Here is a 100,319-nt window from a genome sequence, read left to right as displayed (position 1 = left end):
GCACCTGTCTTTTCAGGTGCCTGACATCGACACCGTACAACTCCGCAAGCTCGCGGTCGAGCATCACTTTGTGACCGCGTATCACAAGTATCTTTGAAACCAAGACCTCCGACGGAACTATTTTCTTGTGCATCATCCCCCCTAATCGCAATAAAAAATAATCCCCGCCGGACGTGAAAGATTATAGCATGGAATTGTTACGAAGTTGTTACGAAAAGAAAAGACGTGAGGCGTAAATCGTGAAGCGTTAAGGGTTAAAAGAAAACTACTCTTCACCCTTCCCGCTTCACGATTCACGCATTATCTCACCTGCCCAAACTGCCGACGAGTTTGTAAAGTCGGCGGTCGACGGTTTTTTCGCGGCCGACATTTTTTGAAAGCGGCAGGTCGCAAATTTTTCCGTCTTTGAGCGCGATGAGACGGTTGAGACGGCCAGACGCGACAAGCCGCACGGCGCGCTCGCCGAATTTCGCGGCAAGAATTCTTGTGCGCCCCGATGGAGTTCCGCCGCGCTGAATGTATCCCAGGGACGAAACGCGGACTTCATAGCCCGACAGTCGGGAAAGTTCCGAGGCGAAGTCGCGCACGTTGCCGGCGCCCTCGGCGAATACTACTATCACCGAAGTTTTCCCGCGGGACTTTTCCGTCTTGACTTCGGCGGCAATGCGTTTTACGGGCGTTTTTATTTCCGGCACCACAACGAACTCCGCGCCGGCGGCAAGCGCCGTATCCAGAGCCAGATAACCGTGTTCGCGGCCCATTACTTCGACGATAAACACCCTGTCGAATGAAACTGCGGTGTCGCGGATTTTATCGACCGCATCGACGGCCGTGTTGAGCGCCGTGTCGTAGCCGATGGTTTCATCCGTACCGAAAATATCGTTGTCGATGGACGCCGGAAGGCATACCGCGCCGACGGCGCCGCGCGAGGCGGCGGCAATGCGCTGAGCCGCTCTTATGGAGCCGTCGCCGCCGACGACGATAAGCGCGCCTACGGAGCGGGCTTTGAGTATTGCGGCGGCGGCGCGGATGGCGGAGTCCTTTTTGATTTCGGAACACCGGCTGCTTTTCAGAATAGTGCCGCCGCGATGGATTATGCCGCTTACGGAGCGGGCGTACATCGGGATTATATCGTTTTCAAGAAGTCCCGCGTAGCCGCGGCGAACGCCGAGAACCTCGATTTTTTCGTCGAGCGACGCGCGCACCACGGCGCGTATGGCGGCGTTCATTCCGGGGGCGTCGCCTCCGGGAGTTATAATGGCTATGCGTTTGGTTTTGGTCATGGTTTTTTTCATTTCATCATTGCGAGGAGTTGTAGGGGCGTATAATTATACGCCCCTACTTGATGAACGACAGCCCGCCCCGCCTTGACGACGAAGCAATCTCCCGAAAGCAGAGATTGCCACGCCACCCTTTGGGTGGCTCGCAATGACAAGGGTGCGGCGGACGCGCAACGACACCACTCTAAAGCGATTCCGCCAGAATTTGCGTGTATTCGAGCGCAAGGGCCGCAGTTTTTTCGTCGAGAGAGCCCAATCCGCAGGCCGGAGATATCAGCATACGGCCGCGCAGAAGTTTTTCATCGACGCCCTTGGCGGCGACAACGGCGACGGCGTCGTCAAGACGCTTTTTAAGAGACGCCGGCGTTTCGGCGGCAAGGACATCGGCCGAGGTTGGAACCGCGCCCCAGACGATTCGACCTCCGGCCTCAAGAAATTTTTTGACGGAATCCGCCGCGAGGGCGAGGGATTCGGCGAATCCGTGCGAATCGAAAGATATTATGTCGGCTCCGCCGTCGACCAAAAGCGACCAGTCGGTGTTGCCGCAACAATGAACTCCGATGGAGACGTCTTTCCCGTCCGTCCCGCTTGAAGCCGAAAGTCCGAGCGCCGCGGGCGCGAGCCGTCGGACTTCGCCGAAGGCGGCTTTAAGAGTATCGACGACGTCTTCGCGCGAAAGCGCCGTGAACGCGCTGCCATAGGCGGAAAGATACGGCTCGTCGAGAAACACCGTGCGGCACGCTCCGGCGAAGGCCTTCAACTGCCAGACGGATTTCATAGCCACGTTTTTTATGGCGGCGTCTCTGAGATTTTCGTCGAAAAAAACCGGTTTATCGTTTTCGTCTTTGAGCATCATGGCGAATGTCACCGGCCCGGCCGTCTGGCATTTTACCGCAATAGACGGCGAGGCCGCGGAGCGCTTCAACAGCGCGTGAAGTCCCGCCGCAACATCGGACGAAACGGAAAAATAATCTATGTCGTCGGCCAGATATTTTTCGTAAAATTTTTCAAGGCCGGCAAGGGCTGCTTCCGACGATACATAAACCCTTTTTTTGGCGTCGTCTCTGGTGATGCCGGGAAAGTTTTCCGAGTATTGGGCCGTCATATTTTCAAGATACGACCGGCGGGGAAGCTGCGGCCAGGCGACCAAATCCGGCGTGCGGCGCATTATAATATCGAGCGCCTCGTCGGGAGATACGTGCGGCATACTGCCGATAGTAGTTGCGGTTTTCACTTATTTCTTCTCCCATTTCAGAAGTTCGGCCAGTTCAGAGAGCGTCTTGCCGGCTTTTATTTCAGTTCTCAGACGCTCCTCTTTTTCGAGCACGTCCATCGCCCTGTTGGCCGATTCCACGACCGTGGCCGAAGGGACGACCATAACGCCGTCTTCGTCGGCCAGAATCCAGTCGCCGGAGGATATTTTCACTCCGCCTATGTCAATCGTAACGCCTATTTCTCCGAAGCCCCTGGGTTCGCCGGCCTGAGGGGTGATGACGGAAGCGTAAGACGGAAACTTTATTTTTTTTATGTCCGAAACATCGCGTATGCCGCCGTAAATGACGACGCCCGCGAGTTTTTTCAGGACGGCGCTGGTGGTGGCGAGTTCTCCCCAAACCGCGGGACTCGTTCCGCCCGCGTCGACGACTATTATGTCTCCGGGCGAAGCGATATCTATGGCTTGCACGGGCTTGGCCCAGTCGCCCGGCGCGGTTCTGACGGTTACGGCGCGGCCCGCGATTTTTCCGGACGCAAAAACGGGAAAAATGTTTTTTAAGGGCGCGGCGCGGTGAAGCGCGTCGGACAAATTGGCGGCGGAGACCTTGCCGAGGGCGGCCAGTATGTTTTTTTCGTCCACCCTTCTGAATCTCTCGGAGAATATCGCCGCGCCGGTGTTCATGGCTTTTTTTATGCGCGATACGGCGGCGCGGGCGTCGGGAGATTTGGTGATTGAGCCGCCCGCCACTATTATGGACGCGCCCGCTTTTACGACTGCGGCGGCATTGCCGGAATGGATTCCTCCCGCGGCCGAAACCGGTATGGAAACCGCTGAGGCGACTTTTGAAACGACGTCGAGACAGGTTTTGCCTTTCATCTGATCGTCGACGGGAATATGCACTCCCACGTAGTCGGCTCCGAGACGTTCCGCGTCTCTGGCGCGGGCTACGGGATTTTTTACTTCTATGAGATCGACTATGACTTTGGCGCCGTAATTTCGGGCGGCGGCGACGGCTTCTTTTATGGTTTCGTCGGAAGCGGCGCCGAGTATGCCCACGACGGACGCCCCGGCCTTTGCGGCGATTTCGACTTCCGCGCGGCCAACGTCCATAGTTTTCATATCGGCCACGATTATTTTTCCGGGAAACTGTTTTTTGAGGGCGCGCACGGCTTCGAGGCCTTCGGCTTTTATCAGGGGCGTGCCGGCTTCTATCCAGTCGACTCCGCCTTTCACGGCTTCGCCTGCCAGCGTAAGAGCTCTTTTTAGGTCGATAAAATCAAGCGCGACCTGAAGTACGGGTTTCATTGCCATTGGTTGTCACTCTCCGATAAACTGAAATATAACTTTGCGGGAACGGGGGCGGTTGTCGAAATCGATGAAAACCACGCTCTGCCACGTCCCGAGCGTCAAATTACCGTCGATGAACGGAATGGTAAGCGAAGGCCCCACAAGCGAAGCGCGCAAGTGTGACGGAGCGTTGCCCGTGGGCGAATCGGCATCGTGCCGCCAGGGTCGCTCGGCGACGATACGTTTAAATATTTCTTTGGTGTCTTCCAGCAGTCCCGGCTCGTACTCTGTCGTCGTGACGGCGCAAGTGGCGCCGGGAGCGAATACCGTAAGTTGCCCGTTTTTAAGAGCGGTGTCGGACAGCGCTTTGCGGGCTCGCTCTGTAAGGTCGACAATGTCGCAATTACCGGGAGTTTTGAAATCGAACGCCTTTGATATTATTTTCATTGTTGTTTGGGCCGGCGGACGGATGCCAGAGAAACCATGTTTCTTACCAGCATTGCCGACGTGACCGGTCCCACTCCGCCCGGAACCGGCGTTATGGCCGAAGCCGCTTCCGCGACTTCATCAAAAGCCACGTCTCCGACGATGCGAACCGCCGTTAATCCGGTTTTGGGGTCTATTATTTTTTGTCCGCGGTCGTCTATGAGTTCCACGGTATTTATTCCGACGTCGATGACTACGGCGCCGTCCTTGACCATATCTCTTGTTACGAGTCCGGCTTTTCCGGCAGCCACAACAAGCACATCGGCGCGGCGGGTGTGCGAGGCCAAATCGCGCGTAGTAATATTGCAAACGGTGACGGTCGGCGCGGATATTTTAGACGACAAAAGCATTGCCGCGAGCGGTTTGCCGACGACGTCGCCGTGTCCCACTATTACGACTTCCTTGCCTTTGAGCGTTGTCGCGGAATGTTTTATGCATTCCATAACGGCCGATGCCGCGCACGGATGGACAAAACGCGGCGCGCCGGTATGCATAAGATTTCCAAGATTGGCGGGGTTAAGTCCTTCCGCGTCTTTTTCCCCGGACACCGCGCTCTGTACCTCATAGGAACTTATTCTTTCCGGCAGAGGCAGATTGATTATTACGCCCGTAACTCTGTATTCGGCGTTAAGGCGCGTGATTTCCGAGAGCAACTCGCGCTTTGCTATTGTTGAGTCGAATTTGACCGTCTCGTGTAATATTCCCGCCCCGGCGCATACTTTCTTTTGTGTTATTACGTACGACGCCACCGAAGGATCGTCGCCCACAACTACCGACACAAGCACCACCGGGGCAGCGCCCGGCCGGGCGATTTTCTCCCGCGCGGCGGCGACAATTTTTGAGGCGATGGCTCTGCCGTCGATTATTTTGGCTTTCATTTTTTGGCTCCGGACAGGGCACGGCGGGCCGCGGCCAGATTTTCCGCCGCCAGGAGCGCGCAGGCGCGCGCCGCGGACGCAAGAAGCAGTTCGGCGCAGGCGATGTCGGAAGCGAAACGCGGGTTGAAATCGCGACGGCTTCCGGCGATGGCGCGCGCCGCTCGGCGCGCTTCGCGCGCCGCCTCGGAGGGTACCTCCGAGGCGCGCTCCAGAGCCGAGGCAAACCGCCCCGCCGCCCGAGACGCTTCAATGCTCCCCGAAGGAGCCGCGGATAGCCGCTTTGCCGCCGCGGAAACTTTGAAATACGCGACGGCATCCCGCGATACGGCGCGCTCGAAAACTCCGCGAGCCGTCACAAGAACCCTTGAGGCCGCCTTAAAGACCTTGCGGCGCGAAGGCGGAAGACATTCCACCTTTGTAAAAGCCGCCGCTTTCAGAGCGCAAGCCACGCCCAAAGCCGCCGCCAAAGCCGCGGCGGAACCTCCGCCGGGCGAAGGCATCCGCGCCGACAACGCCGACAAATAAGACGATATTTTCATCTCCGCGAGATTCGCGGATTTAACGCGTTTCATTTTATCAAACCTTCCACCGTCGAGGCGGCCGCCTCGGACTGATTGAGCGTATAAATATGCAGCCCGCCCGCCCCGCGCGACAAAAGATCATCGCACTGCGCGCGCGCCAACGCCACGCCCTCTTTGAAAGTCGCCGCCGCGTCTGTGGCTATCGGGCGGAATCTTTTATGAACTTCTTCGGGAATATCCACTTTGCATTTCTGACAAAAAGACAGAAGCCGTCCGTAGTCGGTTATCGGCAGCACCCCGGGGATAACACGCGCCTTAAGACCATGCGCCGCGAGCATACGCATATAGCGGAAAAATTTGTCATTGTCGAAAAAAAGCTGGGTGACCACAAACTCGCCGCCCGCGGCAATTTTCATTTTAAGATGCTCGGCGCCGACGTCCGGATCCGGAGTATCGGGATGCCCCTCGGGATAACCGGCCACTCCGACGGAAAAATAATCACCGTATTCGGAAACGATAAACCGGCACAAATCCGCGGCATAAGGGAATTTTTCGACGGACGAAACGCTGACGCCGTCCGGAACATCTCCCCTTAAAGCCATTACGTTTCGTATGCCGCGGACTTTCATTTTATCGAGCATATTTCTGATATCCGCGGCGGAATGTCCGACAGCGGCAAGATGCTGCATAACCGGAACGCCAAACCTGTTTTGTAGTTCTCCGGCCACTTCTTCGGTAAATTCGCGCGTTCCCCCGACGGCGCCGTATGTCACCGAAAAAAAATCCGGCGAGAGTTCCGTCAAACGCGACGCCTTCTCGTAAAGTTTAATTCTTCCCGGAGGAGTTTTGGGAGGAAAAAACTCGAAAGAAAGCGTCGTCTTGCCCGAAGATAATATATCGGATATTTTTTTCATTTAGCGGAGTCAAAAAATATATTCGCTGAACTCCGACAGACAGGGAAACCCGAATGACACAAGTATGCGGCGGCGCCTGGGATAAAAAATCGCGGATACCTGAGTCCTGAAAAAATCGCCGTGCCTGCAGATAGTATCTTCCGAACCGACGGCGCCCGAATGATCCGATAGAATCTTTATAAGGTCGTCTTCGGAAAGTTTTTTGTTTGAATTAATTAACTCCATGGCGCGATCATACCGCAGCTCGTTCGTTTCGTGAATCCTTCTTCCCCGAATTCCCGCGGGGGCTTTTTTCGAATACATAGCCGAGCGGGGGATGTCGAATTTCTTTATTTCGTCGGTCGAGAAAAAATTGGTATTGACTATCACGCCGTTTGCCGGACGTCTAACCGCGATATGCTCGGGAGTTATCTCCACGGAAGCCGCCGCGCCGGAAACGTCCGCCACAGTCAATATGGCGGCGTTCGGAAAACGGAAATTCCCGACGAGCGCAAGCGCCTGCTCGACGGTCGCGCAGTTTTCAAGAATTTCCTGCACCAAAAGGGTTATCGGAAGACGCGCCTCGGTTTTTTCGGCGGTAAGCCCGTAATTATAAGTTATTACAAGTCCCTTCTCGTTCATTCCGTCGTGCGAACCGGTAATTTGCTTGTAAGTGAGTTCAAAACTGGCAAAACCCGTCTTAGGCGACGATATGCGCGCGATATTATCGTCGGCGAAATCACGGATGAAATCGAAATTCTTTATAACCGCCGGCTCGCCGGAAACCGTCCTCGACGGATGCAGGGCGGCCGAGAAGCAGCCCTCTATGACCAAAGACACGTCGTCGGCCATAACCTCCAACGCCTGAATCGAAAGAAGCTCCTCCATCGGAGTATCGGCGCCCTCCGCTATGCCCAAAAGCCGCTCGTACTGGTGCGGCGCCATAACTCTGATATTGCCAAGCCATTTGGCGGCGATTTCACGCTTCATAAACCACCCGAAAACGGACTTGGGCATAAAAAAAGGTTTTACGAGCTTTATGCCGTCGAATCCGAGAACGCGCTTGAAAGTCCCCTTGATGTCGGCGGCGAACTCCGCGCCCTGCCGGAAGCCCATTTCGCTATGAGAGCCCGAAACGGCAAGAAAATTTTTATTCATCATTTATTTGTTTTATAAATCTCCCCTGCCTTCTTTCCCCTAAATATTCGGAAACAAGTTTTCAAAGAGAGGCGCTTTATTCCCCCTTTGTAAAAGGGGGTACGGGGGATTTTTGCGGAGATATTATACAAAATCCGACGAAACCCGACGCTAAGTTTTATATCGATGGCATAAACGTTTCAGAGTAAATCTTTTTTTGCTTGTTGCCCTCAAACACGGACAATAATTTTCCTCTCCCTATTACGGGAGAGGATTAAGGTGAGGGTGCCGAGAGGAAAACCGCACGCCTCATAGACGCTTGTATGGGGTTTTTCCCGCCAATCTGCGACGGGGAAGGCAGGAAACAGACGGGTTTATTAAAGACAAAAAAAGTTTTGGTTTACAGACAAATTTTTACGCTGCTGTAAAGCACCCTGTTGTACGGCGTTTTAACACCGACACGCCGCGCCGCTCTGATCACAGAGCCGTTAATGGCTTCGATTTCGGTGGGTCGTCCGGCGGATACGTCCTGCAACATCGAGTTTCTGTTCGATGAGGTCGCCGCAAGCACCGATTTGACTTTATTCTCCGCCGAGGGATACAATAATTTTATGCCCAGAGCCCGCGCGACCGAGGCGGCCTCAAAAGCGGCCGACAACGCGATTTTCAACGCGAAGTCATTTTTAAGGATTTCGCCGTTGGTCTGAGAAAAAACCGCGCCGACCGGATTTATGGCCGCGTTGACGACGAGTTTTGACCACAGTATCGAGGCAGAATCCTTGCGCGGCCGCGTGGCCAGTCCCGACGACGCCAAAATCCGCGCAGCCACCAAAGCGTATTTTTTTTCCTGCGCCGAATCATAGGCGATAAGTGTCTCCCCATTGCCTGTATGCTCGACAACACGCGGGAATCTAATCCTTGCGCCGTGGGTCGTGGCGCCCGATAGCACGGCGGCGGGGCGAGCCGGATCGAGAATTTCCTTTACGGCTTCCACATTACCCAGACCGTTCTGAAAAGTTACAACGACTGTTTTACCGTCGACAAACGGCAGCAAAGCCGTCGCGGCGGAACGGGTATCGGAAGATTTTACCAGAATTACGGCGACATCGGCCGGCGAAGTTTTTGCCTTGGGCGAAGAAGGGAAAGATGATACTATTTTGATTTTTCCGGCGGGGATTTGAAGGCGGGTTTTCCCCGATACAGTCACGCCATCGCGGCCGGATGACGGCGGCGCGTAATTATTCTTTGCGACAAGAGTTACCTCGGCGCGGCGGGACTTTGAAAGCAACGCCGCAAACAGCGTACCCATAGCTCCCGCGCCGACGATGACTATATGCTTTCGTGGGGAAGCGACGGAACGTTCCGGCGGAGACGCCGACGACTTTTTGCGGGAGGCCGCGCGCATCATCTTTCTTTGAGCGCTTTTACAAGAGCGGGAATGATTTCGTAGAGGTCGCCTTCCAGGGCGAAGGTCGCCATTTTCATCATAGGGCAGGTATTGTCTTTGTTGATTGCGATAATCAAGTCCGAGGAGTTCATTCCGACGAGATGCTGAATCTGACCCGATATTCCGCAGGCCACGTATATCTTGGGGCTGACGGTTCTTCCCGTCTGGCCGACCTGATGGGAATAGGGTATCCAGCCGGCGTCGACGGCCGCCCGCGAAGATCCCACGGCTCCGCCGAGCGCTTCGGCGAGTTCCTCCACAAGTTTAAAACCTTCCGCCTTGCAGAGACCGCGCCCGCCGGATACGATTATGTCGGCGTCCGCCAGATTGACCTTTGCCGACGTATCTTTGATGAAACGCAGAAATTTCGTGCGGACAACCAACTCCGAATGATTGACATTTTTCTTGACGACTTCGCCCTTTCTGGCGGGATCGGGAACTCCGGGCTTGAAAACCTTATGCCGTACCGTCGCCATCTGCGGACGATGGCGCGGCGTAAGGATGGTGGCCATTATGTTTCCGCCGAAGGCCGGACGCGTCTGCAACAGATTGCGGTTGGCCGTGTCGATATCCAGAGCCGTGCAGTCGGCGGTAAGCCCCGTGCGAATCTTGGCGGCAACGCGCGACGCGAAGGAACGGCCGATATTGGTGGCGCCCATTAACACTATCTCGGGTTTTTCTTCGGCTATAAGCTTGGAAAGCAGTTCCGAATACGGGTCATCCTGAAATTCCGCAAGAACCGGATCGTCGAAAACGTATACTTTGTCGGCGCCGTGGTTGATCAGGTCTTTGGCCTTGGGCTCGATTTTATCGCCCATCAGCACGGCCGAAAGGTTTACACCGAGCTTGTCCGCCAGACGGCGGGCCTCGGCGGAGAGTTCATAAACAACCGGCGATATCTCGCCGTGGCGCTGTTCGGCGTAAATCCATACGCCGCGGTAGTGAGCCGGATCGATATCAAGATGAACGGCGGCCTCGTCTTTTTTAAGTTCTATCGCCGCGAATTTTTTGCACGCGGCGACGCACGCTCCGCAAAACGTGCATTTATCCAAATCTATCGAGGCAAGTTTTTTTATTCTTCTGCCGTCGGCAATCTGACGATCTTCGTCTATAATGGATATTGCTCCGAACATACACTCCCTGTAACAAAGCGTACAGCCGGTGCATTTTTCTTTGAGTACTCGGATTTCGTTGGCCATTTCAAATCACCTTGAGATTTTTGAGTTTTTCGACGAGGGAGCGGGAGATTTCTTCGGGAGCGCCGATGAGAGTTTCCCCGCCCGGACGGGGGGGCGGAGTGAAAATCTTCATAACCTGTGTGGGCGAGCCGTTCAGGCCTATGTCGTTCTTGTCGGCGCCGAGTTCTTTGGCTCCCCAATGGGGTATCACGGCTTTCTTGGAAGCCATCATACCTTTGAGCGACGGCAGCCGCGGAGTGTTTATCTCTTTGACCACGGTTATGAGGGCGGGCAGCGGGACTTCGATGATATCGAACCCGTCTTCCATCATCCTCTCGACCGTCATAAGATTATCCTGCACATTTTCTATTTTTTTCACATAGGCGACGTGAGGAATGTCGAGCATCTCGGCCACGCCGGGGCCTACCTGGGCGGTATCTCCGTCGGTGGCCTGTTTTCCGCAAATGACTATGTCATATTCGCCTATCGTGCGCACGGCTCTTGAAAGAGTGTGCGATGTGGCCCACGTGTCGGCTCCGGCGAAGGCCCGGTCGCTTATAAGCACCGCGGCGTCGGCTCCGCGCCCCACGGCTTCCCTCAGGGCTTTCTCGGCCTGCGGCGGACCCATAGTTATAACGGTGACTTTTCCGCCGAAACGCTCTTTTAGCCGCACGCCTTCTTCAATGGCGTATTCGTCAAAAGGATTGATAACCGATTCCACGCCCTCTCTTTTGAGCGTGCCGGTTTTTTCATCTATCTGGACGTTAGTGGTGTTGGGAACCTGTTTGATACAAACGATTATGTTCATCAATAAACCTCATGTGTCCCGATGTCATAATATAAAACCTCATCGGACTTAATAAAACGAAAAAGCAATCTGTATTGATAATTTACGGAATATGACCATACGCCGGATAATGAACCTTTGAGTTTATGCGCTTGAAGCTGAGATGCAAAAGGATTTAAGCGAAACAGAGCGTCCTTTTTTTTGGCAAGTATTTGTATATGAGGTGGAAGCTTCTTGAATGATTTAAAAAATCTTGGCGCAAAATGGATTTTCTTAATTTCAACGTTTGGCATAGATTTTTAATGCCTCGTCCAAAGAAGACGCTGATATGGTATTTCCCTCGCGATATGCCTGCTCACCTTCCGCAATAATTTTCAGTACTCCTAAAATTTCCCTACTGCGACAAACAGAATTTTCATACTCCCTGCGTGTCAAAACGATTAGTTCTTCACCTTTGGTCATTTTTTTGGGAATAGTCAATACGCTGCCTGTATTCTTCATTTTAATTACCTCCGTCCTCATTGTTTCCTTGTGACTTATTTCTTCGCCGCGGCTTCTTTTATTATAGCCAGAGCTATCTCGTTTTTCTGTATCTGCGTGGTGCCTTCGTATATCTGCGTGATTTTGGCGTCGCGCATCATCTTTTCAACAGGGTATTCGCGCGAGTAACCGTAGCCGCCGAAAATCTGCACGGCGTTGGTCGTAACGCGCATGGCTATCTCGGAAGCGTAGTATTTGGACATCGCCGATTCCTTGGTGACGCGCTCTTTTTTGCCGGACGCGCTCTGTGCATCCATCATTTTGGCCGTGGCATAGAGCAGTGCTCTGGCGGCCTCGACCTCGGTGGCCATTTCGGCGAGCATGTGCTGTATCGCCTGAAAAGACGATATCGGCTGGCCGAACTGAACCCTGACGCGGGCGTAATTTATGGCTTCGTCCGTTGCGCCGGCGGCTATGCCGAGCGCCTGCGCGGCCACGCCCGGACGCGACGCGTCGAAAGTGGACTGCGCTATCATAAGCCCGTGACCCTCTTTGCCTACAAGATTTTCGACGGGAATTCTGCAATTATTGAATATCAACTCGCGCGTGGAAGACGCTCTTATGCCGAGTTTTTTTTCTTTCTTGCCGAAATCAAATCCCGGAGTGCCTTTTTCGACGACAAAACACGAAATGCCCCGCGCACCCTTGGCCGGATTGGTCGAGGCGAACACTGTGTATATCTCGGCTTCGCCGGCGTTGGTTATGAAACATTTGGTGCCGTTGAGAACATAGTGGTTTCCGTCTTTAATGGCGGTTGTTTTAAGCGCGGTGGCGTCGGAGCCGGCCGAGGCCTCCGTAAGTCCGAAAGCGGCCAGTTTTTTTCCGCTTGCGATGTCGGGAAGATATTTTCTTTTTTGCTCCTCGTTGCCGTGCAGCAAAATCGGAAACGTCCCCAACGCCGTGGCGGCCAGACACAAAGATATGGCGCCGTCGACTTTGGAAAGTTCCTCGACCAAAAGAACAAAATCAAGTATGCCGCCGCCCATTCCGCCGTATTCCGACGGTATGTATACGCCGCAAAGGTCGCTCTTGGCGAATTCCTCGACAAGAGGCCAGGGAAACTCTTCTTTTTCGTCGTAATACTCGCGCACGGGTTTAATTTTCTCCTGCGCGATCCGGCGGGCGAGATCCACTATCATCTGCTGTTCTTCAGTCAAGAAATAATCCATTTTTCCTCCGGTATTGGCTTATATCTGATTATTGTTTGTTTCCGATTCGGAACTCTCTTTTTTCAAATTGCCGAGAGCGTCTTCCGCGGCGTTTTTCTGCGCCTCTTTTTTGGAGCGGCCGGCGCCGCGTCCGTAGACATTGCCTTTTATATCCACTTCCACTTCAAAAAATTTTTCGTGCGCGGGGCCGGCTTCTTTTATTATTCTATAAATCGGCAGCGTCGAAAAACGCGCCTGCGCTATTTCCTGAAGCCCACTTTTAGAATCATTTTCCAAATCTTCGAGCCGCTGGTCTTCAAGGAATCTTCTTACTATTACTCCGGCCGCGTCAAATCCCCCGTCTATGAAAACAGCGCCTATGACCGATTCAAAACAACCGGCTATGATGGAATCCTTGTCATCGCCGCCCGAGGTACGCTCGGAATCGCTGAGCTTGACGCTGTCGCCCAAATCAATCGACCGCGCCCATGCGGAAAGATTTCGCTGCGAAACTATCGAGGATTTGAGTTTAGAAAGCCGGTCTTCCTGCAGTTCCTCGAATTTCCGGTAAAGATAGTCGCAAACAATCAAACTTATTACGCTGTCGCCCAGAAACTCCAGACGTTCGTTATCGCCGGCGCCGCGGTTTTGATTCAGGTACGAGCGGTGCGTAAGCGCCTTGTCCAGCAACTCGGAAGAGCCGAACGAATATTGCAAACGGGTTTCTATCTCTGTCATTGTTGCTTATTCTTTCAAGAAGCGCGCGATCGCCGAGATTTCCGGGGAAGCGGCGGATTATTTCGTTACTGTTTCCCTTTCGCCGGCAAGGCGTCTCATTCGCGGAATTTTTTTGCGATGATGGCGGCATTATGTCCGCCGAAACCAAGGGAATTGGAAATAAAACAATCGTAGGATTGACGACGGGGTTGATTCGGCACGTAGTCAAGGTCGCATTCGGGATCCTGCGTGGTATAGTTGATTGTCGGATGTATGAATCCGGCGTTCATGCACAGAACCGAAGCGGCCAGTTCGGCGGCGCCGGACGCTCCCAGTAAATGGCCCGTCATTGATTTGGTGGATGATATCGGAATTTTGGAGGCGCGGTCGCCGAACACTTTTTTTATGGCGAGGGTCTCCGTCTTGTCGTTGAGCTGGGTCGAGGTGCCGTGAGCGTTGAAATAATTGACATCGTCCTTGGATATTCCGGCGTCGGCTATGGCCGATTCTATGGCCTGCACGGCGGCTGCGGCGTCGGGCGCGGGCGCGGTTATGTGGTATGCGTCGTCGGAAGCGCCGTAGCCGACCAACTCGGCCAATATGCGGGCTCCGCGGGCGCGCGCGTGTTCCAAAGATTCAATGACGAACATCGCCGAGCCCTCGCCCATAACGAACCCGTCGCGATCTTTGTCGAACGGCCGGGACGCGTGCGCGGGGTCGTCATTGCGGGTGGAAAGCGCTTTTATCGAGCAGAATCCGCCGAAACCAAGAGGGGTTATGGCCGCCTCGGCGCCGCCGGTGATCATGACGTCGGTATGACCGTTCCTGATAAACAGCATGGAGTCGCCTATAGCGTGATTTGAAGACGCGCAGGCGCTGGTGACCGCGTAATTGGGGCCGGTCAGTCCGTTTTCTATGGCTATCTCGCCGGGCGCGATGTTGGTAATAATCATGGGAATAAGAAACGGACTTATGCGGCGGGGGCCTTTTTCCAGCAAATTTCTGTACTCATGCTCGATTACTTCAAGCCCGCCTATGCCCGTTCCGGTTACCACTCCGCAGCGGTCACGAGCGGTCTTGGAAAAATCTATGCCCGAATCTTTCACCGCTTCGCGGGCGGCGGTAAGCGCCATTTGCGTGAAACGCGCCAAACGCTTTACCTTTTTCTTGTCTATATAATTCTCGGGAACGAAGTTTTTTACTTCGCAGGCGAAGGTCGCCGAATAATTAGAGGCGTCGAAGGCGGTAACGGCCGCCGCTCCGGAAACGCCTCTTTCAAGAGCGCTCAAAAAATCGGCCCGGCCGATACCTATGGGACTTACCACTCCTAATCCGGTTATGACAACTCTTCGTCTCATTATCGTCTCCGTTTACTGAAATAATCCCGCGGCAACTCCGGTAAAAAGCGACCGCGCCTGCCACACACCGACCGCGTGGCAGGCGTAACAAGTTACTTGCAACCGGCGTCTTACTGTTTCTTGTTGGCTTTTATGTAATCTATCGCCTGTCCGACCGTCTGAATCTTGCCGGCGGCATCGTCCGGAATTTCGAGACCGAATTCTTCCTCGAAAGCCATGACAAGCTCAACTGTGTCGAGCGAATCCGCGCCGAGATCGTTTACGAATGATGCGGCGGGAACGACTTCCGTGGGATCCACTCCGAGACGCTCTACGATAATTTCTTTGACCTTTGCTTCAATGTCCTGTGACATGTTGCTCCTCCTGTTTGACTTCCTTCGATTATTTTCCGCTGCCTCAAAAAGCCGCAGCGACGATTCCTAAAAAGACGAAATTAGGAAATTCGGAGATTAGGAGATTGGGGTAAAAGATTAAAGGCCTTAAGAGCGGGAGATTTGGGATTTATAAGAAATCTCCCTAATCTCCGAATTTCCTAATTTCCCAATCTCATCTTCTGCTTTTACCCAATTTCCTAATTTCCCAACCTCTATAATCTCATCATTTACAAACTACATATACATTCCGCCGTTGACGGAAATCACGTGACCGGTTATATAACTTGATTCTTCGGACGCCAGAAATAATGCCGATGACGCCACATCTTTGGGTAAACCCAGACGGCGAAGAGGTATCTGCTCGGCAAGTTTGGCCTTGGCGTCTGCCGGCAGCGTGTCGGTCATGGCGGTTTGTATGAAACCGGGCGCGATCGCGTTTACCAGAATCCCGCGGGAAGCAAACTCCCTGGCGCAGGTTTTTGTCAGGGCTATAACTCCGCCCTTCGAGGCCGAATAATTGGCCTGGCCGGCGTTGCCCATTAATCCCACTACGGAGGCGATATTGATGACGCGGCCGGTTTTTTTGCGCAGCATATCGCGGGCGCAGGCGCGGGTCATATTAAAAACGCCTTTGAGGTTGATGTCGATTACCTTGAGCCAGTCATCGTCGGTCATTCTTAGTATGAGGCCGTCTCTGGTAATTCCGGCATTGTTGACGAGTATATCAATTTTTCCGAATTTTTCAATGATGTTTTTTACCGCGGCATCGCACTCGGACGAATCGGCCACGTTGAGCTTTAAGGCCATGGTTTCAGAACCGGAAGCGGAGGCGATTTCTTCGGCCGTTTTCTGCGCGCCGTCGATGTTAACATCGGAGACCACGACTTTGGCGCCCTCCGCGGCGAAGGCCTCGGCTATGGCGCGGCCTATGCCTGCGGCGGAACCCGTAATCAGCGCTATTTTGCCTTCGAGACGTTTTTCACACATCATATTCTCCTTATAAGAAAGGCAAGTGGATAGTGGATAGTGATTAGTGGTTAGTGTATCTCTGCTATATGCTTGTAGCCAAACGGACGCTTTTACTATCCACTAACCACTTCTTTACTACCCACTAACCACTTCTATCTAAGGGACTCAACCGCAGCCGGTATATCCGTTACCGCGCCGATGTTTATTACAGCGGCTTTTCTGTCTATCCTTTTAATAAGGCCGCTCAACACCTTGCCGGGGCCTATCTCTATAAAGAGCTCCACGCCGGCGGCAAGCATCGCGCGCACGGTTTTTTCCCACAAAACCGGATGGTCTATCTGCGAGACAAGTTTTTGTCTTATGGCGACGGCCGACGACTCCGCCGCCGCGTCGACATTCATAATGACGGGAAACGCCGTGTCCGATACCGTCCCGTCAGCCAGAACCGCCGACATTTTAACGGCCGCGTCCTTCATAAGCGACGAATGGAACGCTCCGGAGACGTTGAGCCCGACGACTTTGAGCGCGCCTTTTTCCTTTGCGAGAATCATCGCGCGCGCAACGGCGTCCGAGTCGCCCGCTATGACTATCTGGCCGGGAGAGTTGAAGTTGACCGCCTCCGCGCCCGAAGCGGCGCAAACCTCGGCGGTCTTGGCTTCGTCGAGACCGAGGAGCGCGGCCATTGTGCCGGATTTCTTAACAGACGCATCCTGAATGAATCCGGCGCGGCTTTTGACAAGTTTAAGAGCCGTCTTCAGGCCGAACGCGCCGGCACAATAGAGCGCGGTATATTCTCCGAGCGAGTGCCCCGCCGCAAAAGCGGGATTAAGCGTAACGCCCGACTCCGCGGCGGATTTCTTAAACGCTTCAAGCATTGCCGCCGAAGCCGCAAAAACGGCGGGCTGAGTGTAGAGTGTCTCTCTTAATTTTTCCTCGGGTCCTTCAAAGACCACTTTTGAGAGAGAAAATCCCAGAATCGAATCTGCCGTCTCAAAAACCTCGCGGGATTCGGGACGCTCGTCGTAAAAATCTTTGCCCATTCCGACCGTCTGGGCTCCCTGTCCGGGAAAGATAAGAGCGATCTTTTTCATATTGAGGTTATCGAAAAAGTCCTCATATTATTGTTCACACTGAATTTGTTTGTAGCGCGACGATTTATCGTCGCTTTGCGAGGTTAAAACCTCACACTACTGACGGAAACACTGGATTCCCACTTTTCACCGCCATTAGGCGGGACCCCGCTGTAGCGGTGGCGCGGGAATGACAAAAAATGTATCACTTTTTTCCCGTCCGGATATTACTAAAATCAAATAGCAAAAATCAAATTTTTATTATCGCGGCGCCCCACGTGAAGCCGCCGCCGAAAGCCACAAGGGCTATGGTATCTCCCTTTTTTACACGTCCGCTTTCCATTGCCTCGTCCAGAGCGACAATAGTGGTGGCTGCCGAAATATTGCCGTATTTGTGGACGTTAACATACGTTTTTTCCATGGGAAATTCAAGCCGGCGCGAAACGGCGTCTATGATTCTCATATTGGCCTGATGAGGTATCAAAAGTGATATGTCCGACGGACGCAGCGAAGTTTTGGCCAGCGCTTTCTCGAAAGCATCGGCCATTTTTGTCACGGCGACCTTGAACACTTCTTTGCCGGACATTTTCATGAAATGAAGCCGGTCTTTTACCGTCGACTCGGTGGCCGGGGCCGCTCCGCCGCCGGCGGGAATATGCAGAAGTTCGGAGTACTGCCCGTCGGCGCCTATAAAAAACGACAGAAGCGCGTCCGGTTCGCCCGGCGCGGCGGCTTCAAGAATCATCGCGCCGGCGCCATCGCCGAAAAGAACGCAAGTGGCACGGTCCTGCCAGTCGGTAAACTTGGAGAGGACTTCGGCGCCGACAACAAGAACTCTTTTGACGGCTCCGGAACGGATAAAGCCCGACGCCACCGAAAGAGCGTAGATAAATCCGGAGCAGGCCGCCGATACGTCGAAGGCCGGCGCGTCCGCGGCGCCGATTTTGTGCTGAATGTAGCAGGCGGTGGAAGGAAAAATTTTATCCGGAGTGATAGTTGCGCAAATGAGCATGTCGATGTCTTTGGGCCCGAGACCCGCGCGCTCAAGAGCTATTTTGGCGGCGGCGGCTCCCAAATCCGACGAGAGCTCTCCTGCGGCGGCTATGCGGCGCTCTTTTATTCCGGTGCGCGTGGTTATCCATTCGTCGGAAGTTTCGACTATGCGGGCAAGTTCTTCGTTGGTAAGAATTTTAGCGGGAAGGTATCTGCCCGTCGAAAGAATTTTCACTCCGATGCCGTTATGCCGCGTTTCCATTGGCGTATTCCTTTAATCGTTCCTCGATTTTCCGGGTTATGTCGTGCTTGGCGTAACTCGCGGCTTTAAGAAGGGCGTTCTTGATGGATTTCGCGTTTGAACGGCCGTGGCAGATGAAGCACGCGCCGCGAACGCCCAGAAGAAGCGCGCCGCCGTACTCGGAATAATCGGCTTTTTTTCTCAGGTCTTTCATGGCCGCCCATAAAAACGGCAGCGAGAGCCACGTGACCGGATGTTTCTTCAGCGCCTGTTTGATGAGTTTAAAGAGCATCTCGCCGACGCCCTCGCCGAATTTCAGTATGACGTTGCCGACGAAACCGTCGCAAACGGCCACATCGACCAAACCCATGGGGATGTCGCGGCCTTCGATGTTGCCCACGAAATTTTTTTCCCGTTCTCTTATAAGTTTAAGCGTTTCTAAGGTGAGTTCGTTGCCTTTGGAATCTTCCTCGCCTATAGACACAAGACCTACGGCGGGATCGCCGATACCGAGCGCTTCGCGTGCGTAAATTTTGCCCATAAGCGCGAAGTGCAGCAGGTGCGCAGGCCGCGAATCCACGTTGGCGCCGACGTCGAGGATTACGCAGGTGCCTTTCAATGTCGGAAAAAGCGCGGCGAGCGCTGGGCGGGAAATACCTTCGATTCTTTTGAGGTCAAAAAGCGCGGCGGCCATCACGGCTCCGGAATTACCGGCTGAAACAACGGCATCGGCCGCGCCGTCGGCCACCATTCTTACGGCCACGGCGAGCGAAGAATTTTTCTTCTGTCGATAAGCGGCGGCGGGCTCGTCGGTCATCTCCACGACTTCCGGAGCGTGCTCCACGGAGATTCCGCGCGGCACGTCCTTGTGAAAAGAGAGTTCGCGCTCTATCAAATCGCGGTTGCCGGTAATAACTATCCGGTCGTCGGGTAACAGCCGCGCGGCCAGAATCGCGCCTTCTACCTGAGCTTTAGGGGCATAATCGCCGCCCATTCCGTCAAGTGCTATCTTCATTTTTTTATTTGTGTTCTTACTCCGACAAACGGCAAAAAGGAAAACTCCCTTAACACTCGCGCAACGCGGGCAGGAAGTTCTCCTAAACTATCGGGGCGTCAGGCGCCCTTTTCTTCTTCTTGGGTTTTTTCCGGCTTGGGGGCCGCAACAAGTTTTTCGTTGTAAAATCCGCAGGACGGACATACGTGGTGGGGGATCTTAAGCGCTCCGCAGTTGGAGCACTTAGCAAGCGTCGCGGCGGTAAGTTTCCACTGAGACCTTCTGGTGTCGCGACGCGATCGAGAGTGTTTGCGTTTTGGATTCGCCATTTTTGACTCCAATGAATCAGATGCGGATTCTTTTATTTGCCGCTTTTATCGAGAGAAAATACGAAGCGGTTTTCCATTATACATAAAAAGACAAACGCCGTCAAATGATTTTTCGGGCGCAAGCGGAATCGTCTCATCGCAAAGAAGCCGATGCGGCTTCGACAATCCTTTTGGTTTCGCGGGCGATCAGAAGATCCTCATTGGTCGGCGCCACCAGCACTTTTACCGACGATGAAGCGTCGCCGATGTCGGCGAAAACGCCCTTGACCGCTTTATTTTTGGCAGGGTCGATTTTTATTCCGAGCGACTCCATCCCTTCCGATATTTTCTGTCTGACCTCAAAAGAATTTTCGCCGATGCCCGCCGTAAACACAAGAGCGTCGGCGCCGTCGAGCGCGGCCATGTAGGCGCCGATGTATTTTTTGACGCGATAACAGAAAACGTCGACGGCCAGTCGCGCGTCGGGATCGTCTGAGGCCAGGAGCTTTCTCATATCGGAAGAAATTCCCGATATACCCGCCAGCCCGCTCTGCTTATTGAAAATCACCAGAAGTTCCGCCGGCGTGAAGTTTTCCTTTTCCATTAAATATAAAGGTATCTCGGGGTCGAGGTCGCCCGGGCGCGTGCCCATCACAAGACCTTCCAGAGGCGTGAATCCCATGGATGTATCTATTGATTTGCCGTTTTTGATCGCGGTGATGCTGGCGCCGTTTCCCAGATGGCAGGAAATTATTTTTTTTGCCGACGGATACCGCGCCGAAACCTCGCGCGATATGTATTCGTGCGAGATTCCGTGAAATCCGTAGCGTTTTATGTCGTGCTTTTTTGCGAGGTATCTGGGTATGGCGTAGGTGGAAGCGACCGCGGGAACTGTCTGATGAAAAGCCGTGTCGAATACGGCGACGTTGGGAATGGATGGATAATTTTTCTGGCAGGAAACTATTCCTTCAAGGTTCGACGGATTGTGCAGCGGAGCGATGTCGAAATAATGCGTGATGGCTTCTTTGACTTCGTCGGTTACGAGCACCGGCTCCTTGAATCTGTCGCCGCCCTGCACCACCCTGTGTCCGACGGCGGCAATGGAATCGATGCCGTTTTTACGGAGCATATCCAGCACGAAGGCCACGGCGCCGGCGTGGTCGGAAACTTCGAGTTCTTCGGGGATGGGCGCGCCGTTTTTTATGTGCTTACAGGGGATGCCGGCCACGTGAATGCAGTCGATAAGTCCCGACACCAGCCGCTTTTCTTCGGCGGTGTTCCACACGGAATATTTTACGCTTGACGAACCGCAATTCAGCACGAGGATGTTCATTTGAGTTTGGCAAAAGACAGGATTAAGGATTAAGCGTCTCCTACGGCTTTGGGCGACCAAGGTCGCCCCTACGCAGATTTGGTATACCCACGCGTATTTTTTAATTCCCTCATCGCGTAGGGGTGGGCTTGCCCACCCATTAATTTACGCGTGTTTTAACTTGGATATTACAGCGTCTCCGACGGCGGAAGATGTCGCCGAGCCGCCCATATCGTAAGTGAGAGTTTTGCCTTCGGCTATCACTACGGCCACGGCGCTTTCAAGGCGCGATGCCGCCACGTCCTCGCCGATGTGTTCAAGCATCATTTTCGACGAGAGTATCAAAGCGATGGGATTTACTTTGTTCATTCCTTTATATTTAGGGGCAGATCCGTGCACGGCCTCAAACAGCGCGATTTTCCCTCCGAAATTTCCGCCGGGAGCCACGCCCAGTCCGCCGACAAGACCGGCGCAGAGGTCGGATATTATATCTCCGTAAAGATTCGGAAGGACGAGCACGTCGTAGAGGCGGGGCTTTACGACGAGTTGCATACACATATTGTCTATGAGCCGTTCTTCGTATTCTATCTTGGGATAACCGGCGGCCACTTTCCGCGCCGCCTCGAAGAAAAGCCCGTCGGTAAACTTCATTATGTTGGCCTTTGCCACGGCCGTGACTTTTTTGCGGTTATGTTTTACGGCGTAATCAAACGCGAATTTCACGATGCGTTCCGAGGCCAAAGCCGATATGGGTTTTATTGAGATGGCCGAGGCGGGATGTATTTTCCCCTTGTGTTTTTCGACGAGCGCTTCGGCTTCGGGCGAGCCCGCGGCGTATTCTATGCCGGCGTAAAGGTCTTCCGTGTTTTCTCTGACGACGACCAGATCGACGCCCGCGTGCGGAGCTTTTATTCCGGGGTAAAGTTTGCAGGGTCTCAGGCACGCGTAAAGATCGAGTTCTTTTCTCAGCGCCACGTTGACACTGCGGAAGCCCGTGCCGACGGGAGTTGTGATGGGTCCTTTGAGAGCTACCTTGTTGCGGCGGATGGATTCAAGCACCTGCGGCGGCAGCGGCGTGCCGTATTTGGGCATTACGTCGGCGCCGGCTTCGGCGACTTCCCAGTCGACGGAAACGCCGGTCGCGGCCACGACCTTTTGCACGACTTCGACGATATCCGGGCCCGTGCCGTCGCCGGGTATTAAAGTTATTTTATGGGTTTTCATAGAAGAAGTGGTTAGTGGCTAGTGTTTAGTGGTTAGCGTCTTTTTCTATCCACTATCCACTGCCGTATTTTATTGAATATATTTTTTTTTGTCAAATCGGCGGCAAGCAGCGGGCGAAACCGCTTCGCAAATTCCCCCTTAATAAAGGGGGTTAGGGGGTTGTTCTTTTTTCCAGTTCATTACAACCCCCTTCATCCCCCTTTGCTAAGGGGGAATTACAATTTATAAAAGTTCATAAGCGGATTATATTCGCGCACAGAGCGCTTCGTAAAGTCTTTCCTGGGACGGAACCATATTTTTTATGTCGAAAGACTCGTCCACGCGGGCCAAAGCGGATGATGCGAGACGCCGCGCGATTTTTTCGTCGCCGATGATTTTTTCGACGTTGGCGGCGGCGCGAATGGCATCGCAGGGAGGCGCAAGAAGTCCCGTTTCGCCGTCCGTTATAACGTCGGTTACGCCGTCGACGGCGTTGGCGCACACGGGAACGCCCGATGCCGCGGCCTCCACAAGCGAGCGCGGGAGGCCTTCCCACAGGGACGTAAGAAGAAAGGCGTCGGTGATTTTAAGAAGACGCGCGATTTTTTCTTTTGTGTCGAGCCATCCGGCGAAAAGAATTTCCTTCTCGACACCGAGGGCGCGGGCAAGAGAGACGAGGCGCGGACGCTCTATGCCGTCGCCGACTATGACGGCGCGGATTTTTACTCCGCCTTCTTTAAGAAGCGAGACGGCCGTTATGAAATCGCCCAGATTTTTCTGTTTTTTGAAAGGCCCTATCGTCGAGACGATTTTATCGCCGGGGGCGGCTCCGAATTCGCGGCGGGAGGCGGCTCGGTCTTCGTCGGACAAGCGGAAGTTTTTGAAGAAATCTATGTCCACGCCGCTTCTTATAAGCGTGTATTTTCGCGGGTCGCCTATGCCTCGGAGGGCGGCTTCGCGCATATTGGCTTCCGACACGAATACAAGGGAATCCGACACGGCGGCGGCGAGTTTTTCGAGCAGCACGAAAACGGCGCGGACGAGTTTTGGCTGCGCGGGCGTAAATCCGAAGCCGTGGAATGTGTGGATGATTTTAGGGGCGTGGGTATAGTGGATATGGAATAGGGGATGAAAAATCTTGAATAAAAAAAATGCACCGCGTCCAAGAATGCCCGCTTTTGAAGAATGGGTGTGGACTATGTCGGGTTTTTCGCGGCGGATTATCGAGACGAGTTCTATGAGGGCTAAAAAGTCGGTCAGCGGGTTTACGCTCCGTCCCAGGTGGGGCGCGACGAGAAATTTTACGCCGTCGAGCGCGGCGGCCTCTTCTTCAAGAATCCCCCCCCGTCCGGCGACTATGACCGCCTCAAAGCGGTTGCGGTCGAGGTTCTTGACGGTGTAAAGCGTGTTCCTCTGCGCTCCGCCGAGTTCAAGTTTTGTGATTATATGGAGGACTTTTAGTTTGGGCATTACACAAACTTCTCCGCGATGGCTCTGGCTTCGGCGAGGGATTCTTCCATATAGGAGTATTTCCACGCGCCGTAACGGCCGGCGAGATAAACGTTTTTGCCATTGACGGCCTTGCGGATTTTTTCTACGGTATTTGCCCGCGCAAAATCATAGACGACGTAAGCGTTGGGCATAGGGCGGATGTCGAGCGACACTATCTTGGACGGCGAACCGATGAGACCCGCGTCTATCAGTCCCGATACGGCCCCATCGAGAGCCCGCGCGATGTCCCGCCGCTTTCCCGACGGAAAACTGACCTCGACGTACATCGAATAATGTCCCGCCGGAGCCGACGCCGGATTGATATTGGAATAAAATCCGACGCGATAGAAATTGAACTTTTTTTCCGGAAAATACATCCAGTGAACTCCGTGCCCCGCGTTCCCTTTTACTCCCAGATTAAAACACACGACGGGCGCGGCGCGAAGGTTATCCGCCGGAGACTTCATCCCGCAGGCGCGGGCGAAATCTTTAAGAGGAATCGTCGAGACAAGGTGACGGTATTTTATTTCGGAACCGTCGGAAAGAATCGCTCTTTTTGAATCCGGATAAATTTTCTCTGCGAAAACACCGGCGCGGATTTCGCAGACGCGGCGGGCGCGGATTTCAAGAGCGTCGACAAGCGATTGTATCCCGCCGCGGCGCGGATAAAAGAAACTCGCGTTATACCCTACGGCCTTATGCGCGTCGGAAAAAGCTCCCCGCAACGCGTCTTCCAGAGACGGACGCGGCACGAAACCGCCGCACCATTCGGCGTTGAAGTCCCCGGCGCTCAGGCGGAAAAGTTTTTCGTTGTAGGGCTTCATAAAATTCTTCGTTATGCCCCCGCCGAATATGTCGAGCGACCATTTAAGAAAACTCCCCGACGGCTTGGGCGCGCGCGCGGCGATGTGCGCGTCGATGAGTCCCGACAGACACTCTTTTACCGTCGAGCCGGAAAGCCCCCAAAGATTCATCTGATACGGATACTTTGTGAGCCGCCCCTCGGAATAAATGCGGGCGTCGCGGGACACTTCGCGCAAGTTTCCGTCGAGCATATTGAATACCCACTTGCGTATGTCGGGACGGCGAAGATGAAGCAAATGTCCCGAATAATCGTAAGTGAAGCCGTCTTTTGCGACGGAGCGGCAGAGGCCGCCCGTAAACGGCGACTTCTCGACGATAAGCGTTTCAACGGAGGACGACTTCGGCAAAATTTCACTCAGACGCGCCGCGACGGCAAGGCCGGTTATTCCCCCTCCGAGTATCAGATTGTCAATTTTTCTCGACGACATAAAGTTTGTATCTCTCCAGAGGCAGCGAAGAAACCGACCACGGCAGCGCGCCCCAGCAGGTGGCGTAAAATCCCGCCGCGTCGGGAACGCTCACCAGACGGAAAGGCAGCCGCGTGCTGTATTCGTATGTTTTAATCAGACGCAAACGACCCCGAATCTCCGGCTGCTTTATCCATGCGACGGGCGTCTGGATGTATCCTATCAAAAAAAGGTCGCCCGGATTTAAAACGTCTTCGCCGGGCACGACGATACGCCATCCGTCTTCTTTGAGATAGCCGGTTATGCCCGAAAAAATGTCCGACTTAAAATATGACGGCCTCACGCCGTCGGCGCGGAGGTCGTCGCGGATTTTTTCATATACGGCCGCCTGCGCGTAATCCGACGCGGCAAGAAACGCGCCCAGCGCGAAAGTTACGGCTGCCGTCGAGGCGAGCGCGGCGCGGCGGAATTTGCCGTCGGGCGAAAGTTTGTCGACTAATTGCACGAAAAGTATGGACGCGGGGGCGACCAGCGCCATAAAATAGCGACCGGCCGTCCAGGCCATGGCGGGTATCATCATAAGGAAAACCGACAGAAACCAGACGGCGGTGAAAACTTCGCGTTTGCCGAAATCGCGGGCGGCGAGGGCCATCGCCCAGAAAAACGCGGCCGACACGCTTATCCATAAAGCCAGAAGAGCGCTCTGCGCCGCCGAGAATCCGCCGGCCGTCGACGAAAATACCGCGTAGAAAACCGCGAATATCGCCGCCAGCGCAAGCGCGCGGTATTTTACTCTTGATGCAAGCGGCGCGACGACCCCCGCGGCGAAAACCGTCCCGCCGCCCAGAAAAACCAGGTTGACCATCACCTTAAGATTCCACGAGCCGGCGCCCGTTCTTTTCATCGCAGAAAACAAATGCGACGAGCCGTACGTTACTATATTCCAGTACGACCACGCGGCCATCATCGTCAGAGGAATGGCGAATATCCAGAGTTTTTTCTTCCATTTTCCGTCGAACATAACAAGATAGGCCAGCGACACGGGCAGGACGCTTGCGGCAGTATATTTTGAAAGAAGCGCGGCACCCATAAATAATCCGGAGAGCGCGGCAAGCCGCCAATCATCTCTTTCCACGGCGGCAACAAGCGCGGCGAGCGCGGCCAGATAAAAAGCGAGTTTGACGGAATCAAGCATCAGTCCCGTCGACGTAACCCAGAAAACCGGACTGAAAACAAAGACCAGAACCGCCGTCCATCGATGAGGCGTCAACCTGCTCGCCACAAAAAAAAGACACAGCGCGCTGACCAGAGGGAAAATCATAAATCCCGTATGAAGCGCCCGCTCGCCGGTACCGGCAAGTTTTATCATTACGGCCATAAGGTAGTGCGTCATGGGAGGGTTCACCATGCGCGGAAGACCGCCGACGTCCCAGCCGGGATTATCGTGGCCGTCGTCGTCGGCCAGAAAGTCGTACGGGCGCAGGGGATTTTCCAGAATACCCTTTGCCATCAGGAAGTGATAATAGTCGTCGATAAAAAAACGCTTGGCGCCAAAAGGAGCCATCATCGCGACCACAAGGGCGCAGAGTATTATTGAGTTTCGCATAATTAGGTGATATTTTGGAGGCATAGATTTGAGATGATTTCAAGGAGCGAGGAGTGCCGCGTGCCCCCTGCGGCACGCAAACGACGAGCGACGCGGAAATCAGCCAAAGATATGCCTCCCCGACGGGGCAGGCGATTATTGGGCTGCAACTTCGTCACTCATCGCTCGCATACCGCAGAGGGTATGCTTCGCTCTTCGTTCCTCGTTTCGCTCCAAAATCGCTCTGCCAAAATGTCAACTAATTATGCGAAGCTCAATAAGTATCGTTTCATCAGGGAAGAATCCGGCGAAACTACGGGTATTATCGTCTACACTTTTATTTTGTAAAGGTACGACGCCAGCGCGCTTATGGCTACGGCGAAAAGACCGTAAATTATTCCCGCGACCGGAACGCTGTCCGTTTTTGCGACGACGAACGACGCGAAAAGAAGAATTATTCCGGACAGATATACCCTAAGGAGGATGCCCTTGTCCGAGCACTGCGCGACGCGGAGCCGCAGCGCAAAATGGTCTTTGCTTCCCTTAAACGGGGATTTTCCCTGACGGAATCTTGCCACCATGACGAACAGCGTGTCGAAAATCGGAATTGCCAGAATCATAATTGGCGCCAAAACACCCAGATTATTGGACTCGGTATAACTTGTGCCCAGAGCCGTCGAGGCAAGAAGCATCCCGACGAAAAGCGAACCCGCGTCGCCCATGAATATCTTAAACTTCTTCGAGAGATTGTACGGAAGAAAACCCAGCAAAGCGCCCGCCAACCCGATCGAAACAAAATTGACGTAAATCTGCTCCTCGCCGGGAACTCCTATGAAGAAAAAAGCCATGGCGGCTATTACGGCCGTGCCGCCGGAAAGACCGTCCATTATGTCTATGATGTTAAGGGCGTTTGATATTCCTATTATCCAAAACAAAGTCACTATCCATCCGAACCAGTCGGGTTTTATGAACTCTATCCGGATGCCGTAAGATATGAGAAATATCGCGGCGGCGAACTGAAAAAGAAATTTCTGAGAGAAGTGCAGGCCCTTGTGTTTCACGTCGTCAATTATGCCCAGAGTCAGGACGAAAAAACCGGCCAGGAAAATTCCGCGCATCGCCCTGAGAGTGCCCGTCGGAAAATCGGTCACGAGTCGTATCACGAGCATACTCAGGTAAAACGCGGCCGCTATGGCCACGCCGCCCAGATACGGCACCGGGGCATTATGCGTTTTTATGTCGGTGTGGGGGTGATCGTAAATGTTAAGCTTGCGGGCAAGCAGGCGGGCCAGAGGCGTAAGAACCAGCGAGGCGGCAAGAGCCGTGGAGAAAGCCAGAATGTAAAGTGTGAAATAGGTCATGGCTTCACACAAACCGGAACATAAATCCAGTGAGCTCCGTATTTTGCGACCGGTTTATAGTTTTTTTCTATGTGCTCGTGCAAAAGACGGCAGGTGTTAAGAAAGTGCAGTTCGCGGGTATTAAATCCCCAGTACGGAAAATGTATCACGATGCCGACTTTCTTTTCCTCAAGCGTGCGGATTATGCTTTGTTGTTTTTCCCGCGAGGGCTGAAAAACCAGCCCCAATATGGAATCAAAATACGCCGGATTTTTTCTGCCGGCGAGAGCGTAAAACGGCGGCGCCATCCAGTAAGTATAGAATATATAGTCGCCGGTTCGTGAATTTTCTTCTATGTACTTTATGGCGGACAAGGCATCGGACGCCTCGGACTCGCTGCCGAAATAAAGCGACCCGTGCCGCGCGGCGACCTTGTAATGCGGCCGTGTCAGCCGCGGGTATATCTGCTGCGCCAAAAACACCGGCGCCGACAAAAGAAGCAATGAAACGAGCGCGGCGAGAAATCTTCGGGACGGAAATCCGGAAGGTCTTGCCTTGACGAGCAAAAATACCGCAAGAAAAATAAGCGGAGACGCGGCAAAGACCATATGGTCCATATCGGACCGGCCCATCGCCTTGGGCATTGTAAACATTCCCCATCCGAGAAAAAACCAGACAACGGCGCGGTCGTCATCCTTAAGTCCGCCGGCGCGAAGCATCCTCAAAGACGCCGCAAGCATAATGAAAGGCAGCAGATAAACCGTAAAAGACGTCAGGAAATTGGCGGCGCTCAAGGCCGCCGGAAAGATGCCGAACGCCGACAAACCGCGCAGCGAACCGGCGAAAGCCCCGAAGTGTTCCATCGACGAGAAAAAGTATGGCAGCGAGACATTCCGCGACGCGCCGAAGTAAACGGAATCGACTACTATCGAACGAACCATCGCGGGAAGCGCGGGACGCAACAACACCAGGGCCGGAGCAATGAGCGCAGCCATGCCTGCGGCGAAAAATCCGACCGCTATGAATATATTCGGGACGTATTTTCCGCGTCTCGACGCGGCATAAGCCGGAACCACCGCCAAAATGGCGGCGCCTGTTTCATAAAACCTGAACAGTAAAGCGGCGGAAAAACATACTCCGCAATAAAAAGCGTGGCGCAAGAGACCTGTTTCAATGTGTCGGAAGAAAAAAAATGCCGCGGCCAACAGAAAGAGAAAATAGGTGTGCGGATACATATAACCTATGTAATGCGCCGGAAGTCCGGCGTAGAAAATCAGCGAGGCCGCCAAAAGCGCGTAAAAATTACTTTTATAAATCAAGCGCCCCAAAGCGAAGGCCGCCACGCCCAGCAGCGCATTGACGACGACCGCATACATCAACTGAACGTTCACCGACCGCCCGAATATCCGGTAAAACAGCGCCGGCGCATATACCGTAGCCGGACCGAACATAAGTTCGAAATCACAGTACGGCATCTCGCCATCCAATATCCTCAACGGCGTATTGATAACAGGAACGGCCAAATCGCCGCCGCCCGTGGTATAGTTATGCGTGACAGCGGCGGGAACAAATAGAACGACAAAGAGCGCGGCAGCCAGAAACCGCGGAGACGCGGAATCGATGGTATTTTTCAAACCGTCAAGTCGTTTTGCGAACATGAGGCGGGTTACCTTGGTGCGCCGTCGGGACGGATGTCGTAGATTATGCAGGTGCCGTCGTAGTAGACCGCGCGCGGAAGAAGTTTATGAAGAAGATCGTTCCAGTTTTTTTTGCCCTTGGCGGAGAAATCAAAGATTCCGTAAGGCGCCAGACGCTCTCCTTCGGGGATATTATAGAAAATATGGGTGAAGTTTTTTAACCTTATCGTTTTAAGAAGCTCGTCGGGCGATGCGGCCGCGTCGGCCCAGGCGACAAGCGGATTAGGAGCGAACACGTTGGACGCCGAGGCGAAAGCCGCGCAATAATAAAGTCGCTGCTCTCCTACGAAAAATATTCTTCCGTCGGGAGCGACCTCGCGGTTAACGTACCCGAAAGCCGCCATGGGGGAGTGTTTGAGAGTTCTGATGAGATACGCCTCGCGGCTCTCCGCTCCGGTTATGACCCGCGCGGGATTAAAGAAGGATGTGACGAACAAAAAATAACGCAGATTCGACAAGCTCGCGGCCACAACGGCGGCTACGACGAACATACGCGGTATCGACGGAAGACGACGATATATTTGATGAATGACGACGCCCGACAGAACTGCCAGAGGCAGCGCGGCGGGAACGAAAAATCTCAGGACCGGCTTGGTGGCGAACCATACGGCAAAAAACAGCGCGGCGTAAACGAAGAGCCGTCTGAGCGCGGAATTTTTTTTAAGAAAGAAAATCGCGACGGGCGTCGCCGCCAGAAACAGCGTCCATCCCAGATCGCCGAGAACATCCATTCCGCCGCCGAACTTAATGGGTTTGAAAATCATATTGTACGGCAGCGCAAGAAGCTCGAAAAATATCGAACTCTTGTGGGAGTATTCCGTCAGCATGGCGAAGTATCCGGCGGCGGCGGCGTCCGTCCATCCCACGTTTTTATATCCGAATATCCGGTAAAAAAACGGAAACACGGGATTGCCCGCGCACACCGCGTTTTTTATGAACCATACCGCGGACGCCGCAAACGCGGCGGCGTTGAGAGCGAAGATACGCCGCATAACGGCGGAGACGGCGGCTCGACGGAAAAACGAATGCGACAGAAGAAGAACATTGAGCGCGAACAATCCGGCGAATCCGGTATATTTTATACCCACCGCGAAACCCGACAGAACACCCGCGGCGACCAGAAGTTTGTCGTCGGCGCGGTCGACGTATTCCACAAAAAGCCACAGGGCGGCGAATAACATAAACGCCAGATGTATCTCGACGTACGTGCAGGACGACAGCAGCATAAAAAACGTGGCCGAACTCAATATGAAAACCGACAGCGCCGCCGCCGGAGCGCCGAATCTGTCGCGGGTGAAAATGTAGACCGCGCCCAGCGCGAACACCGAAGTAAAAAATGTCAGAAGATTGGCCGTGACGCCGTCGCCCAGAAGCAGGGCGAAGAGGAAAATCATCTCGGCGTTCTGCGGGAAGTGCGAAAATAAATTATTAGGAAGGGCTCTTATTGAATTCTGCTTGATGTATTCGGAGGGAAGCGCCAGATGGTATACCAGCGAATCGTAAAAATGGGGCGGAGCCAGTGACAGTATCCCCGCAAGAAGAATAAAAAAAAGCGCGGCGCCGGCGGTCGCCGGCGACGTCCTGACGGCTGTGCGCAAACCGGCGGCCGCCGCAAGGATGTCGTCGTAAAGATTTTTGAGCGTCCCGCGCGAAAGAAATACCGCCGCGCCGGCTATAATCCAGCCGACGGCTTTAGTGTAGAGACCGACGACGCCCAGCGCGAAAAATACGTGGGCCATAAGTCCGTATCCGACGGCAAACGAAAAGATCACGCGAGCCGACGGCCCGCCGATTTTAAGCCCGAAGGCCTCTATCGCGCGGCGTCCGGCGGCAAGAAGCGTAAAAGTCACCGCGAAGGCCGTCGCGGCGCTGAAGGCGGCGGACATCATCGGGCATTCCCGTCGGGCGGAACAAACAGTCCCGACTTAATGATTCCGCTTTTATGCAAAATATACTTCAGCAGCGCGCCGAGGGTGGACAGTCCGTATTCGACGCTTCTTTTGAAACTGATTGACGACGCTTCCTTAAAATATTTGGTCGGCACCGGGACGTCGCCTATCTTGAATCCGAAAAAAGCCGCCTGTATCAGGAATTCCTGGTCGAACACGAAGTCGTCGGAATTATTCATCCAGTTGATTTTTTTAAGCACGCTTCTTGCGTAAGCCCTGAGCCCCGAGTGAAATTCTCCCAGATTCTGTCCCAGCGCGAAATTCTCGGCCGCGGTAAGAACTCTGTTTGCGTAATACTTGTAGACGGGCATCCCGCCGGAAAGCGCCTCGCGGCGGGTTCTTATTCTGTTGCCGAGCATAACGTCGCAAACGCCGTCGGCGATAAGTCCCGTCATATACGGCACGACGCGCGGGTCATATTGATAATCGGGATGAACCATCACTATTACGTCGGCGCCACGGCGCAAGGCCTCGGCATAGCAGGTTTTTTGGTTCGCGCCGTAGCCGCGGTTTTTTTCGTGTTTTACAACGGAAAGTCCCAACCGCTCCGCTATGGCGACGGTGTCGTCGGAGGAACAATCGTCGACCAGCACTATCTCGTCGACGGATCCCGACGGTATGGCCTTTACGGTGGCCTCCAGGGTTTTGGACGCGTTGTAGGCGGGCATAATCATTATCACTTTATTTTTCATGGCTTTCCTTTCGGGCCAGTACCATAACTTCGTGGCCGTACATTATTTTTCTGAATAATCTTGAAAACCAATAAACGGGTTTCCATAAAATATCTCCGGGAAAATCGCCGTTCCATCCGACGGTTCCCCACGCGTTGCGCAAAGCGCTGGTGCTCGTGAGTCGCCGCAAATCCTCGTCGTGTTTTGCGGCTTCTTTCCATGCCGGGTCGGCGTGCGTGGCCGCGTAAATTCTGCGCAAAATCCAGAAAACCGGAAACGTGCAGTCCCATACCTCGACGACCTTCAATCCCGACTTTTCGATTTTGGCTGTGAGTCCGGCGAGTTCGTATCTTCTGAGATGTCCGTAAAAATTATCGTCCCAACGCCACTCTTTGCGATTATAGGGAACGGACAGACACAGGTGCCCGCCTTCGACAATCGCGTCGCCAAGAGATTTCAGTATCGCGTCGTCGTCGGGAGCGTGTTCCAGCACATCCCAGATAATGACCGTGTTGAATTTTTCGGAGCTCTTAAAATGCTTCAGATCCGTTTGGCGCACGGATACATCCGGATACTTGCTCATTTCCGACCTGGTTACGTCGAGCGTCTCGTCGGAAAAATCGACCGCGGAGCCGCGCCAGCCCTTTTGCGCCAGAAATGCGGAGACGTCGCCGCGACCGCAGCCGGCGTCGAGAAAAGGCGCCGTCATATTGTATTTGCGTATCAGTTCGTCGAGCAATAAAAACATATACTGTTTGAGGGGCTCAAAATTTGCCATAGTTTTTCCGGTTCCGCGCGCCGGCGGCGGTACAGGGCGAAATCTGTTTATCGCTTTTGGCTTATCTCGTCATAAAGGTCGAAATATTGTTCAAATACTTTCGTTCCCGTGTAATTGTCCAGCTTTGCGTAAAGACGGCGGGCATAGTCGGACGCTTTTGAGAGATCGCGTCCGACTTCAAGAATTTTATGGGCAAGTTCCACGGCGTCGGCGGCGGCAAAAACATACTCCGGCTCGACGAAACCCGACAGGCACGAAGAATCCGAGGCGATCACGGGCACACCCGCGGCGACGGCTTCCAGCGCCACGTTCGGAAAGCCCTCCCACAACGAAGGAATGGCGACCAGGGCGGCGGAGGACATCAGCGACGAAGTGTCGCTCAGGGCGCCGGCGAGTTTTATGCGCCCGTCGAGCCCGAAGGCCTTTATCTTGGCGTCCAGCGCGCGGCGCAGTTCGCCGTCGCCGGCTATCACTACGGATAGTTCCGGCATATCGTCCTTGATGAGATTGACGGCGTCGACGAGATATTCAAAACCCTTCTGCCGCGAAAGCCGTCCGACGGCGGCAACCACGAAAGCTCCGTCTTTGAAACCGTATTCCGGCGCGGTATCCGCCCGGGGCGGGGCAACGTTCTGTGCTGAAATATAATTATTGATAAGTTTTATTTTTGAGGGCGACACTCCCTCCGTTGCCGCGGCGAACTCGAATAAATCGCGGGAATTGACGGTAAGAGCGTCGACCATAAAACCTGTCAGCCGCGAGCACAGGAGAGCCGCTTTTTTCTCTTTCTCCATCACCCTTACCGACGAAATATTCGACGACCGCGTAATGACGGCGACAAAACGCGAAATAAGATTGGCCTGAAAAAGAAACGAATGAATGATATCGGCCGATGTTTTTTCGGCCAGAGCCACGAGACGGGCGAATGCCGACGGAAGAGAAACCATTGAGGCAAGTCCGTTACCCTTCATACCCAGGGTAACCGCCTCTATGCCGGCGGCGCGGAAACGCTGTTCGTATATCCCGCCGTCCTTGAGCGCGGCGGCAAAAACATCGTAACGGCCCGACGCCTTGGCGCGGCGGGCGAGTTCAAACATATTTTTCTGGGCTCCGCCGTGGTCGAAAGAAGTTATAACGTAGAGAATCGAAGTCCTGCGTTTCATTGTCATTTGCGGACGACGGGTAACCTGTAAATTTTAATTCTGGTGCGAAGGGGCGGGACGGGCCTTGCGGGACTGAATTCTTTGACCGTTTCAAGTTCCGCGTCTAATTTTTTTTCTTCGGCGGTGGGTTCCATCGGCGGAGAAAGTATTATATATTCAAATCCTGCTTTGGAGAGTTGTTTGACTCCCAAAGAAAGAGGAACATTGAGTTCCACTATTTGAGAATATTCCCGCGCCTCCGGAATATTGACGACCGGACGCTCTATCTGATACCAGCGGTATTCCTTGCCGGTCTGAGCGTCGAGCTGCAATTTAAAGTAGTCCTTTTTGTGATGGCCGAGCTCCGAAGCCAGCTCATATTGCCGCAGCAACAATTCTCTTGAGCGCGCGAGGCGCGGACCGTAGGTATCGACGAGCATCTTAGTATTTTCCGGAATATTCTTCTCTATCCATTCGGCGGCCAGAACCCTTATGTCTTTTTGAGACAGCGCGTAATCGTCCAGGGCGGCCACGGCAGCGGAATGAAACAGCGCCGCCGAGAGAGCCGCGGTAAAAGCATACCGCGCGAGCCGGTTGCCTTTCAACTTTTCAACCGCGACAAAAAAGGAGCGCGCGGCGATAAGGGCAAACAGCGGCAAGGCCGGCAGGAGATATTGACCCTGAGCGATGCGCTGCATGGAGCACCCGGCAAAAACTATAAACGCTCCGGCGGCGGGCAGAACGTCGCTTTTCTCTCTTCGTAAAAAAACCGCAAGCGCCCCAGCAATGACCATAAGCCCCAGAAACGGTGTGTTACCGCCCCAGTAAACCAAAAGTTTAAGATAGGCAAGCGCCGACAAATCGCGGCCGAATTCGGTGTCGGCGGACAGAAAACCGACGAGCTGCGCGACCTGTCTTGAAAAAGTTCCGAAATCCAGAATCCAGTAAGGCATTCCGACGGTAAAACCCACTACGACAAACGCCGCGCTCAGCGCCAAAAGCCAATGCCGGCGGGCGGCGGGCTTCGTAATTGCGGAGAACGGCTGCGGCATAAAGTGCGCGATAATCGCCGCGGGATAAAGCATCAGGGCGTTGTATTTGAACGCAGCGGCAAGCCCCATAAACAGACCCGAAAGAATGTAATATTTTTTCCCGCCGACTTCGCGTATTTTCAGACAGGAAAGAAAAAACAGCATAATGGCCAAAAGCATCGCGGTGTCGGATTTGGCGTAATGGCTCCATTCAATGAATCGCGCGTTAAGCGCAAAAATCAGCCCGCCCAGAAGCGCCGTCTTTTTGCCGTAGAGACGCTCTCCTATCAGATATGCGACGTAGACGGAAAGCACGGCGCAAAGCGCGCCGATTCCTCTGGCGATAAGATAAATATGCGACGGGTCTCTTATATAAGCGGCGGCAAAATCCGACGGAGCGGAAAAGTTGCCCGCCGCAAAATTGACGATATAATAAAATCCGTACGCCGCAAAAAGTATGTACATATAAAGCGTAGGATATACGAAAAAGTGCGGATTTAAATCTCCGGTGGAAAAACGCAGAGCTCTCTTGATGAAGGCCTGCTCGTCGGCGTGTACGGCCTGCGGCAAGCCGAAGTTTATTCCCCAAAAACACAATACGGCCGCAAGCGCAAAAAGCAGATAGCGATTATTTTTATCGTCCATAACGCTGCAATAACGGAATCATCCCCATGTTTTTCCGAGCATGGCGGCGAACTGCCTGAGCTGGCCTAAAAAATGCCCCTGAGAGCGGATAGAGGCCAGACGTCTCAAAAGATAAGACGGCCTCAGATAAAAAGTCCTGACCGCCTTTCGTCTGAAATCCTGTATTTCTTCGCGCGAAAGATGTTTCGTGTTCATGGCTATTTCGGAGCCGGACTGATCCATTGTCGACGATAAATCGGCAACAGCAAGTCCCGCGGCGCGCGCCTCTTTTCTTAAATCCGTGCCGGCGCGCGGCACCGCCACATTGAAAGACGCGTAATCCAGCGGAAGTTCCGCGATAAAATCCAGCGTTTCCCTCATCGTATCGCGCGTTTCCTCCGGAAGACCGAGTATGAAGGTGCCCACCGTTTCGATTCCCTTGTCGGCGCACAGGTTTATGATTTTTCTTATGCGTTCCTTGTCATAACCCTTGCGGTAGCGTTTAAGCAGTTCCCCGCTTCCGGATTCTATGCCGAATATTATGGTATGACAGCCCGCCTCTTTCATAAGGGACAGCACTTCTTCGTCGACGGTGTCCACGCGGGAAAACGTGGTCCAGCCGATGTTAAGCGGCTTAATCGCGCGGCACAAATCTACGGCGTAAGAACGTCGCGCGCCGAAGGTCTGAGTGGCGAAAAATATTTCTCTGACGCCGAGACGCAGAATATATTCGAGTTCTTCGACGACGTTCGATACTTTTCTGATTTTGTGTCCCAACGTCCCCATAACGCAGAAACTGCAGTCGAAGGGACAGCCGTACTCGCTTAAAACCGTGGCGAAGCGGGACGCGCGGACAAACGGATAGCGGTATTTTTTGAAGATGAAGAGTTCGTGCCTCGGAACGGGTATTTCAAACTCCGATGTCCCCCGCCGCATCGGCGCGACGGTCGGCGGGGCGCCGGCCAAAACCATATTCGCCGGGCCCGAGCGCTCGCCCGCCAGATAGCGCGCCGCGTCGTCCGACGTGAAATCAAGAATTACCGCCGAAAGAAACGGCGCTTCCGCGAGATATTTCGCGGCATCCTCGCGGAAAATATCGCCCAGGCCTATAAACTCCGCCGACGGGACGGCGCGCCGCGCGGACGCCAGAAATTCTCTGTCTTCGGGCCACGAAACTCCGCCCGTCAAAAATATCACGGCGTCGGGAGACAGCCCGACAATGCGACGGAGACATTCTTCCGGCGACAGGCGGTCGACAATGGCGTCTATGAGCGACACGTCGTTGTCCCGCGAAAGTATGCCGCTTAAAACTACGAAATCCACGGGATGATTAATGTAGTCGGCCTGGGACGTTTTGGAGCAGTAGTAGTCCCTTATATAAATTTTTTTTCCGGGAGGGTTCAGCAGAAGTACTTTTTTTCTCATAAAACGACCGCGCTGCGCCTGCGCAATACACCGCTTGCCTCGATGGCTCCCAAAACTTCCCCGACGGTAATGCCGTCGAGACATTTGGGAGCGCGGTGATAGCACCTTATTTTATCGTTAGTCACCAGATTTATACAGGGGCTGCATTCAAGATTCTTGAAAAATACGAGATGGCCTTCACCGAGGGGCCGCGTAAGCGCGGGAGTGCTGGCGCCGAAAAATGCGGCTACGGTAGTTCCGAGAGCGGCTGCAAGATGCATGGGTCCGGAATCGTTTGTGACGAGCAACCGGCTTTTTTTAAGCAGGGCGGCCAAATCCCCGACCGACGTTTTTCCCGCGAGATTGACAACACGGTCGCCGCGCGCGGCGGCTCGTTCTATGGCTTCGGCGCAGGCAACGTCGTCGGCGCCGCCGATTATTACGACGCGACAGCGGTATTTGTCTGCCAGAGCGACGGCAAGCTCCGCGTAATTGGCGTCGGGCCATCGGCGGGGCCAGTCGAACTCCACGGCGGAGTTTGGATTGACGCAAACGATGTCTTCGCCGCCGGCCGCAAGGCGGTTAAATTTCACGTCGAAGGATTTGACGGACGGGGCGAGTTCGCCGTCGGCGATGCGCGGCAGGGCGGACGGGTCGAAATCCGCGCCGGCGGCGACGGCCAGCGAACCGAAATTTTTCCAGACGTGCCAGTAGCGGTTAAAGGGGGCGGAGGCCGTAAGAAGATCCCCGCGCCACGCCTCCCACGACTTAAAGCCGACGCGGCTCCGCGCGCCGCTCAGATAACCGACTATCGCCGAGAATCTGGTAAAAAATTCCAGGTCGACGGCCATATCTATTCCCTTCGCGCGAAGGCGGACAATGGCTGCCGCCGTATCTACGATGAATCGGACGAAACCGCGTTTGACGTCGACGGTAACGTAGTCGTCGGCAAGACCCAGAAGCCGGCAGACGGCCTCATTGCGGGTGAACGTCATAAAAGTCGCGCGGGCGTCCGGATACTTCGCGCGGATGGCCTTTACGGACGGCGAGGCCAGAATGATAGTGCCCATTCCCCAAAACTTTATAAAAAGCATATTTTTTATTTCGCGGGAGGAGGGTTTCCGACGGAAAACGGATACCGTCTTGTGCAGCGCGAAAAGAATAGCGCACAGCGGAAGACCGGCGTATATGTCGATAAACTTCATTCTGGATGCTTTCATATTTTTTTTCCGCAAATGTAATCGCCCATAATCAGGCAATCTATGTCGGTGGCCATAAAACATTCTATGGCGTCCGTCGGACTTGTCACTATGGGTTCGCCACGCCTGTTAAAAGAAGTATTGAGTATCACCGGAACGCCGGTGATTTTGTCGAACTCCTCGATAAGGCGCCGGTACGGCGGATTGTGTCCGCGACTCACGGTCTGTATGCGCCCGGTGCCGTCAACGTGAGTCACTGCGGGTATGACGCTTCTTTTTTCGGGAAGGACGTCGCAGACAAAAAGCATATATGGCGACGAACCTTTCCAGTCAAAATATTCGCCTGTTCTTTCTTCAAGCACGGCAGGAGCGAACGGTCTGTACGGCTCGCGGAATTTTACCTTGGCATTTATCACGTCTTTCATGCGGGCGGCGCGCGGGTCGGCAAGAATGCTCCTTGCGCCAAGCGCGCGAGGGCCCCACTCGCACCTTCCCTGAAACCATCCGATTATTTTTCCGTCGGCAAGGAGCCGCGCGGCGGCGGCGGGAGCGTCGGAGCTTTTTTCGTATCGCAAATCGTATTTGGCCAGAGCCGACAGGAGGTCGCCGGCGGAATACTCGGGTCCCCAGTAGGCGTGTTCCATAACGAATCCGCGGGGATTGCCCATAATCGCGTTCCACAGATAGAAAGCCGCGCCGACGGCGCATCCGGCGTCGTAAGCTGCGGGCTGTATAAAAATATTCTTAAAAATCCGACGGGCGGCGAGTTTGCCGTTATAGCGGCTGTTCAACGCGCAGCCGCCGACGAGACAAAGATTGTCGGAGCCGGTTTCCTCTTTAAGACGGTCGACGATATGATCCATCGCCTCCTGGAAAACCAGCTGACCCGAAGCGGCTATGTCTCGATACACCTGATTTTCCAGGTCGTCCTCCGAGCGGCAGGGAGGCGCGCCCAGAGCGTCGACATATTTTTGCGTGAAAAAAATATCGCTGCCGGTGTGATGCTGAAAATACGACAAATCCATTTTAATCCCGCCGTCGGGCGAAAGAGTCATCATTTTTCTGAAAACGTCAGCAAAAACGGGTTTGCCGTAGGATGCCAGGCCCATCACCTTGTATTCATCGCCGTTTATATGGTAGCCCAGATATTCCGTCAGCACTCCGTAGAAAAGCCCAAGCGAATCCGGATAATTTATGCGGCGCAAACCGCGGATTGAATTTTGGCTGCCGCGGCCCAGGTACGTGGCGACGATCTCGCCGGCGAAATCAACGGACAATATGGCGGCCTCGTCGAAAGGCGAGACAAAAAACGCCGAGGCGGCGTGCGCGAGATGATGTTCGAGAAAACGAAACCGTCCGCGAAAACCCAATTCTTTCAAACGACGGCGCACAAGAAAATTTGCCGCAACGACTTCGACAGTTCCCCGTTCGTGCTTATGTTTTCCGAACGTCGCAAGCGACCCGGGAAAATTTTTTGCGAAAATGGCCGCGCGCTCGACGATGCCCAGCCACGGTTTCATGTAAAAAACCGCCTCGTCTATTTCGGCGGGAGTTATCCCGGCCTGACGGCAGCAAAAAAGTATCGCGTTGCGCGGAAAGTCGCCCGAATATTTCTTTCGGTCGAATCTTTCCTCTTCGCAGGCGGCTATGAGTTTTCCGTCCTTTATGAGGGCGGCGGCCGACATGTGGATATTGCAGTTAAAACCGAGTATGTACATTATTATTGCCTTTAAGCATCGCGCCGCGCGAAAGAATTACGCACCGGCGTTTTTATTTTTATTCAGAAAAACCGTAACGGCGTAAGCGGCGAAAATCGCCATAGCCGGATGAAGATACAGCCGGTACCGCACCGCCGGACAAAACAGAAACGCTCCGACGGCGGAAGACGCGGCGAGAATATAAAGCAGGGCGGCCTGTCTGTTGCCGGCAAGGGCGGCCAGAACAATTCCCGCGGCGGCCAAAATCAAAAGCGGGCCGAAAAATAAGACGCTTATTATTTTGTGGCCGGCCGGATAAGGGTCATACGGATAAAGCCGCCAGAATCTTGCGAATCGCATCAAGCCCGCTTTCAGGAATCCCGACGGAGACGCCGTCGCGGCGCTCCAAAATTTCCGTTTGAAGTAGTCGTCTGTTTCGGTCGGACTCATTCCCTCCGACTCAGTTTTCATTTCCTGTATCCAGTCCGCCATCGCCGCGGCGTCGTACGGAGCCGGACACGAGGCCTCCCACATATTCCATCCGGCTTGAACCGTAAGAGGCACGAAGCGCCCGTAGACCTTTTGATTTCTGAGAATCCACGGATACATCATAACGGCAACAATCGCAAAGAACACGGCCAGCGCAACGGCTTTTTTGCGGCTGAACCCGTAAAAGAATAAAGACACGGGTATCAACGCGACAAAACCCGATACGGCCGCGCGCGTCAACAGCGCGGCGCCCGCAAGAACTCCGGCGGCAAGAGCCAACGAAACCGGTTTATCGTCGGAAGAGAGCTTTTCGTGCAACAAATATATCGACCCGTAAAGAAAGGCGCAAAACAATGTCTCCGAGGCGACCTGCGCCGAAAAGTACACCAAAAACGGATCGACAGCGACAATGGCCGCCGCAAACAACGCCGCGGATTCGACGCGAAAAATCTTTTTAGCCAGCAGGTAAACAAGCAGTATCGCCGCCGCCGAGATAAACGCCTGCGCCGTCGGCACAACCGGGGCGGCGCCGCCGGCAAGTTTCTTTACGGCGGACAAAAACAGAGGATATCCGGGCGGATGCGCGAACTCCGACGGAAGAGCGCGGCGCTCCGTTATAAGTTCGGCATAATTTTGATACAGCGCCGAATCGCCTTGGACTATTTTTTCCCGCACAAGCAGGCCGCCCGCCAGACGCAGAATCAGGCCTGCGGCCACAATAAGCGCAAGGATAATTCTTCTGAGGCGAACGGTTAATATAAAAGATGACGCCAACTTTATCCTTCCTTTCCGTAAGCGATTTGTAATACTTCAAAAGATTTCGTCGAATAAACCGTCCGCAGGAAGCCGGCGGCGCGGGCCTTGTCGATATCCCATTTAATATCAAGCGCGCCCGACCAACTATTGAGATATCCGGCTCCGTCGGGATTTTCCCGATAGAAGTATTTTATCAAAACAATGTGTGTGGCGCCTTTTTTGTCGAGCATCCGCATCGCATCCGCCATCGAGGTCAATCCCAGAAAAGACGGCATCGCCGCTTCCACGCGCGGCTTGTAATAATAAGCATCGACAAAATAATATCCCAGAAAAACCGCCTTGCCGTTCCGCCCGACGTTTTCATTTATGAACTTCATCGCGCTCCTGTATTCCGGGCGCACAACGCCGTGGTAGCCGTAATTTCCGTCGAGATATTTCTCGCGACTCTGGAATCCCGTCACAAAAGGCAAACGCTTGCCGCCGAAATACACGCTTAAAGAAACCGATGATAACGCGAGCATAGCGGCCAGAATCGTTCGGGAAAGTTTGACCGCGGAGAAATATTTTTCAAAAGCGCAAAATCCGTAAGCCGCCGATATCGACAACGCGGCCAGGGTAACCAGATGGTATCTGCTTTCGACTTTAAGCATCGGAAGGGCCGCATAGAGAAGAAGAAAGGTCGAGACGGCCGCAAAATTCATCACATTCATCGCGCGTCCCTTGCCGCGCATAAAAAATCCCGGAACCGCGAAAATAAGCAGAACGGGCCCCGGGTGTATCACAGGAGAGCCGAGGAAAAAATACCATATATCCCGCGCAAAACGCGCAAGAGTCATTCCGTCGGTATGCGAGACCATGTGGGCAAGATACATTTCGTGAGGCGGGGCCTTTATAAAAGGTAAATTCATGAACGGAAACGGGTGGCCCGTCAGCCGTATATTTCTTATAAGCCACGGACATATCAGCCCCGCGAAAATAAGGACAAAGACACCCAAATCAACCGCCGGCGCGAAGTTTTTTTTCTTTCTTTCGACCAATCCGTAAAATATGTAAGCGGCCGCTATCGGCGGGACGGCCATCACGTTGTTTATCTTTATCGTAACGCTCGTGGCCGTCAGGACGGCGCAGAGCCAGAACCATTTTCTCTCGCCGGTGTCTATGGATTTGACAAGCGCCCACAGTCCCATAAAGGAAAAACAAAGATACATCGTGTCTATCTGCCCCACTCCGGCGGCGTTGACCATTACGGGCATTGTGTAGAATATCGCCGCGGCCGGAAGCGCCATTTCGGCATTTACCCGACGGGCGGTAAAAAAATACACCATAACCGCCGCCAGCAGTCCGAAGGAATATCCGGCGAGTTTGGCCGTTATGTCGTTTCCCATCGACAAAAACAACGTATACATCATCTGTCCGTTGAGCGGAAAATACGACAATAAATTATCGGGGATATCCGTCAAACGCCCGGCGGCAAGGAATATCTTGGGAAAACTGAAGTGATACGTCAGCGCGTCGGAATCCGTCACGGGGGCGCACGCGAAGAAAAAATTGAATACAACCGCGGTAAGAAGTACCGCTTTGAGCGCGGCGTCGGCCCGCCATCCGGCTGCGGCGCGCATAGCAAAATCCGAAAGTTTGCGCAAAAGTCCCGAAAGTTCCCGCCGCGCCGCGATTGCCGAGGCGGCCAGAAACGCCGCGATGACCGCGCGATTTATCAAACCCGCCGCGGCGGTCAGCGCCGTAAAATGGACGAAGACAAAAAGACCCGCCGCAACGGAAAAAAGCCATTTTTCGGCTTCGCCGTCGAAAGAGATTTTAACGGCGTCGAAGATTTTCGCGCCGACGGCGGCGGCGACAAGGAATATAAACGAAACGACGGCTATGTGTATCAGCGGCATATTTTCAGACGTTCCTTTAATGAATTCACGGCGACGCGGACATCGTAATATCTCAGCGCCGTCGAAATATAGGACGCGTAAACTGCCGCGCACCACAGGCAGAATATCGAAGCGGCAAGTATTTTTTTAACGTCTTTCACGGAAATCCTCACGAACGGTATCATATTGAAAATACTTGAGCGCGGGGCACACTAATGTCATATCTTTATAAAAAGTTCTCTGAATATCTGCCAAATGTAAGAAGCGCCCCATTGGAATATCTGAAGTTTTCTGGTACCGCCTATTCTTTTTGGCTCATTGCCCGGAATCTCGGCTATTTTAAGTTTGTTTTTCAACGCCCTTATGCACAAAAGCGGCTCTATCCCGAGCGTGGTAAAAAACAGCGACTCTTCAAAAGCGTAGGATGAATCTTCGTGCAGTTTCAAGGAGTAAAATATTTCTTTTTTCCATGCGCGGTACATAACGAATATGTCGGTATATTTGCCGCCGTGAACTATATTTATCAACTTGGTAAAAAACCAGTTGCCGAAACCCGTCAGAAAATCATCGTCTTCGCTTTTGGCGCCGGGGGCGTATCTGGATACTATCACCATATCGTAATCGCCTTCGCTCATTTTGGCCATAAGTTCCGGCAGAAGTTCCGCTATGGAATTGCCGTCGGGACTGAATGTTATTACGGCGTCGCCGCGAACGGAATCAAGCGCCTCGGTATAGGCGTGGCGCAGACCGCCGCGCTTCTGCGCAACGACTTCATAACCCTCCTTCAACGCCCACTCGGGAGTGCCGTCCGTCGATCCGCCGTCGACTACAAGTATCTGTTCAAACCATTCTTTCTTTATCGACGGCATTATGTTTTTCATTCCGTAGATTTCATTCAATGTGGGGACAAGCAGCGTAAATTTCAATTTGCACTCCTTCATTATGCGCGCAACGTTTCGCGCCGATGGTTCAAAGTCGCTCAAAGCCGTTCGCCGTCGACATAAGTTCTGTGCCACATTTCCAGCATCAACAAAGACCAAAGGCGGTAGCCGTGGTCCCGCCGGCCGGAGAGATGTTCGTCGAAAAGATTTTTAACGGCGGCTTCCCTGAAATATCCGCGTTTCAGCGCGCGGACGGAAAGCGCCGTATCTCTGAATAAATCCTTCCACTCGCCGCGAAACCACCTGTGCACGGGTATGCCGAAACCCATTTTGCCTCTGTTAGTTATGACCGGCGGCAAGAAATCTCCGAAAGTTTTTTTCAATATGTATTTTGTTTGCGTCCCCCGGAGTTTCCACGACGGCGGCAAAGAAGCCGCGAACTCCATGACTTTATGGTCGAGAAACGGACTGCGGGCTTCGAGCGAGTTGGCCATGGAAGCTATGTCGACTTTCACAAGCAGACAACCGGGAAGATAGGAAACAGCGTCGGTATAAAAAGTCCTGTCGAGGTCGTTTCCGGCGGGTGCGCTGTCGAATATTTCGCGCATATAGCCGAACGCGCCGGCCGCGCGATCGCGCGCGAAATCTTCCGTGTACATGCGGCTTTTGGCGTCGTCGGAAAATATGCAGTGCCAGTTGATGTTTCTTACGGCGGCGGGCTCGGCAAACGATTCGGCGAGCCGTCGGGCGTAGCGGGCGGTTTTCGCAAACGGAGTCCCGCTCATCGACGGTAAAACGGACGCAAGTCGCCGAAAATTTCCGGCGCCGAACAGTCGCGCGGGTCCGGCCAGAAGACCGGCGTACTTCATGGCTTTATAACGAAGATACCCGCCGAAGAACTCGTCGCCGCCGTCGCCGTTTAAGGCCACCGTCACGTGTTTTCTGGTTTCGCGCGAGACAAGAAATGTCGGCAGGGCGGAAGAATCCGCGAAGGGCTGACCGTAATGTTTTACTATCGACGGCAAAAGAGCGGAGTAGTCGGGTTTGAGTATATATTCGTGATGCTCTGTGCCGAAATGTCCGGCGACAAGGCGCGCGTAACCGAGCTCGGAATACTCTTCGTCCTCGAAACCTATGGAAAATGTTTTTACGGGAGCGCCCGAAACTTCGCTCATCAGTCCCGTGACTATGCTTGAATCTTGGCCGCCGGAAAGGAAAGCGCCCAGAGGAACATCGGACACCATACGCAGGCGGACGGCCTCGGCAAGCAGCCGTCTGGTTTCGGCGCATGCCTCGCGAAAGTCAATGCTGACCTTGGGCCGGAAATCGAGAAACCAGTATTCGCGGAAGGACATCCTGCCGTCGGCCTCTACGGAAAGCGTGGTGGCCGGAAGCAGCGCTCTTATCTGTTTGTAAATCGTAAGAGGCGGCGGCACGTATTGATAAGTAAGATATGAATCCAGCGCCTCGGCGTCGACAGTCGGCGCGGCGGAGGCCGCTTTGAGGCAGGCGCTAATCTCCGAGGCGAAGACGAAACGCCCTCCGCCCGACATATAGTAAAGCGGTTTTTTTCCTATTCTGTCGCGGGCGATAAAAAGTTTTTTTCTTTTTTCGTCCCATACGGCGAAAGCGAACATGCCGCGCAGCCGCTCGACGCATTTTTCGCCCATTTCCTCATAGAGATGGGCTATAGTTTCGGTGTCGGTCTTTGTGGAAAAACGATGACGGGTTTCAAGTTCGCTTCTTAACTCGTGAAAATTATAAATCTCGCCGTTTAAGACGACCGCGACGCTTTTATCCTCGTTATAGATGGGCTGACGGCCGCCTTCAAGATCTATGATGGCAAGCCGCCGCATCCCGATGCCGGCCTTGTATCCGCCGTCGGCGGCCCTAAGCCCCAGATGATAACCTTCGTCGTCGGGGCCGCGATGGATCATCGCATCGCAGATTTTTTTTACGTCAGCACCGGACACTCGTCCGGCCGACGTATAATCGAGTATACCTGCTATCCCGCACATAGTTTTATATTCCCGCTTTTCGCCGCGACATTTTGGATTTTACGGCCGCTATGACCTTTTGCGCCTCTTCAAATTTAAAGATTACCGCAGCGACCGCGTAAACCGCGACGCCAACGGACGCGGACGCCGCTATAACAAAAGATTTGGCAAAGACGGGGGCGACGGCCTGATATTGTATCGTCGAAAGATACCCGAAAGCCAAACGCGTGGCCGCGCCTGCAACCGCGGCGGCCAGAGATATTGCGGCCAGCGATTTTAATATCAGAATACCGTGCAGATTTTTCATTCTCTTCTTCAGCACGACGGAATAAAGAAACGCCGAAATCACGCAGACGACCGCGCCGGACAACGCTATGCCCGCGGCCGGCGGATTTATCGTCTTCATAAATATGTAATTCAGCGCAATGGTAAGCGCTATTGAGACCGCCGTAATTCTTGCCACACTGGCCACGTCCTGAAACGCGAAAACCAACCGCTGCATGACCGCCAGAGAGTAAACAGGAAAAAGTTGAAACGCGCAGAAAATCAGCACGGTCGAAGTGAGCGCCGTAGCCGAAGCGTCGAATGCCCCGCGCTGAAAAAGCAGAGCCACCACCGGCGCCGAAAGCGTCATCATAAGCGCCGTTATGGGCGCGAAGATGAATCCCCCCATCCTTATACTTATGGCAAGAGTGTGTTTCATATCCTCCATTTTATTGCCGGCAATCTGTCCCGAAAAATACGGATATATCGCCGTCACTACGGAGCCCGAAAAAATAACCAGAGGAACTTGAACCAATTTGTCGGCGTAACCGAGCGCGGAAATGCTCCCCGTGGGAAGCCAGGCCGCCATAACCCTGTTGACGACCCCGCCGGCGCCGGCGATTACGGCCATGGCGCTGAGCGTGGCGTAACTTTTCAGGGCATTGCGTATCTCAACGTGGTCCACGACCGCCACAAAACTGTGCCTGTATCCGTAACGATGCAGCAGCGGCGCCAAAAACAAAAACTGCAGAACAAGTCCGAGGAGCATGCCCCAGGCAAAAACGTAAGCGCCTTTGGTATTGGCAAACAGAAACAACATAGCCATAGTCGAGAGCGACACGAACATCGTGGAAACCGACGGCCAGAAAAAATGTTCGTTGACGTTGAGTATGGCCGTGCAGATGGTGGCAAGAACTCCGAATAGCGTGGAAACGCAGAGTATCCTGAGCAGGCCTGAGGCAAGAACACGCGCCGACGGATCGAAACCGCTGAAAGCGTAGCGCATTATATGATCGGAAAAAATAAAAACCGCTATCAGCGCGACGGCAAGCGCCGCAAGCACGCCGTTTATAAGCGTGGCCGCCAGCATGTCGGCCTCTTTTTTGTCGAGAGTTTTATATTTGGCGAATATCGGAGTGAATATCAGAACGAAGGGCGACGCAAATATCGGAGTTATCCAGTTGACCACCGACATCGCGGCGTAATAGGCGTCCATTGCGCGCGTTATGCCGAAGTAATTGGCGACAAGCATTTCTTTGCCCAAGCTTAGGGCGTGTCCCGCGATGCTCGCGGCCATAAGAATGGCCGATGCCTTGGCTATTTTACGGTTTGTGGCCGATGAGTCATTTTGTTCCAAGGAATTTCTCCGTTATCTCTATAAGATAATCCATATGCGCGGCGGTTATATCCTGATGAACTCCCACGTGAAGCCCGGATTTTCCGATGAACTCGGCCTCCGGAAATTCTCCGAGTTTATGCCCGAGGAAAGCGAATCCCGCGCACTGAGTGGGCATAGACAGAAAAAGCGAGCGCGTGTCGATGCCGTTTCTTTCCAGATACGCCGAAAATTCGTCTCTTGAAAAACCGGCTTCTTCCGAGAGTATTATGGGAAAGCAATAGGGAGCGGGGACATCGTGAGGCCCCGGCTCTATTGTTACAAGCCGCGGCGCGAAACGTTTGAAACGTTCTTTAAGATACTTGTAATTCCCGGCGCGTTTTTTGTAAATATCGGGATAAATGTCCAGATATCCCAGCCCGACGGCGGCTTCCAGTTCGTTCATTTTGGCGGAAAATCCGATGCGCTCGAAAACGAATCTTACGTCGGTGTCGTACTTGAACCGCTTTTCGCAGTGCTTGAGCGCCGACGAGGTAACGCAGGTTTCGCATTTGCAGGCGCGGCCGTGAGCGCGCAGAGATCTGAGTATCTCGGCGAACTCGGGATTGTTCGTCGTAACGGCACCGCCCTCGACGGTAGAAATTATATGCGCGATGTACAAACTAAACGCCGCCATATCTCCCAGCGTGCCGACTTCCTTTCCTTTATACCTGGCGCTCTGCGCTTCCGCGGCGTCTTCTATGACGTAAAGTTTATGCTTGCGGGCTATCGCCGTGATCGTGTCCATTTCGGCGGGTTTGCCCATAAGGTGAACCGGCATTACCGCCCGTGTTTTCGGCGTGATTGCGGCTTCGATTTTAGACGGGTCGATATTCAGCGTAGTTCTTTCCACGTCCACAAACTTAGGAATGAAGCCCGCCTGAAGAACAGCGTTACCTGATGCCGCAAAAGACAGGGACGGAATTATTATTTCATCGCCTCTTTTGGCGCCGAAATCATAAAGCACGGCAAGCGCCAGAGCGTCCGCGTCGGTGCCCGACGACATAGCCACCGCTTCCTTGGTTCCTACGAGAGCGGCGAATTTCTTTTCAAACTCTCTGACATAACGCCCGCCGGAAAGACGGGCGGCGTCGAGCGCTTCCGCTATAAGTTTTTTGGATTTTTCCGTGATACTGATGGTGCCGAATGGATAACGCATCATTTCTCCTGTTTATAGCGCGGCGCCAGATTCTTCCGCGCCGCCAGAAATCTTTCTTTGGTCCCTATATCCGCAAGAACGGCATCCGTGCGGAATCCGTAAATATTTTTCATCGCGGGAAAAATCTCTTTTTCAAGCGACGACGAGCGCCCGGACGGAATCAGCCCGAATATTTCTCCGCCGAAAATATAGATGCCCGCGTTTACTCCGGGGGAAAGCCCTGCGGCGGATTTTTCATTAAAAGAGATTACCCGGTCGTCTGCGTCGAGAGTCACGGCGCCGTAATCGGCCGCGCCGTCGGGCGGCGGAGCCACCGCTATTGTCGCCGCGGCGCGTTTGCCGTTATGAAAATCCAGCATCGCGGCAAGATCCGCGCGGCAGAGCGAATCGCCGTTTAAGACGAAAAACGGGTCGCTCTTTATCTTGTCTTTGGCGGCCGCGACGGCCCCCGCCGTGCCGAGCGGTTCGATTTCTTCCGAAAACTCTATTTTGAAACCCCGCGGATTTTTCCGGTAGTAATCTCTTACCACTTCCGATTTATATCCGCTGGCCAGCGCTATTTTTTTTACGCCGTAGCCGCCCAGATAGTCCAGAACAAAATCCAAAAACGGCATTCCTCCGACGGGAGCCATAGGTTTGGGCACATCGCTGACGACCTCTCTGAGGCGCGTTCCCAAACCGCCGCATAAGACAAGAGCGCTCATATCCTTTATGTCCGTCATTTCGCGCTCCCGATCCGTGAAGCGACAAGTTTTAGGGAACGTGTAACTCCGCCCCATACGCCCGCCGCAAACGCGCAAAGACCTCGGCGGAAAAGCGACGGCGCCGTCGAGAGCGCGGCTGCGAATCTGCCTTTTGAAAGAAGGGCGAGCGCGGTAAACGTCAGGCCGTTAATTTCTCTGGATTTGAATCCCGCGCTTAAAAATACGGGCGGGAGAGAGGGCAGGCGCGCCGGAGCGGCGGCAAATATTTTTTCAAGCTCGCATAAAACGTCGGGGATGCTTTCGGAAGCGGTGTAGTGTTTCAGCGCGCGACGGTGAGCCGCAAGAGCCATTTCGCCGCGCAGCCGTTCGTCGGCCAGATATTTGTCGACTTTTGCCGCAAGTTCACGCTCGTCGTCAAATATGTCGATTTCGCCGCCGATGTCGAACATTTCGCCGAGGAACGGCGCGCGCTCGGACAGACAGAGGGCGCCGCCCATGACTATCTCGACAGGGCGGCCTTTGCTTTGGCGGATTCTCGAATGAAGAGGATCGCCGGCGGAAATCCAGTCGGGCTCGTCGATGCGGGTAAAGTTCAGAGAAATCCTGCTTCTGGAAAAAATATTCGCCATTTGCTTCTGATCCAAATAGCCGTTTGCCGTGCCGCGGCCGAAGGCCTGCACAGCCACTCCGCGCGCGGCCAGTAAATCCAAATAGCGGCGGCGGCCGCCCTTAAGACAATTTCCCACGAAACTTACGTCGATGTCCCGGCAAACGCCTTCCGGCGGACGGAACGTCGCCTCGTCGCGCGCCTCGTGAAAAAAAACCGCCGGTATTCCCAGCTTGCGATAAGCGAACACCGCGGAATAATCGTTGGTCACCATGGCCGACGCCGTCTGCGCGTAGTACCTGTGGCAATTCTCAAAATATATTTCATCGTCTCCGTGCCAAAATATAACTTTTGACTTTGCCTCAACGTCCGCAAAAAACTCCGGCGGCAGGTAAAAATCCGTCGGATACTTAAAAACAAATATGACGTCGGCGGCGGCGGACAATTCCTTTACGCGACGGACAGTCGAAGGGACGCCGGATTTCATGGCGTGTTCCGCGTAATCAAAAGACCTCGCCGACCGGAACAACGGACCGAGGCGCTCGCAAAGAAACCCGGTATATTCGCTTCGCGGGTCGGTATGAAGAAAAAGCGCGGTTTGATCCTTAAAATACGAGGTCTTCATTTATTGCGCCTCAGCAGCGCCTTGGACCGTCGGACGATGCTCCGCGTATCAAGGCCGGAAATCCTGTGCAGGTATTCTCTGCTGCCGACGGTAAAAACGTAAGAATCGCCGAAACCCATTCCGTCGAACGGCGCGCAGAAACCGCGCGCGCGCATGACACCGGATACCAGACCGTCGAGCCCGCCCTTGCCGGCGAAACCCTCTTCGACGCTGATTACGGCCCTGTATTTTCTCAGGGCGCGGCATAACATACCCTCGTCGGGAGATTTCAGCATAAACACATCGACCACGCCGGCGGATATTCCGTCGGACTCAAGAGCGGCCGCGGCCTCAAGCGCTCTGTGCGTCATATATCCGGTGGATACCACGCATATATCGCGTCCTTTTTTTATTTCACTGAAACCCACTTCAAATTTGATATCGGAAGAGCCGGTATATACCGCCGGAAGCGGCTTGCCGTCTATCCTTATGTATTTCGGTTTTTTGATTCTTACGGAATAATCCGCGAACTTTTCGGCCGTAAGCGTATCGCACGGAGAAAAAACCATTATATTGGGAAGCGCGCGCATTATTGCGATATCTTCGAGGCAATGATGCGTCGGGCCGGATACGTCGTAACTGAGTCCCGCGCCGACGCCCATAAGATTCACGTTTACGTCGACACCGGTCTGCGCCAGAAGAGACATATTGTTTCTAATCTGTTCATACGCTCTCATCGTAAGAAAGGGCGCTATGGCGTAAGAATATACGCTGAACCCTTCCATGGCAAGACCGACGGAAACGTTTATTAAATTCTGCTCGGCTATGCCCACATTGATGAAATTGCCGGACATTTCGGCTCTGACCTTATCGAGCACAGGCGAGCCGAAATCGGCGCACAGAAAAAAAATGGAACCGTCCTTTTTCATTCTGCGGTAAATAGTTTCTATGAAAGCGTCTCTTATGTACTTGTGCCGAATTTTCATTTCATCCCCCTGATGGTCGCATCGACTTGCTCGTCCGTCAGGGTCTTTATGTGGCTCAACGCGTCCCTTTCCAAAACCGGCACACCCTTGCCCTTTACCGTATCGGCCACGATGATTTTGGGTTTGCCCCTTTTTTGTTTTTTCAACTTTTTCAGGATGTCCGCAAGCCGCGAGGCGTCGTGACCGTCGGCCGAGACGGTATCCCACCCGAAAACCTCGAATTTCTTTTCAAGCGGCTCTAAATTCAAAATATTCCGGCAGCGGCCGAGCATACAGACCTTGTTATTGTCGACTATGACGGTAAGATTATCGAGACGGCGGTGCGCCGCAAACATTATTGCCTCCCATACGGAACCCTCGTAGAGTTCGCCGTCGCCGAGCAGCACAAAAATTTCCGCGGAGTTTTTAGTTCTTTTAAGCGCCAATGCCATTCCGCAGGCAACGCCGAGACCGTGCCCCAACGAACCGTTTATCGTCTCAAAACCCGGGATATTGGGATCGGGCATCGAACCGAGCAGAGCATCCTTGCGGCATACTTGCTTCAACTCTTTCTTGTGGAAAAACCCCAGATCCGCGAATATGGGATAAAGAGGTATGCCGCCGTGGCCCTTGCTTACTATCATTCTGTCGCGTTTTTCCCACTTCAGATCCGACGGGTCATACTTGACGACTCCGCCGTAATACAACGCGACGAATATCTCCACGCAGGAAAGCGACGATGACAGGCGGGGCTCCTTGGCCGTCCGGTGAATCGAAAGAACCTCTCTTCTGACCCACGCGGATTTTTTCTCTAAGAACGACTTGCGCCCGGATTTCATAAATTAATTTTCTCCTTTGGAAACTTGCCGGCGTCGGCGGATTCAGCCGACAGAGGCAAAATATTTGCAAACGCGCGTCATTTTCCGCTACGTTCGAATATTTTTTTCATCAGCGTCTTTACGGCCGGAAACTTGTCGAGTATTTCTTCTATCAAAAATATTCTTATCTGATAAAGGTCGAGAATCGGACGCCCGGCGATAATTTTTAATTCTTCCAGCGCGTGCATCCACTTGCCGGACTTTATGAAACCGGCTATGGGCCATAATCTGTAAGTCGTGTAGTTGGTGAGAAATTCCGGATCCAGATATATCGCGGACGGCTCGTATTTTTTCTTTTTTCTCAATCCATCGAGGGTCTCGAATAAATCTGACACCGCGTTCGCCACGTTGAATTTTCTTTCTTTCAGGGCGCGAACGCGCGCGCTTGCGGCCATAGCTTCCCTTTCTTCGTCGTGAGACAGATAATATTTTACCTTACGCGACAATTCCGGCTTATCGCGGAAAACGTCTATTTCCTTTCCTATTTCAAAAAGATTTTCCGTGCCGGGCACGTATTCGGAAAGCACGAAGCCGCCGCAAAATGCGGCCTCGAAAAGATTTGTCTTAAACTGCTTCGCGCGGCGATGTATTCCACGGGAACCCGTAAGCCGTGTCTTTCTGTTTACACCGGCGAGATTCAGGTTGATTTTTGTCTCTTTGTAAATCCGTATTTTATCCTCTTGCGTTATAACGCCGCCGGGGGAATCGGGCCCGAATGTTTCGACCTTGATACCGTCAGAAACCAGGTGGTTTATCAGGGCCTGTCTGCCGTGTTTTTCCTTTAACTGCCCCAGAAAAGAAACGTCGATGGTCTTGGTCGAAGGTGCGGAGGAAGCGTAATTATCGGGGGAATACCAGCCCCAATACGGCATCGAATCGACGCCTATCTGGCCGAGGGCCGCGACCGAAGTGAAGTTCGGAAGAAGCACCAAATCCATCGCCTGGGCGTAATAGGCCGTGCGCGACTCGTAATCGGTCTCTATTTCGCCGGCAACCATAACGGTAAAACAGGTTTTTCTGATATGCTCGAAGAAACCGACGTCGAAATAAAATTCAAAGGTGCTGGGCATGTATATAACGCAGTTGACCTTATTATCCCCGATAAAACCCTCGATATACTCTTTTGTCCCGCGGAATCCACGCTCGCGATAAACTTCGGTGTGGTTAATAAAAAGAGCTCCGAGACCTCCGGCCGTGCGCACAAAATTATCGGTGGTGCGCACGTATCCGCCGCCTGCGACATGCGCGATAATCAATACTTTCAGATTTTCCATTATATCCGGCGGCGCGTTCAACGTCGGCCGCGGCGGGCCTCTTTTATATTTACTCCGTCGACGCGGCGCAGAGTGTAGAGAGCGGACTTCGCAAGTCCGGCCTTACGCCGCGGCAAATTCTTCCAGTCGTCCCATACGGCGCTGATTAATTTTCCCGTAATGCCGTCCGACCGGTCGGAGGCCAGAAAAACCGACAACAACGCGGAGGATTTGCCCGAGTACGCGTCTTTCCGCCGCATTTTTTTAATATTGAGCGCGGCCGCTAAATCGGAGGCGCCGGATTTTTTTCCCGCGCGGATAATATCTTCGAGCATTCCGGTGTAAACCGGCCCCGGCGACACGGCGTTGACTTCTACGCCGTGCGGCCCGACTTCCTCGGCGAGGATTTCCGTAAATCGCACTATCGCCGCTTTGGAGCAGGCGTAGGCGGAAAAATTCACCCGCGGGAATGTCGCGCCGCCTCCGGAAAAATTGATTATCTTGCCGCTCCGCCGCGAAATCATCGACGGTAAAAAATGTTTACAGCAGATGACGGTACCCATTACGTTGGTAACCAGCGTCGATTGCCACGCGCGCGCGTCAGTGTCTTTTACGGGTCCGATGGGCTTCTGGACGGCGGAGGCGTTTACGAGTATGTCAGCCGGACCGAACTTTTTATGGACAGCGAAGGCCAAACGCGCGACATCCGCCTTTCGGGTAACGTCGGTTTTAACGGCGGCGAACTTTCCCCCGTAAGCTCCGGCGAATTCTTTACCGACGGCCGCGAGCGCCCGCCGGTTTATATCGGCAGCGACAACCGACGCGCCTTCGTCGAGGAAATATTTCGCGACGAGGCGGCCGATGCCCCCGGCGCCGCCTGTTATGACGGCTACTTTATTTTTCAGTCGATGTCCTTGCATGAATAAAGGTACGCTCCTCTTTTGTTGCCGTACCAAACGACTTCGCGGCACCAATCCTCCCACGAAGTCCATCCGGCGCTTGTTCTGTCCACGCGACAGCGAAAATCGCCCTTCCGCGGCGATGTCTTTCCGCCGGCGAGCGCCGAGGCGTAAATCTCCCGGACATTGTACGAAAGTTTTAAATCCAGGCCGGTTTTATTAAACGGCATTTTTATCAGATTCTTGTTGAGCAGAACGCTTTCCGCCAAAATCGTCTCGAAGCCGGCGTCGCCGCGCGATTTCATTAAATCGCCCAGAAGCGCTTCGGCCTCCGCGTAAAAGCCCTCCAAATTACCGCCGGCGCAAAGTTCCACAAATGCCAACTCGTCGGCGGGCCACCATATATTGAGCCACTCGGTTGATTCGCAAAATTCAGATTCACCCTTCTGAATGGCTTCGGCTTTCAGGAAAAATTTCTCTTTCAGCGCGTATATTATCGGATATTCCCCGCCGACGGCGAGAAATTTTTCTATTGTTTCGCGATGGCCGGTTCCGTAGACGTTATTAAGAACGGCCATCGGAACCTGCAAGGTTTTGTTGAAGTACAGAAAAGCCGTCATCCACGCAAAAACCCTGGCGCGCGCCCAATCCCGCGGCGGCATGGACGACGTGGCAATGACGAGTTTTTGCGTTTCGGCGATTTCATCGTCGACAATACTTCCGTGTATATTGACCAGCTTGACACCGACAGTTTCGATTCCGTATTTTTTTTGGTATTCGGGGTCGTCCATTTCGGAGTTGGTCAGAACCGAGAGATTATTGAATTGTATCCTGCCGTGCTGGCCGTTGGCGATAATCGCCGCCACGCCGCTTGAAAAAGTGTCGTAAGTTTCCAAAGGCAGCGGCAGTATGACATCGGTAAAACTTTCTATGCCGGCGCGATTGAATATCGTCTGGAGCTCGTAAAAAGTTTCCGTCGAGATATTCTTGCGGCGCACGCTTTCGAGAGTCGCCGGATTAACCGACTGCAGCGCCAGTGAAACTCCTTTATTGAGTCCCGCCCCGGACATGGCGCGGTATATGTCGAAAATCCTGGTCGTGGAGTTTTTCGTATTCTGCACGGAAAACGCCCGCGGATAACCGTATTTCTCCTTGTTTTCCGCGGCCATCCGGACAATATCCATGTCCCTGGCGGCGATGCCGAAATTGGCGTCGCAGCAGAAAATAAACTCTATTTTATTTTTCGAGAACCAGTCCATCTCTTCCTTCAACTCCCGGATATCGCGGAAATAAACTTTATTCTGATCGTAGGCGCCCCAAACGCAATAGGAGCAGGAGAACGGACATCCTCTGTTGGTCTCCCACAAAGCGACCCAGTTTTCCGACGGATTTGCCCTCATAAGATCATCGAAAGCTCCGGAAATATAAGGCGACGGTATCTCGCCGAGGTCGCCTATTCTGGGGCATTTCGGCATCGCGGTGTACCGGCCGCCCGAATAATACCCCGTCGACGGGACATCGGCGAAGTCCATGACGGGGTAAGTTTCAAGTATTTTCAAAAACGGCCTTTCTCCCTCGCCGAAAACAAGAAGATCGATGAAAGGATTTTTTTTAAGAAATTCCGCCGCCCCGCGCTCGGGGACTTCCGGCCCGCCGAAAACTATAAGAGTTTGTTTGCGGACGGACTTGAGCTTTTCGGCTATGGCAAGGGATAGATTTATGTTCCACGTATACGCGCTGAAAAAAACCAGATCTGCCGTCCGAAAAGAATCAACCGCCGGCGCCACGGGCATTCGTTTATAAAGAGGTATGGAAAATTCGTACTTAGCGGCGTCGGAAATATATTTTTTGGCGTAAGCCGCCAGAATACCCGCCGAATAGGGCAGATAATTCTGGCCGGAAAAGCTGTTGCTGATTTGCGCCAGGGCGACTTTGTATTTGGCCATAATTATTTGTCGACGCCGGAGGCGGCGTATTTGTCGAATACGCGGCACACCTGCGGCGCGAAATATTTGCCGATTTCGCTCAATGTAATTCTGCCCGGAGACATTTCAAGAAGTCCGTCCGAAGCGAATCCGCCAAGTTCGGCGAGTTCCTTTGCGAAGTATCTTGCGAAATCAACGCCCGAATTTTTTTCTTCCTCGGCGATATCGATATAAAAATATGTCCGCAGATTTTTTATTACGTTTCTTCTGATTTTATCGTCGGCGTTAAGACGGAATCCTCTGAACTTGGGAAATTTCGACAACCTTAACTCCGACTCGTATTTTTCCTGCTCATAAACGTTTTGAAAATAATAATCGCCGACGGCGCTGTAACTGTGGCGTCCCACGCCCAGCATATCCGCGCTGCGCCCGCTCGTGGCGCCCAGAGAATTATAAGTGGCGCGGCCCGCGGCGACGGCCATAGCCACGGCGTCGTGGGCTTTTGCGAAATGCTCAAAGCCGGTGCGAACGTATCCGGCGTCCTCAATGACTTCGATCGCGGCGGCGAAAAGTTTTCTCTTTGTGAAAAAATCCGGAATATCTTCGACTTTCATCATCAACTGATGTTTCGCGTTCTTCGGCGCGTAGTGCATAAAAGCGAACGATATTCTGTCCGGCGAAAGTTCGACCACTTTTTTCATCGTGACGACTATGCCGGCTTCCGTTTGGCCGGGCAGCCCGCAAAGCACATCGAAGTTAATACTTTCAAGTTTTGCCCTGACGTCGGGCGTCAGGAGTTTTTCTATAAGTCCGGGCGGCTGGATTCTGTTGACCGCTCTTTGAACGGCGGGGTCGAAATCCTGTATGCCGAACGACATTCTGTTGACGCCTCTGGATATGTAGAAGCTCATTCTTTCGGGCGGCACGCGGCGCGGGTCGACTTCTATGTTGAAATCCGCGATATTTTCCGGCGGGGCCAGCGGCCTTATGCGCTCCAGCAGCCCCTCGAAATCTTTTTCTTCCAGCATCGTCGGCGAACCGCCGCCCACATAGATTTCGCGGATACCCGGAGCGAGACCGCAATCCGATATGAAATCCGAAAGCAATTTTAATTCCGGATAGAGCGAATCCGTAAGGTATCTGCGGATGCGACCGTGGTCGGAAGTGACATCGGCGTGGCAAATGCAGAAAGAACATTTTTGCGGGCAAAATGGTATGTGGACGTAAAGCGCCGTCGAGGCGCCGCCTCCGCGCGGGAAGCTTTCGACCAGAGCGCCGCGAAAAGCCGCGTCGCCGAAATCATTCGACCAGAAACTCTTGTGCGGATACTCGATATAGTCGAACGCGTAAACGCCGTATTTGTTTATAACGGCGGGATCGAGAGACGAGAGTTTATTGGTCATTTCTTGGCTCTTGCGGCCAACAGCGCGTCGCAACGTTTTCTAAAATCGCGCAGTTCATCGACGGTCAACCCGTAGGGCTTAATGAAAAATCTGTCGAAATTCGTGATGAACAACGCATCGGAACGGTACATCGCCGTGGTATCTACGTCGATGAGCAGATTGTCTCTTACGGCCTGCTCGAACACCCTCGTGCCCGGAAAAGGCACCAGATTGTGTATGTATACCCTGTCAGCGTCGATTTCTTTTATCATTTCGTACGTCTCGTCCAACGATTGGCGGGTCTCTTCGGGCATACCTATCACGAAGAAAACTCTGACGTAGAGATGCTTATGTTTGCCGGTCAGGCGGATTATTTCGAATATTTTTTCGTGGCTGAGATTTTTTTTCATTACTTCGTTGCGGATATAATCGGATCCGCTCTCTATCGCCAGCGAAATCCTGGTAAGGCCGGCCGAGACCATCGCGTTCAGCAGTTCTTCGTCGAGGGAGTTTATCGCCAGCCCGTTGGGCGTCTCAAATTCGATGTCCATTCCGCGGGAAAGTATCTGACGGCAAATCTCCATCATGTGCGATTTTTTGAACGTCATATTGTCGTCCATAAAAGAGAAATGTCTGTGATCGTATTTTTTGTAGAGATATTCTATTTCGTCGACCACATTCGCCGGAGTGCGCGCTCTCCAGCGGGGTCCCATGGCCTTGTACATGGAGCAGAAGGGACACCTGTTTGGACAACTCCTGCTCGTTATTATCGGCAGAGAAGTTTTTATGGGCAGATTTTTGGGATTGAGCCAGGCCGAAGTGTCGACGTAATAGTCCCTGATGTCGATAAGGTCGTAAGCCGGAAACGCAAGGGCGTCAAGATCGTCGATAAAACGTGTCTTGGGATTTACCGCGCCGCGGCCGTCTTTGCGATAAGCGCATCCGTCGATTTTTTCTATGTCGCCGGGCCGGCCGGCTTTCAGGGCGTTTACCAAATCCCTGAAACTTTCCTCCCCCTCCCCCAGAATCAGATAGTCAATCGAAGGACATTCGGATATTATTTCCTCCGGATAGATGGTCGGATGTATGCCGCCCGCGACGACGGGCGCGGAGGGAAAGCGGAGTTTTATCGTCTCGGAAAACGCCAGCACGTCCGGAAACTGCCCCGAATAAAGACAACCCATTCCGAATATATCCGGCTTGAAAGACGAGGCGCGTTCGATTATGATATTGCCATAATGCTTTCTGAACTCGTCGGAATTTTGCGGCTCGCCGTTCTTCTGAAACGTCCTGAGGTCAAGTATCGCGACTTCGTCTCCGTTCTTGATAAGAGACGATGCCAAATACATAAGCCCCGACGGAGGATAGAACTCCCTGTTATAGTAGCTCAGCGGAACCGGAGGATGGATAAGAAGTATTTTCATTAATTTATATTTACCGGCGGATAGCCGTCTGTCGTCTATCTTCGCGCAAGGCCGGCTTCAACCAGACGTCTCTGCAGCTCAACATAATTCGCCGTGATTTTTTCGGCGCTCATGCCTTTGCCCCATGGTGTAGTTTCGTCGTATTCAAACGTCAGTGTGGGTTTTTCGTCCTCGTATCTTCCGAACAGATGCATTGTCCTGTCCCAGTCGGTGGTTACGCACTTAAATCCGAACTCCGACGGGTTTTCGTACATCCTTGTGCCGGGCCGTACCGTCAAAAGACACATATACACCAGATCCGGCGAAGTTTCTTTGATGAAATTCCACGTGCGATCCACAATATCATCGGGCTCGCCCGGAAGCCCCATTATCATATAAACCCTGGTCTCGATTCCGTTTTCTTTGAGCAGGCGTATGGACTCCATTGTTTTTTTTATGTTTATTTTTTTGTTTATTCTGTCGAGAGAATCCTGCCACACGCTTTCTATGCCCAGACACATTATAACGCATCCCGCGGCGCGCAAGGCGCGGGCGATTTCGGGCGTTACTCCGTCGACGCGGCACTGGGCTTTCCATTTTATACCCGTGCGGCCTATGGCTTCGATATAGGGCAATGCCTTGCCGGGCGCGGTCGGAAACGAAAGTTCGTCGAGCAAACTGATACCGCCTATTGCGTACTCCCTCTTAAGATATTCGATTTCTTCGGCCACAAGTTCGGGTTTTTTGAACCTTATGCCGGGGCTGTATTTTTTCAGCGCGGGCATGGCGCAAAAATAACAGTTATACGGACAACCGCGGCTGAATATAACGGTCGTCGTTAACAGTTCATCGAGCGAACGGTCGTCTTTAAGCGTAAGCAGACCCTTCCTTGCCACCGCCGACTCCGGAAGGAAATGTCTCTTCGGGTACGGATAAAGATTAATGTCCACGGGGATTTCCTGCGCATATTTTTTCTTCAGCGTCGACGACATTACGTCCCGCGCCGCTTTCACGACCGTATCTTCGCCGTCCCCGATTATGAGCGAATCGAATATTTTAAGACACTCTTCCTGAAAGACCGCCGCGTGAGGTCCGCCGGCGATATGTTTGGCCGACGGATACCGGCCGCGCAGCGCGGAGACAATGCTTTTTTGCTCCCGGAAATCAAGCGTGTAAACCGAATGAAGATAAATATCGCATTCGGGTATATGATACAGCGCGAACTTTTTATCTATGCCCCGAAGGTCTATCAGAGATGCTTTTACCGACGACCCCAGTTCCTTCTGTAAAACCGTAAGAATCTGAAAATGAGTGTGCGGGTCGCCGCGAAAAGGGTCGTGCAGATAATCGCTGCTGGGAAATATAAATCCTATTTTCAGCATATATTCCGGCCTTTCTTTGAAACTGTTCCGCCGAGCGCGCCGGCAAGAACCAGCGCGGTTATGGTTCCCATGGACATTTTCGCGCGGCCTCCGCGAAGCGCGGCAAGAATTTCGTCAGGACGCATAAATATCACCTGCGCAACTTCCAGATCGCCCGAACAGGGACGCGCGACGGGCTCCGCGCCGTCGGCGAAGAAAAAATAAACCCTTCCGCAGCCCTGGTTGGTGTGCGGGACTATGCTTCCCATCGACGTCCAGCGTCGGGACGTGTAACCCGTCTCTTCCATTAATTCACGCTCGGCCGCCCGACGGGGCGGCTCTCCCGGCGCAACCTGTCCGGCCGGAAGCACGGTCCCGCTTTGTCTGAAACCGTGCAAGTACTGCTTTAAAAAAATAATTTTGCCGGCTTTGGTGCGCGCCACTATCACGGCGGCTTCGGGAAACTTTACCTGATAATAATCGTCCACGACCCTTCCGTCGGGCAGGCGGACTTTCTGCACAAAGACCGATACGCGGGCATCGGGCGTTTCAAAAAGCTTTTTTTCCGAAAGAATTTTCCACGCGGCGCCGGCCGGCGGCGGCTTGCGCCCCGCGCGTTTTATACGCCTGTTTGAAAGTTTTGCGATAGTCATTTTCCGAACTTTTTTTTGTGCCATGCCAGAGTTTTTTTAATGCCTTCGTCGAGAGAAACTTTGGGATGCCATCCCAGCATACCGCGCGCCTTCGATGTGTCGAGGCACAGATTCGTTTTTATGGCGGGCTTGCTCAAATCGTGCGTAACGCCGATTTTCTTTCCCGAATGAGCGATGATTTCAGAAACAATCTCTTTAACGCTGACGGCTTTCGAGCCGCCGGCGTTGAAAATCTCGAATTTCGATTCCTGTTTTTCCAGCGCGGCTTCCACGAACGAAACGATGTCCGAAACGTAGAGAAGGTCGCGGGCTTCGGAACCGTCGCCCCACACCGCAATGTTCCCGCCGTCGGGCGCGGCCATTACTTTGGTCACCGTGGCGCCGAAAACGTGCGAACGATCCAAATCGTACTTATCGTGGGGCCCGTAAATATTAGAATGTCTTATTACGGTGTAGCGCGTATCGCTTATGCCCGCGTAAAACTCGCACATCTTTTCATTGTAAAGTTTCATCCACGCCCCGCCGAAATAAGCGGGATAAATCGGCCGCGAAGGGTCGTAATCCGTTTCCTTGAGCGGCGTGTCGCTCGAATGATACATTACGGTGCAGCTGAAGAAAACCACTCGCGGGATTTTGCGCTCGAACACCTCGCGGAATATCAGCGCGTTCATAACCGTGTTGTCCGTGACATGATAATACGGTTTACCGACGATATCTTTGGCTCCCGACGTCGTGGCGGCCGCCTGTATCACTATGTCGACGCCGTCCATAACGCGGGCGACGTCGTTTTTATCGGTCAGGTCGGCTTTCACTTTTTCTATGCGGGAGTCGTCGGGTGGTGGAGATTTCAAATATGTGCCCCGCACTTCGTATTTGTCGCCGAGGGACGCAAAATACTCGGCGACGTTTCTTCCTATGAATCCGGAAGCGCCGCAAACAAGAATCTTTTTTTTCATTTTGTCCACGAATCCTTGTTGTCCGCCCACCACGCGGCGGTGTTTTTGATCCCTTCTTCCACACTGAACGCCGGACGCCAGGACGTCATTCGGCTGATTTTGGAAATATCCAGCGCTCTGAACTTGGTGACCGAAGGTTTGCCCGTATCGTAGTGTATTTTTGACGGTTTATGGCCGGTGTGCTTCAGGGCGAAATTTACTACGTCTCCGACGGTAGTTTTAACGCCCGAACCGACGTTAAACACATCGAACTTGATATCGTCTTTTTTAAGAAGCTCGGTCACGGCGCCGGCAAAATCCGCCGAGTATATTACGTCTCTTGTAACGTCCGGAGAGCCCCACACCTCGAAAGGGTCCATTTTTGAGGCGGCTTTTCTTATTATGGCCGGAATAAAATACGACGATTCCGGATTAAAACTCGAATACGGCCCGAAGATATTTGCCGCGCGGATATTTATTACTTCGATTCCCGACCGGCGATGCCAGAACAGACCGAGTTTCTCGATAAATCTGGAAACCCACGCCACGCCGAAATGCGACGGGTGCGGATCCGTGTTCATATCGAGTTGCTCCTCGCTTATGTAACCTTCGGACTCCTGATAGACGGTAGCCGTGCCTATGTAGACCGCGCGTTTGACACCCTCCCTGAAAAACGCCTCGAACAGCATGGTGTTCATAACCGTGTTATCCTCGACGAAATCCTGCGGCGTGCTGCTCATAACTTTGGAGCCGCCCGAGTGGGAGGCGGCCATAACGGCGCAATCGCAGCCGGAGGCGGCGCGTCGGCAGTCGTCGAGAACCCTGAGGTCGGCGGGCGTGTATTCCACACGGTCGTCTTTTATAAACGGCTCGGTCTTTCTGCAAGACGCGCGCACGACGGCCGACGGAAAAGTATCCAGAATATGGCGGATTACGGCCGAACCGACGGAGCCGGTCGCGCCCGCCACGAAAATTTTCTTGCCGTCGAGATTCATGTTTGTTTTCCTTTTTTAAATTCGTTCGGGCCGGATAGTATATGCCGGAGTTTTCGCACGTCGTCTATGAGAGCGTCGGCGCCCGACAAATACCGTCCGGCAAGAGTCGAAGTCACCGCCACGCAAAACATTCCGGCACGCTTCGCGGACTCTATGCCCAGCGGAGCGTTTTCCACGGCGATACACCGCGATGGTTTTACCGAAAGTATTTTGGCGGCTGCCAGATAAGGATCCGGATGCGGTTTGCACTTTTTGACATCGTCGGCGGTTACTATCGCGCCGAAGAGCGCCGCGTTTTTTCCGAGAGCGCGCGCTATCCGGGTCGCGCCGCCGCCCGTGACAAGTCCGAGCTTATAGCCGGACTTTTTAATCTCGCCGGCGAGCCGCAAAGCGCCGGGATACATCGATATATTTTTACCCGACAAAGCATAAAGTTTTTCTTTAAGACGCGCCAGACCGTCGATGCCGGATAAGGCCGAGCGGTGAAGTTTAAGAAAATGCTCCGCAATCGCGCGAACGCTCATTCCTTCCAAAAGCAGATATTCGGTTCTTCCCAGCCGTATGCCGCGCGACGCCATAGCGCCCTTCCACGCCCTGTAATTATCCGACATGGTGCGCCCTATAACTCCGTCGAAATCGAAAAGAACCGCGTCGTATCTTTTTTGTATCGTCTTCATAACTTGAGTCAATTGAAAAACCCTTATCACGTCATTCCCGCGAAAGCGGGAATCCAGAGTTTCCGTCGTAGTGTGGATTCGTCCCCGAATGTCTTTATCGGGGATAAAAACATTCGGGAATGACATACGGGGGAAAAGATGGTTTTTCAATTGACACAACTTTTAAAGAGACAGTTTGCCGGCGCTCCAGATTTGAAAGCTTCTTTTTTTCAGCAGCTCTGAACGCGTTTTTTTGCCCGAAGCCACGGATATAGTCATATCCAACAACTCCGCGGCCAGCGCGTCCGGCGATATTTTTCCGCCGGCAAGACGTCCCGCGTCGAAATCCATATCGCCGCGAAGGTTCCGGAAGACCTCGGTGCGGGAAGTAATTCTTATCGACGGAACGGTTATATGTCCCTCCGTGGCTCCCATCCCCGTCGAAAAAAGGAAAATGTTGGCGCCGGAAGCCGCCATACCGGTGAGCGATTCGAGATCGTTTCCCGGACCGGTCATAATATTGAGACCTTTTTTCTTTATGCGCTCCGCGTAATCAAGGCAATCGCGCACCGTCGACGATCCGCCTTTTTGCACCGCTCCCAAACTTTTCACCGACGGATTTATCAGCCCGCCGGCTATATTGCCCGGCACAAAATTTCCCGAAAGCGACACGCCCAGTTTCCGCGCCAGCGAAGTGTAATATTCCATTCCGCCGACGAACTTGCGCACTACGGCGGCGGAAGCCATACGGCTCATAAGATATTTTTCCGCTCCTATCATCTCCGGCGTTTCAGATAGAATAGCCGAACCGCCGCGACTTATTATCCCGTCGACGGCCTTGCCTATGAGCGGGTTGGCCGTCACGCCCGAAAAAGCGTCAGACGCGCCGCATTCGGTTCCCGCGACCAGATACGAAAGCGGCAATTGTGTCCTGCGCGCCGCCGAGATATGTCCGACACGTTTGCGGACGATCTTTAATCCCGCCGCGACGGCCCCCGAAGTTCCGCCGAGTCGCTGCACGCTTAAAAAATCCACGGGTTTTCCGTGACCGATAAGCGACCGCCAGAAACCGCGATAATCCTTGAAGTTCGTTTTTTCGCAGCCAAGCTCCACTATCAGAACGCCGCCCACATTCGGGTGAAGCGCCGTATTTTTAAGCGTGGATAGCAGCCGCTCTATGATGATTCCGTCGCTTGAGCCGCAGCCCTCGGTGTGAGCGGCTGCGACAACACCGTCGAGGCGCGCCGCGCCCGATGTCCTTTCGTCGGCGGCGAGCGCTATTCTGGATGCGACGTCGGCCGCGCACATAGACGCGGGAATCACCAGATAGTAGTTTCTTGTGCCCGCCGCGCCGCCGGGCCTCTTGTAACCTTCAAACGAAAGCGGCGACGGCCTTGCCGCCCGCGGCGCAGTTTTATGACGTCGGCCCGCCAAAGCGCCGATGGCTCGCGCGGCTTCCTTTTTGATGTCCGCGTCCGACGACAGGACGTCGCCGGCGGCAACTACTTCGCCGGCCTTTATGCCCGACGACACGCCGAACGGGTACCCGTACTGCGTAACGGCTTCGCGGCGGCCGATGTCGGACAGCGCGAATACCGCGCCCGACGGAACGCGGCGCCGCGCGGAAAAACATCGGGAGCCGAAGGACATAGCCGTCCCCGCCGGAATATCCTTTCCGGCTACGGCGACATTGTCCGACGGCGACATTATAAAAGCGTAATTTTCCGCCGGCGCGGGCGCGGTTTTTTTCACAGTTGTCTGTCCCGTGTGGAGGTCTTAAGAATTACAGTGCGCCCCGTAACGCTCATATTTCCCGCGTTAAAAAGAACGTCGGCCTTCTGGGTTCCGCCGGACGCCAAAAGCGTCTTGCCGTCGGCGCCGACAATATTGCCGCGGCAGGAAGTGTAGAGACAGCCGAGGTCGTCTATCTTGAAATGGTCCTGAAAATCTTTCGCATCGGCAAATACTTCAAACTCGGCGGTAAATCTGTCGTCGGCATGGGCGAAACGTTTTTGCGGCGGCGTATCTTCAAAATGAAAATAACCGTATTCCCTAAGACGCTCCGGCGACGAAGCGGCCTCGCTCTCGTATCCCAATTCGGCCCGTCCGTAGCGGTCTTCAAGACGCACAAGGTCGGTCTTGAGCGGCGGAGATTCTATCTCAAACATACACAATCCGTCGTCCGAAAGAACTTTGGTAAAGTGGAATACGCCTTTCTCTATTATTATGGCGTCGCCGCCTTTGAGGTAATTTCTCGACTCAAAAGTGCTGCTCATGGCTTTACCGGAAAGAATTATCAGCGATGTGTTTTTGCCGGGATGGCAGTGCATCGACGTGGAATGCCCTTTTTTAAGATGCAGAAACCATACCGATGTCTCCTCGTTTTCAAAAACCAGAAATTCGTGGCCCCACGGCTTTATGACTATCTTGTTCCTGAAATCCTGTTCAACGGCTTCCGACGACGGAATCCCGCGCCCCTTTTGGATTTTTTTAAGCGCCTGCGAATCTTTTCGGTTAAGGGAAATATTGCACACTATGCTGACGCGGGCTTCTTTTCTGCTCATTTCCCCGACGAAAGAATCGTAAGTCGCCGCAAGGCCGGCTTCCAGCGAAGCGCCGGCTTTCCATCCGAGATCCGTAATCTTTGATACATCCAAAAGTTTCCTGACCGCCCCTTCCGGCTTGGTTTTGTCAAAAACAATTCTGCCGCCGTATCCCACGGCTTTTTTTATCGCCTCGGCCACTTGGGCAATGGTATAACCGCTTCCCGTGCCTACATTAAAAAAATCAGGAGCGCCGCTTTCCTTCATAATAAATATCGCCGCGTCGGCCAGATCGTCGGAATACAGAAAATCTCTCTGAGCGCCGCCGGCGCCCCAAATGACAACTTCGTCCGAGGAGGACGCTTTCGCCTCGTAGAATTTCTTTAACAGAGAGGGAACCACCTGCGCGTTAAGAGAGTCGTAGCGTTGATGCGGTCCATAGACATTGGGGGCGATCGCCACCGTAAAATCCGTTCCGTATTGACGGTTGTACGACTCGCACATTTGGGCGCCGGCGAGTTTCGCCACCGCGAACGGCTCGCAGGTCGGTTCAAGCGGCCCGCCGAAAAGATACTCCTCTTTGGCCGGCTGGGGGCAGTTTTTGGGATACATATCCGCGGAGCTGAAAAACAGGAGTTTTGACGTTTCGTGCACGAACGCCTGATGAATTACGTTGCTTTGTATCATCAGATTTTCGTAAATGAAATCGGCGCGATAGGTGTCGTTTGCGTAAACACCCCCGACCTTGGCCGCGGCCAAAAATACGTACTTCGGCCGTTCTCTGTCGAAAAACGCGCGGACGTGGTTCTGGTCGCACAGGTCGAGTTCCGCGCGGGAACGCGTGATGACATCGGTGAAGCCGGCGGCCGCCAGACGGCGGCATACCGCCGAACCGACAAGGCCGTTGTGTCCGGCCACGTATATTTTGTCGCTCTTGTTCATAGTCCGAATTTTTTCAGCGTCTCGCGCATCCAGTCGCCGTTATATTGATAGTGCGGAGACGAAACGATATTGCCGTCGACGACAACAGGAGCGTCGACATATTCGGCGCCGGCGTTGACGACATCGTCCTTGATTCCGATGTATGCCGATATTTTTTTTCCTTTAACCACACCCGCCGAAATTAAAACCCACGGGCCGTGGCAAATGGTGGAAATCACTTTGCCCTTGGCGTTCATAGCGCGCACAAAGTCCAGGACTTCCCTGACCTGTCTTACCCTGTCGGGAGCTTCGTGCCCGCCGGGTATTACCACAAGATCGTAGTCGGACTCGCGCAGGTCTTTTGTGTCGACCGTGGGCTTGCAGGGCAGTCCGTATTTGCCTTTGACGGTTTCTTTTCCCTTTATCGCCACATCGACGGAAAAACCCGCCTCCCGCAGACGATAATAGGGGTATATGAATTCCTCGTCCTGAAAGTTCTGCGCTGTGATTATCACGGCTTTTTTCATATCCGCCTCCGAAATATTTTTGATGGTCCCGACCGCGTCCCGCGAATCTTAGACGGACACGCTTTGCCGCGGGCCGATATTTTATCCGAGCATCGCATGAACCGCCCCGACGATGGCTTCAGCGTCGGGCGCCGGGTTGCGCAGCGGCTCGCAAAGACATTTTGTCTTGTCGCGAAGTCCCAGCGCGTTTACCCGCGCGCCGGTTTTTTGCGTCAACTCGTATGCTATGCTCCTGGCGGCGCCCGCTATTTCATAACCGGGGTCTATCACCAGACCGGCGGAACCCGCATCCAGAGGCGCCGTCAGCCGTTTGTCGACGGTAAACGGTTTCAGCCGCACTATGTGCGCCACGTTGCAGGGTATGCCCTGTTTTTGCAGCTCCGAGGCGGCGCGAACAGCCGCGAATCTGGCCGCAGACACCGGATACAATGTTACGCGGGCGCCGTCGACGAAAATATCGGGCATTTCCCCGGTGTTGGAATAGCTTAAACGGTGCTCGCTGCAAATAAAAGGGTCGTCGTGGCTCATAAAATCCCGCCAGGCATCCTCATATTCAAGAGGCGTCATGGGCGAGCAAACTCGAAATCCCGGAAAATGCATAAAGATGGAATGCAGCACTCCGGAATGAACCGGACCGAAGCCCTCGGCGGCGCTGGCTCTGACAAAAATCGGCGCGGAACGTCCGTGAAGTTCCTTGTACTTTGCGGCGAAAAATATCAGCGGGCTGGAATTAAGCATAAGAAAATCCTGGAATCTGATCACCAGTATCGGCCTGCGTCCGACGAGAGCCGCGCCCACGGCTATTCCGGCGCCGGCCACGTCGGTCATGGGCAGTTCGACGATTCCTTTTTTGGCGTCGGGGACAGTTCCGTTGACCCAGCCCACGGCGGTAATGCACTCGCCCAGAAGCATTCCGTTATCCTGCTCAAGGTGCCGGCGGGTTATTCTTTTGATAGTTTCGGCTACGGTCATTTTTTCCATAATTCCGTCATAAACGCCCGGACTTCGTTCTCAATCTTGGCCGCTTCGTTACCCAGACCCAGCGCCAAAAGCTCTTCTTTAACAAGCGCGAATCTGTCCCACGCGGGCGGGCCGTCTATTCCGGCGCCCACGTGCCATCGGGCGCGGCAGGTATAGATATTCATAAAGGCCGGCAGATTTTTTTTAAGCCCGGCGACCTTGGCGGCCACGCTCCACGGGTCGTCGGCAATGTCCACGGCGGGCATATAAAGAGCGGCGGCCACTTTGGTAATACTCCACGACCGCCGGTCGCGGATTTCCGTCAATATCGATAAATTGTTGTCCTCGCATACGAAAAGCACGGGCAATTTGTGCGTTACCGCAAATCCCATAGCGGCAAAAACATAATCCTCTTCGGCGGCGCCGTCGCCGAAAAAACAAACCGCCGGTTTTCCACTCCCCAGAGACGCTCCCACCGCCAGAGGAACGTTTTCGCCTATCAGCCCGTGATGCCCGAACATCTCCAATCCTCCGGAGTGACACTGAACGCAGTTGGAACCGGCGCGGCCTCCGCTGGTGCCCGTGGGCAATCCCATAAGCTCGTCGCGAAGTTTGGCGGGATCTCCGCCGAAAGCAAGGTACGCGGCGTGACAGCGATGCTGCGCGAATATCATAAATCCGCCGATTTCTTCGGCGAGCGCGGCCGGTATCGACTCCTGCCCCATTGACAAATACACGGGGTAATCAACGGTTTCATCCGCCACCGCGTCAATAATGCCGGTTTCAAAATATCTGCTCAGGCACATACGCCTGAATATGGCCAGAGAGCGTTCTTTGGAAGCCGCGCGAACCGCGTCGGGAATGATGCCGTAGTCGGGTTTTCTCATTTATTTATTTGCCGCGAAACGATTTTGCCCTTAATTTGAGACCGTTGAAAAACCCCGCTATTTGTCATTCTGACCCCCGACCTGTCGGGGGGAAGAATCTCGCCTTCCGACGACAAGCGAGACCCTTCGCTTCGCTCAGGGTGACATTTTGACGACTTTTTCAATGGTCTCAATTTATATACGGCCACGGAAAAATCCGCGGGGGTTATTTTGTCGACAAAAACAAACGGGCCGATTTTCCCGCTCAAGCCGAATTTGGCCGTCTCGTCGTAAAACTCGGAAAAATCCTTCCACTTGATTTCAAGAAAATCCGGCGGCTTCCCCATAATAAAATACTCCGGCAACACGCGGACGGATTTTATACTCTCGACCCTTTCAAACCCGGAGATTATTTTGTAGTCGGCGAAACGAAACGGCGGAGTGGAATCGACGTGAGGGGCGTACTTCATTACCCCCACCAAACTGCCGGGGGGCACGTGTGTGTTAATCCATCGGCCGGCGGCCAGGGCGGAGGCGCCGTCGCCCGACGCTCTGATATATTTTACCGCATGAAAAGTCCTCAGCGACTGCGCCCACAAAACACCGGCGCCTATGACCGCCAGAGCGGAGGCGCGGACAACGACGGGGCGGATGCGCAGTGTGTCGGAAAAAGCCGAGGCGGCAACGGCGGACAACACGGCCAGGAGCGGAAGATGATAACGCATATACGCCGACGCTTCCCCCTGTCCGCCCGAAGAAACCGCCAAAAATAAAAGTGATGCCGCGGAAAAATACGACAACAGCCGGTCGACCGTTTCTTTTTTATAAACAAGCGCGTACAAGAGCGCCGCCAAAACCGCCGCGGCCAGAGGAGCGCCAAAGGCCGCGCGGAACGGCACCGTGAATAATACCCACGGCCTGAAAATGAAATGATGAAAACTCGCCGTCCATCTGAGTTCATCCATATAATCCGCGAACGAAAATATTACGTACGGGTTGGTCAGCGTAAAAACCACGGCGGATACCGCCAACACCTGCGCGGATCTTTTGACCGCTTCCGCCGCCGCGAAGGCGGCGCCGCGGGCGTGATATTTCGCCAGAATTACGGCAGGCAGAAAGGCCAGATATATCCAGGAATTTATCGTTGTTCCCGCGGCCATGCCAAGAGCGGCGCCTGCGGCCCAAAAATACTTTTTATCGTCGGAGCGCAGCAGTTTTTGCATCCAGTAAACGCTCAACATCGCCCAGAAGGCGGCGTATATGTGCGGCTTCATCGTATTGGATTCCGCAAGCAGCATTGGAGAAGAAGCGAAAATCAAAGCCGCGAAGAAGCCGACGCGGGGGCCGTAAAAATCCCGCGCAAAAAGATACGCCGTCCAGACGAGCAGCGCGCCGAACACCAGCGAAAAAAGTCGTCCGAGCAGATAAAAACGTCCCATGTCGTCGGGCGAGGCGTGATAGAAAGTTATGTCCGGATTGATTTTCAGGTAACCCGCGGCGCCTACGACGCCGAACCATCCGGCCAAAGGATAGAGATAACTTCCGCCGTAGCGGTAAAAATGCGGGTCGAACTTAAACTTGCGGGGATTCATCTTGGATATGGCGGTGAGCATATCCTGCTCGTCGGGATGGCCGCTTCTTAAAAGATACGAATTGTACGCTCTCAAAAGCTCAAGCGGAATGTCCCGCCCTTTTGAAACCAGATGGATTGTGCCGTCTTTTTCCGGAGGAGTGGCCAAATTGACGGAAGCGTCGTAGCCGCCGCCCGACACTAACAGCCGTCCGGCGTAAGCGGGCAGATTCGGCCCGGCCTTTTCGTAAATGTCGTCGCGGACTTTCGCGAGACGCGCGTAAAAAGCCGGTGTCCTCAGATTTTCGCTCAAAGTGATTTCCGCGCGGCGACTCGACGGCAAACCCCAGCCCGCGCCCGCTACACCGACGGCAAATGTCGCGGCAACCAGAACAATCGCGTATATATCCCACTTTGAAGCGTATTTCATTTTATGCCCACTCCGGCCATTGTAAGTCCGAAATTTATCTTTGTTATTTTGTAATCGCAAAACGCCACGCCGAGTTTATGCGCAAAGGCCTCCGCCGTCAGCGGCGAAATATGGTCGGACCAGCGTCCGGTGACCAGATGATGAAGTTTAAGCGCGGCGACACATCTGATGCCATCGTAAGGAGGCGTGAATATCACCGCCTTGCCGCCGGGACGCAGCACTCTGGACATCTCCGAGAGAAGAAAATTCTGATTGGCGATATGTTCCAAAACATCGGCCGCCAGCACCGCCGAAACGCTGCCGTCGGCAAAATTCCCGAGGCCTTCTTCGAGATTCGCCTCAACCGCCCTGAGGCCTCCGGCCATGCAGGAATCAAGAAGCGCCCGGTTTTTGTCGACGCAGACGACGCCGCCGAAACTTTTGGCCAGTTCTCGCGCCATCTTCCCGGAGCCGGCGCCCAAATCGAGTATGTCTCCGACGGGCGGCGCGATGGATTTCAGCTCGCGCGCGATAAGCCGCAGTTTCCGGCGGTCGAGCCATCGGAATAAAAAGTTATAGAAATGATTCGAGTAGTAGTCGTCGAATTCCATCCGGGAGATTTTTTTCATTTGCCGGTCAGCAGCTCTTTTATCAGGTGCGCCAAAAATCTCCACGCCGAGCGTGTCGGAAGTTTGGATTCTCCCCCGCCGCGGGCGTACTCGTGGGAACCCGCTTCGGTCACCCTGAATTTATTTTTCAACGCCTTTATTACCATTTCCTGCTCGATTTCAAAACCGTTTGTCGAAAGATTCATAGCCCGCACCGCCGATGTCCTCACCGCGCGGAAGCCGTTTTCGACTTCGGTAAGCCCGGAGCCCCACCGATAGTTTATGATCATCGCGGCGATGTAACCGCCGGTATGCCTGACCATTCCGTCGACGGTCATAAAAACTTCGTCGCTGCCGCCCCTGGCGCGCGAAGCCACGACCATATCGGCCTCGCCGGACGCTATCGGAGCCGTGAGTTTCGGAATGTCCGACGGCTCGTGGCTTCCGTCGGCGTCCATGAATACTATGACGTCGCCGCCGGCAAGTTTTATCCCCAGACGCAGGGCGTCGCCCTTTCCGCGGCCTTGCTGGCGGACGACCTTTGCACCGCAGCGCTCTGCCGCCGCTATGGTGCCGTCGGTCGACGAACCGTCGATAACTATTATTTCGTCGACGAACGGGGCGGCCGCCGTCAGCGCGGCAGATATCGTCGTCTCTTCGTTTCTGGCGGGCATCACCAGTGTCGTTTTCATTATTTGGACGCTCCACGCTTTCTTGATACGGCGTCGCGGCAGGCGGCGAGCAAAAACTTTACGCTATCCTCAAACGAGCACTTCGGCCGCCATCCGGTTTTTGAGACGAACTTGCCGGTGTCAGGTATCTGTAAAGTAACGTCCGCCGGACGGAAAAGCGACGGATCGGCCTGTGTTTTTATGGGAACTTTCGCGGCCTTTTTGAGAAGGTCGAGAAATTCCCCGACTTTAATTACGGTGTCTCCGCCGATGTTATACGCTTCGCCGAAATCGCACGACTCGGCGGCGACCCAGTACGATTCCATGGCGTCTCTTACGTCGATGAGAGTGCGCACGGAATCAAGATTTCCATGATAAAGAACGTCTCTGAGCCCTGCCTCGATTTCGGCCACCTGAAGAGCGAAGGCCGTGGCAAACAAGTCGGCCCGACGGGGATTGACGTAGGCGAACATGCGCGTGCGGATTATCTTCATCCCGTAACTTCTGAAATAAGTAAAGCCCAGCAAATCCTGCGCGACTTTGGAAACGGCGTACGGGCTGGACGGATTCATCGGACAGTTCTCTTTTATGGGGACATTTTCAGGCGCGACCTGCCCGTAAACTTCCGATGTGCTGCATATCTGTATGACCGCGTCGATACCGGCCAGCCGAGCGGCTTCAAGCAGATTGGCGGTGCCCATTATGTTGTTGTCGAGCACGGAAAGGGGCGTGACGAAAGACGCTCTGACGTTGGCGTGCGAAGCAAGATGAAATATCGCATCGGGCCGGACGCTCGATAACGTGGAGAACACCGAGCTGAAATCGGCCAGATCACATTCGTGCACGACGGCCGGCGACACGGACTTATTGACATTCACCGACGGAGGGGCGCTGTGCCATCTGGCTATTCCGTGAACCTCGACGGACGGATGGTTTTGCGTTATGTAATCGGCCAGGTAACTGCCGCCGGAACCGCCGACGCCGGTGATAAGGACTTTTTTGAACTTGCGTTTCGCGTTCATACGTTGCCGTACCTCGTATTCCTGAGCATAGCGTAGCCCCTGATAAGCTCTTTTATACCGTCGTCGAGCGAGTTCGTCGGGCGAAAGCCCGTCCTTTCTATTTTTTCGTTGGAAACTATGTAATCGCGCTTGTCGACGTCTTCTCCGACGGCCGATTCAAGATACACGAAAGCCGGCAGATGTTTTTTTATGCTCGCGCAGAGTTCCAACTTTGAAAGGTTCGCTTCCGAAAGTCCGACGTTGTATGGCTGCCCCTTCATTTTTTCAAAGTTTTCAATGGCGTGCAGGAACGCCGCCGCGACGTCGCGTATGTGTATGTAGTTGCGCCTGAAATGTCCTTCAAATACCACCACAAATCTGTCGGTGTACGCGCGGTAGACGAAATCGTTGACAAGAAGATCCAGCCGCATCCTCGGCGACATTCCGAACACGGTTGCCAGACGGAAACTTATGGAGTTTTCCCTTGCCAACACCGCTTTTTCGGCATTCATCTTTACGACTCCGTAGAGCGAAACCGGATTAAGCGGTGTTTCTTCCGTGCAGAACTTGTCGGTGCCTATGCCGTATCCGCTGTTGGTGGTCGGATAAATTATGCGCTGCGACGCGGAAACCGAATCCGCGATAAGTTTTACCGCGTCAAAATTCACCGTGCGGGCGGCGGTCGTGTCGCGGTCGCACAGAGGGGCTCCGACAAGAGCCGCCAGAGGAATTACGACGTCGGCTTTTTTAAGTAGCGGCTTTACGACGGATATATCGCGGACATCGCCACGCGCCACCGAAAAATTATCGTCGGCACAGCAGGCCGCCAGCGACTCGCCCTGCAAATACGTAAAATTATCCAGCACGGCGACCTTATGTCCCGAAGCAAGAAGTTTGGGCACCAGAATCGAACCGATATATCCGGCGCCGCCCGTCACAAGAATGTTGAGTTTCATGGTTTTTAGTCCTGTTTATAGAAGATTATGTCGGCTCCGGTAAAATCGAAGTCGAAAGGTATGTGAAGAAGCCCGTCGAGCGCGGCCTTCAGGCGGCCGTGGTTTTGGGGCTCCGCGTAAAAAAGCATGAATCCTCCGCCGCCGGCGCCGAGCAGTTTTCCGCCCGCCGCGCCGTTTTTGAGAGCTTTGGCGTAAATATCGTCTATGAACGAATTACTTATTTTCGACGACAGATTCCGTTTTATCTTCCACGTCTCGTCGAGCAGCCGTCCGAAATCACCGAACGCGAGCGGCGACGACGTCAAAACGCCGTGGGCCTCATCCACGAGAGATGACATTTCGCGCAAGTCCTTTGACTTGGCGTCTATGTTTCTGATTTGCTCCTCGGCGATGTCCGACGCGTTTCTGGCAATGCCCGTGAAAAACAGCATAAATTTGCTCTGAAACTCCCGCAAGGCGTCCTTAGCTATTATCACCGGAGAAACGACTATTTCGCCGTTGGACAAAAAATCTATCTTGTTAAGTCCTCCGCAAGCCGCGAAAACCTGATCCTGCGAACCGACGTTCTCTTTGATTATGTCCTGCTCCACGTGAATGGCCTCGGCGTAGAGGTCTTCCCTGGATATCATATTTCCGTCCATGGCGTGCATGGCTTTAAGCAATCCGACGGTAAAAGCGGAACTCGACCCCATTCCGGAACGCGCGGGAATATCGCTGTCGTGATGTATCGAAATGCCCGACTGATAGTTTCTGTAACGGAGCACTTCCCTGACGGCCGGGTGCGCTATCTCGTCTATGGTTTTTGCGTTTTCGAGTTTTGAATAAACGATTCTGTGCTTGTGCTCGAAAAACGGCGGAAGTTCGCGCACTATAAGATAACAATACTTGTTGATTGCCCCGCCGAGCACTTTGCCGCCGTTTTTAAGATACCACGCCGGATAATCCGTGCCGCCGCCGAAAAAAGAAATTCTGTGGGGTGTTTTTGTGATAATCATGAATGCCCCCTGTCGGCGCCCGTTTCCATCGGAGGTGTGGACGCGCGCTCCAGATCGTTAAGCCAATTTTCCGCGTCCCTCAATTCTCTGGCGACCGGCATAAACATAAGACGGGCGACGCGAAGTTTCCTGTAGAGAAACCGCGGAATTTTCAAAAATACTTCCGGCACGAATGTCAAAGGATAAAGAATTCTTGCGCGGATCGGCGAATTTTTTATTTGACCGAGGCACTCCCGCGCCTCCCTTCCCATACCTTTCTTAAAATAGACGACCGCCTGCGCGTAAAGAACGTGATCTTTAAGAGGTATCTCCACGTCGGGCGGCGGGGAGGTCATATCGATTATCTGTATATTTTCGGCCAGACAAGAGTCCCAGTTTGACGTAAGAGAAATTTCGTGTATCCTGTATACCGCCAAAGGTTCCGGAATATATCCCACCGGATATTTTCCTACGACGCGGGCGAAGTATTCGGTATCGGCCAGATGTACAAGTTTTTCGTTATAGTATCCCGCGTCCTTTACGGCCTCGCGCTTGAGCGCCACATTTGTGGTCACGTAGGGCAGCCAACGGTTGGACACGGCGGCCCACGCGCCAAGATGTCCGTGCGGAATATCGCGCCGTCCGCCGCTCATTGTGGCAAGCACCTGTCCGTGCTGCTCGAGGAAACAGTCGGAAAAAATAAATCCGTCGTCGGGCAGGGCGATTGCGTGAGCCCGGAACCGCGCGAGACGCTCAGGCAGCCAGACATCGTCGGAATCCAAAAAAGTGACATAATCGCCGGACACTTTGTCAAGAAGACGATTTTTGCAATACGGATAGCCGTGATTCCCGTCGAACCTGACGAAATTCCATCCGGGACGCCGGAAACTTTCAAAGACCCCGGCGGGATTGTCCGACGAGCCGTCGTCGGCCACAAATACTTCAAAATCTCCGAAGGTCTGCCGCCGAAGCGATTCGAGCGCGAAGCGCATAAGGCCGGCCCTGTTATAGACCGTCATAATCACGGAGAAAAAAGGCCGGCTCATTTCATCATCCTTTCTTTGATACCGGCAAGAAGCGCCGAATCGTTGAATATCACGCGCACCGGCTCGTATGAATATACCGACGACGCCGCGCGAGCGGCAAAAGCGGGAAGTCCTTTGGATGCCAGGCGGCGGCGATACAATTCTTTCTTGCGCAGCCGCTCGGCGCGCTTGGCGTATTTAAGCATTCGGGCGCGGGCGGCGGCCGGAAATTCTTTCGTCTCAAAAACCGGCACGTTCATATTTGAATGGATGTTGTTAAGATAGTATTCCGGCGGATAAAGGAACCGGCCCGCCTTAGCCACCGTATCAAAAAGTTCCGTGCCCGGATAGGGTATAAGATTGAAATAATGCGCCTTGTCCACGGGATATTTGGCGGCCAGCGCTATCGAGGCCATAACGTCGCGCTCCGTCTCTCCGGGAGAACCTACCAGAAAATACAAATCCACGTAATAACCGATCTCGACTGCGTTTTTTATCGCCTCGTCTATTACCGCCACCGGTTCGGATTTTTTGAGCGCTTTCAAAACTGCATCGCACCCCGACTCCACGCCTATGCCGACATACCTAAAACCCGCGTCATACATCGTTTCAAGCATTTGCCTGTCGGTCTTGTCGGCCCTTATGCCATTGGGCAGGCCAAGCGTAATATCGCTGAAACCGGCGCGCTTTATTCCCTCGCAAATCTTATAGACCCTGTCTTTTATGAGCGTAAAATTATCGTCTACGACGGAAAAATTTCTGTAACCCTCGGCGCGCCAGTGGGATATTTCACTGACCACGCTGTCGGCGCCGCGGCACCTTAGTTTTCTTCCGATGGCCGCGTTGACCGGACAGTATATGCACTCGTACGGACATCCGCGCGACGTCACAAGCGGTATTACCCTGCGTGAAACGGGAGAATTGCCAAGGGGATAATTTTGCCGCTCAAAAGCGCGGTATCTCGGAAAAGCCAGGGCGTCGAGATCGTCGATAAAAACAGCCGGCGGCGCCGAGCGAACCGCGGAATTTTCTCTGTATATCAGTCCCTCAATCTTGGAAAAATCCTCGCCGCGGCAAAGTTTAACAATGCTCCGCTCGCCCTCGCGCACCATACAAAAATCCGCGGACGGGCATTCCTCAAGAAGTTTACCGCGAAATACCGACGCGTGCGGGCCGCCCACTATTACCGGCACGCCGAATTCTTTTTTCAGCCGCGCTACGGCGGCATACGCTTCGGCGTAACGATAGGTAAACATGCTTATGCCTATCGCGTCCGGTCCGAAATCCCGAATCTTGCGGCGCAACCGCCCGAATCCGAAGCCGAGCGCCATATCGTCGACGGCGCACGCGACGCCGGCGTCTTCCAGCGCCTGCGCTATATAGCCCATCCCCGCGCGAAGAACCGCCCGTTGTCTGAACAAACTCGTCTCGTGCGATATCAGGTTGGCCAGAAATACCCGCGAAAACCTCATTCGTCCTCTCGCAGAGAGCCGCGCGCAAATCGCCGCGGCAAGTTAACCCCTGTTTTTATAAAACTCTTTTATTTTGCTTACGACATATTCCTGCATTTCGGGCTTGAGTTCGGGATAAACCGGCAGAGCCAGAACTTCGGCGGCGGCCTTCTCCGACTGAGGGAAGTATCCCGGTTTGCCTCCCAAATGCGCGAAACATTCCTGCAAATGAAAGGGCATCGGATAATAAATATCGTTGCCGATACCGCTGCCGTCAAGGAATTTTTTAAGGTCGTCTCTGGAGCGAGCCCTGATCATATACTGATTGTAAATATGGTAACGTTCGGGTCCGCCGGCCTTTTTGTAAACTGCCGCGGGCGGAGTAACTTCTCCCGACGACACCAGCCCGGCATCGGCGAACAATTTATCGTAACGCCGCGCGTTTTCCTGCCTGGCCGATGTCCATCCGTCGAGATACTTGAGTTTTACGTCGAGCACGGCCGCCTGTATGGTGTCTATGCGAAAATTTCCGCCGATCAGCGAGTGATAGTATTTTCTGACCGCGCCGTGGCCGCGCAACAATCTGAGTTTGTCGGCCAGACCGGCGTCGTCGGTGGTGACCATTCCGGCGTCGCCCATCGCGCCGAGGTTTTTGGACGGGAAAAATGAGAAACATCCGTAATCGCCCAACGCACCCGCGCCGCGACCGTCTCTGTACCGGGCACCCAGCGACTGCGCCGCGTCCTCAATGACGGCAATTCCCCGTCCGCGGACCGCCGATGCTATCTCTTCCATATCCGCGCACTGCCCGTAGAGATGAACGGGTATCACGGCCTTGGTCCTGGATGTTATTTTGGATGCGACCAGACGGGGATCGATGTTGAAAGTAACGGGGTCTATGTCCGCGAAAACCGGAGTCGCGCCCACGCGAGATATGGCTCCTGCCGTGGCGAAAAACGAGAAGTCCGTGGTAATCACTTCGTCGCCCGCGCCGACTCCGGCCGCCATAAGCGAAATAAGAAGCGCGTCGGTTCCCGACGACACTCCGACGGCGTGCTTCGCCCCCGTATATTTTGCCGCCGCAACTTCGAATTTTCCCACTTCCTCGCCGAGAATGAATTTTTTTGAATCGTAGACCTTTTCGATGGCCGCAAAAACTTCCGCGCGAATAGGTTCGTACTGCGGGGCCAGATCAAGCATCGGTACTTTCATTTATCCTCCTAATCTTTTCAGGCATTATGACGAGACCGTTGAAAAAACCGTAACTTGTCATTGCGAACTCCCTCAGAGAGTGAAACAATCTCTTACACGACGATGATACCGAGATTGCTTCGTCACTTCGTTCCTCGCAATGACGGCCAAGTGAAGTTTTTCAACAATTTCATGACAACAATGATTTTAATTTTCCGAGAACGGCTATTTTTTTAAGCGCGGACTCGCCGGAAACCTGACGGGGCATATTGCCCATCAGCGTCTCAAGAGCGTCCTTTATGCGGCGGAGTTCGCCGACTTTTTTTGATATCCGGTCGCCCGAACGTCCGTTGCCGGAGAGCGATTCCCACTTCCCGAGATTATCGCCGAGTTCCGAAACGATTTTTTCAAATCTCATGCGCAAACGGGCGTAGACGAGGCCGACCACGTCGTCGTCGGCGGCGTAAAAATCTTTTCTGGAACCGGGTGTCCAACTTTTTTTCACGGCGCCCCAGCGTTCGAGTTCCCTGATGTTTATGCTGACGTTCCCCTTGCTGATGTTGAGCGACTTGCAGATGTCGTCCAGCGACATCGGCTCGCCCTTAAAAAAGAGCAGGGCGTAAATCTGCCCGACAACCCTGTTGAGGCCAAGCGAAGAACCCAGCCGCGAGACGGTGTCGATGAAGTCGTTTTCGACGGAAGCAAGCTTATCCGGCATAATATCTCCAAAGCAGCGTTTCGTTGTTTCTAAACGTTCAGAACATATTATATATTAAAAAAAACGCGGGGTCAAGGTTTTTTTTGACGGGCCGAAAGCGGGGCCAGTCAGGGAGAACTCCCCGAAATTTCCCGTTACATCGCCATATAAAGCTTAATGTATGATTCGGCCGTCTTATCCGCTCCGAAACGCTCGATGGCCGTCCGGCGGGCGGCGGCGCGAGAGGCAACAACAACGCTTTCGGGCATAGCCAGAACGGCGCGAAGTTTAGCGGCGAAATTCTCAGCCGAGGGCGCGGACAGAAAGCCATTGACTCCATCGACGACGGCATCGGCCGCGCCGCCAACATCGGTGACTACGACCGCAAGGCCGCAGGACATCGCCTCCAGCATAGAGTTCGAGAGGCCTTCGGCCAGCGACGGCAGAACGAAAAAGTCCGCCGCGGCCAAATATCGTTCGACTTGTTCGGACGGCGGCGCGAAAATCACGGACGACGCGAGCTCCGGCGAAGCCGCCGCGACGGCGCGAAGATTTTTCTCCAGCGAGCCCGCCCCCGCTAAAATGAGTTTAACGTCGGGAAAACTTCCGACGATAGCCGGCCATTCGGCCAGAAGACCTTCCAGTCCTTTTTGTTTTTCAAACCGGCCGGTGAATATCGCCGCGCGGCCTTCGCCGGACATTCCCAGCGCGGCGCGGGCCGACGCCCTGTCGTCCGCGGACGACGGGGCGAATCTTGAAGTATCTACGCCGTTGGGAATGATTGTCAGACGGTCCCCGCGAAAACCCGCCGACAGCGCCTCGGCGAACACATCGGAACCGGGGCATACGAACATGGCTTTCGAGCGCTTCAGCAGGAATAACTTGATCCGCCCGAAGACGGTTCGCCGCGACGTCGCTATGTCCCCGTACTCGCCCGAACATCCGAGTTTTATCAAAACTTTTTTTGCGGTCAGCCGCGCGGCCGCGACGGCGGCAAGCGCGGGCGAAGACGCCAGCAGAACGTGTATTACGCCGAAATCCTTTCTTTTTGCCGCAAGAAACAAAAATGACGACACCAGAAACCGCAGGGACGATGACGACGCGATTCTGTGAACATCCGCCCCCCCGATGATTTCGCGGCGCGGGAGTTTCGCATCATACGCCTGCGTGCAAACCGTAACTTCGCGGCCTTGCGCGGCAATTTTCGAGGCGAGAAGCAGTCCCTGCTTTTCGGCCCCGCCGACATACGGATGGAATCTGGCCGAAAGCAGACACACCCCCGGCGAACTTCCGAGCCGCTGAAATCCCGCCCGTCGGGCAAAACGGATTTTAACGGCAGTCCAAACGCCCAGCGCGGCGTCGCGAAAAGATATTTTTTTTCCGTCTCTTATCGTCCTGGGATTGTAATTTATAGGAAGTTCGAGAATGGAAACGCCTCGGCGAAAAATTTTAGAAGTTATTTCCGCCTCTATCTCGAATCCGCGCGACAAAAGGGAGATTCCGTCGAGAACGGAGCGTCCGAACAGTTTTCTGCATGTGTAGGAATCCGTGACTTTCCTTAGAAAAAGCAGCCCGATGATACCGCTCATAACTCTGTTGCCGAGATAATAGAGCGCGTATATGACGGGATTTTTTTTGAGGAACCGCGAGCCGTATACCGCGAGCGCGGCGCCTGCGGCGATGGGGGCGGCGAGGCGGGGAATATCGGCGGGGTCATATTCAAGATCCGCGTCTTGAATCGCTATTATGTCGCCCGTCGACGCGGCAAGGGCGGTTCTGACGGCGGCGCCTTTGCCCATATTGCGGGCATGCCGCAAAATTACCGGTTTATCCTTGCCTGATAAGCCGCTAAACGCGGAAACAAAAGCATCGTAGGTGCCGTCGACGGAACCGTCATCCACGATTATGATTTCTTTTGCGAAGCCCGCCGAGGCGAAGTCGGCCGAGATCACGCCGCGCAGGGCGGCGGCGGCGGTTTTTTCTTCGTTATAGGCGGGAATTATCACCGTAATTTTTTTCATAAAAGATTTTCCGGCGGCGATACGGCGGACAACTTAACGGCCGCCGCAAAAACGAACGATATCACAATAGCCGCCGAGATGGCGCTGATACACACGCCGAAAAGAAGCGAGACGGGCATAAAAACCATAATCATCTTTCGTGAGCCGGACGGAATCTCGATGGCGCGGAATATGCCGCCGGCGCGGCGGACGGGCGACGGTTTGCCGTCTATCCAGGCGAGCCAGCCCGGATAATATGTTTCACCCAGCGCCAACGTGCCTTCGGACGCATTCTCGAAAGCAAGCTTTATTTTTTCACGTCCGAAACTTACGATATCGACGGAGGCGGAAAATTTGTTTGCGCCGCGCGATTCGCCCTGAACGACTATTTTATCGAGCGGATTCGCCGAGGCGGGATCAAAAAACGGGTAATTCCTCAGTTCTATGGTTTCCACGCGGCGCGGAACGAATACCGCGGGACTGAAGGTTTTCTTTTCGTACATAAACACCCGTCCGGACGATTGCGGCAACATCCTGGCGGCGGGAATGTTCAGGGTAGTCAAAACATATTTCAATCCCCATCCGGGAAAATCGTTTTTGTAAATGTCGGCTGCGGAGGATGCGGCCAGAAATGTCGACGGACGGCGGCTCGGCGGACGGTAATACGAATAAAACATCCTGTAATAATCTCTTAATATGAGCGCGTCGTAGCCGTTGGCATTGCGCAGGCGGGTCATCATAGATAAATTCGCGGGGATTTCGTCGGTGGTGAATATCCGCTCGCTCGCGCCGACTACGGCGGACGCCGGCGACGCCCCCCACGATAGTTCCACGGGACGAATAAATCTGATATTCCAGAAAACAAGTTCTGCGCATACTATCGCGGCGACGGCAAACCCGGCTCCGCGGCTCCTGAACATCGAGACGGCCATCGCCGCGAAAAATCCCGACGATACGAGCGTCAGAAAATAAAATCTCGACGGAGTTCTGAAATATCCCACAAACGGCGCGTGCTCAAAAATAAATCCGAATCCCGGAATATTGAAGCCGAACGCCAAAACCATTCCCAGTAAACCCCAGGCCGCAAATACAAAAGCCGGACCGCTTACACCCGCCGTTCGTCCGAAAGCGGCTTTAACCGACAACACCGCGCCGGAGAGCGCCAGCAGCAATCCGGAATATCCCATAAAAAGATTTTTCCGCTCAAAGAAATGCGAGTAAGAAATCGCAAGCGGGCCGTCGAGAGGATTTCCCCACTTCCACGGCGCGACCAGCGAAATAAAATCTCCGAACGACTGCGAAAACGCGCGGGCAAGGGGACGCCACGCTATTGTTTCGGCCAGACGTCCGAACTCGGCGGAGGGCAGATACTGCGCGGCGCTCAGACCCGCAAAAAGCGCGGCGACAAAAATCAGGCCTTTGCGCGACGCGGCGCCGGCGACGGCGAAAATAACCCCTACGACCAGAATGGACATAAAAACACCCTGAGGATGACCGCTCAGGAATTGAAAAGTCAGCGCCAGAGACATAACACACAGCGACACCGCCGACGGAGAACGATTCTTATCGACAGCGGTTTTTACGGCCAGCGCGGAAACGGGCGCCACCCACGCAAAACCGGCAAGGCGGATACTGTGTCCCGCCGTTATCATATATATCACGAAGGACGACAGTGAAACAATGGCCGCGCCCGCCGCCGCCGCGATTTCATCGTCGATAAATCTCTTGTATAAAGCGTAGAGAAAACTCGAAAGCATGACCAGATGAAACAACGTCCAAAGCTTAAATCCCGCAAATGAGCCGAAAAAATAAAACAAAAGATTGCCCGGATAAAAAACTCCGGCCTGCGGATTGGCCAGATGCGGAGTTCCTCCGAAAGTATATGGATTCCACAGTGGGAGATCGCCGGAAATAATGGCCTCGGACGTGAAGTGTTTGAGCGGATAGTAATGAAGATGCAAATCGCCGGCATTGGCGATAAATCCGCGCGATAACAGAACCGGCGATAGTAAAATTGCCGCAAGAAGAGTGAACGTCGCGATAATCTTCATGATTTCATCAACGATGCTTTGCGAAACAGGATAAGCGCCGCGACGGTAACGGCCATTACCGATATTAAAATCCCCAGCCGGAAACTTGCGGGAGCATACAGCATATGAATCGAGCCGGCGCCATTATTCAGCCGCACATTTTTAAGACCTTCCTCTGTTCGTTCCACCGGATGCGCTTTCCCGTCGACAAAAACGCGCCATCCGGGATAATAGTTTTCCGCGTGATGAAATATGCCCGCCGGCAGAAACTCAGAGAAAACGAAGGACACTTTATTTTCCGAAAATTCCGACGGCGCAAGGCCGGTCATTCCGTCGCGGACGGCGGCGGTAAAACCGAAGATGCTTCCCGGTTTCTTCAATCGGTACAAATAAGGCGGCGTCGCCGCGTCTGCGGAAAGAATGTAATGTTTCCGGCGGACGGGAAATTTCGTCGCGCTTAAAATATAACCCGCGCCCAGACGTCTGAAATCTTCCGCGGCAGCGTCGGGCGACGGCCTTGAATATGCCGCGTCCGCCGATTGTTCCGCCGACGAGAGCGCCAGCGGCTCGCCTGTTCCGTAAACATTGGCCACGCCGTACGGCCATGTGACGAAACCTTTGAGAATGGCGCGCGCGCCCTGCCATGCGTCGACGGAAGTACGTCCCGAAACGACGCTGAGTTTAAGCGTCTTCGGCGCGACGGCCACCCGTCCGGGCACCGCTTCCGACCTGACAACCGCGACGGCTTCCGGTGTCCTGTAAAAAAAATCCGCGGGGGCGGTCTGCGCGGCAAACATGCCGCGGACAAAAAGTTCAATCGCCGCGACGGCCGCCAAAACCGCGACGGCCTTTGCGCGTTTAACGGCGGCGGCGCCTTCGGCCGCCAGAACCGCGACGGCCGCGGCGGCGAAGAACATCATCGTCGAAGGATAGCGAAACAGCGCCAGCGGCGCGAATACTCTTCGCGCAAAATCGTACGGAACGGCGAAGGACATCGTCGTGCCGGCGGCAAGGACTATCGGCCAGAAAAACTTTTTCCGTCGCAGGGCGGCGAATATTCCGGCCAGAGCGAGGGCGGCGCCGGCAAATCCCGCGTAAAAAGTTTTGAGCCAGTGGTAACGCGGTCCGCCGTCGGACGAAGGCGTCGCCGCAGGCGCGACAAAGCCCGACAAGTCGCGCCAGCCGATAGCGTGAGAGAGCGCCGCCGGAGCGGCGACGCCGCGCTGCTTGTATACGGCGGAGTTCAGCGTGAGTTCGGCAGTCGGCAAAATCTGCGCGGCGCACAGAAGCGCGAAAGCCATCGAGGCGGCAAGGGCGCTTTTCATTCTGCCGGCGCGAACCGCCAAAGCCAGATACAGCAACGCGGATAAAAAGAACACGGGATAACCGCCCAGAAACGCCGTCGCAAGCGCGGCGGCGGCAATCCACCACGCCGCGCCGATAAGAGCCGCAGGCGCGAAAGACATCGAGGCGGCCGAGGCGTAGGAAAAAAATTCCAGTTTAGTTACGAACCATCCGCCCAGCATCCACACAATGGCGCCTGACATCGAAGCCGCGGCGGAATATCCCCGCCCGCGCAAAAACGCCAGCGCGAAAAAGCCCGCAAGAAACATTATCAAAGGATAGAATATCCTCATTCCTCCGACGGAACCGAACAAATAGAACGGAATCGAGAAAACCGAAAAAACTCTCGATTGCCACGTCGCCAGAAGAGGCATCCCCATATATCCGTACGGATTCCAAAGCGGCACATCGCCGGACTGCGCTATACGAACGACCGTGGCCGTCTGCGGCTGAAAAAAATACGCCACGTCGCGCTGGTACGGATATCTGCCGCCGAAAATCGTCGGGGCAAAAAACGCCACGCTCAGAATGGCCGTCAGCGCGACGGCGGAAACTTCTTTGGACATCATTTAATAGTCCCTGTTTTTATGGACGCCGCGGCGGAGGCGCCCAGGCGTCCGTAGCCGATGGAGCCGGAAGCGACCGAGGCGGCTTCGACATCGCCGGAAAAAATTGCCGTCTCGGCGCGGTAGGCGCGCGCCCAGACGTCGTATTTCACGTAAGAAACCGCAAGAATAAATATCGCGGTTATCAAGCTGGCAACGCGCGGCAACTTATTTATTCCGGTCGCGGCCGCGCCGTCTTCCCGCGTACGAAAAGATACCGACCCGGCCCCCGCGGCTGCAAAAAACATCAGCGGAACGACCGGCACGCTGAAAAGAAAATCGGTCGCCGACGCCGTCGCAATCAGCGTAAAAATCGCGCGAGACCGTGTATCGGTTATATTGCGCAGAATAAAATACAGCAAAATCGCAAGAAGCGCCAGCCCCATCAAGCCCGTCTCAGATAGCATTTCAAGATACAGCGAGTGAGCATAAATACTTTTGAAACCTGCCGCCGTAAATCCGGCGGAAAGTTCCGCAAAACTGCCGGGGCCGTGGCCGAAAACCGGAGAAACGGCGAACATTTTGATTGAGGCGGCGTACCATGCCGCCCTGTCCCAGACGCGCGGCTCCAAAAACTTCCCCATAACCACCGCGCCGGACAAAAACGTTATAACGGGAATCCACAACCTCTTTTTCGACGGAAAAACCCGCGCGAATAAAACAACGGCCGAGGCCAAAAAACCAAGAGCAATGGACACACTGAAAGCAAACGCCGAGGCGGCCATGGCCGCCATATAACACATCCACTCAACCGCGGAAATTCGCGTTTTGGCAAAATCAAACACCGAGAGAGCCGAGGCGAGCATAACTGCGGCAAAAATATTTTTTTTAGGGAAAGTCGCCCACGTGGCGGCGTCCGACGCGCCGGCGCCGAATATTTTTTGGGCAAAAAAGAGCGCCGCGAGAAACGCTCCGAGGCGAAGCGTCGCGGCGAAGAAAATTTTACGTTCCTCGTCGGTAAACGACGCGGCGGCAGCGTAAACGGCCATATACGCCGGCCAGTTGGCGGCCTCAATAAATCCGCGCCACAGTATGCTCTGCGCCCCTAAAAAGACCCTGAGCCAGAGATAAGCCGCAAAAATAAAAAACGCCGCGAAAGCGGCGATAATATTCGACGGGACAAAAGACCTGCGATAAGCCGCAAATCCCAAAGACAAGGCCGCAACGGCGGAAACCACGGCCTGCGCCGGAACGTTCCAAGCCCCGCCGGCGACTGCCGAAAGCGCTATTGCACCGAATACGAGGAAAGCGGCGTAGGGCACATTTGCTCTTAAAAACTCCCGCGGTTCAGTCGGAGAGTATTTGGGGCGTTATGAAAACGAGAAGTTCGGAACGCTCTTTCGTGTCGTAACTTCTGCGGAAAAGCTGTCCGAGTATCGGTATATCTCCCAGCAGCGGAACCTGACTGGCTAACTTCTTGTCCTCTTCTCTTATCAATCCGCCGATGACGACCGTCTCGCCGTCTCTGACCATAATGGTCGTTTCGGCTTCGCGGGTTCCTATTACGGGACCGGCGGGATCCATTCTTATCAGCAAACTCACCTGCGGCAAAACTTTAAGGGTAACCTGCCTGTCGGCGTTTATCGTCGGCTTTACGGTAAGTTTTATGCCTATGTCTATCCACTGAACTTCGGAAGCCACCGCGCCCGCAACGGAACCGAGTTGGGTGGTCTGCTGTATGTAGGGCACTTTTTGTATGACGAGAATCTTGGCTTCCTGATTGTTTAACGTGGTTACGCGCGGGTTGGAAAGAAGCTTCGCCAGCCCCTTGGATGAGATGGCCGAAAGCATAGCGTTAAGCCGCACGCTATCGCTTATAAGCCCAAAACTTATGCCTGCAAGCTGGCCCTGTACCGGCGTAGCCGGAAAGTTTACCCCCGCGCCGCCGCCTGTGGGACCGGTCTCTTCAATGTAAGCCTTACCGGACGGCATACCGTAATAAAGCGAACTCTTTCCGTCCACAGTTACTGCTGCCTGTGTCTTGCCCACATACTGAAGTTCATTGCCCGAAACATTCGAGCGGGCGTATGACCAGTTGATGCCCATATCCAGATCTTTGGTAAGGTTGACTTCCACAAGTTTTGCCTCGATGAGAACCTGATATGGTTTCTTGTCGAGGTCCACTATGAGGCGGGCGGCGTTGTCGAGACCCTCGGGAGTGTCCGTTATTATAAGTGTGTTGGTGCGGGTATCCACGGAGATTATGCCGCGACGGTTTTCCGCCAAACGTATGGAATCGAGTTGGACTTTGACGTCTTCGGCCTTGGCATAATTCAAAGGAAACAGTTTTGTAAATGTTACGGCCTGCGTGCGCTCAAGCGCAAGCGCCTGCGGAGTCATCACGCGCAGAATATTCGTGCCGACTTCCTGCGACACAAGATTTTTGAGCGTAAGCACCGTGGAAAAGGCCTGATCAAACGGAACGCTTCTGAGTGTAATGCTCACCGTGCCGCTCACGTCGGGGCCGTAGATTATGTTGATACCGCTCTGCGCCGAGAAAACTCTCAGGACGTCGCGGATGTCGGCGTCGTTAAAATCGAATGTTACCAGCGTTTTCGGCAACACGGTCTTGGCGGTCTTTGGCTCCTCTTTTTTAACCGACGGCTTCGGTGCGGCGGGCGGCGAGGCCTTTTTGGTTTCTTCTTTGGCGACGGGCGCGGGGGCGGCCTTTTTCGGCTCTTCCTTGGCGACGGAAACCGGTTTCGCGGCGGCCTTTACTGCTTCATTGGGCTTGACTGCCTCGGGAGCGGCCGCTTTTGGAGCGGCGGCGTCTTCTTCTATGGGTACCGCTATCACTTCGACGGTCTTGGACTCCGACGAATCGGAGGCGACGGACGTCGCGGCAGGCGCCGGCGAAGCGGCCGCCTTATCGGAGAGAGCGGCCGGCTTGAAAGTAAGAACGACTTCGTTTCCACGGGCTTTCAATTCGTAACCCGTATCCTGTTTAAGGTCAAGCACCGCGCGCGCGATTTTTATGGGCTCGTTCTGAAATTGACCCGAACGTATGCGCGACACTATGGCGTGGTCTGTCACAACTGTTTCTTTTGTTTTAAGATTATGCTCTATGCCCGTAAAATCTATAACCAGCCGCTGCGGATTCGTGATTTTAAAGGCGTTGAATTTTCCGGGACCGGACAATTTGAAAACGATCGAGCCGGCGTCGTAGGAAAGAGCGTCGAGCGTTTCGTAGGATTTTGTGGCCGCGTTGAGGGCGGCTACAAAAGCGCACAACGCCGCCGCCGCAAAAAGATTTCTTATTTTCATTGTTTTCCTCCGTGCATAAAGCGCTGAAAAATTATTCTCTTAATTTAAGCGAGCGCGTGACTCCGCCAGCCGTTACGACGGCGCTGTCGGTATTTATCGAACACCAGTATCCGGGTATCATACGGCCTCTGGTGTCGTAAAGCCGGCTGCCTTTTATCGTGTAGCCGGCGCCGCCGCCCTCTAAAAGCGCAATTACGTGTGAACCGGCGGTGTATATTCCCTTTAATATAAGTGAGTTTATATTCGGAACTATCAACTCGTCACGCCCGGCCGCGCGCGCGGACGGAGAAAGCGGCACAAAAGGGTCGGCGTATATCTCGCCGCCGTACTCGTGCTTGGGTATTTCGACTTTAGGCGGAACCAGCGACTCTTCTACAACCGTCGGAGGCGGGGGCGGAGGCGGCGCGGAGGCGGTTTTGCTGCCGCCGCAACCAGCCAATAACGCCGCGACCGGTATCAGCGGAAGATATTTAAGATAAAAAAAACGCCCTGATAAAGCCATTCGCGTCATCCCTTGTAAGTATATGCGACTAATTGAAATGTAACGTTGACTGTGTCGTTGATGCGGGCGCCGGATCCGGGCGGCCCTGAAAGCAGCGGCGTGAATCCCAGATTCCGGGCCGATATTATGCGACCGCTCTGAGATATCTCATTTATAAATTTGGCTACGGAATGGTAACCGCCCTTCGCGGTAATGTTGAATACGTGCTCGGTATATTTCTGCTTGTCGGACGCGGAAACCGCGGAAATATTTGTTACCTTGACCTGAAAATTGGCGGCGATGCGGTTTATGGAGCGCAACAGAACCGGCAGTTCCCTTTCTTTCGGCAGATATTTTTCAAGATCCTCGACCTCAAGTTTAAGATACTCCAGACGTCTTTTGATGCGCGGCATCTCGAAGGACTGCATCTTCAAATTCTGTATCTCTTTATTGAGTTTCTCAAGCTGCTCCGTCTCTTTTTTGATGTTTTTATTCATCGGAGCGATGAGGTAACTTTGCAGCACATAGATTATGCCGACCGCCGCCATCGCTATCGCTATAAGATCCTGCTGCTGTTTTTTATTCATTTCTTTGCCGCCGAAGCGTCGACAGAAGGCGCGAGCGCTCTTTTGTGCGCCGCCTTGAAAGTAAACGTGTATATGGGATTGTCCGCGTCGCCCGTCTGAGCTATGGCGCCGAGTTCGACTTTTGTAATGACATCGGAGGCCTCGGTCGCTTTGACGAGGTCCGCTATGGTGTAGACGTCGAGCGCAGTCGCGCCCATGTTAAAAATGACGGTTTTGTCGGCGGCCATCTGCGTATTAAGCGTCGTCAGCCACATCGTCTTGGGGAAATGCCCGAGCAAATCCTCCATAAACGCGGGATAAACCGTGCGGGTGGTTATAAGATCGTTGATGAGATTTTTCTTGGTCTCAAGCTCGTTGGTGAGCGCTTTGATGGAATTCAGTTCGTTGATAATGGCCTGATATTTGGAATGCTCCGCCTTGGCGATTTTCAAATCGTTCTTGATATTGCCCAGTTTTAAAGTTTTAAGAAAATACTGAGCGCCGAAAAAGAGTACAACCAGGGCAAGCAGTATCTGCGCGAGAGCGATAATCTCGGGATGCTCTCCCTTTTTTATTTTCGACTGCGGTAGAAGATTAATTCTAATCATTTGCCTTTTTTAACGGCCGCGGGCGCCGCTTTTTTGGCGGCGAGGTGGTCTTTTTCCCGTCTCATTGCCAGTCCGAAGGCCGTAACCATCGACGGCTGCATTTTTTCGGGTATGAGGTTGGATCCCTCGCACTGGGCTATGGGATTAAATATCTCCGCGGTGATATTGGTTTCTTTGGAAATATATTCGGCGAGATTCGGAAGGCCGGACGTGCCGCCGGCAAGAAGTATGCGGGAAAACACGGCGTCGGGATTCTGGCCGAGATAAAATTCTATAAACCGGTGTATGTCGCCGACGAGCATTTTGACCGCGCCGTTCAACGCCATAGAAACGCCGAGCGCCTCTTTCTTGTCGTCGGCAAGCGTCCTTTCGCGATCGTCGCCGCTTACAAGAATTCCGTGGTTCATCTTGAGATTTTCGGCGCCCTTGAAATCCACCGTCATCTGACGCTGCACATTTTTGGTGAACTCTATGCCGCCGTAAGCAAGGTCTCTGACCATCTTTACGGTCATATTGTCTACGAGCACCATATTCGTAATCGACGCGCCGATATTCAGTATTACGACCGTCTCGGAAGGTTTTGCGACGGTTTCATACGCGTTATAGAGGGCGAACGCGTTGGCATCCGCCACCACAGTCCTGAGACCCGCGTCGTTTAAGAGCGTTATCTTGGATTCGATGGAATCCTTCTTTACGGCCGCAATCAAAACATCCATCTTTTTGGAATCGTCTTTGGACGGACCCAGAATGTGAAAACCTATCTCGCATTCGTTGATGTTGACGGGCAGAAACGGCTCGGCTTCAAACTGGATTGTCTTGGCCAGTTCGGCATAGGCGAGACGAGGTATGGATATGGTTCTTACGATGAGCGCGGGTCCGTCGCTGCCCGTGGTGACTTCTTTGGGCATATCGCGGTTCTGATTGAGAAAGGTTATGAGTTTGGCGGTATATATGTTTTTGAGTTCCGCCTGCGACTGCTCGAAAGAGGTTTCCAGTTCAAGAGGAAGGTGCCCCCATCCGGCTATTTTGTATTTTGGCCCCACACCGTCGAGATAAATTATTTTGAGGGCGTGCGAACCTATGTCAATGCCGACGGTGTTCGCCGGGCCTTTGAACAGGGCGGATATTGTCTCTATGGCCGTTATACGCATACGGTACGGACTCCGTTAAAGCGTTCGGTAAATCTTAGGGGAAATCAAGGTGCTGATGTTATCAAATTTTTGCCGCTTGTGTCAATCAAACTGTAACGCAAAATGAAAAAGACGGAAACTTTTGAAAAATAAGGCCTTTTCGCCTTTTGCGCGCTGAATAAAGCATCATTGTCCGATGAGTGTAATGTCAACCCAATCGGTCTCTTTTTCGGCTATCACAAACATTGCGTCGCTCAGGCGCTCTACACGCACGAAATAATCCAAAACCTTGTCCACAAACTCGAAATGGCCCTCCACGCGCACCGTGCAGCGAGAATTTTCTTTGAGCGTCATCGCGATATCCTCGAGTTTTTTGAACGACGCCTCCTCAAATTCTCCGTCGACAAATTTTATTCTTTCTACCTGCATAATTCTGGACTCCGGCACCACCGTCTTATGGGCAAACCGGTAGGAAATACCTATGTGATGCGAATATCCCGCATCGTCGACAGGGAGGAATGCGTATTCCATAAGAGCGTTGGAAAAACCCATGGCGAATCCTAAAGAAATATTTTCCGGCGAGACGTTGCGGCCAGGCGGAAAGCGCATGCCCGCGCGAAAGGCCATGGAATTAAGCGGATATATTTTCTCGTCGGGAATTCGATACTCTCCGCCGGCGGTATAAGACACTTTGGCGTCCGCGGGCGAATAGTCCGCGGAAATCTGAGCCAAAAAATTTGCGAAGGGATATGCCGCCCCCAAAGAATACGACGTCGGCAGAGGAAATTTCGCCGGAGAATCCGAATACCCGGCGGCGGGACCGACGTTTCTTGCCAAAGCCGCGACGGCCATACGGCCGGGGCGCCAAAATAATCCGGCGTCCGCGGCGACCGCGGAAAGCGAATATTGCCCCAAAAGCGACGTCGTTATATATTTAAGCGCGACGCCCGCCGATGCGGCTCTCGTCGGCGCCCAGCCGAAAAAACCGGACACTATCGTGTCGCTCTGGAGTTTTTGGGTATAAATCATCTCGGTGACGACATCTTCAAACGGCAGGCGGTGTATATCGACGTCGCCGGCGTCCTGACTGAGCAGCCACGCGCCGGCAGTGAAACGTCCAAAGGCATATTTCCCTCCCGCGTTTAATACCCTTACGCCCAGAGGCGAAGCGTGAAACTTGAAATATGCCGTGTCGGCGCCGTCGAAAATGGCGGGGTTCCCGCCGGGCGCGTAATCAAGCGCGGTCGACGAACCCATGGCATCGGCGCGGGCCGAACCGGAAAGTTTAAGCGCGTCGGCTACCGTCAGTCCCGCCGCTTCCGACGGAGAAATCGCGGCGGCCGCGCAGAAAAACGCGAAGAATACAAAGCCGGCCAACCGGCGAAGATTCATCATCGCATAACCACCGCTTTTTTGACACTATGACCGTCGGGCGTTTTAATGTATACGAAATAAGCTCCCGGAGCCACAACGGCGCCGTCGGAATTTTTGCCGTTCCAGACCCACGCCCTGAGGTCGCCGGCGTAATCGTCGGATCTTTTTTCTTCCAACACTATTTCCCCCGACAGTGTGTATACCCTGAAAAGCGATTCGCCCGGTCTGTTAAGATAGTATTCTATCCTGAGCCACTCGCCTTTATCGGGATAAAAAAGATTATTGAGAGCGTTTACGAAATGAAGCGGCTCGCCTGACAAAGTGGTCGTATCGCCGGTGCCGCCGCCACCGCCCGTGTCGCCTGCCGTGGGAGAAAATTTACCGTTTATGGTGTAATTACCGTCGCCGGTCGTAACGACCTCGATGGTTCCGTCGTAATCGGTGGCGAAAATTCCGCTGCCGTAATGGCCGCCGGGCGCGACGGGATTCGTCTGGGATAAAATATTTTTCAGGCGGTCTATGGTGGCCTGGCGGGGATGGCCGAAACTGTTTCCCAGCCCGACGCCGATAAAAGCGTACGACGGTCTTATGTAGTTCAGGAACGCTTCCGTCGACGACGAATCGCTGCCGTGATGGTGTACTTTGTAGCAGTCGATAGGTCCGGGAATTTTTTTGATGGATGCGGTATTCTGCGCTATGACAGCCCCCTCCAAAGGTTTATAACTCCCGCTGCCGCCGGCGTCGCCGCCGAAAAGAAACGACGAGGATCCGAAATTTATCGCAAATATAAGAGAAGTGTCGTTAGCCGAGGGCGGCGGGTCGCCAAAATAGTCGCCTCTGTGGTGCATCACCATATAGAGCGGCGGATCCGTCGAGGTTATGGAATAGAAAGTCGCCGATGTCGATAGATTGCGCGTTCTGGTGTCTTCGTAAACCGTCGCTCTTGTCTTTGCCAGAGTTCTGAAAGATTCCGCCGTACCCGAACCCACAATGAACGAATCGTAATACTTTCCGACGGTGTAGCGATTGAAAACCGGTATAAGCCCGTAGTAATGGTCGGCATGTGGATGAGACAGAAAAACCATATCAATACTCTTAACGCCTTTGCCTTCCAGAAATCTTATTATCGGGTTGAGTGTAGAGTCGGAGCTGTTCGGCCCGCCGTCGATCAGAACTTTTTTACCGTCGGGAAGTTCTATGTAAGTCGCGTCGCCCTGACCTACCGAAACATAATATACCTTGAGTTCGGCGGCGGCGGCGGCGGCGGCGACGATAAAACGCAAAAACAAGGCGGCGCAGAGGAATCCCGTCCTCAAAAAGACAAAAGCCGCTTTGGAGGCGGCGAAAGGTGCGGCGGGGGCGCGTTTCATTGCAGTAGTTACCGTATGTGTCAGTGGCTCCTTACTATGTCTTTTACTTTCATCAGACGCACCTGGTCGGAACGCTCGTTTTCCGACAGACGCATCGAGATATAGCGAATGGTTTCCGAGAGATTGGGCATTAAAACGTATTCAAGGGCGTTTACCCGCCGGCGGGTGCGTTCGACCTCTTCGGCCAGAAGCATAAGAGTTTTCTCGTCGGAAGCCAGCCGCGCGAGACGCGGAATAAAATCCTTGAAACCCAATAATGCCTCGTCGAGTTCGGCCGGAGCCGAGGCCGCGCTCCAAGACACAGGGTCGCCTTCGACATCTATTTTGTATTCAGGCGCGCGCAAACTCAAAAGCGATTTGGTCGACATCGAGAATTTTACCGCCGCTTCCGAGGACGCTATCGCCGAGACGAACTCCGACGGCGACATCGAAGCGCGGGCGAATCTGAAAGCCGCCATAAGGGAGGCGAACATCTCATCGAGCGCCTCGCGCTCCTTGAAGACGCGCTCGAACATCTCCATAAAAATGCGCATCAACTCGTCGCGTTTGTCTTTAAGAAGCTTATGCCCGCGGCGGGCCAAAACAAGCCGTCGCCGGAGTTTGATAAGCTCCATTCTGTTGGGATTAACGTTTAGACGCATGGTATTTTTTGTCTATTTCCCTCGAATATTTTATCTCAAAATTATTTTTTCAACACCGCGAGCAGGGTGGGCAAGCCCACCCCTACGCGTAGGGGCGACCTTGGTCGCCCACTGTGCTCGCGGTGTTGATCGCGCGAGAGAGGATGTATCTCGCCCGCCAAACGACGATGGGACAGGCAGGGAAACAAACGGGGTTTTGAAAAAACTATTTCATGTACTTATCCATCTGTTCGGGTTTTACTCTCTTTAATTCTTCGCGCGGGAGTTTTTTAAGCAACTGCCATCCCATGTCGAGCGTTTCTTCTATGCTCCTGTCGGTCATTCCCTGATTGACATATTCCGACTCGAATGTTTCCGCGAACGACGCGAATTTCCTGTCCGACTCGGAAAGCGCCGCCTCGCCAAGAATCACGGCGAGTTCCTTTGCCTCTTTACCGCGCGCATAGGCCGCAAAGAGCTGGCTCGTCACATTGGAATGGTCCTCGCGCGTTTTTCCCTCTCCTATGCCTTTATCCTTGAGCCGCGACAAAGAAGGAAGAACGTCGACGGGAGGATAAATTCCGGAACGGTGCAATTCCCTGGCCAGAATTATCTGTCCCTCCGTTATGTAGCCGGTGAGGTCGGGTATGGGATGTGTTTTATCGTCTTCGGGCATCGTAAGTATGGGAAAAAAAGTTATCGAGCCCTTTTTGTTTTTCAGTCGTCCCGCGCGCTCGTATATCCCTGAAAGGTCGGTATACATATACCCGGGATATCCGCGGCGGCCGGGAACCTCTTTGCGGGCGGCCGAAATCTGACGCAGCGCTTCGCAATAGTTGGTCATATCCGTAACGATTACCAGCACGTGCATATCTTTTTCGAAAGCCAGATACTCCGCGCAGGTAAGCGCCACCCTCGGTGTCGCTATGCGCTCTATGACGGGGTCGTCGGCCAGATTTATAAACAGAACCGCGCGCTCGATTGCTCCCGTGGCCTTGAAATCTTTCTGGAAAAAATCCGCTTCCTCGAAAGTTATTCCCATGGCCGCGAACACCACCGCGAATTTGTCGTCGGAATCCGGTCCGGCCTGCGCCGAAAGCACCCGGGCCTGACGGGCAATCTGGGCGGCAAGGTCGTTGTGAGGAAGGCCCGCTCCGGAAAATATGGGGAGTTTCTGTCCGCGCACGAGGGTATTCATGGCGTCTATGGTGGAGATGCCCGTCTGTATGAACTCCGACGGATAGTCGCGCGCCGACGGATTCAGCGGTTCGCCGTTTATGTCGAGATATTTTTCGGCGATGATGTCGCCCGCGCCATCTTTGGGACAGCCGATACCGTCGAAGACCCTGCCCATAACGTCGGGCGACATACCCATTTCCAGGGGCTTGCCGGTAAATCTGACCGCGGAATCTTTAAGATTAAGTCCCATACTGCCTTCAAAAAGCTGCACAAGCGCGCGGTCGCCGTCGACTTCCAGAACTCTGCCGCGCCGCATACCGCCGTCCCTGGTTTTTATGACGGCTATCTCGCCATACTTGATATTTTCGGTTTTTTCGACGACGAGAAGCGGGCCGGCTATTCCGGTTACCGTGGTGTATTCTTTATATGTCATAAACTCTCCCGAAGATTATTTTTAGGTTTTTTCGACGACGCCGGACGCTTCGCGGGCCAACGCGGCCGTTTCCTCGGCGATACGTTTTTGCAGTGCGGCTATTTTCTCTTTCACTTCGGACGCCTTGACGTATTTCATGCGGGCCACGGCTTCTTTTATTTCCTTATGCTCACCGACGGAGCCGCCCGCTTTTACGACATCCAGACGCGCTTTGTAGAAGTTAAGTATCATATTCATCAATAGATTCTGTTTTTCCAGAGAACAGTAGGTGTCCTCGGGATCGAATGCGTGCTGATGCAGAAAGTCCTCGCGCAGCATTTTGGCCGTTTCAAGAATCAGACGGTCGGTGTCCGAAAGCGCCTCTATACCCACGAGACGGACTATCTCTTCGAGAGCGGCTTCTTCCTGAAGTATCTTCATGGCGGAGGCGCGGTGCGCGATGAAATCCGCGGCGACGTTTTCTTTCATATAGCCCGTTATGTTGTCGACGTACAGCGAGTAGGAACGCAGCCACGATATCGCCGGAAAATGTCTCTGGTAGGCGAGTTTGTCTTCCAACGACCAGAAAACTTTCACGATTCTGAGCGTGGACTGAACCACGGGGTCGGACAAATCGCCGCCCGGAGGCGAAACAGCGCCCACGACGGAAAGAGAGCCCGTTCTTCCCTCGGAACCGGCGCAAACTACCTTGCCGGCGCGCTCATAAAATTCCGCTATTCTGCTGGAAAGATACGCGGGATAGCCCTCTTCGCCGGGCATTTCTTCAAGACGGCCCGACATCTCGCGCATGGCTTCGGCCCAGCGGCTGGTTGAGTCGGCCATCAAAGCGACGTTATAACCCATATCGCGGAAATATTCGGCAATGGTTATTCCCGTGTAAACCGAGGCCTCGCGGGCGGCCACGGGCATATTGGATGTGTTGGCTATCAGCACTGTGCGCTTTATGAGAGATTCTCCCGACCGTGGATCCTTAAGATGCGGAAATTCAAGAAGAACGTCGGCCATTTCGTTTCCGCGCTCGCCGCATCCCACGTAGACAATTATGTCGGCGTCCGACCACTTGGCCAGTTGGTGCTGCACTACGGTTTTACCGCTTCCGAAAGGTCCGGGGATGCAGGCAGCGCCGCCTTTGGCCACGGGAAAAAATGTGTCGATGACTCTTTGTCCGGTTATGAGCGGTTCCGACGGAGAAAGTTTTTCCTTGTACGCGCGGCCAAGGCGCACGGGCCATCTCTGGAGCATCTTGACTTTTGCCGAGACGCCGGACGGCGTTTTCACCACGCAGACAATGTCTTCTATGGTGTGGTCGCCTTCCTTTATATCCTCTATGACGCCGGACACTCCGGCGGGAACCATTATCCTGTGAATTACGGTGGCGGTCTCCCTGACTTCTCCTATTACGTCTCCGCTCTCGACGGCGTCGCCCTTTTTCTTTTTGGGAACGAAGCGCCATTTTTTGGCGTGGTCGAGTCCCGGCACGTCTACACCCTTGGCTATCCAGGGACCCTTCTGCGCGTATATAACTTCCAAAGGACGCTGGATGCCGTCGTAAATCGTTCCTATAAGCCCCGGCCCGAGTTCGACGGAAAGAGGACTGCCGACCGCCGCCACTTTTTCTCCCGGGCCCACGCCGGTGGTTTCTTCGTAAACCTGTATCGAAACAGAATCGCCTTTTAGTTCTATGACTTCGCCGATGAGTCCGGAGGCCCCGACTCTGACCATCTCGAACATTTTTATTCCGACGAGACCGCTCGCCAGAACCAGCGGTCCGGAAACTTTTGTTATTACGCCTTCCATATTGTCTCCTGTTTTCAGGATTAAGAATTAAGTCGCCCGCTTCACTGGTAGCGGTGGGATTGCTATCCCACAAATTCGGCGAATAGCAATTCGCCCGCTACAAACTTACCACTTAATCCTGCCTTATAATTTCCCCGTCAAATCCACTCCCGAGGCCTTCTCGGAAAGCGCGCGGTAATGTTCAATAAGACGCGAACGGTCGGGCGTATCGCTCAAATATACGATACTTGCCGACGGCAGTAAAGCCGCCGCCTCGGCCGATGGTATCTCTATCGTCGCCGATGCGCATATGAGACGCGCTCCGGAGGACTTTGATTCGGCCAGAAACACCCGGAACTCGTCGGGCGTGCGCGCCGCGAATACCGTAAAACCGAACGCCTCGAAAACGGCGTTAAACTCCGGATCGCCCACAAATATAACATCGGCCATAATCGTTAAAAGTACGAGTGTCTCAGTCGGTTCTTGATGTCGGCGGGCGGCAAATGCGAGCGAATGCCGGCCGATATTATCTTGAGATTCTTTATTTCGGTTTTCAGGGCGTGCGCGTAGCCGCAAACGTGATGAAATCCAAACGGCTCAAGGCGCATCTTGACCCAATAATCGGTGGAAGCGTCGTCGATAAACTTAGAAGCCGTAACCGGCGTATGCGCCCCCGCGCCCGAGAAGGATTTTCTGTACTCGTGAAATCTCGACGACGAAAACAGCGACGTCGGGTCGACGAGGGCGCCGACGGCTTCGCTGAAAACGTCTTTGTCTATGAATCCGCCGGCGAAAAAATCCGTCTTTACGGGCGACGTCTCATCGCCCGTCTGCGGCAAGACGCATCGCGCATAATTGGCCGCATTGACCGCGTCTACGCGTATCTTAAAGTAATGCCGAGCCGCCGGAAACGCCGATGTCTTGTCGAGCGCCCA

89 protein-coding genes (1 of these 89 only partly in view) are annotated in these 100,319 nt (G+C 53.8%); all 89 read right to left on the bottom strand.

Translation table 11 applies throughout. The features are described 5' to 3' along the window. The coding region (locus tag CVU77_01030) for a DNA-binding protein (GenBank protein ID PKN02417.1) at positions 1–133 on the bottom strand (133 nt) is incomplete at its 3' end. 172 nt (positions 134–305) lie between these two features. Beyond that, on the bottom strand, positions 306–1,295 hold the full coding sequence (locus CVU77_01025) for an ATP-dependent 6-phosphofructokinase (GenBank protein PKN02416.1): 990 nt from the start codon (positions 1,293–1,295) through the stop codon (positions 306–308). A gap of 169 nt (positions 1,296–1,464) precedes the next feature. Continuing rightward, complete coding sequence (locus CVU77_01020) at positions 1,465–2,487, bottom strand: methionine synthase (GenBank protein ID PKN02415.1); 1,023 nt, start codon at positions 2,485–2,487, stop codon at positions 1,465–1,467. A gap of 27 nt (positions 2,488–2,514) precedes the next feature. Continuing rightward, entirely contained in the window at positions 2,515–3,801 is a 1,287-nt protein-coding gene (locus CVU77_01015) for a bifunctional hexulose-6-phosphate synthase/ribonuclease regulator (protein ID PKN02414.1), read from the bottom strand. Positions 3,802–3,813: 12 nt separating this feature from the next. Further along, entirely contained in the window at positions 3,814–4,230 is a 417-nt protein-coding gene (locus CVU77_01010; protein PKN02413.1) for a secondary thiamine-phosphate synthase enzyme, read from the bottom strand. Then, positions 4,227–5,147: a bifunctional 5,10-methylene-tetrahydrofolate dehydrogenase/5,10-methylene-tetrahydrofolate cyclohydrolase gene (locus tag CVU77_01005; protein ID PKN02412.1), complete on the bottom strand. Its 921-nt coding sequence runs from the start codon at positions 5,145–5,147 to the stop codon at positions 4,227–4,229. The genes CVU77_01010 and CVU77_01005 overlap by 4 nt, the downstream gene beginning before the upstream one ends. Further along, the gene (locus CVU77_01000; protein PKN02411.1) at positions 5,144–5,719 is read right to left on the bottom strand and encodes a hypothetical protein; all 576 of its coding nucleotides are present in this window, start codon (positions 5,717–5,719) and stop codon (positions 5,144–5,146) included. The genes CVU77_01005 and CVU77_01000 overlap by 4 nt, the downstream gene beginning before the upstream one ends. Then, positions 5,716–6,582: a 5,10-methylenetetrahydrofolate reductase gene (locus tag CVU77_00995; protein ID PKN02410.1), complete on the bottom strand. Its 867-nt coding sequence runs from the start codon at positions 6,580–6,582 to the stop codon at positions 5,716–5,718. The genes CVU77_01000 and CVU77_00995 overlap by 4 nt, the downstream gene beginning before the upstream one ends. 9 nt (positions 6,583–6,591) lie before the next feature. Next, the gene (locus CVU77_00990) at positions 6,592–7,722 is read right to left on the bottom strand and encodes a hypothetical protein (GenBank protein ID PKN02409.1); all 1,131 of its coding nucleotides are present in this window, start codon (positions 7,720–7,722) and stop codon (positions 6,592–6,594) included. A gap of 376 nt (positions 7,723–8,098) precedes the next feature. Beyond that, positions 8,099–9,106 (bottom strand): hypothetical protein, encoded by a 1,008-nt coding sequence (locus tag CVU77_00985; protein PKN02408.1) that lies wholly within the window; start codon positions 9,104–9,106, stop codon positions 8,099–8,101. Continuing rightward, complete coding sequence (locus CVU77_00980; protein PKN02407.1) at positions 9,103–10,344, bottom strand: electron transfer flavoprotein subunit alpha; 1,242 nt, start codon at positions 10,342–10,344, stop codon at positions 9,103–9,105. The genes CVU77_00985 and CVU77_00980 overlap by 4 nt, the downstream gene beginning before the upstream one ends. Position 10,345: 1 nt before the next feature. Next, positions 10,346–11,131, bottom strand: a complete 786-nt coding sequence (locus CVU77_00975; GenBank protein PKN02406.1) for an electron transfer flavoprotein subunit beta — start codon at positions 11,129–11,131, stop codon at positions 10,346–10,348. Continuing rightward, complete coding sequence (locus tag CVU77_00970; GenBank protein PKN02405.1) at positions 11,131–11,403, bottom strand: type II toxin-antitoxin system mRNA interferase toxin, RelE/StbE family; 273 nt, start codon at positions 11,401–11,403, stop codon at positions 11,131–11,133. Before CVU77_00970 ends, CVU77_00975 begins: the two co-directional genes overlap by 1 nt. Next, positions 11,390–11,632, bottom strand: coding sequence for a hypothetical protein (locus CVU77_00965; protein PKN02404.1), 243 nt, complete (start codon positions 11,630–11,632; stop codon positions 11,390–11,392). Before CVU77_00965 ends, CVU77_00970 begins: the two co-directional genes overlap by 14 nt. 14 nt (positions 11,633–11,646) lie before the next feature. After that, complete coding sequence (locus tag CVU77_00960; GenBank protein PKN02403.1) at positions 11,647–12,819, bottom strand: acyl-CoA dehydrogenase; 1,173 nt, start codon at positions 12,817–12,819, stop codon at positions 11,647–11,649. A gap of 18 nt (positions 12,820–12,837) precedes the next feature. Next, complete coding sequence (gene rnc / locus CVU77_00955; protein ID PKN02402.1) at positions 12,838–13,536, bottom strand: ribonuclease III; 699 nt, start codon at positions 13,534–13,536, stop codon at positions 12,838–12,840. Positions 13,537–13,631: 95 nt separating this feature from the next. Beyond that, a complete protein-coding gene (gene fabF / locus CVU77_00950) occupies positions 13,632–14,873 on the bottom strand; it encodes a beta-ketoacyl-[acyl-carrier-protein] synthase II (protein ID PKN02401.1) in 1,242 nt (413 codons plus the stop codon). A 110-nt stretch (positions 14,874–14,983) separates the two neighbouring features. Next, complete coding sequence (locus CVU77_00945) at positions 14,984–15,226, bottom strand: acyl carrier protein (GenBank protein PKN02400.1); 243 nt, start codon at positions 15,224–15,226, stop codon at positions 14,984–14,986. A gap of 255 nt (positions 15,227–15,481) precedes the next feature. Further along, on the bottom strand, positions 15,482–16,234 hold the full coding sequence (locus tag CVU77_00940) for a 3-oxoacyl-ACP reductase (protein PKN02399.1): 753 nt from the start codon (positions 16,232–16,234) through the stop codon (positions 15,482–15,484). 134 nt (positions 16,235–16,368) lie between these two features. Then, positions 16,369–17,307 (bottom strand): [acyl-carrier-protein] S-malonyltransferase, encoded by a 939-nt coding sequence (gene fabD, locus CVU77_00935; GenBank protein PKN02398.1) that lies wholly within the window; start codon positions 17,305–17,307, stop codon positions 16,369–16,371. Between the two features lie 229 nt (positions 17,308–17,536). Further along, positions 17,537–18,541, bottom strand: a complete 1,005-nt coding sequence (locus CVU77_00930; protein ID PKN02397.1) for a 3-oxoacyl-ACP synthase — start codon at positions 18,539–18,541, stop codon at positions 17,537–17,539. Continuing rightward, complete coding sequence (locus CVU77_00925; GenBank protein ID PKN02396.1) at positions 18,525–19,535, bottom strand: phosphate--acyl-ACP acyltransferase; 1,011 nt, start codon at positions 19,533–19,535, stop codon at positions 18,525–18,527. Before CVU77_00925 ends, CVU77_00930 begins: the two co-directional genes overlap by 17 nt. Before the next feature lie 98 nt (positions 19,536–19,633). After that, positions 19,634–19,843 carry a 50S ribosomal protein L32 gene (locus CVU77_00920; GenBank protein PKN02421.1) on the bottom strand — a complete coding sequence of 70 codons (210 nt, stop codon included), beginning with the start codon at positions 19,841–19,843 and terminating at the stop codon, positions 19,634–19,636. A gap of 133 nt (positions 19,844–19,976) precedes the next feature. Next, positions 19,977–21,155, bottom strand: a complete 1,179-nt coding sequence (locus CVU77_00915) for an acetate kinase (GenBank protein ID PKN02395.1) — start codon at positions 21,153–21,155, stop codon at positions 19,977–19,979. Positions 21,156–21,299: 144 nt separating this feature from the next. Then, positions 21,300–22,358: an isocitrate dehydrogenase gene (locus CVU77_00910; protein PKN02394.1), complete on the bottom strand. Its 1,059-nt coding sequence runs from the start codon at positions 22,356–22,358 to the stop codon at positions 21,300–21,302. A 243-nt stretch (positions 22,359–22,601) separates the two neighbouring features. Next, positions 22,602–23,807 (bottom strand): hypothetical protein, encoded by a 1,206-nt coding sequence (locus CVU77_00905; protein PKN02393.1) that lies wholly within the window; start codon positions 23,805–23,807, stop codon positions 22,602–22,604. Beyond that, the gene (locus CVU77_00900) at positions 23,807–25,120 is read right to left on the bottom strand and encodes a hypothetical protein (protein ID PKN02392.1); all 1,314 of its coding nucleotides are present in this window, start codon (positions 25,118–25,120) and stop codon (positions 23,807–23,809) included. Before CVU77_00900 ends, CVU77_00905 begins: the two co-directional genes overlap by 1 nt. Continuing rightward, entirely contained in the window at positions 25,101–26,729 is a 1,629-nt protein-coding gene (locus tag CVU77_00895) for a hypothetical protein (GenBank protein ID PKN02391.1), read from the bottom strand. The genes CVU77_00900 and CVU77_00895 overlap by 20 nt, the downstream gene beginning before the upstream one ends. A gap of 284 nt (positions 26,730–27,013) precedes the next feature. Continuing rightward, positions 27,014–28,045, bottom strand: a complete 1,032-nt coding sequence (locus CVU77_00890) for a hypothetical protein (protein ID PKN02390.1) — start codon at positions 28,043–28,045, stop codon at positions 27,014–27,016. Beyond that, entirely contained in the window at positions 28,042–29,682 is a 1,641-nt protein-coding gene (locus tag CVU77_00885) for a hypothetical protein (GenBank protein PKN02389.1), read from the bottom strand. Before CVU77_00885 ends, CVU77_00890 begins: the two co-directional genes overlap by 4 nt. 8 nt (positions 29,683–29,690) lie before the next feature. Continuing rightward, positions 29,691–31,610, bottom strand: coding sequence for a hypothetical protein (locus tag CVU77_00880; protein ID PKN02388.1), 1,920 nt, complete (start codon positions 31,608–31,610; stop codon positions 29,691–29,693). Beyond that, positions 31,607–32,338, bottom strand: a complete 732-nt coding sequence (locus tag CVU77_00875; protein PKN02420.1) for a glycosyl transferase family 2 — start codon at positions 32,336–32,338, stop codon at positions 31,607–31,609. The genes CVU77_00880 and CVU77_00875 overlap by 4 nt, the downstream gene beginning before the upstream one ends. A 13-nt stretch (positions 32,339–32,351) precedes the next feature. Next, positions 32,352–33,119: a hypothetical protein gene (locus CVU77_00870; GenBank protein PKN02387.1), complete on the bottom strand. Its 768-nt coding sequence runs from the start codon at positions 33,117–33,119 to the stop codon at positions 32,352–32,354. A 47-nt stretch (positions 33,120–33,166) separates the two neighbouring features. Continuing rightward, complete coding sequence (locus CVU77_00865; GenBank protein PKN02386.1) at positions 33,167–34,288, bottom strand: hypothetical protein; 1,122 nt, start codon at positions 34,286–34,288, stop codon at positions 33,167–33,169. Beyond that, positions 34,285–35,937, bottom strand: coding sequence for a hypothetical protein (locus CVU77_00860; protein PKN02385.1), 1,653 nt, complete (start codon positions 35,935–35,937; stop codon positions 34,285–34,287). The genes CVU77_00865 and CVU77_00860 overlap by 4 nt, the downstream gene beginning before the upstream one ends. 18 nt (positions 35,938–35,955) lie before the next feature. Beyond that, the gene (locus tag CVU77_00855) at positions 35,956–37,425 is read right to left on the bottom strand and encodes a hypothetical protein (protein PKN02384.1); all 1,470 of its coding nucleotides are present in this window, start codon (positions 37,423–37,425) and stop codon (positions 35,956–35,958) included. After that, entirely contained in the window at positions 37,338–38,603 is a 1,266-nt protein-coding gene (locus CVU77_00850; GenBank protein ID PKN02383.1) for a hypothetical protein, read from the bottom strand. The genes CVU77_00855 and CVU77_00850 overlap by 88 nt, the downstream gene beginning before the upstream one ends. Then, complete coding sequence (locus tag CVU77_00845) at positions 38,537–40,237, bottom strand: hypothetical protein (protein PKN02382.1); 1,701 nt, start codon at positions 40,235–40,237, stop codon at positions 38,537–38,539. Before CVU77_00845 ends, CVU77_00850 begins: the two co-directional genes overlap by 67 nt. A 36-nt stretch (positions 40,238–40,273) precedes the next feature. Further along, positions 40,274–41,512: a hypothetical protein gene (locus tag CVU77_00840; protein PKN02381.1), complete on the bottom strand. Its 1,239-nt coding sequence runs from the start codon at positions 41,510–41,512 to the stop codon at positions 40,274–40,276. After that, complete coding sequence (locus CVU77_00835) at positions 41,482–43,359, bottom strand: hypothetical protein (protein PKN02380.1); 1,878 nt, start codon at positions 43,357–43,359, stop codon at positions 41,482–41,484. Before CVU77_00835 ends, CVU77_00840 begins: the two co-directional genes overlap by 31 nt. A gap of 197 nt (positions 43,360–43,556) precedes the next feature. Continuing rightward, positions 43,557–44,279, bottom strand: a complete 723-nt coding sequence (locus CVU77_00830) for a histidinol phosphate phosphatase (GenBank protein ID PKN02419.1) — start codon at positions 44,277–44,279, stop codon at positions 43,557–43,559. 38 nt (positions 44,280–44,317) lie between these two features. Then, the gene (gene asnB, locus CVU77_00825) at positions 44,318–46,237 is read right to left on the bottom strand and encodes an asparagine synthase (glutamine-hydrolyzing) (GenBank protein ID PKN02379.1); all 1,920 of its coding nucleotides are present in this window, start codon (positions 46,235–46,237) and stop codon (positions 44,318–44,320) included. A 4-nt stretch (positions 46,238–46,241) separates the two neighbouring features. Next, positions 46,242–47,837: a hypothetical protein gene (locus CVU77_00820; GenBank protein ID PKN02378.1), complete on the bottom strand. Its 1,596-nt coding sequence runs from the start codon at positions 47,835–47,837 to the stop codon at positions 46,242–46,244. Then, entirely contained in the window at positions 47,824–49,017 is a 1,194-nt protein-coding gene (locus tag CVU77_00815; GenBank protein ID PKN02377.1) for a DegT/DnrJ/EryC1/StrS family aminotransferase, read from the bottom strand. The genes CVU77_00820 and CVU77_00815 overlap by 14 nt, the downstream gene beginning before the upstream one ends. Continuing rightward, the gene (locus tag CVU77_00810) at positions 49,014–49,793 is read right to left on the bottom strand and encodes a hypothetical protein (protein ID PKN02376.1); all 780 of its coding nucleotides are present in this window, start codon (positions 49,791–49,793) and stop codon (positions 49,014–49,016) included. The genes CVU77_00815 and CVU77_00810 overlap by 4 nt, the downstream gene beginning before the upstream one ends. Further along, entirely contained in the window at positions 49,733–50,950 is a 1,218-nt protein-coding gene (locus tag CVU77_00805; protein ID PKN02375.1) for a hypothetical protein, read from the bottom strand. Before CVU77_00805 ends, CVU77_00810 begins: the two co-directional genes overlap by 61 nt. After that, entirely contained in the window at positions 50,947–51,915 is a 969-nt protein-coding gene (locus tag CVU77_00800; protein ID PKN02374.1) for a transketolase, read from the bottom strand. Before CVU77_00800 ends, CVU77_00805 begins: the two co-directional genes overlap by 4 nt. After that, positions 51,912–52,733: a transketolase gene (locus CVU77_00795; protein ID PKN02373.1), complete on the bottom strand. Its 822-nt coding sequence runs from the start codon at positions 52,731–52,733 to the stop codon at positions 51,912–51,914. Before CVU77_00795 ends, CVU77_00800 begins: the two co-directional genes overlap by 4 nt. 77 nt (positions 52,734–52,810) lie before the next feature. Next, positions 52,811–54,067, bottom strand: coding sequence for a hypothetical protein (locus CVU77_00790; protein ID PKN02372.1), 1,257 nt, complete (start codon positions 54,065–54,067; stop codon positions 52,811–52,813). Beyond that, a complete protein-coding gene (locus CVU77_00785; GenBank protein PKN02371.1) occupies positions 54,064–55,017 on the bottom strand; it encodes a dehydrogenase in 954 nt (317 codons plus the stop codon). Before CVU77_00785 ends, CVU77_00790 begins: the two co-directional genes overlap by 4 nt. Further along, a complete protein-coding gene (locus tag CVU77_00780) occupies positions 54,927–56,870 on the bottom strand; it encodes a hypothetical protein (protein ID PKN02370.1) in 1,944 nt (647 codons plus the stop codon). The genes CVU77_00785 and CVU77_00780 overlap by 91 nt, the downstream gene beginning before the upstream one ends. 2 nt (positions 56,871–56,872) lie before the next feature. Then, complete coding sequence (gene hemN, locus CVU77_00775; GenBank protein PKN02369.1) at positions 56,873–58,252, bottom strand: oxygen-independent coproporphyrinogen III oxidase; 1,380 nt, start codon at positions 58,250–58,252, stop codon at positions 56,873–56,875. Continuing rightward, positions 58,249–59,655 (bottom strand): hypothetical protein, encoded by a 1,407-nt coding sequence (locus CVU77_00770; GenBank protein ID PKN02368.1) that lies wholly within the window; start codon positions 59,653–59,655, stop codon positions 58,249–58,251. Before CVU77_00770 ends, hemN begins: the two co-directional genes overlap by 4 nt. A 35-nt stretch (positions 59,656–59,690) precedes the next feature. After that, positions 59,691–61,016: a hypothetical protein gene (locus tag CVU77_00765; protein ID PKN02367.1), complete on the bottom strand. Its 1,326-nt coding sequence runs from the start codon at positions 61,014–61,016 to the stop codon at positions 59,691–59,693. After that, positions 61,010–61,672 carry an NUDIX hydrolase gene (locus CVU77_00760; protein PKN02366.1) on the bottom strand — a complete coding sequence of 221 codons (663 nt, stop codon included), beginning with the start codon at positions 61,670–61,672 and terminating at the stop codon, positions 61,010–61,012. The genes CVU77_00765 and CVU77_00760 overlap by 7 nt, the downstream gene beginning before the upstream one ends. Next, a complete protein-coding gene (locus CVU77_00755) occupies positions 61,645–62,604 on the bottom strand; it encodes a hypothetical protein (GenBank protein ID PKN02365.1) in 960 nt (319 codons plus the stop codon). The genes CVU77_00760 and CVU77_00755 overlap by 28 nt, the downstream gene beginning before the upstream one ends. Continuing rightward, the gene (locus CVU77_00750; protein ID PKN02364.1) at positions 62,601–63,578 is read right to left on the bottom strand and encodes a hypothetical protein; all 978 of its coding nucleotides are present in this window, start codon (positions 63,576–63,578) and stop codon (positions 62,601–62,603) included. The genes CVU77_00755 and CVU77_00750 overlap by 4 nt, the downstream gene beginning before the upstream one ends. Continuing rightward, a complete protein-coding gene (locus tag CVU77_00745) occupies positions 63,575–64,405 on the bottom strand; it encodes a hypothetical protein (protein PKN02363.1) in 831 nt (276 codons plus the stop codon). The genes CVU77_00750 and CVU77_00745 overlap by 4 nt, the downstream gene beginning before the upstream one ends. Positions 64,406–64,417: 12 nt before the next feature. Continuing rightward, the gene (locus CVU77_00740) at positions 64,418–65,986 is read right to left on the bottom strand and encodes a hypothetical protein (protein PKN02362.1); all 1,569 of its coding nucleotides are present in this window, start codon (positions 65,984–65,986) and stop codon (positions 64,418–64,420) included. Then, positions 65,983–67,719 (bottom strand): hypothetical protein, encoded by a 1,737-nt coding sequence (locus tag CVU77_00735; protein ID PKN02361.1) that lies wholly within the window; start codon positions 67,717–67,719, stop codon positions 65,983–65,985. Before CVU77_00735 ends, CVU77_00740 begins: the two co-directional genes overlap by 4 nt. Beyond that, complete coding sequence (locus CVU77_00730) at positions 67,716–68,225, bottom strand: peptidase C56 (GenBank protein ID PKN02360.1); 510 nt, start codon at positions 68,223–68,225, stop codon at positions 67,716–67,718. The genes CVU77_00735 and CVU77_00730 overlap by 4 nt, the downstream gene beginning before the upstream one ends. An 81-nt stretch (positions 68,226–68,306) precedes the next feature. Further along, complete coding sequence (locus CVU77_00725; GenBank protein ID PKN02359.1) at positions 68,307–69,206, bottom strand: hypothetical protein; 900 nt, start codon at positions 69,204–69,206, stop codon at positions 68,307–68,309. Continuing rightward, the gene (locus CVU77_00720) at positions 69,194–70,072 is read right to left on the bottom strand and encodes a hypothetical protein (GenBank protein PKN02358.1); all 879 of its coding nucleotides are present in this window, start codon (positions 70,070–70,072) and stop codon (positions 69,194–69,196) included. Before CVU77_00720 ends, CVU77_00725 begins: the two co-directional genes overlap by 13 nt. Beyond that, positions 70,069–72,051 carry a hypothetical protein gene (locus CVU77_00715; protein ID PKN02357.1) on the bottom strand — a complete coding sequence of 661 codons (1,983 nt, stop codon included), beginning with the start codon at positions 72,049–72,051 and terminating at the stop codon, positions 70,069–70,071. Before CVU77_00715 ends, CVU77_00720 begins: the two co-directional genes overlap by 4 nt. Then, positions 72,048–72,659 carry a hypothetical protein gene (locus CVU77_00710; protein PKN02356.1) on the bottom strand — a complete coding sequence of 204 codons (612 nt, stop codon included), beginning with the start codon at positions 72,657–72,659 and terminating at the stop codon, positions 72,048–72,050. Before CVU77_00710 ends, CVU77_00715 begins: the two co-directional genes overlap by 4 nt. After that, a complete protein-coding gene (locus tag CVU77_00705; GenBank protein ID PKN02355.1) occupies positions 72,656–73,330 on the bottom strand; it encodes a hypothetical protein in 675 nt (224 codons plus the stop codon). The genes CVU77_00710 and CVU77_00705 overlap by 4 nt, the downstream gene beginning before the upstream one ends. Then, a complete protein-coding gene (locus tag CVU77_00700) occupies positions 73,330–74,331 on the bottom strand; it encodes a GDP-mannose 4,6-dehydratase (protein PKN02354.1) in 1,002 nt (333 codons plus the stop codon). The genes CVU77_00705 and CVU77_00700 overlap by 1 nt, the downstream gene beginning before the upstream one ends. Next, on the bottom strand, positions 74,328–75,266 hold the full coding sequence (locus tag CVU77_00695) for a hypothetical protein (protein PKN02353.1): 939 nt from the start codon (positions 75,264–75,266) through the stop codon (positions 74,328–74,330). The genes CVU77_00700 and CVU77_00695 overlap by 4 nt, the downstream gene beginning before the upstream one ends. Before the next feature lie 5 nt (positions 75,267–75,271). Then, positions 75,272–76,261, bottom strand: coding sequence for a kinase (locus CVU77_00690; protein PKN02352.1), 990 nt, complete (start codon positions 76,259–76,261; stop codon positions 75,272–75,274). Continuing rightward, positions 76,258–77,286, bottom strand: coding sequence for a hypothetical protein (locus CVU77_00685; protein ID PKN02351.1), 1,029 nt, complete (start codon positions 77,284–77,286; stop codon positions 76,258–76,260). The genes CVU77_00690 and CVU77_00685 overlap by 4 nt, the downstream gene beginning before the upstream one ends. Next, positions 77,283–78,737, bottom strand: coding sequence for a hypothetical protein (locus CVU77_00680; protein ID PKN02350.1), 1,455 nt, complete (start codon positions 78,735–78,737; stop codon positions 77,283–77,285). The genes CVU77_00685 and CVU77_00680 overlap by 4 nt, the downstream gene beginning before the upstream one ends. A gap of 42 nt (positions 78,738–78,779) precedes the next feature. Continuing rightward, a complete protein-coding gene (locus CVU77_00675) occupies positions 78,780–79,928 on the bottom strand; it encodes a transcriptional regulator (protein PKN02349.1) in 1,149 nt (382 codons plus the stop codon). Between the two features lie 169 nt (positions 79,929–80,097). Further along, positions 80,098–80,625, bottom strand: a complete 528-nt coding sequence (locus CVU77_00670) for a hypothetical protein (protein ID PKN02348.1) — start codon at positions 80,623–80,625, stop codon at positions 80,098–80,100. 134 nt (positions 80,626–80,759) lie between these two features. Continuing rightward, the gene (locus tag CVU77_00665) at positions 80,760–82,625 is read right to left on the bottom strand and encodes a hypothetical protein (protein ID PKN02347.1); all 1,866 of its coding nucleotides are present in this window, start codon (positions 82,623–82,625) and stop codon (positions 80,760–80,762) included. Beyond that, positions 82,622–84,655: a hypothetical protein gene (locus CVU77_00660; protein PKN02346.1), complete on the bottom strand. Its 2,034-nt coding sequence runs from the start codon at positions 84,653–84,655 to the stop codon at positions 82,622–82,624. Before CVU77_00660 ends, CVU77_00665 begins: the two co-directional genes overlap by 4 nt. Then, on the bottom strand, positions 84,652–86,544 hold the full coding sequence (locus CVU77_00655; protein PKN02345.1) for a hypothetical protein: 1,893 nt from the start codon (positions 86,542–86,544) through the stop codon (positions 84,652–84,654). The genes CVU77_00660 and CVU77_00655 overlap by 4 nt, the downstream gene beginning before the upstream one ends. Beyond that, positions 86,544–87,845: a hypothetical protein gene (locus CVU77_00650; GenBank protein PKN02344.1), complete on the bottom strand. Its 1,302-nt coding sequence runs from the start codon at positions 87,843–87,845 to the stop codon at positions 86,544–86,546. Before CVU77_00650 ends, CVU77_00655 begins: the two co-directional genes overlap by 1 nt. A gap of 25 nt (positions 87,846–87,870) precedes the next feature. Next, positions 87,871–89,847, bottom strand: coding sequence for a hypothetical protein (locus CVU77_00645; GenBank protein ID PKN02343.1), 1,977 nt, complete (start codon positions 89,845–89,847; stop codon positions 87,871–87,873). A gap of 31 nt (positions 89,848–89,878) precedes the next feature. Beyond that, positions 89,879–90,349 carry a hypothetical protein gene (locus CVU77_00640; protein ID PKN02342.1) on the bottom strand — a complete coding sequence of 157 codons (471 nt, stop codon included), beginning with the start codon at positions 90,347–90,349 and terminating at the stop codon, positions 89,879–89,881. Positions 90,350–90,354: 5 nt separating this feature from the next. Beyond that, the gene (locus tag CVU77_00635) at positions 90,355–90,915 is read right to left on the bottom strand and encodes a hypothetical protein (GenBank protein ID PKN02341.1); all 561 of its coding nucleotides are present in this window, start codon (positions 90,913–90,915) and stop codon (positions 90,355–90,357) included. Continuing rightward, positions 90,912–91,502: a hypothetical protein gene (locus CVU77_00630; protein ID PKN02340.1), complete on the bottom strand. Its 591-nt coding sequence runs from the start codon at positions 91,500–91,502 to the stop codon at positions 90,912–90,914. The genes CVU77_00635 and CVU77_00630 overlap by 4 nt, the downstream gene beginning before the upstream one ends. Next, on the bottom strand, positions 91,499–92,653 hold the full coding sequence (locus CVU77_00625) for a hypothetical protein (GenBank protein ID PKN02339.1): 1,155 nt from the start codon (positions 92,651–92,653) through the stop codon (positions 91,499–91,501). The genes CVU77_00630 and CVU77_00625 overlap by 4 nt, the downstream gene beginning before the upstream one ends. Before the next feature lie 165 nt (positions 92,654–92,818). Beyond that, positions 92,819–94,024, bottom strand: a complete 1,206-nt coding sequence (locus CVU77_00620; protein PKN02338.1) for a hypothetical protein — start codon at positions 94,022–94,024, stop codon at positions 92,819–92,821. Next, positions 94,024–95,376, bottom strand: a complete 1,353-nt coding sequence (locus CVU77_00615) for a hypothetical protein (GenBank protein PKN02337.1) — start codon at positions 95,374–95,376, stop codon at positions 94,024–94,026. The genes CVU77_00620 and CVU77_00615 overlap by 1 nt, the downstream gene beginning before the upstream one ends. Positions 95,377–95,396: 20 nt before the next feature. Further along, complete coding sequence (locus tag CVU77_00610) at positions 95,397–96,017, bottom strand: V-type ATP synthase subunit D (protein PKN02336.1); 621 nt, start codon at positions 96,015–96,017, stop codon at positions 95,397–95,399. Positions 96,018–96,222: 205 nt separating this feature from the next. Further along, positions 96,223–97,608, bottom strand: coding sequence for a V-type ATP synthase subunit B (locus CVU77_00605; GenBank protein ID PKN02335.1), 1,386 nt, complete (start codon positions 97,606–97,608; stop codon positions 96,223–96,225). 21 nt (positions 97,609–97,629) lie between these two features. After that, positions 97,630–99,405, bottom strand: coding sequence for a V-type ATP synthase subunit A (locus CVU77_00600; protein PKN02334.1), 1,776 nt, complete (start codon positions 99,403–99,405; stop codon positions 97,630–97,632). 123 nt (positions 99,406–99,528) lie between these two features. Beyond that, positions 99,529–99,834, bottom strand: a complete 306-nt coding sequence (locus tag CVU77_00595; GenBank protein ID PKN02333.1) for a hypothetical protein — start codon at positions 99,832–99,834, stop codon at positions 99,529–99,531. Between the two features lie 5 nt (positions 99,835–99,839). Next, positions 99,840–100,319, bottom strand: partial view of a hypothetical protein gene (locus CVU77_00590; GenBank protein PKN02332.1) — the 3' end only. It continues 552 nt past the right edge of the window; the window shows 480 of its 1,032 coding nt (coding positions 553–1,032); its start codon lies beyond the right edge, outside the window; its stop codon occupies positions 99,840–99,842.

It is taken from the genome of Elusimicrobia bacterium HGW-Elusimicrobia-1 (assembly GCA_002841695.1).
In the GTDB taxonomy this organism is placed as follows: Bacteria; Elusimicrobiota; Endomicrobiia; order PHAN01; family PHAN01; genus PHAN01.
The sequence above is the reverse complement of the archived record's forward strand: the minus strand, read 5'-3'. Positions and strand labels throughout refer to the sequence as shown.

Coding starts and splice junctions, on each gene's coding strand:
- CVU77_01025 (PKN02416.1), bottom strand. CDS start 1,295: ATGAAAAAAACCATGACCAAAACCAAACGCATAGCCATTATAACTCCC.
- CVU77_01020 (PKN02415.1), bottom strand. CDS start 2,487: ATGCCGCACGTATCTCCCGACGAGGCGCTCGATATTATAATGCGCCGC.
- CVU77_01015 (PKN02414.1), bottom strand. CDS start 3,801: ATGAAACCCGTACTTCAGGTCGCGCTTGATTTTATCGACCTAAAAAGA.
- CVU77_01010 (PKN02413.1), bottom strand. CDS start 4,230: ATGAAAATAATATCAAAGGCGTTCGATTTCAAAACTCCCGGTAATTGC.
- CVU77_01005 (PKN02412.1), bottom strand. CDS start 5,147: ATGAAAGCCAAAATAATCGACGGCAGAGCCATCGCCTCAAAAATTGTC.
- CVU77_01000 (PKN02411.1), bottom strand. CDS start 5,719: ATGAAACGCGTTAAATCCGCGAATCTCGCGGAGATGAAAATATCGTCT.
- CVU77_00995 (PKN02410.1), bottom strand. CDS start 6,582: ATGAAAAAAATATCCGATATATTATCTTCGGGCAAGACGACGCTTTCT.
- CVU77_00990 (PKN02409.1), bottom strand. CDS start 7,722: ATGATGAATAAAAATTTTCTTGCCGTTTCGGGCTCTCATAGCGAAATG.
- CVU77_00985 (PKN02408.1), bottom strand. CDS start 9,106: ATGATGCGCGCGGCCTCCCGCAAAAAGTCGTCGGCGTCTCCGCCGGAA.
- CVU77_00980 (PKN02407.1), bottom strand. CDS start 10,344: ATGGCCAACGAAATCCGAGTACTCAAAGAAAAATGCACCGGCTGTACG.
- CVU77_00975 (PKN02406.1), bottom strand. CDS start 11,131: ATGAACATAATCGTTTGTATCAAACAGGTTCCCAACACCACTAACGTC.
- CVU77_00970 (PKN02405.1), bottom strand. CDS start 11,403: ATGCCAAACGTTGAAATTAAGAAAATCCATTTTGCGCCAAGATTTTTT.
- CVU77_00965 (PKN02404.1), bottom strand. CDS start 11,632: ATGAGGACGGAGGTAATTAAAATGAAGAATACAGGCAGCGTATTGACT.
- CVU77_00960 (PKN02403.1), bottom strand. CDS start 12,819: ATGGATTATTTCTTGACTGAAGAACAGCAGATGATAGTGGATCTCGCC.
- rnc (PKN02402.1), bottom strand. CDS start 13,536: ATGACAGAGATAGAAACCCGTTTGCAATATTCGTTCGGCTCTTCCGAG.
- fabF (PKN02401.1), bottom strand. CDS start 14,873: ATGAGACGAAGAGTTGTCATAACCGGATTAGGAGTGGTAAGTCCCATA.
- CVU77_00945 (PKN02400.1), bottom strand. CDS start 15,226: ATGTCACAGGACATTGAAGCAAAGGTCAAAGAAATTATCGTAGAGCGT.
- CVU77_00940 (PKN02399.1), bottom strand. CDS start 16,234: ATGTGTGAAAAACGTCTCGAAGGCAAAATAGCGCTGATTACGGGTTCC.
- fabD (PKN02398.1), bottom strand. CDS start 17,307: ATGAAAAAGATCGCTCTTATCTTTCCCGGACAGGGAGCCCAGACGGTC.
- CVU77_00930 (PKN02397.1), bottom strand. CDS start 18,541: ATGGAAACGCGGCATAACGGCATCGGAGTGAAAATTCTTTCGACGGGC.
- CVU77_00925 (PKN02396.1), bottom strand. CDS start 19,535: ATGAAGATAGCACTTGACGGAATGGGCGGCGATTATGCCCCTAAAGCT.
- CVU77_00920 (PKN02421.1), bottom strand. CDS start 19,843: ATGGCGAATCCAAAACGCAAACACTCTCGATCGCGTCGCGACACCAGA.
- CVU77_00915 (PKN02395.1), bottom strand. CDS start 21,155: ATGAACATCCTCGTGCTGAATTGCGGTTCGTCAAGCGTAAAATATTCC.
- CVU77_00910 (PKN02394.1), bottom strand. CDS start 22,358: ATGAAAACCCATAAAATAACTTTAATACCCGGCGACGGCACGGGCCCG.
- CVU77_00905 (PKN02393.1), bottom strand. CDS start 23,807: ATGCCCAAACTAAAAGTCCTCCATATAATCACAAAACTTGAACTCGGC.
- CVU77_00900 (PKN02392.1), bottom strand. CDS start 25,120: ATGTCGTCGAGAAAAATTGACAATCTGATACTCGGAGGGGGAATAACC.
- CVU77_00895 (PKN02391.1), bottom strand. CDS start 26,729: ATGCCTCCAAAATATCACCTAATTATGCGAAACTCAATAATACTCTGC.
- CVU77_00890 (PKN02390.1), bottom strand. CDS start 28,045: ATGACCTATTTCACACTTTACATTCTGGCTTTCTCCACGGCTCTTGCC.
- CVU77_00885 (PKN02389.1), bottom strand. CDS start 29,682: ATGTTCGCAAAACGACTTGACGGTTTGAAAAATACCATCGATTCCGCG.
- CVU77_00880 (PKN02388.1), bottom strand. CDS start 31,610: ATGATGTCCGCCGCCTTCAGCGCCGCGACGGCCTTCGCGGTGACTTTT.
- CVU77_00875 (PKN02420.1), bottom strand. CDS start 32,338: ATGCCCGCCTACAACGCGTCCAAAACCCTGGAGGCCACCGTAAAGGCC.
- CVU77_00870 (PKN02387.1), bottom strand. CDS start 33,119: ATGGCAAATTTTGAGCCCCTCAAACAGTATATGTTTTTATTGCTCGAC.
- CVU77_00865 (PKN02386.1), bottom strand. CDS start 34,288: ATGACAATGAAACGCAGGACTTCGATTCTCTACGTTATAACTTCTTTC.
- CVU77_00860 (PKN02385.1), bottom strand. CDS start 35,937: ATGGACGATAAAAATAATCGCTATCTGCTTTTTGCGCTTGCGGCCGTA.
- CVU77_00855 (PKN02384.1), bottom strand. CDS start 37,425: ATGTCTCGACGGCATTACCGTCGGGGAAGTTTTGGGAGCCATCGAGGC.
- CVU77_00850 (PKN02383.1), bottom strand. CDS start 38,603: ATGTTTTATGGCCACCGACATAGATTGCCTGATTATGGGCGATTACAT.
- CVU77_00845 (PKN02382.1), bottom strand. CDS start 40,237: ATGTACATACTCGGTTTTAACTGCAATATCCACATGTCGGCCGCCGCC.
- CVU77_00835 (PKN02380.1), bottom strand. CDS start 43,359: ATGCCGCTGATACACATAGCCGTCGTTTCGTTTATATTCCTTGTCGCC.
- CVU77_00830 (PKN02419.1), bottom strand. CDS start 44,279: ATGAAGGAGTGCAAATTGAAATTTACGCTGCTTGTCCCCACATTGAAT.
- asnB (PKN02379.1), bottom strand. CDS start 46,237: ATGTGCGGGATAGCAGGTATACTCGATTATACGTCGGCCGGACGAGTG.
- CVU77_00815 (PKN02377.1), bottom strand. CDS start 49,017: ATGATGCGTTATCCATTCGGCACCATCAGTATCACGGAAAAATCCAAA.
- CVU77_00810 (PKN02376.1), bottom strand. CDS start 49,793: ATGGGGCGGAGTTACACGTTCCCTAAAACTTGTCGCTTCACGGATCGG.
- CVU77_00805 (PKN02375.1), bottom strand. CDS start 50,950: ATGAAGACCTCGTATTTTAAGGATCAAACCGCGCTTTTTCTTCATACC.
- CVU77_00800 (PKN02374.1), bottom strand. CDS start 51,915: ATGAAAATTCGGCACAAGTACATAAGAGACGCTTTCATAGAAACTATT.
- CVU77_00795 (PKN02373.1), bottom strand. CDS start 52,733: ATGAAATCCGGGCGCAAGTCGTTCTTAGAGAAAAAATCCGCGTGGGTC.
- CVU77_00785 (PKN02371.1), bottom strand. CDS start 55,017: ATGGACTTCGTGGGAGGATTGGTGCCGCGAAGTCGTTTGGTACGGCAA.
- CVU77_00780 (PKN02370.1), bottom strand. CDS start 56,870: ATGGCCAAATACAAAGTCGCCCTGGCGCAAATCAGCAACAGCTTTTCC.
- hemN (PKN02369.1), bottom strand. CDS start 58,252: ATGACCAATAAACTCTCGTCTCTCGATCCCGCCGTTATAAACAAATAC.
- CVU77_00770 (PKN02368.1), bottom strand. CDS start 59,655: ATGAAAATACTTCTTATCCATCCTCCGGTTCCGCTGAGCTACTATAAC.
- CVU77_00765 (PKN02367.1), bottom strand. CDS start 61,016: ATGCTGAAAATAGGATTTATATTTCCCAGCAGCGATTATCTGCACGAC.
- CVU77_00760 (PKN02366.1), bottom strand. CDS start 61,672: ATGGCACAAAAAAAAGTTCGGAAAATGACTATCGCAAAACTTTCAAAC.
- CVU77_00755 (PKN02365.1), bottom strand. CDS start 62,604: ATGAAAAAAAAGATTCTTGTTTGCGGCGCTTCCGGATTCATAGGAAGA.
- CVU77_00750 (PKN02364.1), bottom strand. CDS start 63,578: ATGAATCTCGACGGCAAGAAAATTTTCGTGGCGGGCGCGACCGGCTCC.
- CVU77_00735 (PKN02361.1), bottom strand. CDS start 67,719: ATGAACAAGAGCGACAAAATATACGTGGCCGGACACAACGGCCTTGTC.
- CVU77_00730 (PKN02360.1), bottom strand. CDS start 68,225: ATGAAAAAAGCCGTGATAATCACAGCGCAGAACTTTCAGGACGAGGAA.
- CVU77_00725 (PKN02359.1), bottom strand. CDS start 69,206: ATGGAAAAAATGACCGTAGCCGAAACTATCAAAAGAATAACCCGCCGG.
- CVU77_00720 (PKN02358.1), bottom strand. CDS start 70,072: ATGAGAAAACCCGACTACGGCATCATTCCCGACGCGGTTCGCGCGGCT.
- CVU77_00715 (PKN02357.1), bottom strand. CDS start 72,051: ATGAAATACGCTTCAAAGTGGGATATATACGCGATTGTTCTGGTTGCC.
- CVU77_00710 (PKN02356.1), bottom strand. CDS start 72,659: ATGAAAAAAATCTCCCGGATGGAATTCGACGACTACTACTCGAATCAT.
- CVU77_00705 (PKN02355.1), bottom strand. CDS start 73,330: ATGAAAACGACACTGGTGATGCCCGCCAGAAACGAAGAGACGACGATA.
- CVU77_00700 (PKN02354.1), bottom strand. CDS start 74,331: ATGAACGCGAAACGCAAGTTCAAAAAAGTCCTTATCACCGGCGTCGGC.
- CVU77_00695 (PKN02353.1), bottom strand. CDS start 75,266: ATGAAACTCAACATTCTTGTGACGGGCGGCGCCGGATATATCGGTTCG.
- CVU77_00690 (PKN02352.1), bottom strand. CDS start 76,261: ATGATTATCACAAAAACACCCCACAGAATTTCTTTTTTCGGCGGCGGC.
- CVU77_00685 (PKN02351.1), bottom strand. CDS start 77,286: ATGAGCCGGCCTTTTTTCTCCGTGATTATGACGGTCTATAACAGGGCC.
- CVU77_00680 (PKN02350.1), bottom strand. CDS start 78,737: ATGAGGTTTTCGCGGGTATTTCTGGCCAACCTGATATCGCACGAGACG.
- CVU77_00675 (PKN02349.1), bottom strand. CDS start 79,928: ATGAAAGTACCGATGCTTGATCTGGCCCCGCAGTACGAACCTATTCGC.
- CVU77_00670 (PKN02348.1), bottom strand. CDS start 80,625: ATGCCGGATAAGCTTGCTTCCGTCGAAAACGACTTCATCGACACCGTC.
- CVU77_00665 (PKN02347.1), bottom strand. CDS start 82,625: ATGAAAAAAATTACGGTGATAATTCCCGCCTATAACGAAGAAAAAACC.
- CVU77_00660 (PKN02346.1), bottom strand. CDS start 84,655: ATGAAGATTATCGCGACGTTCACTCTTCTTGCGGCAATTTTACTATCG.
- CVU77_00655 (PKN02345.1), bottom strand. CDS start 86,544: ATGTCCAAAGAAGTTTCCGCCGTCGCGCTGACGGCCATTCTGAGCGTG.
- CVU77_00645 (PKN02343.1), bottom strand. CDS start 89,847: ATGAAAATAAGAAATCTTTTTGCGGCGGCGGCGTTGTGCGCTTTTGTA.
- CVU77_00640 (PKN02342.1), bottom strand. CDS start 90,349: ATGGCTTTATCAGGGCGTTTTTTTTATCTTAAATATCTTCCGCTGATA.
- CVU77_00635 (PKN02341.1), bottom strand. CDS start 90,915: ATGAATAAAAAACAGCAGCAGGATCTTATAGCGATAGCGATGGCGGCG.
- CVU77_00630 (PKN02340.1), bottom strand. CDS start 91,502: ATGATTAGAATTAATCTTCTACCGCAGTCGAAAATAAAAAAGGGAGAG.
- CVU77_00625 (PKN02339.1), bottom strand. CDS start 92,653: ATGCGTATAACGGCCATAGAGACAATATCCGCCCTGTTCAAAGGCCCG.
- CVU77_00620 (PKN02338.1), bottom strand. CDS start 94,024: ATGAATCTTCGCCGGTTGGCCGGCTTTGTATTCTTCGCGTTTTTCTGC.
- CVU77_00615 (PKN02337.1), bottom strand. CDS start 95,376: ATGAAACGCGCCCCCGCCGCACCTTTCGCCGCCTCCAAAGCGGCTTTT.
- CVU77_00610 (PKN02336.1), bottom strand. CDS start 96,017: ATGCGTCTAAACGTTAATCCCAACAGAATGGAGCTTATCAAACTCCGG.
- CVU77_00605 (PKN02335.1), bottom strand. CDS start 97,608: ATGACATATAAAGAATACACCACGGTAACCGGAATAGCCGGCCCGCTT.
- CVU77_00600 (PKN02334.1), bottom strand. CDS start 99,405: ATGGAAGGCGTAATAACAAAAGTTTCCGGACCGCTGGTTCTGGCGAGC.
- CVU77_00595 (PKN02333.1), bottom strand. CDS start 99,834: ATGGCCGATGTTATATTTGTGGGCGATCCGGAGTTTAACGCCGTTTTC.